We start from the raw sequence: 104,950 nt of genomic DNA on the forward strand, positions 1-104,950 counted from the left end.
AAATGTGCTGTGGCCGGACGCCAATGGAAACGTTACTTGATGGAAAACACATCTGGGCTGAGAAAAATTTAAACCAGATGTAATCTGACGGACACCTGTATAAATAACCGGTAACTGTCAGATCAGGTCTGAGCTAATACACTTAATGTCAGGTCAATAATCGGATGTCGGAAATCCACTATTTTTTCATTAGCGATGACATTAAAAAGTAGCTGTCCGGACGGATTGTCGGGGGATTTTTCAGACGGAGCGGTGTTAAGCCATTCATCGGCCCCGAACCCGGCTATCTGTGTTTTGTTTTTGCGTAATGTTCGCGCATTGATCTTAGTCAGATAAGGCTGAATTTCATGACTCCGCTCCAGCATGCTTGCTGGAGCGCCAAGATAAGTATTCGTGGAAACCGAAAGTGAAAAGACCGGACTGTGCGGATAGACAAAGGTAATATTTTCCTTCGGCTGTCCGTTCCCGTCACGGATAAACCCTTCCGAAATAAAGGTTCCCGGCTGCGTCGGGATTTCCTCGTCCTTTCGCCCGCTCAGACGGGACATTACATCCTGAAGCTTTGCCAGTTTTTGCGGCTTGTTATTCGCCATCCAGGCGGGTCTCCCGGCCTCATCCCGCAAATAAAACGCGCGTTCTTCCTTATAACGCGGATCAGAATAATCCGTAATATGCTGGGTGAGGATAAACGCCACCCCATTAACGTACAGGTGTCCTTCCAGAGTGCGCCCAAAGCCCGGCACGCTCTCGTTTTTATTGCGGTCAAATATCACCGCGTTCTCACTCAGCCGGATCATCTGCTTCAAAAACGGCTGATCACTCGGATCAACCGTATGTCCGTTCTGTAATTCCTGCCCCCGCCGCCGGATACGCTGCTCAAACGCCGGACGGTAGAGCCGTTTACTGCTGATGCTCACCTCGTTAATCCGGGCACGGTCCCTCAGGGTATTTTCAAACGAGGCGGGAACCTCAAATACATAGCGGCCCACACACTGGGCTTTGGTGGTGGCAAACAGGGTATCAACCATACGTTTTTCCTTGTTCGTTAACGCCGGCGGCGTATGCACAAACGTTACATAGTGGTGAAGATAAAATCCTGCCGCCAGCAGCAGCATTGCCAGCGGGATAAGCAGGAGAAGAGGGGGTTTTTTCATGGCGCCGGTACCTGCTGGACGATTTTCACCACCGGGCGCACCGTAAACAGCAGGGCGTCTGACAGGTCACTGTAAACCGAACGGGCGCGGTCCACGGGGTCAGCGGCATAAGCGCCTTCATGATCAACATCCGTGCCCAGGATCCCGCGTATTCGCGCGGCATGCATTCGCACCGCGTTCACCGGCACCGTGCCGTCACCCGGGCTCCCGGAGGAGAGCAGTTCAAAAGTGATATCCCCATCATACCGGTACGTCGGTGACGACGGAACGTGATAGCCTCTCGCCGGTAAGGGCGACCGCAGAACCGATCGTTCCTTCCACGTCAGGAAGGCATCAGACGGATTGTCCACGCTGGCACCGTAAAACAGCCAGGTCTGCGGATGGTATTTACCGCTTAACTTCTCAATGAATTTTATAACGTCTTCATTTATCCTCGTCTCAAACTCGCTCCACGCTTTTTCCGTATCCCCCAGCAGCAGATCCTGCTCACACAGCCGCCACCAGGCCGTTTTGTTCAGATAAATTTCCTTATACGGGTCGTCCACCGGCAGGGACAGCCGGGTTGTGCTGCCCTCGATTTTCAGCCAGCCCGGACCATAGGCCCTGCCCGGCAGCAGCTGTAGCGGACCGGGGGACTGTGCCAGTACCGGCATCAGCTTTTCTGCACTGTCCCCGATAATCATCCCGGTAACGCCGCGCTCACCGGTTTTCATGCGCCGGTATGCCGCTGCGAGCCCAGGTCAGGCATTACGCCGTGTACAATCTCCAGAATATTTTCCTGCCCGTTCATGTTCTCGGGTAGTGCCGGGCAACCAGTCCCCCTATCGGGTGGGTGACCAGTATCACCTTTTTCACTGCCAGACGATGATGATAATCCAGCAGTACCCTGCTGATATACTTTCCCAGCAGCGTCGCCGAGTCCGCACTGGACTGCAGCCAGTTATAGCCAAAAACGTGCAGCGGGTATAAAAATCGGTGGCCGTGGGCCGTTTCTTCTTCGGTCAGCACCTGTTCCGGCGGCTCGTCGCCTATCCTCACGCCGGTAAAACGCTGTCGCGCCGTCTGCAGCTGCGCTTCCCTGAAGTAATTATCCATCAGGATATCGTCGTCACTGAGCAGGTACTGCAGCCGGTCGAGCGCCTCACCGTAGCTCTTGTAAAAGGCGTATCCCCATCCCCGCTCCCGCCGGGAGGGGAATTTTTTGCCATCCGCCCCGTCGTTAAAAATCGCCCCGCTGTCATCAGGGGTTGTGGTCATCGGATCGAGAAGCTGCTTTCTTTTTTTTTGCGTTGGCAAGCGGCCATTTTATGAGTGATGAAGTACTGAACTGCCAGACTTCACCGTCTTCATTTTTCAGGTTTGACCCCATTACGCCCGGAATAAAAATCACCGGGATCACTTTTTCGGGTGGCATAAGGCAGACCGCCACGTGATGTTTTTCTATCGGCTGGGGAATGACCTCGTAATGAAACCGCCCGTTGTCATCCCAGATGGGACGATGGTAAGAACGGTTTTCGCTTTTGTCGTCCATGCGTTGAGTTCCTGATATTCTCCGTCGGAAACGGCATCATCTCATAACCCCTCAGGGCCGGACTTAACTCAAATCACGGTTTGAAAGGCGTGGCTGAGGTGTTTAAACCGTTTTAGAAGTGACAGCCTGCGCCGGTGTTGAAGCCATTAAGCGAATGCCTTTTGAAACCATCACTAAAGATACCGTGCCAGGGATCCCAACGACTGCCGGTACTACCGGTCAGATGCGAAAATCTGTGCGGTCTGCCCATTACGTTACCCATGTAGGTGGGGCAGTAAGATGCAGAAGGGATGCGGAGCTTAGCGTTTGCGAAACAACATCATGGTCATTGTTATGTGCAGCTCTGTGGTCTCCGGTCGCTACAAAAGACAAACCCCACGTAAAAACGTGGGGTTTGTCGGTAAGGGTGGAGCTTAGCTCCACCCTTTATCGTTATGCCGAAGGGCTATCAGTCTTTCTCAATCGGCATGGTGCTGACGGAGGAGAGATAGTTCAGCAGCGCGATATCGTTCTCGACGCCGAGCTTCATCATCGCCGATTTCTTCTGGCTGCTGATGGTTTTGATGCTGCGATTCAGCTTCTTGGCGATTTCAGTCACCAGGAAACCCTCGGCAAACAGGCGTAACACTTCGCTCTCTTTTGGAGAAAGACGCTTGTCGCCGTAGCCACCCGCGCTGATTTTCTCCAGCAGTTTTGCCACGCTGTCCGGCGTATATTTTTTGCCTTTCTGCAGGGCGGCCAGCGCCTTAGGCAGATCGGTTGGTGCACCCTGTTTCAGCACAATACCTTCGATATCCAGATCGAGCACGGCACTGAGGATCGCCGGGTTATTGTTCATGGTGAGAACGATAATCGACAGATCGGGATAGTGACGCTTGATATACTTGATAAGCGTAATGCCGTCGCCATACTTCTCGCCTGGCATCGACAGATCGGTAATCAACACGTTAGCATCAAGCTTGGAAAGATTATTGATCAGGGCCGTGGAGTCTTCGAACTCGCCAACGACGTTTACCCATTCAATTTGTTCGAGTGACTTGCGAATACCGAACAGAACAATCGGGTGGTCATCGGCAATAATTACGTTCAGGTTGTTCATTTTATTGGTTACCTTGCTGCAGCAGATGGTTGACGTAAAGGTCAATCTCACTGGTGGTATTTTTAATGTTTGAATCGTCACACTCTTTAATGTGCAGTTCTAACGTTTCACAAAGCTCCTTGCCCGGTGTTAAATTGAGCATGGCAAACACGCCCTTGAGGCGATGCGCAGTCTGAGCAAGTGAACTCAAGTTCCTTTCCGCTGCCTCATTATACAATCTCTTGACATCATCTGGTACTGTATCAACGAAGAGCTGGAAATATCCTGGTGCAAAAAGCTGCACATCCTCCTGCCGATCGCTCTGGTCGGGGTCAGTGTCGTCCTGGGCCAGCTGAAGTTCAATAAGCTGAAGCAGAGCATCCTGCATCGCGCTGCTGATATTGAAGTTCACCCTGAACTTGTCTTTCGACAGTGCACTGTAGCCCGCTTCATCATCCGTGAGTAACAGCGACCACGGCGTCAGGCGCGCCGGGTCGTCGGTGACCAGCACATCATGATCCTGACCGGAAAAACGTTCGTCAGGCGTGATGCAGCTGGCACCCCAGTTTTCTAACTGATGGACGACAATTTTACGGATATCGTCCACGGTAATATCAATAAGCGCCGTCACGCCCTCCAGCAGCTTCTCCTCCTGAGCCTGTAAATTCTCCTGCGGCGCGTGGACCTGAATACTGTATCGCGTGCCGATATCAGGACGCGCAACAATCTCCAGATGCCCTCCCAGCTGTTTGCAGAGCTGTTTGCAAAGGAAGAAGGCCAGTCCGGATGCCTGACCAAAGCGATCCTGGGTGGTTTCACCAAGGAAGGGGAAATCGGTATTGCCCATCTCATCCACGGTCAGACCCGATCCGGTATCGACCATTTCAATCGACAGGCGATCGGGGCGATCGGCCGGAGAGGTCACTTCAATGCTGATGCGCCCCCAGGTGGTACTGGTAATGGCGTAATGTAGCAGGGTTGAGAGGATTTTATACAGCGCCCGTCGGTCGCCATAGCGATTCTCATCAAGATTCAGACGATTACCTACTACCAGCGCCAGCCCTTTACGACGCAGGGAGGGGAGAGCTTCTGACACCAGCTCATCGAGCAGGCTTTGCAGATTAAAGGCGCCCGCGTCCGGTGCCCAGTCCAGCGTTTCCAGACGATTAAGCAGCACGATATCATCCACCAGCCTGCTCAGGGCCTGCGCTGACTCCAGCGCATCGCTAAGCTCATCGCTGGCGTGCGCCTCACCCGTAGCCTGTAAACGCGTAATGACGTCCACCAGCGGCTGGTTCAGCGCGTGACCGAGATTTTGCAGCAGCTGCTGGCGGGTTTGATGATTCTTATCCAGTACCTGCTGGGCTTTTTGCAGCTTTTTGTTCACCAGCAGTTCGCGATCCTGATCGCGCATCATAAACAGCTGCGTATTGGGTGAAAGCTGGCTGCGGGCGTGACGGATCTCATAGACCTCATTGTTGACGGTCGCCTGCAACACGCCCTGGTGCTGGTCGGACATATTAATGATTTTTTGCAGGTTCAGATGCGGCAGCAGATGCTCAGCAATTTTATTGCTGATGATGGTGCGGTTATTGGCAAAATCGTAGACCAGCAGCCCCACTGGCAGGCTGCCGACGATCTCCTCGTTCAGCACGCGCAGCGAGTCCAGTTCAGCACTCTGGTTTTCACTCGGGCGCAGCGACTGCTTACGCAGCATAAACAGGCCGATAAACGACAGGACCAGCATGGCAATGCTGGCCAGCAGCGGCCACATCAGATTGTGCAGCGTATCCACCAGCAGACCGGTAATGGGCACCCGATAAACTAACTCCAGCGGCGTACTGGGGAGAGAGGCCGAAATCTCCACATTGGGGTTAGCCAGGGTTATCCGGGTACTCTGGGTTACGTCACCGGCATCGCTAATTTCACTGCTTCCTGCCGCATCCTGCTTAAGCTGGAAATTCTCCAGCGGCATATTCATCGGCATCAGGTCGTTAATCGGCAGATCGAAAGCCACTACGGTTGCCAGATGCCCCGGCTGATTAAAGGTAGTGCGTACCGTGAAGTAGTGATCGTTCTGCCAGGCCAGGCGGCGCAGGGAGGAGAAGCTTTCCCGTTCATCCAGCGCATTAGCCTGCTGGAGCATCTCCGCGCGACGCGCATCAACGATACTGCTGATGGCGCTCTCTTTATAGCGCGTGGCCATATCTTTAAGCGGCAGGGTGGAGATAAGGATCAGACTGTTATCCTGGCCGTTGAGAAAGTACATCGACCAGGTGCTGTTTTCGGCGCCCCACAGGGTATCAAGATAGTTGGACATGCGCTGCGTCATATCCAGCGTGCTGCTGTCGTGCGAGCCGAAGATTAACGCTTCGGTTTTACGCCGGGTCTTTTCAAGATAGTAGACGTCCGGGCGTAGCCGCGTCTCCTGCAGGCTGTTAGGTGGCGTTCCTGCGGCGCTGGCCGCCAGGTTCTCATAAATCTGCCAGGTGGCGAAGCGATAGGTATCAACGCGTTTTTGCATCGCGTGCGCGATATCTGCCATGGCGTAGCGTTTATCCGTAAGCCAGCAGCTTACCGCGCTATGGATCATAAATCCGATGCCCAGCAGCAGGACCATAATAAACACCACGAAGAAGCGCGTGACGTTACCTGAAGTTAGGGGAAATTTGTATGGCAGCATAGCGTAGCGTGAGATCTCAGTTAACGTGTTATCAGCCGGGCGCTGGCGGCGACAATGAGCAGCAGAACGGCAATCACACTAAAAGCCGCTGCCAGACCATATCCTTGCGAAATAAACCCTATCAGCGCCGGACCTGCCAGAATACCCGCATAACCAATGGTTGTCATTGAGGAAATCGCCAGATTAACCGGCATGACGCGTTGATTTCCTGCGGCACTGAACATAATCGGTACGGCGTTTGATGCGCCTAATCCCACCAGCACGAAACCGACGAGCGTCATGGTCGCACTGGGGACGGACACCGCCAGCAGCAAACCGCCCGCCGCGCACAGGGTGCCGCAGCACAGCGTCGCCGTACGCCCGCAGAGACGAACGATGCGGTCTCCCGTTAGCCTGCCCAGCGTCATGGCAACCGAAAACAGCGCGTAGCCCAGGCCGGCATGAGAGTGCGGCAGGCCGCGGAGCTGGGTCAGAAACAGCGCGCCCCAGTCGAGAATCGACCCTTCGGTCAGAAACAGAATAAAGCAAAGCCCCCCCAGAAACAGCACCCAGGCCTGAGGGAGCACGAACAGCGGCGCGCCCTGCTGATGAAGGCGCTGGCTGAGCAGATGACGCTGGCACAGGCCGAAGAGTGCCATAAGCACGACGGCGACCAGTGCGACGGCCTGCACCGGCGAAAGCCCCAGCGCCAGAGCGGCACTCACGCTACCGGCACCCACTATTCCACCCACGCTGAAAAAGCCGTGAAAGCCCGACATCATGGCGCGACCTGAGGCTTTCTCCACCTCTACGGCCTGGATATTTATGGCCACATCAACCAGCCCGATAGCGGCGCCAAACATCATCAGCGATAGCGAGAGCAGCAGCGGGGTGTCCAGCGTCGCCAGCAGCGGCAGCGCCAGCACTATAAATGCGCTGCCCAGCGCGATGATGCTGCGGCAGCCAAAACGGCCCACCAGCATGCCGGTAAGGGGCATCGCGATAAGCGAACCCAGCCCTAAAAACAGCAGAAGGGTTCCCAGCGAGCCGTCCGTAAGCTGTGCGCGATCTTTGGCATAAGGCACCAGCGGTGCCCAGGCGGCCATGCCCATGCCTGCAATAAAAAATACGGTACGCGTCGCCTGCTGGGTGGCACCCGCGCTGGCGCTGGCCTGTCGGACATCCCTGATGGTCATTGTTGTTTATCCGCCTGTTGCGAAGAGCGCTACTTTTTATCACATCCCGCTTTATGAATGAAGAAAAGGCGACGGTGGAGCGCGGTCAGCCGGCGACCTGGCGAATTATTGCGCATTTGCCTTAGGGCCAGCCTGTGCCCTCTATCACAATACCTTATAAATTATTCGCTGGATCGACGCATCTCACTTCCGTCTGGGCAGGGAAAAGGCAAAACAGCGCCGTGAATTTATTCATTTAAGCGAAATTTTTCCCTAAGACAAATCAGATGATTACCGTAAATTTGTGGAATTAATGAGCGCCTTTGATTCTGAAATAAAACCGCAGGCTATGCTTTTCAATCAGTATTTCTTATTATTTAGATAGATTTTTATCACGTTAGCTGGGCATATTCTTTCTTACTATCTGAAATGAAAAATTATAAATAGTAAGACTACCAGTCCCATTTAACCGCGTTTTGTTGTTCATGATCTGCCAAAGATCGCTTTTATACCAGGTGAATGCCGGTCTGATTTATAGGCCGGTGAAACTTTATGTTGCGATTAATGTGAAGATTTACTTCATGTTTTTATTCGTAAACTTTAAAACTACATCTGGTGTATATGAGGTCTTATGGCTCAAATTAATGATGGCAGCGCTGAAATTCTTTCTCGCGACGACGGCAAACTTCTTTCACAAGCCACTGCGGGAACCTCGCATACCGTTCCGCTGAATCAACCAAGCGTGGTGAAGATCCACGGCACCCGAGCCATGGTTAACCAGTTTGACCGTCAGGGTAATGATCTGGTACTGCATATGCACGACGGTAGCGTGGTGCGCTATCAAAAATTCTTCCTGGATGACGTTGACGGTGACCACAGCGAGCTGGTCTTCGACGATGGGGTTAATCCCGCTGAGCATGCGCTGTTTCCCGTTACCAGCGAGCTGGGCGATCTTCAGACGGCGGTGGCGATGACGCCGCAGTACGAATCGCTGGGCGCGATTGATACTCTGCTGCTGGCTGACACGGGGGCAACCAGCGGCGTAATGACCGCCGCCGGTTTTGGCGCATTGGGCCTGGCGGGGCTGGGTATCGGCGCGTTGGCCAGCGGTGGCGGCGGCGGCGGCGGCGGCGGGAACAACAGCGGCGCCACGCCGGGCGGGACGGATGGCACCACCCCTGGCGGCGGCACGACGACGCCCGGCGGGGGGACCACCCCGATTACGCCCACCCTGACGATTGACCCTTTTACCGGCGATGCGATCCTCAGCCCGGGCGAAAAAACCAGCGTTCAGGCCGTGACGGGCAGTACCACTAATGCCGAAGCCGGTAGCCTTGTCACTCTGGTACTCAATGGTAAAACCTACACCGCCAGCGTGGATGCTGAGGGGCACTGGAGTATCTCACTGCCGACAGCGGATTTAGCCGCGCTGCCCGATGGCGCGAATACTCTTAGCGCCAGCGTCACCAATAACGAAGGTAACAGCGCCAGCGCCAGTGAAAATATCACCGTTGAATCCAGCGCGACTGTACCCGCCGCGCCCGGAATTACTGTCGCCACCTTTGCCGGAGACGACGTGCTGGACGGCGCCGAAAAGGAGATGTCACAAACGCTCTCAGGCACCACCACCAACGTTCAGCAGGGACAAACCGTCACGGTCACCCTTGGCGGCCAGACCTACATCACAACCGTGGGCGCGGACGGCAGCTGGAGCCTCTCCGTGCCTTCCGCCGCCCTTGAGGCATTAGCCGATGGATCTGAAACTATTGGTGCCAGCGTCACTAACGCCGCGGGCGTGACGGCGAGTGCCAGCCACGACTTTACCGTTCTCTCATCCTCCCAGGCCAGCATCAGCATTGATGTCGTGAGCGAAGATGGCTACCTCAGCGTCGCGGAGGCGCAGGCGCCTATGATTGTCACCGGGACATCAACCGGGCTGGCGGCGGGCACGGTGATCAGCGTCACTCTGGAGCCGCAGCCTGCAAATTCCTTTTTAAGGATCCTGGCAGTCACCAACCCGGTAGATAATCGCTCCTACAGCGCCACCATTAATGCTGACGGAACCTGGAGCCTCACGGTACCGCCCGAGCACCTGCAGCTGCTTTCAATCGGAACGCATCTGTTTAATGCCTCCGGGATGGCAGCAGATGGGACAATGGTATACAACAGCACCCCCGCAACGCTGGATGTCAGAAACGTCATGCCGGATGCCACCCCGGAACAGCCCTTCGGCGATGACGTGCTGAACGCCAGTGAGGCGAGTGCCGGACAGACGATCACGGGCAACACCGGCGTAGTCGCGTCCGGCCAGACGGTCACCCTGACCCTGGGGGGCGTGAGCTATACCGGTACGGTCAACAGCGACGCCAGCTGGAGCCTTTCGCTGCCCGCCGACGCTCTGCAAAATCTGCCGCAGGGCAGGAATGAATTTACCGTGCTGGTCACCGATCCGGCGGGCAACAGCGCCACCACAATCACCCCCTTTGACGTGATGACCGTGCCGCCGGTACTCAGCGTCACGCTACCCGACGGCCCGCTGAATCAGAGTGAGGTGACGCAGCCCTTGACCATCAGCGGCTCCAGCCCGGGCAGTGACACCGTGACCGTCACGCTGAACGGATTGACCTATACCGCCGCCGTGAATGCAGACGGCAGTTTTAGCGTCAATATCCCGGCCTCCGACCTGCAACAGATCGCCGACGGCGATGCGACAATCGGTATTACGGCAACTGACCTGGCAGGCAACGCCACCGCGCAAACCAGCACGATTTCAATTGATACCCTGCCGCCGACCGTCTCCGTCGATACCATCTCCGGCGATGGCTATGTCAATGCCGGAGAGTTAGCCCTGCCGCTGCAAATCAGCGGCGTCACCGAGCCGGGAAGCCAGGTGCTGGTGCGGCTTGACGGTCTTGATTTGACCGCAACCGTTAATGCGCAGACCGGTGCCTGGTCCGTCACGCTGAGTGATGCGGACAAGGCCGCGATTGTCGATGGCACCTATACCGTCACGGTGATCGCCACCGATCCGGCCGGCAACAGCACTACAACTTACACCGACGTCACCTTTGCTACCCAGTTTGGCAATCTGCCTGCGCTGAACCTTAATCCGCTGACCGGGGATGGCGTGCTGGATGGCGCGGAGGTGGCGGTTAATCAGGAGCTGACCGGTACAGCCAGCCACGTTCAGGCTGGACAGCAGATTACGCTGGTGCTGGCCGGCGGGGATACCTTTACCGGCACGGTACAGGCCGGGGGCGGGTGGAGTATCACCCTGCCATCCACGGTGCTGAGCGCCCTGGCGGAAGGAACCCAAAGCTTCACCGTCAGCGTCAGCGACGTGGCGGGTAACGGCACGACCGCCAGCGGAAGCTTTGTGGTGGCGACGGACAGCAGCGTCGCCACGCTTGCGTTCGCGCCGGTCAGCGGTGACAACGCGCTGAATGCGACCGAAGCGCAGTCCGATCTGGTGGTCAGCGGCAGCAGCACTGGCCTGGCGGAGGGAACTCCCCTGACGGTAACCTTTAACGGCGTGGATTATGCCACGACGGTTGCCGCCGGTGGCGGCTGGAGTACGACGCTCCCCGCCTCTGCGCTGGATAGCCTGGCGAACGGCACCTACACGCTGGTGGTCACGGGTGCAGATGCGACCAATAACCCGGTGACCAGCGAAAGCGATCTGCTGGTTCGCACGCAAATCAGCAATAATATCGAGATCGTCGCGCCCTTTGGCGACGGCATTCTGAATGCCAGCGAGGCGGCCGTGCCGCAGACCCTCACCGGTAACTCCAGGGTGGCCTGGCCGGACCAGGCGGTGAGCGTGACGATAGGCGGCATCAGCTATCCTGCCACGGTAAACGCGACTACCGGCGCCTGGAGCCTGACGCTGACGCCGGACGTATTGCAGGCGCTGGCGGAGGGCAGTCAGGAGATTACCGTCACGGTAACGGACTCGCTGGGCAACAGTCTTTCGTCCGTCACGCCGCTGACCGTGGACACCATACCGCCTGCGCTGGCCATCACCGCCGTGGGCGACAATAGCGTTATCAACGGTGAAACCCATAACCTGCCGCTGAGCGTGAGCGGCACGGCGGAGGCGGGCAGTACCCTGGTTGTTGAGCTGGATGGCGTCAGCTACCGCACGGTGGCGGATGGCAACGGGCAGTGGAGTGTGGATATCGCCGCCTCGACCCTGCAAACGCTGCCGGACGGTAAGTATGATATCAGCGTTACCGCGACGGACGCGGGCGGCAACATCGCCACCGCCCTGGCCCCCATTGCCGTCGATACCGTCCCGCCAGCCGTCACGCTGGCGGTCATATCGGGTGATGGCTACCTCAATGCGGCCGAGCATGCCGACGATCTGCTGCTGAACGGTACGGCAGAGGTCGGTTCCACCGTGGTGGTAAGCCTGAACGGCGTCAGCTACGAGGCCACCACTGATGGCAGCGGCAACTGGACCCTGACCGTCCCGGCTGCCGCCGTCAGCGTCCTGGCCGATGGTCGCTATGACATCACCGCGCAGGCCACCGACGCTGCCGGTAACGTCGCCACCGCCACGCAGCCGCTGGCGGTCGTGGCCGAGGCTGCTGACCTGCCGACCATCAGCGTATCCGCATTTACCGGCGATAACGTGCTGGACGGTGCAGAGCAGGGGCTGTCACAGCCGATGACCGGTACGACTACCCACGTCCAGGAGGGGCAGCAGGTCAGTGTAACGATGAACGGCGACCAGTACAGCGGCACCGTGCAGGCAGACGGCAGCTGGAGCGTACTGATCCCCGCCAGCGCCTTTGCCCAGCTGGCAAACGGTGCGCAAAACTATACTGTCGACGTAACCGACATCGCCGGTAACCCGGCCAGCGCCAGCGGCAGCTATAGCGTGGATAACACCTTTAGCGCCGTGGCGATTGGGGTGATCAGCGACGATAATATGCTGAATGCCGTTGAGGCGCAGAGCGATCTGGTGATTAACGGTAGCAGCCGCTTTGTGTCGACGGGCGCGCGGATCCTGGTGCGCTTTAACAGCGTTAACTACACCACCCTGACCGAAAGCGATGGCAGCTGGAGCGTGACCGTACCCGCGAACGCCCTGACGGGCCTGCCTAACGGCAACCTGACGGTCACGGCGACCACCACCGACATCAACGGTAATGAAATCACCACCACCCATAACCTGAACTCCAGCGTTAACCCCGATTTCACCCTCACGCTTGATACGCCCTTTGTTGACGGCTCACTCAATGCTGCTGAAGTGGGTGTCGATCAAACGCTGAGCGGCACCACCGGGGTGACCGGCATTGGGCAGGTGGTGAGCCTGGTTATCGCCGGCATCACCTATAACGGCACGGTCGATGCTAACGGTAACTGGTCTGTTTCACTGCCTGTGTCGGCACTGCAAACGCTGCCGGAGGGCAGCACGGCCCTGAGCGTGACCGCGACCGATTCCGCAGGCAATACCACTACGCTCGCCAGCAGCTTTATCGTGGACACCATTCCGCCAGTGCTGACGGTAGCGGCCATTTCTGAAGATTATCAGCTTAACCTTGCAGAACAGGGGCAGCCGCTCGCCATCAGCGGCACTGGCGGGCAGGGGGATACCATCAGCCTGACGCTGAACGATCAGACCCTGACCGGAACGGTTTCCGCAACGGGGAGCTGGGATATTACCGTTCCGCCTGCCGCGCTGCTGGCGCTGGCCGACGGCAGCTATGACGTTGTCGTGACCTCAACCGACGCGGTGGGTAACGCCACCACGCTGATCCGCACCCTGGTCGTCGATTTGACGCCGCCGGTGGTCACGATTAATGCCGCCTCGGAAGACGGCTATCTGAATGCGGCGGAAGGCACGCAGCCGCTGGTGGTCAACGGCATGGGCGAAGCGGGTAATACCATCAGCGTTGAGCTGAACGAAGTGGCGTATTCCGCAGTGGTTGCCCCTGACGGACAGTGGGCGCTGACCATTCCCGGCGATGTGGTGAATGCGCTGAATGACGGCAGCTATACGCTGAACGTCACCGCCAGCGATGCGGCAGGCAATACTACCCTGACCAGCACGCCGCTGGTGGTCGATAAATCTGCACCAGCCATTTTCATCTCAGACGTCACTGCAAATAACATCATTGACAGCGCTGAACAGCAGGTTGATCAGATCCTGACAGGCATCGCGACCAACGTTGAGGCGGGACAAACCCTGACCCTGACCCTTAACGGGCAGGATTACACCACCACTATTGAGACCGGCGGCGGCTGGCAGGTTACCCTGCCGGCGCTGGCGCTGGCGTTGCTGGCTAACGGTCAGCAAACCCTTAGCGCCACGGTCACCGATCTGGCAGGCAATACCGGCCTGACCGAAAAAACCTTCAGCGTTGATAATACACTCAGCAGCATCGCCTTTGAGCCGCTGAGTGGCGATGGCTACCTTAACGCCGTTGAGGCGGAGTCCGCGCTGACGGTAAACGGGGTGACGGCTAACGTCGCGGGCGGCAGCACGGTGACCTTCACCCTGGGTGGGGTCAGCTACACCAGCGCCGTCAATGCGGATGGCAGCTGGTCGGTGACGGTGCCTGCGGCGGATCTGGCCGGACTTGCTGACGGACCGCAAACGGCCATCGCCAGCGTGACCGCCAGCAGCGGTATCACCTATACCTCGCAGGATACGCTGGACGTTTATATCACCCGCGTGCCAGGCCCGACGCTGCAAACGCCGTTTACCGACGGCACACTGACCCATAACGAAGCGGATATTATTCAGACCCTGAACGGCACCACGGGTGAGCTGGGCAACGGGCAGACGGTTAGCGTGAATCTTGGCGGAACGGATTATGCGGCAACGGTCAACACTTCCGGCGTCTGGACGCTGGCGCTGGATCCGCAGATCCTCCAGGCCCTGCCGCAGGGGCAAACTACCCTGGTGGTCACCGTGACCGACGTGGCGGGCAACACCGCGGCGCTTCCACCGGCGGCGGTGATCATTGCCACCACGCTACCGGCGGTCACTCTCGATCCACTGGCAGGTGGAGATGGCATTATTAATGCCGCTGAACAGGCCAGCCCGCTGGATATTAGCGGGACAGGCAGCGTGGGCGATACGGTCAACGTGCTGCTGAACGGACAGCAATACTCAACGGTGGTGGAGGACACCGGCCGCTGGGCAGTCACCGTTCCGGCTGCCGACCTGGCGCAGCTGGCTGACGGCCCATACGGCGTGCAGGTAACCGTAAGCGACGCCTTCGGCAATACCACGTCGCAGACGCTGCCGCTGGCCGTTGACACCGCAGCCCCGGCCTTTACGCTCGATCCCGTTACCGGCGACAACATTATTGACCAGGCGGAGCAGGGGCAGCCGCTGGATATTACCGGAACCGGCACTGTCGGTGATACCGTCTCGGTCACGCTGGCAGGCGACACCTTCACCACCACGATAGGCAGCAACGGGCTGTGGGCGGTTAACGTGCCAGCCGCCACGCTGGCTAACCTCACCGAAGGCGACAATACCCTGACCGTTGCGGTAACCTCGGTAGCCGGTAACGCCGCCGCGCAGGATACCACCCTGCTGCTGGATACCACGGTGGATATCGCCCTGATCATTAACACCGTGGCGGGCGACGACATTATTAACGCAGCCGAAGCCGCGCAGGGCGTGACGGTAACCGGCAGCGTACCGGATGAGACCACGGCGGTGACCCTGACCTTTAACGGCGTCAACTATACCGCCACGGTCGGCGCAAATGGCCTGTGGACGGCGGCGATCCCCGCCAGCGCCCTGGCCGGGCTGACCGACGGCAATTACTCACTCACCGCGACAGCCACGGCGGTAAATGGCGGCACGGTAGCCGTGCCGCATACTATTGCGCTGGATACCACGCTACCGACCTTTACCCTGGCGCCGCTGGCGGGGGATGGCGTGATTAATGCCACCGAACAGGGCCAGCCGCTGCTGGTCAGCGGTACGGGTGAGGTGGGCGACACCGTGCGTGTCGCCCTCAATGAGGCAGTTTATACCACCACGGTCAACGCTGACGGCAGCTGGTCGCTGCCGGTTCCAGAAGCGCAGCTGGCAGGTCTGACGAACGGTGTTTATACGGTTGACGTAACGGTTAACGATGCAGCGGGAAATATCACCACGCAAAGCACGCCGCTGACCGTGGATCTGACGCCGCCGCTGTTGACCATCGATCCGGTGGCGGGTGATGGCCTGCTGAATGCGGAAGAGCAGATGCTGCCGCTTACCGTCAGCGGCATGGGCGAGCAAAACGCCACCATTACCGTGACCCTGGAAGGAACAGATTACACCACCACCGTGGGCGCCAACGGCCAGTGGTCGCTGGCGATCCCGGCTGCCGACCTGGCCGGGCTGGCTAACGGCAATTACCCGCTGACGGTGGTGGCGACCAGCGCAGTGGGCAACGTGACCACCGGGGAAGCGCCCTTAACGGTGGTGGCCGATACCGCCACGCTGCCGACGCTGACGCTGAATGAATTCGCCGGTAACAATATTCTTGATGGCGCGGAACAGCAGGTGGATCAGCCGATCACCGGCACAACCACCTTTGTGCAGGAGGGCCAGTCTGTCACCGTTACCTTCAATGATGTTAACTACAGCGGCCTGGTGCAGGCCAGCGGCGCATGGAGCGTGCTCATCCCCGCCGCCGTACTGGCAGATCTGCAAAATGGCAGCCAGACCTACAGCGTAACGGTGGGTGACATTGCCGGCAACGTCGTCACCGCGGTGGGCAGTTACGTCGTGAATACAGCCCTCAGCGCGGTAGCGATTGAGCCGGTTAGCGGCGATGGCTATCTCAATGCCGCGGAAGCGCAGGGCGATCTGACCATCGTCGGCGCCACCAGCAACGTCCCGGCGGGCAATACGCTGACGGTGACCCTGAACGGCACGGACTACCAGACTGAGGTGGCGGCAAACGGCAGCTGGCAGGTGGTGGTGCCGTCCGCCGTGCTGCTCGCGCTGCCGGACGGGCCGCTCGCCGTTACCGCCAGCGCAACGGATGCGGCCGGGAATACGGTGACCAGCGATACGACGCTCAACATCGCTATCACCACCGTGCCCACCCTCACCATTGATACGCCATTTACCGATGGCACGCTGAACGCTGAGGAAGCCGCCACAACGCAGACGCTGACCGGCAGCACCGGCGAAACCGGCGATGGTCAGACGGTGAGCGTGGTCATTAACGGCGTGACCCTGACCGGGACGGTGGACGGTAACGGTAACTGGAGCGTCGATCTTCCGGGTAACGTCCTGCAGCAACTGCCACAGGGTACGACCCCGGCGACGGTCACCGTGAGTGATGTGGCGGGCAATACGGCCACCACTGATCTGACCCTCACCGTAGACACCCTCCCGCCTGCGCTCACCATTGCTACCCTGGCCGGAGATAATATTCTTAATGCCGCCGAACAGGGTAACGATCTGGCGGTCAGCGGGACCAGCGCATCCGGCGCGGCCATCGTGGTCACGCTAAACGGGGTAACCTATACCACTACCGTAGCGGAGGATGGCGTGTGGACGCTGACCATCCCTGCGGGGGATCTGGTCGCGCTGGCCGACGGCAGCTATGCCGTCAGCGTGAGTGCGACCAGCGCGGCGGGTAACAGCAGCGCCGCCGAGACGACGCTGGCAGTGAAAGCGGCGGCAAACGATCTGCCGACGCTGACCGTTGATGCCTTTGCGGGCAACGATATTGTGGATGGCGCGGAACAGCAAACCGATCAGCTGTTAAGCGGGACTGCCGCTAACGTGGAGCAGGGACAGACGCTTACGGTGATCCTTAACGGCCAGGTATACACCACGCAGATTGAAGCCAGCGGCGCATGGAGCGTGGCGATCCCTGCCAGCGCCCTCGCTGAGCTGGCCAACGGTACGGCAACATTTAACGTGGCGGTGAGCGACGTGGCCGGCAATCCGGTTAACGCTACTCACGACGTTACCGTTAACAATCTGGCGGCGGGCATTGCCATCGATCCCCTTAGCGGTGATGGCTATCTGAATGCGGCAGAGGCACAGAGCGATCTGATCGTCTCCGGGGCGACGCAAAACGTCACCGCCGGCAGCACGGTGACCGTCACCTTTAATAACCAGACCTTTACCGGCGAGGTAAGGGCAGATGGCGTCTGGAGCACCATTATTCCTGCCGCCGCGCTGGCGGGGCTGCCTGACGGCACGGCGGCGCTGATCGCCAGCGTGGTCGATGCCACGGGGGCGGCTCTGAGCCGCAGCGACACGCTGATTGTGCAGGTTAACGCCCTGCCGCTGGCAACGGCGGACGCGCCGTTTGATGACGGCATCCTTAACGGCAGCGAAGCCGCCATAACCCAAACCCTGAACGGCACTACCGGGGTAACGGGCGATGGACAGGTCGTTTCGGTAGTCGTGGGTGATGCGGCCTTTACCGGCACGGTTGACAGCAACGGCAACTGGAGCGTGGTGGTGCCTTCCACGGCGCTGCAGGCGCTGCCGCAGGGTGATAACGCACTTCAGGTCACCGTGGCCGATGCGGCGGGCAACAGCAATACGCTGGCGGTGCCGTTCGGCGTGGATACCGTACCTCCTACGCTGACGCTGAATACCCTCGCCGGAGACGGCGTGGTCAATGCCAGCGAAGCGGCTGCCGAAATCACCGTTAGCGGCGGCAGCGCAGGTGCGGAACCCGGGCAGTTAGTTACCGTTTCTCTCAACGGGCAGAATTACACCACAACGGTCGATGATGTTGGCAACTGGAGCCTGCAACTGCCAGCGGGTCTGCTACAGGCATCGCCTGACGGCAGCTATCCGGTGGTGGTCACGCTGAGCGACACGGCAGGCAACAGCGTTAGCGAAACCTCCGATGTGATCCTCTCCACCGCTGCGCTGCAGCCGGAGATCGCCAACCCCTTCATCAATGGCTATGTCAATATCGCCACCTCGCAGAGCGATCAGCTGCTGAGCGGGACGACCGGCGCGGACGGTGCCGGGCAGACGGTGGTAGTGAATATTGCCGGAACCGACTACGCGGCGACCGTGGACAACGCGGGCAACTGGACGCTGCCGGTCAGTGCCGCGACCTTGCAGGCGTTGGGCGAGGGCATTCAGCTGATTACCGTTACCGCGACGGACGCGCAGGGCAATACAGGCGTGGCGGACAACTCGATCACCGTTGATCTGATTGCCCCGGCGCTGAATGTTAACGCCATCGCGGGCGACAACGTCATCAATGCGGTAGAAATGGTGCAGCCGATATCCATAGGCGGCACGGCTTCGGTGAGCGAAGCGGGCCAGCAGGTTTCGATTTCCTTTAACGGCCAGACCTACCAGCAGGCGGTGCAGGGCGATGGAAGCTGGCTGCTGGATCTGCCTTCAGGCGTTACCCTGGGGCTGGCCGATGGCAGCTATCCGGTTATCGTTACGCTCACTGACCTGGCCGGAAACGTCACCACCCAGACGCTGAACGTCACCGTGGACGCCGCGACTGCCGATCTGCCGACTCTGACCGTCGGTACGGTATCCGGCGATGACTATATTAATCAGGCGGAGGCGGGCCAGGATCTCACACTCTCTGGTACCACCACCAATGTGCCGGAAGGACAGACGGTTACGCTGACCCTGAATGCGGTGACCTACACGGCGACGGTACAGGCCGATGGCACATGGACCACCGTCGTCCCGGCCGCCGCAGTCGGCGCGCTGGCGGATGGCGCGCAAACGCTGAGCGCGTCGGTCAGCGATATCGCCGGGAACGTCGCCAGCGCCACGCATGATGTGACGGTGATTGCCCAGGCGGCGGATTTACCGACTCTCACGATCAATCCGGTCACCAGCGATGACACGGTGAACTATCAGGAAGCACAGAGCGATGTGAACCTTACCGGAACCAGCCAGCATATTCCTGCCGGGGACACGGTCACGGTAACGATGAACGGTAAGACCTATACCGGCACGGTCGATGCGGACGGGACCTGGAGCGCAACCGTACCGGCTGCGGATGTGCAGGCGCTTAGCCAGGGAAGCAACAGCGTCACCGCCAGCGGCAGCGACGTGGCGGGCAATCTCGCCACCTCGACGGAAAACTTCACGGTCAACACCACGCCGCCGTTACTGGATGCGCGGCTTGATACGGGCACCGACGGCGTGCTGAACCTGGCGGAAGCCGTGGCGGGGCTGCCGGTCAGCGGCACCACCGGGGCGGGCCTGACGGTCAGCGTCACCCTCAACGATAAACTCTACAGCGCCACCTCAGACGCTGATGGCAACTGGAACCTGACCATTCCGGGCAGCGATTTGCTACAGCTGGCTGATGGTCAGGCCCAGGTGGGGGTGTCGGTCACCGACACCAGCGGCAACACCACCAGCAACCTTCTTGCGCTCGGCATAGCGGTGAATACCCTGCCGCTGCTGACGTTAGCGACGCCGTTTGCCGATGGTCTGGTGAATGCGGCTGAGGCGGCGACCGATCAGACCCTGAGCGGCGTTGCGACCAATCTGGTCGAGGGCACCGCGGTCACGGTGACGATAGGCGCCCTGACCTTTAACGGTACGGTCAATGCCGACGGCAGCTGGAGCGCCACCGTTCCGGCGGACGCGCTAACCGCCCTTGGCGACGGCGCATTCCAGGTGGCGGTAACCAGTGCCGATGCTGCCGGGAATCCGGCGAGCGCCGGGGCCAGCGTTGAACTGCTGGTGAATACGCTGCCTGCTGCCACCATCAATACGCCGTTTATCGACGGCCTGCTAAACGCGACGGAGGCCGGGGTCGAACAGGCAATAACCGGTACCACGGGTATTGTCGGTAGCGGACAGACCGTCACCCTGACCATTGATGACAACAGCATCACGGCCACGGTCGATCAAAACGGCAACTGGCAGGCAACGCTGACGCCGACCCTGGCGGCCACGCTCGGCAATGGCGACCATACGATCAGTGTGACTGTCACCGACCGGGCAGGCAATGCCAGCACTGGCGAACTGGGCTTTAGCGAAATTGTGACCGGACTGCCTGCACCCACCCTGGTGACGCCCTTTACCGATGGCCTGCTCAATGCCGCCGAGGCTGCGGCAGGTGGCGCGCTGAACGGCGTAACCGGTACTACCGGGCCTCAGACGGTCAGCGTAATCATTAACGGCACCGCCTATCAGGCCGTCGTGGATACCACCACCGGCGACTGGAGTCTGGATCTGCCTGCCAGCGTACTGGTGACGTTACCGGATGGCAACTGGCCAGTTAGCATCGTGGCAACGGACGCCGTCGGCAACGTCGGCACAGTAAGCGGCGGTCTGGTTGTGGATATCAATGCGCTGCCGGACGTCTCAATTCAGCTGCCGTTTGGCGATGGGCAGCTCAACGTGGCCGAAGCGGCCGTGGCGCAGACCCTCAGCGGATCGACCGGAAAAATTGCGGCGGGGCAGAGCGTAACCGTCAGCATTGACGGAGGAACCTCGCTTGTGGCTGACGTCAGCGCCAACGGCGACTGGTCACTGACCCTGACGCCGGCGCAGCTCACCGCGCTGGGCAGCGGCACACACAGCCTGGCGGTCACCGCCACGGATATCGCGGGCAACACCGATACCGCGGACCTGAACTTCAACGCGCTGCTCAGCCTGCCTGCGCCGGTAATTGATACGCCGTTTGGTGACGGCGTGCTTAATATCAGCGAGGCGGGTACCGCCATTGCCCTGAGCGGCACCACCGGCGTGGTGGGGACAAACCAGGGTGCACAGATCCATATTGATGTGGGGGGCCTGGTGTGGAACGGCACGGTGGATGCGGAGGGCAACTGGAGCGTTTCCCTGCCTGCCGGGGCATTAAACGCCCTGGGCAGCGGTACGCATACGCTCGATCTCACCGTTACCGATGGCGCAGGCAATACCGGCACCACCAGCGTTGACTTTACCGCCGCGCTGACCGCGCCCGTACCGACGCTGGATGTACCTTTTGTTGACAGCTTCCTGAATGCGGCGGAAGTTGCGGCTGGCGCGACCTTAACCGGTACCACCGGGGCAACGGGTGACGGTCAGACGGTGACCGTCACGCTCGGCGGCACCAACTATGCCGCCGCAGTTGGCACCGACGGCACCTGGACGCTGGATCTGGCCAGCGACAGCCTGACGGAGCTGGCGGAGGGGAACCAGACCATTACGGTGCTGGCTACCGATGCGAACGGCAACGCCGCCACGGCAAACGGCAGCTTTGTGGTCGATACCGTTGCGCCCGCCATCACCCTTAACCCGTTTACCGGCGACGATACGCTGGACTATCTGGAGAGCCTGACCACGCAGACCCTGAGCGGCACCACCAGTGGTTCCAGCACCGGTGAAGTGGTCACCGTCACTGTTGGTACGGCAACGGTGAGCGGCTACGTGCAGGCTGACGGCAGCTGGTCGGTCAGCCTGACTCCGGCGATCCTGGCCCAGCTGGGTACCACCGGTGATACCGGCACCATTGGCGTCAGCATTGCCGATGCTGCGGGAAACACCGGCACGGCGACGGCCAGCGTGGCGGTCGATCTGACCGTGCCCGAGGCCCCGCTGCTGACGCTGGCGCCGCTCTCGGATGACAACATTATCAACGGCAGCGATGCGGCAACCCTGACCATAAGCGGGACCTACGCCAATCTGCCTTCCACGGGCGGCGAAGTTTCCGTGACCATCAACGGCGTGCAACAGACGGAAACTTTTGCCGTCGTCGAGGCTAACGGGACCTGGAGCATCACCGTTCCTAACGACGCTGCCGATATTCCTGAGGGGACGCTGACGGTAACAGCCAGCCTGACCACCGATGACGGTACGACTTATAACAGCTCCACCAGTGTGCTGGTGGATCGTACGGCACCGACCCTGACCATCAATGCCTTTGCGGGTGACGATGTGCTGAACGTTAGCGAGGCGGCGCTTGGTCAGACCGTTACCGGTACGGCCTCCCTATCGGAAGCGGGGCGCGCGGTTAACCTCACCCTGAATGGCAAAAACTACAGCGCCGTGGTACAGGCGGACGGCAGCTGGTCGGTCGCGCTGGCCGCAGGCGATTTGCAGGCGCTGGGCCAGGCGGGCAATACGCTGGCCGTCAGCCTGACGGACGCGGCGGGTAACGTTGGCTTGGCCACGCATGACTTCCAGGTCGACACCGCAGCGCCGCTGCTCCAGGTGGATGCCCTGCTGGGCACCAACGTGCTGAACGCGGCGGATATTCTGGCAACGCAGGTGGTGACCGGGACCGCCTCAGGGGCTGCCGGCCAGACCATCGGGCTCTATCTGGGCGACAGCTCGCCGCTGGCGACCGCCCTGGTTAACGCCGATGGCACCTTTAGCATCAGCCTGGCGCCGGAAGTGCTGAGCAGCCTTAACGACGGCGCGCTGGTATTTGGCCTGCGGGTCAGCGACGCTGCCGGAAACGAGACGGATGCCACCCTGACGGTCAACAAAGTGGTCAATGCCGGGCTGACGCTGGTGGTGGATCCCCTGTTCGGGGACGGCTTCCTTAACGCGGCGGATACGGCGGTGGCGCAGACTATTAGCGGCGTGGCTACCGCAGCGGGCATTGGCGCGACGGTATCGCTCACGCTGGGCGGCACCACGTTAACGGTGGATGTGGGGCAGGATGGCCGCTTTGCGCTGGTCGTGCCGCCGAGCCTGCTGGGCCTGCTGAGCGACGGAACCACTACGCTGGATCTGGTACTGACCGATGCGGCCGGGAATACGCGTACTCTGCCGGAAACCGTTACCACCCTGCTGGAAGCGCCGGTACTGGCGCCGCTTACCGGGCTGTTTGGCGGCGATAACCTGCTGAATATCGCGGAAGCCGCCGTGGCACAGACCGTGACGGGAACGGTGTCCAACGCTGTGGCCGGTTCGGCGGTCACCGTAATGCTCGGCACCAAAGCCTACCAAACCACGGTGGGGACGGACGGCAGCTGGAGCGTCTCTATTCCGGTACCGGATCTGAGTTCGCTGGCGGAGGGAACTCAGTCCCTCAGCGTCAGGGTCGTTGATCCGGCGGGTAACGCCACCACCAGCGCGGTCGATGTGGGCATTTTCACCGCGCAGCCTGCCATCAGCCTCAGTCCAATATTTGGCGATGGCATTCTCAATATCGCCGATGCGCTGGTTAACCAAACCATCAGCGGCACCGTCACTAACGCTGCCGCAGGGAGCACCATTATTTTGACGATAGGTAACTCAAGCATACAGGCGACGGCAGGACAAAACGGAGCGTTCAGCGCGACCGTCACGCCCGCTATTCTGGCAACGCTCACTGACGGTAACCTGACGGTGGGGGCTACCCTGACCGATGCGGCAGGCAATACCGCCACCACCACCGCAGGCCTGGCGGTTAAGCTCACCGCCCCGACGGTCAGCATTAATACGCTGTTTGGCGACGGCCTGCTGAATCTGGCGGATGCGGCGCTAGGCCAGACGGTGACCGGCACCGTGACCGGGGCCGATGCCGGTTCGCGGGTGGTGGTCACGCTGGCGGGTACGCCGTACGTCACCACCACGGCGGCTAACGGTACCTTCAGCCTGGCGCTGACGCCGTCCGTGCTACAGGGACTGGCCGATGGCAACCTGACGGCGGCCGTGAGCGTGACCGACAGCGCGGGTAACACCGCCAGCGCAACCGCGGGTGCGGTGGTGGGCGTACATAATCTGCCTACGGTCACGCTGAATACGCTATTTGGAGATGGCGTGTTGAACCTGGCTGAGTCGCTGACCACGCAGACCATTAGCGGCACCGTCAACAACGTTGCCGCCGGATCCACGGTGACCATTAATCTTGGGAACAGCACGGTGACCGCCACGGTGGCGCAGGGCGGGACTTTCACCGCACAGGTGTCGCCGGCTATTCTCAGCACGCTGCTCGACGGTAATCTGACGGTCGGCGTCTCGGTAAGCGATGGGGTGGGCAATATCGCCACCGCCAGCAGCGGGGTGAAGGTGGGAACCCACACAACGCCAGCGCTGGCGCTGAACACCATCTTCGGCGATGGCGTACTGAGCGCCGCCGATCTCACCTCGGCGCAAACCATCAGTGGTACCGCCAGTAACGTTCCGGCGGGTGCGGCGGTGAGCGTCACGCTAAGTGGCATAACCTATACCACCACGGTAAGCAGTGCCGGGACCTGGACGCTGAACGTACCCAAAGCGGATCTCGCCGTACTGGCTAACGGGACGCAGACGGTCAATGCCACGGTCAGTGACAGCTACGGTAATATCGCCACTGGCAGCGGTTCGCTGAGCGTAATTGCGCAGACGCCGCCGACGGTAGTGATTGGCAGCATATTTGGAGATGGTCTGCTGAACGCGACGGATGCACTCAGCGCACAAACCATCACCGGGACCACCACCAATGCGGAGGGATCTACTCTGACCGTCCGCGTCGGTTCGGCCACGCTGACTACCACGGTGGGCGCCAACGGTGCATGGAGCGTGACGGTGCCCGTCGCCACGCTGGCCGCCCTGCCGGACGGTACCGATACGGTCACTGCCAGCCTGACCAATGCGGCTGGCAATGCGGGCACCGCCAGCTCAAATGTGCTGGTGGGTATCCATACGCTGCCAACCGTCACCCTGAACAACAGCTCGGTGTTTGGCGGCGATCACTACCTGAACCTCAGCGAGGCGAACGTTGCCGAAACCCTGAGCGGCACCTCGACCAATGCAGTCGGCAGCACTGTAACGGTTAATGTGGCGGGGAATATCTACACCACCACGGTTGGCGCGGGTGGGGCATGGAGCGTAAGCGTACCGTCCGGCGATCTGCGCAACATTGCGGATGGCAGCCAGAAGGTCACCGTTACCCTTACTGATGCGGTCGGCAATACGTCCTCCGCCAATGAGAGCTTTACGGCGGTGACGCATAACCTGCCTTATATCGGTGTGAATGCGGTGACTTCCCTGGTCAGCGTCCTGATTAACGGACTGACCATCTCGGGCGGTACGCAAAACCTGGCCCAGGGCACGCAGCTGAACGTCACGCTAAACGGCACTACGCTGCAAACCACCACCGATGCGCGCGGGCTGTACAGCGTGAAGTTTGCGGGCGGTCTGCTCACGGCTCTCAGCCTCAGCAGCATCGTCACGGTGACGGCGGTGGACGTCGCGGGTAACCCGGCTTACACCAGCACCACGCTGCTGCTGGGGTCGCTGCTGCCGGTAGCGGCGGCCTCTGCCAGTGCGAACACGCTGCTGGCAGTGATGGCGGATGACTCCACCAGCGATACCTCCACCACGCATTCGGCCAGCGCAACCAGCGAAGATAGCACCACCGCAGCGGCGCATACCACGGTGGTTCACTCCACGCTGGTGACCGACAGCGATACCAGCAGTACCGATAGCAGCGCGTCCACCAGTGCCGCGGCGACGGCCGGTAGTGCGGAGGAGAGCACAACATCCACTACCGCCATTGCCGACGACAGCAGCTATACCATCGGGGGCGTGGTGATTACCCTGGCGGACGGCACCACCGCCGAGGGAGCCTCGGTAACCGGCAGCAGCGGCGACGACACTGTCACCGTCAGTTCGCTCAACTTCACCCATATCGACGGCGGTGCAGGCACCGATACGCTGGTGCTGGGTGGGGAGCATATGACGCTGGATCTGACGTCGCTGGGAATGAAGGTCGAGCATATCGAAATAATCGACCTCGGTAAGGCGGGTAACAATACCGTCAAGCTCAACCTGAGCGAGGCGCTGAATATTACTGACAGCCAGACGGACGACCTGCTGATTAAAGGGGTTGAGGGCGATAAGGTCCAGCTGGCTAACGGTGAGGGTGGCGTGTGGGAAACGGCAGGCCAGAGAACGGTAGACGGTCAGATTTATGACATCTATCACAACTCTGCCCTTGACGCGGCCAATACGCTGGGTGACGTCCTGGTGCAACATGCGCTTCAGGTCGTGGTGGCATAAGCTAGACGCCCTGCACAAAACGCGGTTTTGTGCAGGGCTTATTCACTAAAGAGGAATTAATCAATGAGTTAGCAGGCGCGATCCGTCTCATAAAAAAAGGGAAAAAATAGATGTAAGTTTTATGTAAGTAATAGCGGAAATACTTATCTAATTAAATATTCATTCAGGATGAATTTCCAGAATTTGGCCAATAGTAAAGGTCCCTTTTCAGTACTAGCTTGTCTTATGCCAGTGCTGATATAAGCAAAGGTTTTGATTTTAACTTGCTGACTTTAAGTTAAAAAATAACTTTGCGCCCGGATTCCTTGCTGAGAATGGTACTAAACATTATTTAAATTGTCTTCGCTGGCTGTGGCCAGTCGCGGGCCGTTTTTACGCTGATAATTTTAACCATTTTCCCTGTTCAGGATTGATTATCGATCCCAGATTACCGGACAACAGCTGGCGCTGAAAACGTGCCTACTGGCAATACTGCAGGAAACCAACAGCAATGCTGTCGGTTTCCTGCCAATCAATGATATCTATATCCGGCACAAAGGGGTCACCATGTCTACTTCAGAACAGAGTCGCGAGAAAAATGCGTCGCTGACAGAAAATGCGCAATCCGCACAGCAAAGGTTAGCGACATCTCCATCAATTTCCGGTATCGATTCCATCGCGCCTGATACCACGTTGGTTAGCGCCAGTGAATCCGTCACGCCCGATACCGTTTTGGTTAGCGCCAGCGAATCCATCACGCCCGATACCGCGTCAGTGAGCGCCAGTGAATCCATCACGCCTGATACCACGCCTGCCAGCGCCGGTAATGCCACGCTGTCCGACGTGCAGGCGACGCCAGTCAGTGGGCTAACCCTGGCTAACGCTGCTGCGACCACGGCGGGCGCGGCCGTAGCGAGCGACACGACGGTGGGGGAGGTGGCTTCCTTCGCCCTGGCCGCGGCTTCCGGACCTACGATTAAGGTTAACCCCTTTACCGGCGACCGGGTGCTGAGCGCAGAGGAAAAACACTCGGCACAAATCCTGGACGGCACCAGTACCCATCTCGATCCCGGCACGACGCTCACGGTTGGTCTGAACGGTAATACCTGGACCACTACCGTAAACAGCGACGGCAGCTGGCGCGTGGAAATCCCCAGCGAGGCGTTACTGTCCTTACCGGCCGGTCAGGCGGTGTTGAGCGTCAGCTTTGCCAACGCGGTAGGGGGCACCTCGTCTGCCAATCAACGCATAACCGTTGAGGCGTCACTTCCCCCGGAAGCCACGCCAGCGCCTCATCCCACCATTGATACGCTATTTGGCGACGGCTGGCTGAATAATGAGGAGTTCCACAACGACCAGTTACTGACCGGCACTACCGGCTCTGTCAGCGCGGGTCAGCATGTGGAGATCACACTCAACGGCACGACTTTTCTCGCCGTGGTTGATAATGCAGGCAACTGGTCGCTTCCGATCACCATGGACAACATGGACATGAATTTCGCTAACGGCGAAAACCAGGTATCAGTGAAGGCCACCGATATGTGGGGGCAGACGGGCACCGCCACCGCCAGCTTTATTATGGACCTCACCGCACCCTCGCTTAACGTAGATACCCTTGCTGGGGACAATATGATCGACAGCAGCGAGATTAACGACCCGTTGATCGTATCAGGCACTACCGATGCTGAGGAAGCGGGCCGGACCGTTACCATGACCTTCAACCAGCAGACCTGGACCACCACCGTTGAGGACGATGGCCGCTGGCATTTTGAATTCGCCCCGGCGGTAATTCAGGCAATGGACGATGGTACATATGGCATGAAATTTTCAATCTCGGATGCGGCGGGAAATGAAACCACCGCCGGAAAAAGCCTGAATATTTACGGTTCCGACGAGACTCTGCCTACGCTAACCGTCGATCCGATTTCAAGTGACGATGCTGTCAATATCTATGAGGGGCAGTTTGGCATAGAGATCACCGGGGAGTCCTCACACCTGCCTGCCGGAACGTTAATTGACGTCATGCTGAATGGTAAAAAGTATGAAGGTGGCGTTGGGGGCTCTGATGGCTCATGGATGGCCAATATAGATTCGGATACGCTTGCGACGCTGCACGATGGCAAATATACGCTGTATTTTTCCGCTCTCGATCCTAATGGCAATGGGACGAGTGCGACGCACGATATTTGGCTGATCACCCATCCCTCCAGCGAACCCCACTTTACGGTAAATGACCTCACCAACAGCGACGTCAGTCAGCATGATGGCGCGACCTGGGTCACGGTGAGTGGTACGGTTCAGAGCGAATTCCCCATTATCGGCGCATCGCTGAATCCGGGCGATTATCCACTTTACGATCTGAAATTCGACCAGAATGGCCACTGGAGCACCGAGGTTAATATCAACGATATCAACACGCACGGCAGCAACTTGATGCTTTTTACCGTCGCGGATATTGCCCGTAACTCGTTTGAGTCCGTACACCAGGTGAGTGCCGATATTGACACCAGCACCACCAACAGCGTGACCGCTTATGAAACGCTGGAGGGGAATGGAGATGAGGTGAACGCCACCTCTGCCGCGCTGGCGGATCAGGATGAAAAGGGTAGCGAACCTGTGGCACATGACAGCATCACTACGCTGCTGTCGACGCTCACCGGCACGCCGGTTACAGCGGTGAGTGGTGCAAAGCATGAGGTCACCAGTGAGCAGCACGCGCTGGCGGGTAAACCGGGGCTGCATGAGGCAGCACCGCTGGCGCACGCTTCGGCAGATGAGGGGGCGAAAGTCGACCTGACCACCGTCCGGCTTACCGGCGATCCCCAGGCGGAAGGGGGGATCTGGGCGACGCCAGCCGACAGGACGCTCGGTGTGCAGGCGGCCGATGCCAGCCATCATGCCCCCCTGGTCTCTGAGAATACGCTGGGCGATCTGCTAAATCAGCACACTTTCCAGGCATACGTGGTGTAAATCGGGTTTTACCCTGCATCGGAGCAGGACATTCCGGTGCAGGGTGTGTAAAGTTAAGTATATGTTATATTTTTGTAGATTGTTTGTATTGGATGTGGTTGGAAAAAACGTCGATTTAAGGACCGCTGTTCTATCAATTAATCACAGCGCCAGACAACATTAACGCCTGACTAACGGGCGGCTGGTATCAGTTTTTTTTCATGGTATGACGCCATGCTGGTACTGATTTCAGCCATTTTCTCTTTTGGGTTACAGCGTAATCCTTTGTCACCAGGTACTGATTAGCGCCCTGCCGGGCGTTGGCTTACGTATGCCCGGATAACTCCCGCTCTGGCGCGAAATATCCGGCATTACATTATTTTTTTTAATGGGAATAGTGGTGTCGAAATGAAGAAGAAGTGGGTTTCACTTTGTGTGGCCGCGCTGTTCAGCACGATCGGGCAACATGCGCTGGCGGCTACCGAACCCAAAGCCCAGTTTAACTGGCGGGCAGCCCCGAGTGAGGAGCAGGTCGCCACGCTGACGCTGCGTGACGCCATACTGCGCGCGTTTGCCCGCAACCCCAAAATTTCTGAGGCTGCCGCGCAAATCCGCGTGGGCGAAGCCGATCTGGACGCGGCGAAGAGCGCCTGGTATCCCCAGCTCTCACTCCAGGCCTCTGGCGGTCGTTCTCACCAGACGGACTCCTCAGGCAGCCTGAACAATAGTGGCTCAGGCGGGATCACGCTCAGCCAGCTGCTGTACGACTTTGGCCGCACCGGCGGCGCGATAGATGAACAGCATAAACTCTCGGAAGCCTACCGCTACGCGCTCTACGACACCATGACCACCGTCGCGCAGGACACGCTTCAGGCCTACCTGTCGGTGAAACGCTACCGTGCGCTGGTGGAAGCCTCGCGTAACAACGTGGCCTCGCTGCTGCGGGTCAAAGAGATTGCGAAAATGCGCGCCGATGCCGGGCTGAGCTCGCAGTCTGACGTACTACAGGCGGAAACGCGCATCGCCGGGATGCATGCGACACTCGAGCAGTATCGGGCCGGGGAGCGCACCGCCCAGGCTCAGCTGACGGTGCTGACCGGCGTGGTCGCGGGCGATCTGCCCGAACTGCCGCAGTCGCTGCTGAATCAGCAGGTCACCCTCGATAAAATCGCCTATGAGAAAAGCGCCGCCGTACGCAGCGCCCAGGCCAAACAGGAGGCCGCGCTGGAGCGCGTCCATCAGGCCGCCTCCAACCACTGGCCAACGCTGAAGGTGCAAGCCGGACGCACCCGTTATCAAAACAGCAGACAGTCCTACTGGGACGATGAATTGCAGCTCCAGGTGGAAGCGCCGCTCTACCAGGGCGGGCTGGTCAGCGCAAAGACCCGCGCCGCCGAGGGTGACAGAGAGGCCGCCGTCGCGGCGATCCAGCAGTCCAAGCTGGATATCAATCAGCACGCCTCCACCGCCTACGCCGATATGATCGGCGCCCAGCAGCGGCAAACGGCCGGAGAGCAGCAGCTCGGCAGCGCCGACCACACCCGCGCGGTCTACGCCGACGAATACAAGCTTAACAAGCGCAGCCTCAACGATCTGCTGAGCGTCGAACAGGACGTGTTTCAGGCCGACAGCAGCCGCCTGACGGCGCTGTATGACGGCTGGGATGCCACGGTTCGCTATGCCGCTGCGGTCGATAATCTGCTGGATATCATGGGCATCGATCGTGAAGCCTCCAGCGGGCAAACCCTTCCTTCGCTCTGACGCTGGCCGGGCACCTTAACAGAATAAGGCAGTATTATGAGTAAACAGACCGCAAGCACCGAGAACTGGATCGACGCGATGCTCCGCGTGGCAGCACGATTTGGCAAACCGGCAGATGGCAAAACGCTGCGCCAGCAGATGCGCTGGTTTGAACACCTTGCCCCCGCTCAGCAGCTCGAACGCCTGGCTGGCCTGCTGGGCCTGCATATGACCATGATGCCGCGCGAAAAAATCCGCTGGCGGCAGGAGGTCACGCCGGTAGTACTGATTATGGAGAATGGCAGCGTGGTGGTGGTAGAGTCCATCGACGCTGAAGGGAACGCGCGCTACTGGCTGAGCGACGGCGGCGATGTGGTACGTGAAAGTGAACTGACGCTGCTGCTGGCGCAAAGTCAGCCGCAGGTGGGTATTATTGGCGTGGCCGCGCGGGCGCGCGATGCGCGCATTGATGAGTTCGTTCAGCCCTATAAAAAGCACTGGTTCTGGGAAAACTTCCGCGGCATGGGGCGGCGGATCATGGAGATCTCGCTGGCGTCGATCGTGGGGAACGTGCTGGCGCTGGCGGGCATTCTGTTTTCCATGCAGGTGTATGACCGGGTGATCCCCGCACAGTCGGAATCCACGCTTTGGGTGCTGTTCACCGGCGTGCTGATTGCGGCCGCCATCGAGTATCTTATCCGCCTGATGCGCACCCAGGTTTCCGATCTGATGGGTAAGCGCATTGACCTCAAGGTGTCGTCGATGCTGTTCGCCCGTGCGATGAGCATTCGTAATGAAGCCCGACCCAAATCCACCGGCTCCTTTATTTCCCAGCTGAGGGAAATCGACCAGGTGCGCGAGCTGCTGACCTCGACGACCGTGGGTGCGGCCGCCGATATGCCCTTTGTGATCCTGTTCCTGTTTATTATGGCGTTTATCGGCGGCCCGCTGGTGATCGTGCCGCTGCTGGCGATCCCGCTGATTGTCATTCCCGGGCTGCTGGTGCAGTTCCCGATGGCGAAACTGGCGAAAGAGGGGCTGCGTGAAGGCGCACTGCGCAATGCGGTGCTGGTGGAAACCATTGAGGGGATTGAAGACATTAAATCCCTCCAGGCTGAACCCTATTTTCAGCGTCAGTGGGAGCAGACGCACGAGGTGAGCGCGGCAATTGGTATGCAGCAGCGGCTCTGGGGCGCACGGCTGACCGGCTGGGCATCCACCGTGCAGCAGCTTACCTATGCGGGGATGCTGGTCTCCGGGGTCTATCTGGTGCTCAGCGGTGATATCACCACCGGTACGCTGGTGGCCAGCAGCCTGCTCTCCTCACGCACCATCGCGCCGCTGATGCAGCTGACGATGGTATTTTCGCGCTGGCAGCACGCGAAAAGCGCCATGAACGGGCTGGACGAACTGCTGAAAAAGCCGCTCGACCAGCCGGAAGAGGGCGAAATGGCGCACTGCCCAACGCTCACCGGGCACTACGATCTGCGCGGCGTGCAGTACAGCTACGACGAGGAAAATGTCAAAAATGTGGTCACCCTTGGGCAGTTGCAAATCAAACCCGGCGAGCGGATCGCTCTGCTGGGCAAAGTGGGGGCGGGTAAATCGACGCTGCTGCGGATGCTGGCCGGGCAGGCGCTGGCCACCCAGGGGAAGGTGATCGTTGACGGGGTGGATATTCGCCGTATTGATCCTATCGATCTGCGTCGCCAGCTCGGCTGGCTGTCGCAGGATTCGCGGCTGTTCTTCGGCACGCTGAGACAGAATCTGATGCTGGGTAATCCCCACGCCAGCGAGCAGGAGATGCTCCAGGCGCTGCGTATCAGCGGTGCGCTCAGCCTGGTCCAGCAGGATGCGGCCAGCCTTGACCGCATTATCAACGAAGGGGGAAGGGGGCTGTCGGGCGGGCAGCGTCAGATGGTGATGCTCAGCCGGATGATCCTGCGCCAGCCGCAGGTGGTGCTGCTGGATGAACCCACCGCTTCTATGGATGAGCAGCTTGAAGAGCATGTTATCCGTCAGATGCAGGGCTGGCTGGCCGGACGAACGCTGGTGCTGGTTACCCATCGCCCGGCGCTGCTCAAGCTGGTGGATCGTATCGTGGTCATGGATAACGGACGGATTATTGCCGATGGCCCGCGCGATGAAATCCTGCGCGCAGCGTCAGTACCTGCCACCGGAAAAGGGGATGCAGCATGAGTTTGCTACTGATTGACCGGAGTATGAAACGCAATGAGCGCCGGACCTCTTCCGTTATCTGGATTTGCACGGCGGCGCTGGCGCTGTTTTTCATCTGGGCGCACTTTGCCATTCTGGATGAAGTCACCGTGGGCACCGGCAAGGTCACGCCGCTCAGCCGCGCGCAGGTGATTGAAAGTCTGGACGGCGGTATCGTGGACCAGCTCAACGTCCATGAGGGGAACATTGTCGAGAAGGGGCAGGTGCTGGCCCGGCTCGATCCGACGCGTTTTCGCTCTAACTTTGGTGAGGCGGCGGCCAAAGCCCGCACGCTGGCGGCTTCGGCTGAGCGACTGCGCTCCGAGCTGACCGGCGCGCCGCTGCGGTTCAGTGAGCAGACGCTGAAAGAGCCGGCGCTGGTGGCCAGGGAAACTCAGCTTTATCAGTCGCGCCGCCGAAATCTCAACGAAACCGTCAGCAATTTAACCCAGTCAATGAAGCTGGTGCAGGATGAACTGCGCATGACGGAGCCGCTGGTGGCGAAAGGGGCCGCCGGACAGGTGGAGGTGATCAGGCTGCGACGGCAAATCAGCGAGCTGCGCGGTAAAATTGATGAAGCGAGGAACGATTATGCGGTCAGGGCGCGTGAAGAGCAGGTGAAGAATAACGCCGATCTCGATGCGCAGCTGGAGGTGCTGACCGGTAAAGAGGATCAGCTCACCCGTGCCACCATTTATTCGCCGGTACGCGGGATCGTCAAGGATATCCAGGTCACTACCGTGGGCGGCGTGCTCCAGCCCGGCGGCAAGCTAATGGAAATTGTGCCGCTGGAGGATCAGCTGCTGATCGAAACGCGCATCAATCCGCGCGATATTGCCTATATACGGCCCGGCCTGCCCGCCACCGTCAAGGTGACGGCGTACGACTCCTCAATCTATGGCGACCTGCCGGGCGAGGTGGAAACCGTCTCTCCCGATACCCTGCAGGATGAGGTAAAACGCGATCAGTACTATTATCGCGTTTACGTACGTACGCAGAAGGCGGAACTGGCGAACAGGGCTGGACGTAAATTCCCTATTGTTCCCGGTATGGTGGCGAATGTTGAAATTAAAACTGGTCAGAAATCAGTTATGGATTATCTGATAAAACCGCTTAATAAAGTGAAAGAATCGCTGCGCGAGCGCTGATAATCCGCGGTGATCCCCCCGAAATAAAAAAAGCCGAACGCAAGGTTCGGCTGAAATCAGGGTAAAGCAAAACATTCGGGGTGAATGAGGGTAATACAGAAATAAAATGATGATAGCGGCGTTATTGTATAACCGGATGGTCACTCTTTTTTATCATTCAGTGCTCAGAAATTACAATTTAAAAATATGAATAAAAACAATAACTTGATTTAATGTTGATGGATTCTTGATAATCCGTGCCATAATTATTAGCGATACGTGCTGTGTAAAATTCCTGCGGAATTTACGTTTAGCAATAGATTGGTTACACTATGAAACACATTCGGAAATTTGGTATCATTTTCTTTATAGATTATTACGCGCTGGTCACTAGTATGGGCTTTCCAGCTGAATAACAAATATTCAGTAAGCAGTGGCAATTATAATATAACCAGAGGGTAATAATAGATGAAACGTCAAGTTCTCTCCCTGATGATTCCTGCAATGCTGGTAGCAGGTTCAGCAGGCGCGGCTGAAATCTACAACAAAGACGGAAATAAGCTTGATCTGTTTGGCAAAGTAGATGGCCTGCACTATTTCTCTGATAACGACAGTAACGACGGCGACCAGTCTTACATGCGTTTTGGCTTCAAAGGTGAAACGCAGATTTCAAACGAACTGACCGGCTATGGTCAGTGGGAATACCAGGCAGCACTGAATAACGCAGAATCCGAAGGCACCGCCAACAGCTACACCCGCGTAGGTTTTGCGGGTCTGAAATTCGGTGATTCCGGCTCACTCGACTACGGTCGTAACTACGGCGTGGCCTATGATATCGGCGCATGGACCGACGTACTGCCAGAGTTTGGTGGGGATACCTACGGCGCGGATAACTTTATGTTCCAGCGCGGTAACGGCATGCTGACTTACCGTAACAATAACTTCTTCGGCCTGGTTGACGGCTGGAACTTTGCACTGCAGTACCAGGGTAAAAACAGCAGCGCCACCGAGTCGCCAAATGGGCGTGACACGCTCGGACAAAACGGTGATGGCTGGGGTCTGTCAACTACGTACGATCTGGGCTCCGGCTTCGGTATCGGTGGTGCCATGTTTAGCTCTGACCGCACCAGAGAGCAGAACGGCGGCACGGCCGATCGTTCAACGATTCTGGGTCGCGGCGATAAAGCCACGGCGTACACCGGCGGCCTGAAATATGATGCCAACAGCATCTACCTGGCGGCGATGTATACCCGCTCTTATAATGCCACCCGCTTCGGCAGCACCCCAACGGATGACACGCCGAATGCGGCCTACGGCTATGCGGATAAAGCGGATAACTGGGAGCTGGTCGCACAGTACCAGTTCGACTTCGGTCTGCGTCCTTCCCTGGCGTTCGTCAGCTCTCGCGGCAGCGACATTCAGGGTTATGGCTCACAGAACCTGAAAAAGTATGTTGATGTGGGGGCGACCTACTACTTCAACAAAAACATGTCCACCTACGTTGATTACCAGATCAACCTGCTGGATGACAGTAAGTTTACCGACGCTGCGGGCATCAATACGGATAACATCGTTGCGCTGGGTCTGGTTTACCAGTTCTAAACTGGCTGGAGCGCAGCACCGCTGCGCTCCCTGTTTATTTTCCCTTCAAAGTACTCCGGTTGCCTTCTCGTTTTTCTTTTGCCCTTTATATTCACTCCCTGAGCACCTGCTCCTTCTCCTGATGGTAATGCGAAACCGCCTCAGCGACGATGTGGACGATAGAGCTGTTTGGTATGCGTTTGCTTGTAATGCTTATAGCCTGAAAAGATAATCAGCGCAGTGCATACGGCAAGGAGTAGAAAATAGATCATAGCGAATCTCCTCTGTATCCAGGGTTTTGCCGCTCTCAAAGAGCTGCGTCGGGCAACCATTCTGGGGAGCATTTCAATGACAATCAAGTCATTATCCCGGGCAGATAGCAGCAAAAAGGACTGTTTTCGGGCCAAAATTTACTAAAGGTTGTAAAGCTCAAATGAAGAAGAACGCGCTGTATTATGCTGGTTTAGCAGCATTTATTATCCTTAGCGGCTGTGACAATCAAAACCAGAGTTCAGCCGATCCGGGGCTGGTTCTTGAGGGACGCACAATGGGAACATTCTGGAGGGTTAGCCTGGCTGGCGTCTCCCCGGCGCGTAAAAATGCGTTACAAAAAGCGGTTCAGCAGCAGCTCGACGAGGACGATCGCGAACTGTCGACCTGGAAGCCGGATTCCGTTCTTTCCCGATTTAATCAGTATCGCGGCAGCGACCCGCAGCCGGTCAGCGATAATATGGCTGACATCGTCACGCTTGCGCTGCGTATCGGTAAAAAAACCGGCGGAGCGATGGACATTACCGTGGGGCCGCTGGTTAATCTGTGGGGCTTTGGGCCGGACAAGCAGCCGGTAAAAACCCCCAGTCAGGCTCAGATTGATGCCGCCCGCGCGCTGACCGGTTTGCAGCATCTGCAGGTGATTCAGAAGGCTGGGGGCGCCTGGCTGCAAAAAGATCTGCCCGGCCTGTATGTTGACCTGTCAACGGTCGGCGAGGGATTCGCCACCGATCATCTGGCACGCCTGATGGAGAAAGAGGGCATTAACAGCTACCTTGTTTCCGTCGGGGGTGCGGTACTGACCCGCGGCATGAATGCGCAGGGACGCCCCTGGAAGGTGGCAATTCAAAAACCGACCGACAAAGAGAACGCAGTACAGGCCGTGGTGGACTTACAGGGGCACGGAATCAGCACCTCGGGCAGCTACCTCAACTACTATGAACTGGACGGCAAGCGAATTTCACACGTCATTGACCCTGTCAGCGGACGCCCCATTCAGCATAAGCTGGTGTCGGCGACGGTGATTGCCACTACGGCGCTGGAAGCCGACGGGTGGGATACCGGGCTGATGGTGCTGGGCGAGGAGAAAGCTAAGGCGCTGGCGCTGCGGGAGAAGCTCGCCGTCTGTCTGATCGTTAAGCAGGGTGATGGCTTTGTGACCTGGATGTCGCCGCAGTTCAAAGCCTTTATCCGGCAATAACCGGGGCAGCGTGCTGCCCACTGGAGGCATAATGCTGGACTTTTTTAGTGAAGACGTCCCCTGGGCGGAGCCGCTTGCTGAGGGAGCCGTTATCCTGCGCCGCCGCGCGCGCGACGAGGCGGCGGGGCTGATGACGCTGGTCAGCGAAGTCTCGGCGCAAAATCCGTTTCATCATCGTATTACCCCCGGCGGCCACCGCATGTCGGTCGCCATGACCAACTGCGGGAACTTTGGCTGGTCAACCGACGCCAGGGGCTATCAGTATAGCGTTCAGGACAGCGCAACCGGCAAGCGCTGGCCACCGATGCCGGAGCGGTTTCGCGCGCTGGCTGCCGCCTGTGCGGCAGAGGCCGGGTTTGAGCATTTTCAGCCTGACGCCTGTCTGATCAACCGCTACGAGCCGGGAGCGAAGATGAGTCTGCATCAGGACAAGGACGAAGAGGATCTCAGGCAGCCTATCGTTTCCGTGTCACTGGGGCTGCCGGCGGTGTTCCAGTTTGGCGGCTTCGAGCGCGGTGATGCCGCTCAGCGGGTGCTGCTGGAGCATGGTGATATCGTGGTATGGGGCGGCCCTTCCAGGCTGCGCTTTCACGGTATTCTGCCGCTGAAGCCGGGTATCCATCCCGCCACCGGCGCCTTTCGCTATAATCTGACCTTCCGTCGCGCGTTTCGTTAGCGGCAGCTTCTCAAGTGAGAATAGTTATTGATATCGTCCGGGCAGTCATTAAACTGCAGGTTGCGTAGACTTTACCTGGATGATGTCATGGAGTTGCTTCACGTTGTTTACCGTCAGTACCGCTGGCCGTTTCTGGGCGTCATTGCCCTCAGCCTGCTTAGCGCTGCCCTCGGCATCGGGCTGATCGCTTTTATTAACCGCGAGCTGATTGTAACCCTGGATGCCTCGCTGGCGGTGCTGCCGCAGTTCCTGGGGCTGCTGCTATTGCTGCTGGCGGTGACGCTCGCCTCCCAGCTGACGTTGACGATGCTCGGTCACCATTTTGTCTGGCGGCTGCGCGGCGAATTTATTAAGCGCATCCTGGATACCCAGGTGGAACGTATCGGACAGATAGGCAGCGCGCAGCTGCTGGCGGGGCTGACCAGCGATGTGCGCAACATCACGATTGCCTTTGTGCGCCTGCCGGAGCTGATCCAGGGGGTGATCCTGACCCTCGGCTCGGCCGCTTATCTGGCCTGGCTCTCGCCCCGCATGCTGCTGGTCACTGCGGTCTGGGTCACAATAACCATTATTGGCGGCTGGCTGCTGGTCTCCCGGGTTTATCGCCATATGGCTAAGCTGCGCGAAACCGAGGACCACCTCTACGCGGACTATCAGACGATCATTGATGGGCGCAAGGAGCTGGCGCTTAACCGCCAGCGGGCGCGAATGATCTATGAAAATCTCTATCAGGAAAATGCCAAAAACTACCGCCACCATATTGTGCGTGCCGATACCTACCACCTCAGCGCGGTTAACTGGTCCAATATTATGATGCTGGGCGCCATTGGTCTGGTGTTTTACATGGCGAATACCCTTGGCTGGGCGGATACCGCGGTGGCGGCTACCTACTCACTGACGCTGCTGTTTCTGCGTACGCCGCTGCTCTCTGCGGTGGGCGCGCTGCCCACGCTGCTCAGCGCCCAGGTTGCCTTTAACAAGCTGGATGCTTTCCGGCTGGCCGATTACCAGCCAGCGTTTATCGCCCCCGGCGAGGCGAAGCGCTGGCAGACCCTTGAGCTTAAGGATCTGGTTTTCCACTATGGCGATCGCGGCTTCCAGGTTGGGCCGATTAGTATGACGCTCACGCGCGGTGAACGGGTCTTTCTGATTGGTGGGAACGGCAGTGGAAAATCGACGCTGGCGATGCTGCTGACCGGGCTTTATACGCCGGTATCCGGGCAGATCCTGCTGGATGGAGAGGTCATCGATGATTCAAACAGGGAGAGCTATCGACGGCTGTTCTCAGCGGTATTCACGGACGTTCACCTGTTTGATCGCCTGATTGATGATAACGGCCAGCCCGCCGACCCTGCCAGGGTTGAGCAGTGGCTGGAGCGGCTGGAAATGCGCGACAAGATTAAGCTTAACGGCAACAGGGTGCTTAACCTGGGGCTCTCTAAAGGCCAGAGTAAGCGGCTGGCGCTGCTGCTGGCGGTGGCCGAACAGCGCGATATCCTGCTGCTTGATGAGTGGGCGGCCGATCAGGACCCGCATTTCCGCCGCATATTTTATCGCGAACTGCTCCCATGGCTGCATGAGATGGGTAAAACTATTCTCGCCATCAGCCACGACGATAGCTATTTCCTGCATGCCGATCGCCTGCTGGAGATGCGTGAAGGTCAGCTGAGTGAGCTGACCGGGGACGATCGCAAACAGGCGACGCTGGATGCGGTAAAACGCACCGGGACGCTGGGGGGCTGACGCCAGTCATGCCGGGTTTTTATGGCGGTGGCGTAGCGTCATGCGCCCCCTCTGTAATCACCCAGCTCAGCAGATGGCTGCCGTCGGTCAGGGTATGGCCGCTAAACTCGCATCCGGCGGGAAAGCGCGGGGAGAAATCCTTCCGCAGCCTGAGCGTTACGCGCTCTGCCCGTGACGAACAGAACACAATTTCCGCGTCGCTAAAATGCATAAACTGCCGAAGGGATGGGAAAAGTGCTTTGTACAGGCTCTCCTTAAGCGAAAAGGCCGCGGTCAGCGCCATGGCAAAGGGCAGACTGCTCTGCTCAAGCAGCTGCCTTTCCTCATCATTCACAATCGTGCTGGCCAGCTCCTGCGCGGTTTTGCCCTGCATCACCTCTTCACAGTCCACGCCGGGCAGCAGCGCGCAATCCGCGGACGCCAGCAGCAGGCTGACGCAGTGCCGGGTATGCGACAGCGATCCCACGATGCCAGCGGGCCAGACCGGCGCACGCTGCGCGTCATTGCTGAGAATATATCTCTCAACGCCATAGTGCGACAGCGCCTGCCTGACCAGATAGCGGCTGGCAAGATACTCCGCCTGACGCTTGTTGACTGCCCGCTGCAGGCGTGCGGGAAAGGGTATATCCAGCGTGGTGAAAAGCGTCGGATGGTAAACTTCCGGGCTGTACCCCAGTTGAAAAAGGGTTAAGGCAGGGAAGTCGGGCAGAGCGGTGCGGGAAATATCACCGAGAAAGTGCGCATCCGGCACCACCGGAAGGGTGACAGGTGCGTTTCCACAGAGAAAGAGGGGCGTTTGAGAGTGTAGTGTGTCGGCCACCGGGGATCCCATCTTATGAGCAGTGAAAACAGTTAGCGGCAGTATATAGAGTAGCGCACCGCCTCGGGTGAAAACTTTTTGGCCCGGGCCAGGGATTGTGCCAGTTCAGGGTGCCGGAAGGTGCGCAAACTCACTTTTTTGCAGGCAGGTTACCAGCCAAAAGGTCTGTCGCAGTTAGTACTATTATCAGCACAACCCCGACTTGATACCTGCTCCATACGCCTGTCGCGTTTAACCTCGCCTTTATCATTAACGGAATACACCGGAACAGGGCTGAATGTGCCGGGCTTTTTAGCATGATACCTATCATATTTATCATATCTATCATTTCCATCATAGCTATCTGAAGCACATGATGAAATACCGAGAGAAACCAGGGCGAGAAGCAGCAGTCGTATCACTATCATTTTATTTCCTTTTAAAAATGAGTATGGGCTTAACCAGCCAATAAACTACCATATCAACAGCAGGAGGGGTCTATGAAGAAAAAAGTCATTGCAGGCTTGTTTATGTTGAGTCAGACCTGATAATTATCACTGCATGTGAACTGCAGAGGGTTGCCTCCCCGGCTGTAATTATCTATAACCGGCATATTTTGTGAGAAATAAACGAGAACATGTAACTTTGATTACAGTCGGAGAATTTAGGGAACACGCATTTGCATTCCTCTCAGGAGTGGATTTTACACTTAAAACAGATGGCGAATGGTTCTTTATTCCCTCTGAACTGGCAGATTTACAGCTTCTCAGTTACTATCCAAAAATATGGATATCAACCTTATCGGCTTTATGCCCGCACTGCTGCCCGTGGCTCTTTCACCTGGAGCCAGCTTCACGCTGGTAATGAGCAGCGCTCTGGCGGGCGGGAGCAGGGGGCTATTCAGAACGCTGGCCGGAACGGCTTTGGGCATCTACACGCACGCACTGCTTATCGGATTTGGAATAACTGCTGTAGTTGTCTCATCACCAGCCATTTTTGGTGCACTGAAAATAGCAGGGACAGTCTACCTCATGTGGTTAGGGATTATGCTCATCCTCAGCGGCCTTACTTCAAAGCCTGATAAATCTGATAACAGACGCTCGTCCGTTACGGTTAAAGAGGCGTGGCTGGCTAACGTTCTTAACCCAAAAGCTATTATGTTTTATCTGACGGTCGTATCCCAATTTGCCGGGAAACAGGGAGGCGTTAGCAACTATTTGACCCTGGCTTCCGTGCATGTGCTCGTTATGGGTATCTGGCTTAGTGTCATCAGCCATATACTCATTTTTTCCGCCAGGAAAATTAATCCACTCGGGTTGAAAAGAACGATAAATACCGCTGGAGGGCTGCTACTGATTACTTTTTCATTATGTAGCCTGATGTGATGAATTCAGGCTAATCACAAATCCGCAGACATTAAGTTAGATCCCCCCATAGACGCCCAGGATCTGTGCCTGGACTGATCCCAGAGCAGCAAAAGAAATTTCCTCACTCGTCACGTTGGTTAACAAAACAGGCGATGATTTAGCCCGACTCTCCAAGGTCATGCTCTGTTGTTAAACGATTGATAGAAAAAATCGCTTAACTGATCATCCGTTAAACCGGCAGAAAAGCGAATATTGAAATACATTTACTGTCGAATGATTTAACGTAAAAGATGGAAAAATTAGTTAGGATCCTTAACTCTTAGAGAGGAAAAAATGATTATTGATCTTTATTCCCGTTATCAGATTAATTCAAAACAGTTCGATAACTTATTCACAGACGATGTGGATATTAAAACTCTTGATCTATTGGGTCAATCAGCAGCAGATGGCAACCTTGATTGTATTGATATTTTGCATAACATTGCCCTTCGTAACGATGAGGCAGGTAAAAGATCTGAGGATATCCTTTTTGGTTTGTTTAGCGGAAAAACTGAGGGGAAGAAAGGGATAGACGAAGAGATCCAACTGGCCAGTCTTAAATTATATCAAACGGCGTGTAATACTAAAGAAACAAATGATCCAGATAGAAGTAAGTTTAATTCCCCCTCTAAACTGCTTTATATGGCGGGTTCTGCCTTAACTCATGCAACGCAGAAACAGGATGTAACCGCTATATTCAGCACCGGGAACAGGAGTCAATCACCGTTCGAGCAGTTTGTTGACCAGGATTTGTGGAGTAGCGCACGCATGCTGACAACGGACGAAATAAATGCTGCCACGTATAATGCAAATAAGGACAATGATAATTTGTCATTAAATTTCCCCATTGGACTGATTGAGCCTGAAAAAAATACAAATATGCTGTCTGATCAGATAGCTGAAAAAATAAAATCCAATAATATTTCTGATAAGCCGGAGGTTTTCCCAATAAATACGGGGGAACACTGGGTTATGTTCGCTTTGTATAAAGATGGATCCGATCATATAAATAAGTGTGTTGTATTTAATTCTTTGGCTGACTTAAATGGGAATATAAAAAACAACTTGGTTGATTCAGCAAGAGCAGCAGGAGTGCCTAAAGAAAATATCGCATTCATTAATGGGGATATGCAGGAAAACGTGCCAAACGGATGTGGAATATTTGTGGTTAAAGCGATAGAGTCACTCTCCACATCCCCGGAGAAAAAACCAGTAGACACGCTCAAAGCGTTCGTTGATGATTTTGCAAAATTATCAGCAGAAGAACAAACGACATTTAATATACAGACCCGTCGTCAACTGTATGAATATAGCATCCTGTAGAGGTGCGTGGCAGACCTGACTAAATGACCGCCGCCTCTGCTGCCTGATGTTACAAATGATATGCTCAGCTGCTGAACCGCAGGATTGAGATCCCGTTGCTGCCGTTTAAAGTATCCAGACAGCACACGACGGGAACGGCTGGTTTCGCCTGTCAGACTGACTCATGATAATGAGTATGCAGTCATGACTCTTGAGATGGCGAGTATTCCCACCCGTTCTCTGAAGCTGTGTTCTGCGATGCTTCCCCTTATCGTACCCAGATCAAAACTGCGATTGATTTTCTTCTCGAGGGTATTTAATTCCGCCTGCTATGCTGCCCTTTTTGTTCCTTTCTGAATCGATACGGGTTTAACAGACACCTATTCTTAAATTATCAATTAATTTTTTTATCTTCCCTTGATTTTTTTATACTTACGAAGAGAGAAATAAATAAGGTGAAGTTTAATAAAAAATGAGGTCCTACTTTCATTTAACGCCCCTTCGTGCTTCGAGGAATTCTTCAACAAAAAAGAGACGCTATATTGTTGCGAAAGATGAAAATATTTCCAAAATCACAAATAATAAACATGACTGACCAATTGATAAAGTAGTACCTACATTTTGTCCTGACTTTTTTATTGATATACACCAAGTATTCGGCGATGCTACTATTCATATTGAAAACTTTGAGTAAGATTAGTGCTGCTGCGATAAGTGATACTGTCAATGTAACTATATCAGTTAGTTTTTTCAAGTAATTCTAGTTTTCAGGTAAACTATATGCCGAAAGTTGCAAAAAAATACAACCATAAAGGATTTAAATAAACATAATAATCCAATAGTTTGCTGCACTTGCTAAAAATCAAAAAAAAGAGCTAAATGGAAAGGATTCAGTAGTTTCTTATTGTCAGGTGAAAACAACTAATTGGATTTATGTTTTTTTTCTAGTATAAAATAGTTGCGATGCCTTTTCTAAGTTTACAAATCCTTTAATATGAAGGTTATTGATTTTTCCTTCAGTACTAAGTGGGTTTTTATTGTCTTTTTACATTACTCAGTCCTCATTTGAAGTAGTCTATGACAGCCCTTATTTAAATTAGTTTATGAAGTTTTCTATGCAAAGCTTGAAAAGTATATTTTGCTGCCTTACCTAATTTTTAAGTTTGGCAGCTCTGATATTGAGATGAATTGAATTATGGAATTAAGAGGCCATTCTCCAATCTTATTTGACCATAATCAATGAGAGTTTGAATTGATTCACTTATATTTTTCCTTAACAATGAGCTTGTGGATTTGAATCCAAGCAATCGTGATGCTGAAATAATAATTTCTTCATGCGTGGCTCCAAAGCTTTTTGTGATGGTTGCCAATATACCAACAGCAATTTCTTCATGAGAAATATTTTCTGGTTTTCTTAATGTTTGCGATAAAACATCTTGCCGATTTCTAATTTTAATTTCGAAGTTTTCGTAGGTAAGGAAATTTTCTTTTGATTTTATCCCTCCATTGCCTAAAAAAACCTGGATCGCGTTGTTAACAGCAGAATCAATACGAGCCCCCGCACGTTGTAGACCCCATGCTGACCTGACACGAGTGATCACTTCATTTACATGTATTGGGGCTTCCACAAGAACAATTTGCTTAACTATATTAGCGAGCACGCCAACTGGGGTCTCATGAATCTGGAATCTTATGTCAACGTCAGGAACCGCCTCAACATATGCCATAGCTCCATTGTAACTGCCTTCAATTGTCTCAAGACCAATTTCAGTGACAGTCTCTCTTTCTACTGTCACAATCTCGACAGGCACAGCTCTTGACCGAGTTAGAGAAGTTTCAGAACGATTTTCGAGCTCTTTCTTAGCTGCCTGAATCGCAGAGAGAGTTTTCTGTAGTTGCTCTTCGGGGCGCTGGAACCAGTCCGTGCTCCAAATCCTGTGAATGATCCAACCATGATCCTCAAGCACTGCCTGACGTAGGCGATCTCTTTCTCTCGAAGAACGGGAAGAGTGGTAAGTCATACCATCACATTCAATACCGATAAGGTAGCGGCCCGGCATATCTGGGTCGGCAATGGCTAAATCAATGAAGAAGCCTGCTATACCAACTTGGGGGTGGACCTGGAAGCCTTCTTTTTGCAGAGCATTTGCAACCTGCTCTTCGAACACACTGTCCATTGAACGGCCACTCTGTTCTGCTACTGACAAGCGTCCTGTCCTTGCATATTGCAGGAATAATTTAAAAGCGAATACACCTTTACCTTTGGCCCTTTCAAGATCGATATCTTCGTCAGTGATAGAGGCATAAACTTCGCAACGCCTTTTGGCTCGACTGATAAGAACGTTTAAGCGTCTTTCACCGCCTTCAGCTCCAAGAGGACCAAATCTCATTGCCATGTAGTTTTGTGGATTTCTGGCATATCCAACAGAAATGATAATGACATCGCGTTCGTCACCCTGAATGTTTTCAAGGTTTTTTACAAAAAACGGTTCGCTTGGGTGCGCATAGAAAAAGTCCTCGAACTCAGGGTTCAACCTGCGAAGCACTTCAAGCTCGTCCTGAATACGCTTTCTTTGGGTAACAGAAAAGGTAGCAACACCTAAAGATAAATTAGGGTGGCTTCTTGCGTGCTCAAGAATTGCTGTTGCTACGCGTTTTGCTTCGTTTGCATTGCTTCCAGATTCGAATACGCCATCTTCAACTTTATGAAAACTTAGGCCCATACCTGCTTCTAGTGTATATGGGCTGGGAACTATAAAAAGCTTGTTTCCATAAAACTGGCTATTCGACACAGCAATCAATGACTGGTGACGGCTTCTGTAATGCCAGCGAAGCATTTTTTGAGGTAACCCTCTGGCAACAAAAAGTCCAAGTATGCTCTCAATATCTGCCACTTGTGCTGAGTCTTCATCATCCTGCTCATCTGCGGAACCTGTCATCTTAGCGAAGAAAGAAGTCGGAGGTAACTGACGTTCGTCTCCGACAACGACTATCTGCTTACTTCGTGCAATAGCTCCTAATGCATCTACAGGTTGGATCTGACTGGCTTCATCCATTACCAGTAAATCAAACGACTGCTTACCTGGCACTAAAAACTGGGCAACTGACAGAGGGCTCATCATCATAACTGGCTTTAAAGCCTGAATAGCTGCTCCAGCTTTTATCATGAGCTGTCGAATCGCCATATGACCACGTTTGCGTGCCATCTCACCCCGCAGTACACCCACAGGGCCTACGCCAACTTTAGAGGGTATTGCTCTGTGGTGAGCTCTTACAACTTCAAAACTCGAAGCTTTAATTCTTCGCAGATCCATCTCAGCGAAGCTTGCAACTCTTCTTGAATGCAAATCACCATCAAAACGAGCCAGTTCTGGCTCATCTTCGACCATTAAAGACAGAATTGAGTCGAAATAAGTTCTGTCAAAAGTACCCAGTAAACGTCCCGAGGAAAGAACGCCACTACTCAAATCGGAGATTAATGGAAAAATACCAAATGTTTTCGCCAGCTCTACACGGTTTTGCCAGGCTACCCATTTTGAAAGTTGTTCAGAATTATCTATCCAAAGAGTAATCTTGTCATAGACTAGATTAAATGGTAAATCATGAGCATTTTCATTTTTGAAAATTGATCCATAGGAAGATTTAAGAGAAGCAATCAATGATGTGAGTTTGTCAAACTGCACTTGCACAGACTCGCTTAAACTTCTGGATTTATCAACTAAACCCTGTTTGTCATCTATTTTGGATGCTATGAATCTTAGGTCATTATTTGATCTAATCCATGAGTAAGCATTGAGTAACAACTCCCAATCACTTTTTTCGTTCAACCATAATGGATACATGGTTGAGTGAGCTAAATTATCGAAAGTATGAATGACTTTAAGTTTTTGTTGAGTCTGTGATAACAGGCTTAGCAATTTAATACGCTCAGGAACTGAGGATTCAGTATTGACAAAAACTTCTTTATACATAGAATCAATACCACTCAGGAAATCAGATTTTACTAAGAGTGATTCCAATGGTATATTATTTACTGCATAGCAGTTATCAAAGTATTCTTCTGGAGCGCTTCCCAAGGAATCCCAAAGAGTACAAGTTTCAACTAAAACTTCATTTGTAAGCTTTTTAAGTTGGCTTACTTGATATGATAATGCGTCTTTGTTAGAAAGTCGGCTTGCAATTATTCTCGCTTCAGAGTTAATACCACGCAAGGTACGCATCCACTCAACAAGTGACTTTAATAACTCACTATCGCTGTTCTCACCGCGCCAGTCAGAACCAAAGGCAGACTGTCCGAACTCGTTCAAATCATTGACAGATTTTCTTAGTTTCTGTGCTTTTATCAACAGATCGAGGTACTCAACCTGCTGAGGGATCGTCAAACCTTTATCATTTATCAATGAAAAAGTAAGCTTTTTCGACTTTCGCCATTCGCTATTAAGGAATTTAAAAGCGCCAGTGTTGTTTTCAAGGCTGTTTCGTGTGCTTTCTACATCTGTTTCCCACGCTTTTTCAACAAAGATAAGATTGATTTTTTCTTTATAAATGCTAAGTTGTTTAATATCTGCAACCAGACTTGCCGCTTTTTCAATACCACCTTCCCATACAGTGGCAATGAATGCTTCTGGACTTACATTTGGAGCTTGAGTAATACTTTCTCCCAACTCAATAAGATTTTCAATCTCACTTAGATTCGAGAATCCGATTTTTGAACCCAACTCCTGCTGTAATCTTGAAGACTCTTTTAAGATCTTAGGTGTAAGTGTCTTCAGTTTATACGCAGCAGTAAAAGCATTAATATTAATATCTTCAGGTAATTTACGATAGCCTTCTGAAAGGCTGGCGACCTCGGTGTTGAATTTATCTGCATGTAATTCTTTTTCAAGCTTGGTGTAAAGCTCTTTAAATGAGAACCCGGTTTCAATTAACGCTTTTGTCTCATCATTAGAAGTGGCCCATAACGGCGAGGTTAACGATTCAGGTGATAAATTAGGAGCTGAGTTGATTAATTCAGCTATTCGGATGAATTCCTGTAACTCTTTTGATGAGTCTATACGATAGACTTCATTTGTCAGTTCAGAAAGATTGATAGACTCTGCAATAGAATCCGAAAGTTCAGACTGCAGGTTCGTTAAGGAAGCAGTGAGTCTTTCAACTTCACTAGGGAGTATCTCAGTTCTATTGACACCATTCCATGGGTGCGAATCAGGAATGCCAATATCACTAATCCTTTCAATTAACTCATCAATAAGTGCATGTCTTTTAGAGAAATCGTCGTTACTCCATGATTCATATCCGCTAAGCTTATAATCGTTAGGATCAAAACCTGATTGTCTGAGACGTATCAGTTGCGCCATAACCTTATATGGCGTTAAGCCAGATGGCATGTACGTTTTATGAATCCTTGCGGGGTGATTGTTGAGGATGTCTCGGCTTTCTGTGAGATTATTGACTAATGTATCTGGAAATTCTCCTCGGGGTGAACCGAGTTCCCAGACTCGCTTCAATTCTTCAAGGAATGCTCTTTTGTTTGTTTTGTTGCTATGTAGCTCCAAACAAGCATCTCCGACACCTGCCTGATCAAGTCTGCGCTTAACTACTTCAAGGGCAGCCATTTTTTCAGCTACAAACAATACTTTTTTACCGTCTGCGACTGCTGAAGCTATGATGTTTGCGATTGTCTGAGATTTACCAGTTCCGGGAGGACCCTGAATAACCAAGCTTTTACCATTACGTACTTCGTGAATGGCAAGAGTCTGTGAGCTATCACTGTCCAAAATATGAAGCATTTCTCGGGGGGGAATGACTGAGTCAATTACAATGTCGTCAGAGATTAACTCTCCACCAGAGAAGCCTGTTTCTAAAAGACACTTTATTGATTCCTGATCTGTGATTTTTGAATCTGGAGGCCAGTTATCAGGATCTAAATCTGTGTACATCATGAATTTAGCGTAAGAAAATAGTCCTAAATTCACTTCATTTTCTAATACTTCCCAGCCTTCTTTCAATGAAATAGTTTTCTTGATTTCAGCAAAGTAGTCCGTTAAAGAAAACTCATCATCGATATTCAGTGATGGTAAAGTCATTTGGTGAACGCGGCTGAGGAATGTCTCAAGAGACAGGTTGCTAATGATGTCCTCATCCCTGACTTTAATTTTAAAGCGTTCTCTTGCTTTAGCTCGCATTAATTCAACAGGTAACAATAAAAGAGGGGCATAGCGCATGTTTGATTTCTTATTAGGCTCTACCCATTTAAGCGCTCCTAGCGAAATAAACAGGATGTTTACACCTTGTTCTTCTTCAAGGGTTTTTGAGTCGTAATATAAATCTAATAACTTTTTTTGTAATGTCTTTGGCGTGAGCTTGGTCTGGAGTTTAGTATCATTATGGTTGGTTTCAGGATTATCTAAGAAAATAATATCTTCGGACTCTGAGTCTGTCTCACTGTTCTCATTGCTTTCATCCGTCTTTTTATCTTCTCGACCATGAAGAAAAGTGAACGGCTTGCCTTCTTCATAAAGCATCTTGAACAGAATGTCAGACCTTTCATTAACTACTTCCAAAAATTTTGTAGGTTTTGATTTTGGTATGTTAAGTAAACGATTTCTAGCTGTCAGATCGAGTAACTCTGCTCGCGACTTTTCAAGTTTCTGGCTGAGTGACAGATTAGAGTTTTTGTAAAGTGAACCTTCGTTTTCATCCATTACGCATAACCTTTGAATTGAGAATTTTACTTTTTTATCAGCGCATTACGCCTGGATAGCTAAGCAACTAAAATTTTTCTATACATATTAGAGTGTTTTAGTTTAAAGATTAAGAATTTTTCTGATTAATATTAGGCGATATTTTTTATTTGTTATAAATCATGTAGTTAGTGGTTGATTTAAAAAGTTTTGGCTATGGTTAAAAGAATTTGACATAAGTAAGATTGATGCTTTGGTGCTACAAAGGTCAAAAAACAGGTAGTCGAGTTGGAGGTTGTTCATACTCACATACCATAACGTTGTGAGAAAGGCTTGGCTGGGTAATCCCCCCAAAATACCGGGGTATTCATAAGTAGAGTTTTTCGTAATCCGAACAGGGGAGATCTCTATGAAAAAATCACGTTTTACCGGTCGCCAAATCATGTCCATCCTGAAGTAGGCCGAGGCCGGAGCACCAGTGGCTGAATTGCGCCGCGAGCATGGCATGAGTAATGCCTGCTTCTATAAGTGGCGTTCACGCTTTGCCGGTATGGATGCTTCCATGATGGCCTGACTGAAAGAGCTGGAAGACGAAAATCGGCGTCTCAAAAAAGATGTATGCCGAAGAACGACTCAAAGCCGAAATCATTCAGGAAGCCATGGCAAAAAAGCGCTGAGGACATCGCTTTGAAAGCGGATGGCGCAGGATGCAGTCAGGCATCGCAATATCAGTGTACGTTTTGCCTGCCAGCTGTTTGTTGTAAGCGAAAGTAGCTACCGCTACCAGGCTAAACGGAGGAAAGAAAATGATGTTATTGCCAACTGGCTGCTCCGCATCACCGACAGTCAGCGCAACTGGGGGGCGGCTTGTGTTTTTTGTACCTGCGTAACCTAAAAGGCTTTCGATTTAGCCATAAGAGGGTGTACCGGATTTACTGCGAGTTGTCGCTGAACATGCGGATCAAACCGTAAAAAAGACTGAAGCGGGACAAGCCTGAACCCCTGGTAGTGCCTCAAAGCAGCAATGAGTGCTGGCCTATGGATTTTAAGCATGATCAGCTATCGGATGGACGTTCTGTTCGTTTACTGAATGTTATCGATGACTTTAATCGGGAAGCGCTGGCGATTGAAGTGGATTTCTTCCTGCCCGCCAGGCAGATAAAAACAATACTGGAGCAATCAGGATTTCACTATACAACAGAAAAACAGCAGGTTTCAACAACCTACTGTTTAAACTGTTTTTTATGGTTCTCTCTGGACTTCACCAGACAAAACGTTGGGATAATTTGGTCGGCACGAGAGGATTTGAACCTCCGACCCCTGACACCCCATGACAGTGCGCTACCAGGCTGCGCTACGTGCCGACACGTGGGCTTATAGTACTCATTTCATCTGCAATTGCAAGCGCCTAACGCGTTGACTGCTTTGAATTTATACAGTGCCCATTAATCGGCGGTAAAACGTTTCTCATCGGTCAGCACCTGCAATAGCAGGGCAAGCTGAGGCTTATGATCTTTTAGCCGGTGCCCCTGGTTATCCCATGCCTTGTAGCTGCCGTTAGCATCCAGCGCCAGCGTGACGGAAGGGGTGGTGATCACCAGCTGGCGATCGCTGTTGCTAATCACCCAGTCGCGGCGGCGGGTAGGGGCAAAGAGATCCTCTCCCTGTGAATAGTCCGAGGCAGAGGTGCTCACGTGCAAAAGGCGCTGCATCAGGGTGGTCATAATATCCTGATGCCCGGTCAGCTTGTCTACCTGCTGCGCAGGAGTATTCGGCCAGTGAACCACCAGCGGCACCTGCAGATTGGCCCGGTTACCCATACTGCTGTCGCCGTCCAACGCGATGCCGTGGCGGGCGGTGATCACCACGACGGTTTTATCCAGCATGCCGTTATCTTTTAGCGTGTTCAGCACGTTTTGAATATGCGTATCCACGTCGGCGGCGCTGCGCGCGTAGCGGCGGGCGAACTCCTTCGTAGTGCCCGCTGGCTCCGCCATGCCTGACAGCGACAGCCAGGAGAACCACGGCGACGGACTGTTTTTCTGCCCGTCCAGCCAGCGCTGCCACTGTAGGGTGGTCTGCGAGTTCGGCTGACTTTTGGATGCAGGCAGAGAGTAATCTGCCAGCAGTGCCTGGCGGTAGAGCGGCGCATTGAAGCCGTCGGAGGCGAACAAGCCGAACTGGTAACCCTGCCTGCTTAGTGCGCCAAACAGGGCAGAAGGGACGCGCGCGGAGAGCACGCCGTCCATATAGCCCGGTGAAATTCCGTAAAACAGGCCAAACAGGCCGCTGTCGCCGGTAAAGCCTGCGCTAAAGTGTTGGGTGAAATTGACGTTTTCATCGGCAAACTGCTGCAGATGCGGCAGACTTTTTGCCACTGAGGCCTCATTCAGTCCATCTACGGTGATCACCAGCAGGTTATTACGCGTACCGGCATCGCTAAAGGTAATGCTGTTTAGCGGATAGGCCACCGAGAGTGCCTCAGGGTTACCCTGTTCCACCAGGCGTCGCTGATACTCCTGCGCATCCAGCAGGCCGTGCCGCTCCAGGAAGCGTCGGGCGGTCATCGGGTAGGAGAGCGGCAGGTTGGAGCGCTGCATGGTTATAGGACGATAGAAGTTCGCATCCGCCCAGATATACATCACGTGGCTGGTAAAGAACGCCGCGATAAACAGCAGCGCCATCGGCTTACCAAAGTTACGCCGGTTGAGGCTGCGAAGTTTTTGCCAGCTCCAGGTGGCAAACAGCATCTCGACCAGAAATATGGCCGGTACGCTGATAAACATCAGCTGCCAGTCGCGGGCCATCTCACTCTGATCCGGGTTAACCACCAGTTCCCATACGACCGGGTTAAGGTGCAGATGAAACCGATTGAAGACCGCGCTGTCCACCAGAATCAGCGTCAGCCCGGCGGTCGCGATAATGGCAGAGAGAAAGCGCAGCAGCCGCTGAGACATCGCCACGAAGGTGAGCGGGAAGATAATCAGCAGGTAGGCGGCAAACACAATAAAGCTGAAGTGACCAATCCAGCTGGTAAACGCATAGATGCGTCCTGCCAGCGAGGCGGGCCAGTCGGTAACAAACAGGTAACGGCTACCCAGAATAAAGGCAAAGATAATATTAAACAGGGCGAACCAGTGCCCCCAGCTAATCATCTGGGACACTTTTTCTCGGTAGGGCTGCCGATTTGTTACCATAGCAGAGTCTGAATCTTCACATTAATGGGCTTTATCATCACGTACCGAAGCCTGTAGCGCGTCGGCGAAGGAGCGAGCCAGCGTGCTGCGCTGAGCAGGTGAGACGCTGTTATTAAGTAAATTAGTCACCATATTTCCCAGTACCATCAGGGAAAGATCGGTGGGGGCCTTGTCTTTTTCAAGTACGCTGGCCATTTCGGCGAGGAGTTTCTCCACGCGGGTGTCACTGTAACGGGATGATTGCGGCATAAGGTCGAGTTTATTCAGTGTTAAAGGGCGGCATCTTAACGTAAAAGTGCGATTTTTTCTGCTCTTTTATCGTCAACGCCCGGTTAAAGTTGTTGCCTGTTGATCGCCGTCCCACTCGGTGTTTGAATACGCGCCTACATCAATAGGAGAGTTTACCATGAGTCTGGATATCGAGCAGATTGCTCTTCACCAGCTGATCAAACGCGACGAGCAGACGCTTGAGCTGGTGCTGCGCGAATCACTGCTTCCCGCGAATGCTCCGGTCACCGCGATGATGGAAGAACTGCATCGTGTTTACAGCGCCAAGAACAAAGCTTACGGCCTGTTTAACGAAGAGAGCGAGCTGGCCGAGGCGCTGCGCAACTGTCGGAAGGGTGAGGATGATTTTCTCGCGTTCAGCCGGGCGGCAACGGGTCGACTGCGTGATGAGCTGGCAAAATATCCGTTTGCGGAAGGCGGCGTGGTGCTGTTCGGTCACTACCGTTATCTGGCGGTCGACTATCTGCTGATTGCGGTACTGAACAGCCAGAACAGCATGCGCGTGAATGAAGAGCTGGATATCAGCAGCACGCACTATCTGGATATCAACCATGCTGACATTGTGGCGCGTATTGACCTGACCGAATGGGAAACGAATACGGAGTCAACGCGCTATCTCACCTTCCTGCGGGGAAGAGTAGGGCGCAAGGTGGCCGACTTCTTTATGGATTTTCTTGGCGCCAGCGTGGGTCTGGATACCAAAGCGCAGAACCGTGGATTATTGCAGGCGGTAGACGACTACTGCTCGGAGGCGGCTCTCGATAAAAATGAGCGGCAGAACTATCGGCAGCAGGTCTACAGCTACTGTAATGAACAGCTGCAGGCGGGCGAGGAGATTGCGCTGCAGGGGCTTTCTGAAGAGCTGGCGCCGCTCGGTGAAAAAAGTTTCCAGGCCTTTACGCAGGAGCAGGGATATGAGCTGGAGGAGAGTTTTCCGGCCGATCGCAGTACGCTGCGCCAGCTGACCAAATTTTCCGGCAGCGGCGGGGGGCTAACGCTCAACTTTGACGCAATGCTGTTAGGCGAGCGCATTTTCTGGGATCCGGCAACGGACACGCTGACGATTAAAGGCACACCGCCCAACCTGCGTGATCAGCTCCAGCGTCGCAGTAGCGGCAAATAAAAACCGCTGTTTGAAAGGGATCTCAACAGCGGCAAATAAGGTCGCTGTTTGAGCAGAGTCTTACCCACGGCGAACAACGCTGCTGTTTGAGCAGAGTCTTACCCACGGTAAACAACGCTGCTGTTTGAGTAACGTTGCCGCAGCTAACCGCGCCGCTATTGCAGGCAAAAAAAACGCCGCATTACGCGGCGTTTTCTTCACAAGATCACGGACGGGCGATTAAGCGCGAACGAAGTCGATGTGGTGCAGTTTTGGCTTGAACGGGTGACGCTGTACAGCCTGCACTTTTACTTTTGACTCTTTGCCATCAACAACCAGAGTCAGCACTTCGGTATAGAACTCAGGCTTAACCTGCATGTTCATCACGTAGTCGTGGTCCAGTTCGATAGCAACAGCTGCTTCGTTACCGCCATAAATGATGGCCGGGAATTTGTTAGCTGTACGCAGGCGGCGGCTCGCACCCTTGCCCTGCTCTTTACGTTCTACTGCATTGATAGTGAACATTGTTCAATCTCTTTATCTGATTATCCTGCTACAGGCGACCCAGCAACAGGTTGGAGTGTTCAGCTTTCGCGAAAGCAAAAGCGGGGCGCATTATAGCCCAGGTTTCCCATCAGCGGCAATGAATTAAACTGCCGTGGCGCTAGCGTAGCGTATTGGCGCGGCGATAGCGTCCCTGATAGTCGAACACTTTTTCCCGGATCTGCCAGAAATGGCGCTGCTTTCTCGCCACGACAAAGTCGGGCTGGCGCAGCAGGGGCTGGAGGGCGACAATATCCGCCGCTGTTTTCCACGCCAGCGGAACGCCGGGCGCGCGCTGGTGGGGACGCAGGAAAATCTGCGCAAAGGCGGTACGCTGGGCAGGCGTGGAGAGCCGGAAGCGCTCGCTGACCTCGGTGGCCTCCTCATCATAATAGCGCACCTTTAGCCACTCTCCTTTTTCGTCGCTGCCGGTTTCCAGTACCATTGCAGCGCAGCGCAGAACCAGTGCGTCCTTAAGTTTGAGCGCCGCTTTTAGCATATCGTCGGCATCCACCAGCAGCGCATCGCACTGGTGACAGCGCCGGGCGGCAATGTCGTTTTCCGCATTGCAGTGCGGACACTGCTTAAAGCGAAAGCGATAGTCGCACTGTTCGCGATTGCCTGCGTCATCCTCCAGGACGCCCTGACAGCGGCGGCCAAAATGCTCAATCACGCTGCCGTCCGGGGTCGTTTTACCCCAAAAGGTATTGGCGAACCCGCAGGCGGGGCAGAATACCTGCACCGGTTTATTGTCACTTTTCCCTTTCGGCGAGCCCACCTCGGGCGTGAAAATATCGTGTGGGTTGCCGGCGTAATCCAGAATCAGGCAGTCAGTTTTCCCGGGGGAAAGGCGCAGGCCGCGCCCGACAATCTGCTGATAAAGGCTGACCGACTCGGTAGGGCGCAGAATGGCGATCAGGTCTACGTGCGGCGCGTCAAAGCCGGTGGTCAGGACCGCAACGTTAACCAGGTAGCGCAGCTGGCGCGCCTTGAAGGCGGTAATCAGCGCGTCACGTTCGGCGGCAGGCGTCCCGGCAGTAATCAGGGCCTTACCCTCCGGCAGCAGGCCCAGCACCTCTTTCGCGTGGTCAACCGTGGAGGCAAAGATCATGACACCCTGTCGGTCCTGAGCAAATTCCACAATCTGCTGAACGATATGCGGCGTAATACGCTGCTGCTGTTTCAGTTCACGGTTAAGGTCTACCTCGCTAAACAGGCCGTTTTCACGGGCGGTCAGGCGGCTGAAGTCGTACTGCACCACCGGCATGTCCAGTCTTTCCGGCGGTACCAGAAAGCCATGCTTCACCATATAGCGCAGCGGCAGCTCGTAAATACAGTCGCGAAACAGCGCCCGCTCATCGCCGCGCACCATGCCGTGGTAGTGGAACTGGTAAATCCAGCCTTTCCCCAGGCGATAGGGTGTGGCGGTCAGGCCCAGCAGTCGCAGTCGCGGGTTGCTTACACGCAGATGGTTCAGCACCTGCTGATACTGGCTGTCGTCGGCGTCGCTGATGCGGTGGCACTCGTCGACAATCAGCAGGGTAAACTCCCCCGCGAACTGCGACAGGTTGCGGGCCACCGACTGGACGCTACCAAAGACCACTTTACTGCGGCTCTCTTTTTGCTGTAGCCCGGCGGAGAAGATATCGGCTTCCAGCCCGTAGGCGAGGTATTTACTGTGATTTTGCGCCACCAGCTCCCGGACGTGCGCCAGTACCAGCACGCGGCCCCTGGCCAGCCTGGCCAGTTCGGCAATAACCAGGCTTTTACCCGCGCCGGTTGGCAGCACGATAACGGCAGGCTGGTAAGAACGACGGAAGTAGCTGAGCGTGGCATCAACCGCTTCCTGCTGATAGGGGCGCAGAGTAAACGACATGGTTTTCGGAGGATCTGGGAGCAAAACCGCATTATGACATGAAAGGCCGCTTCATGCCCGTCACCCTCTGTGCCTCGACGCCAACTCCCTATATACTGAGGCCGTATCCGGGGGCGCTGTCCCGTCTTCCCGGTGATGGGCAGAACAGTCAGGATCCACGCGTTCTCTCTCTTCAAACGCTCCGCAGTCAGGAGCGTCGGTTTTCATATCTACTAAACAGGCAGTGCAGATTTAATGCGACTTGATAAATTTTTGTCTCAGCAGCTGGAAATCAGCCGCGCCATCGCGGGACGCGAGATACGGGCGCGTAAGGTAACGGTTGATGGGGAAGTGGTACGGGAAAGCGCGTTCAGGCTGAACCCTGAAAGCCAGGTTGAGTATGATGGCAATCCGCTACAGCAGCAGATCGGACCGCGCTACTTTATGTTGAATAAGCCGCAGGGCTACGTCTGCTCCACTGACGATCCCGATCACCCAACGGTGCTCTATTTCCTGCATGAGCCCACCGCTTATAAGCTCCATGCGGCAGGGCGACTGGATATTGATACCACCGGCCTGGTGCTGATGACTGACGACGGCCAGTGGTCACACCGTATTACCTCGCCTCGCCATCACTGCGAAAAGACCTACCGGGTAACGCTGGAGTCGCCGCTGTCGGAGGATACGGCGGCGCAGTTCACCGCGGGCGTCCAGCTGCATAACGAAAAAGACCTGACTAAACCGGCCCGTCTGGACGTCATCGACGAACATCAGGTGCGTCTGACCATCAGTGAAGGCCGCTATCACCAGGTAAAACGGATGTTTGCAGCGGTCGGCAACCGCGTGGTGGAGCTGCACCGTGAGCGCATTGGTGCGATAGCCCTGGACGAGGATCTGCAGCCGGGTGAATACCGTGCCCTGACCGAAGAAGAAATTGCCAGCGTGGGTCTGCCGACCCGTTGATCGTAACCAGAAGCTTGTGTGGGGTAGATGAGGGTGCGTAAGGAAAAGAATTCGTCGCTGGGGCTGGTGGTGATCCTTGGCCTGCTGGCGATGTTAATGCCGCTGTCGATTGATATGTATTTACCTGCGCTCCCGCAAATTGCCCATGAGTTCGGGGTATCAGCGGGCAGCGTGCAGATGACGCTAAATCTGTATATCTTCGGGTTTGCTCTCGGGCAGCTGATTTACGGGCCGCTGGCGGACAGCTTCGGGCGTAAACCGGTCATAGCCGTGGGAACGCTGATTTTTGCCGTTGCCGCTGCCGCCTGTGCGCTTTCCCAGTCAATCGACCAGCTGATTTTTATGCGCCTGCTGCACGGCCTGTCGGCAGCGGCGGGCAGCGTGGTGATCAGCGCGCTGATGCGGGATACTTACTCGAAGGAAGAGTTTTCCCGCATGATGTCATTCGTGATGCTGGTCACCACCATTGCACCGCTGGTGGCCCCCATCGTAGGCGGCTGGATGCTGCTGGTCTGGAGCTGGCACGCAATCTTCTGGACCATCTCGCTGGCCGCCGTGGTCACCACCGTGCTGGTTGTCACCCAGATCAAAGAGACGCTGCCGCGTGAAAAGCGACAGAAATTCCATCTTCGTACCACGCTGAGAAATTTTTTGTCGCTGTTCCGCCACAAGCGCGTATTCAGCTATATGCTGGCCAGCGGCTTCTCATTTGCCGGGCTGTTCTCATTCCTTAACGTCGGGCCCTTTGTCTATATTGAGCTGAACCACATCAGCCCGCAGGACTTCGGCTACTACTTCGCCCTGAATATCATCTTCCTGTTTCTGATGACGCTGCTTAACAGCCGCTGCGTCCGTCGCTTTGGTCCGCTGGCAATGTTCCGGCTCGGGCTGCTGATTCAGTTCAGCATGGGCGTGTGGATGGTGGTGGTTAGCGCGCTCAATCTGGGCTTTCTGCCGCTGGTGTTCGGCGTGGCGATGTTTATTGGCTGCGTGGCGATGGTCTCCTCCAATGCCATGGCGGTCATTCTGGAAGAGTTCCCCCATATGGCAGGCACGGCGTCGTCGCTGGCGGGCACGCTGAGATTTGGCGTGGGCGCGCTGGTGGGGGCGCTGCTCTCGACGCTCTCCTTCCACTCGGCCTGGCCAATGGTGGGATCGATCTTTATCTGCGCGACCGTCTCGGTTCTGCTCTTCCTGTACGCTGCCCGCCCGCGCAAAGGCGTAACGGTCTGATTGCATCCTTACTACAGATCAGAAGAGGCTCAGTGCCGATAATGTTGCTTTAATGTGAATATAACGCTGCTAAAATTTACCTGTATGCAACAAAAAGGGTTGTTATTAGCGCCGCGACGCGGTAAATATAGCCTTGAAACGTGAGGCAACGCTCAAAAACAACCCTGCTCAGGTGATGATGCCCTTGCTTTACCCTGCCGTGCATAGCCTGCCGTTGATGAAGAAAACGGCAGGGATGATATTGCACTCGCTATTGAACTGGGGGTTAGCTGCATATGTTACAACATTCTGTCGTACACCGATTACCGCAAAGCTATCGCTGGGGTACGGGATCGGCCAAACTCAGCGTAGAGCCGCTGCCGCTGGTGCTAAATGGTGTCGCCGACGATGACGATCTGATAGGCCTCAGCCTGCTCAGCCACCAGGGGGAGCAGGCATGGGATATCATGCAGATGATCAAAGAGGCGCTGGCGGACATCAAGCTTGAGTGTGCGGTGGTCGAGTGGGACGGGCAGCCCTGCCTGTTCGTGACCCGTCATGATGAAAGCGCCACCACCTGCCGCCTTAAGAATTTTGGCGTGGGGATTGCGGAAACATGGCGAAATCACTCAGTGCTATAAGCTGCTGCGTGTAGCGTTCTTTTGGGGCGGAGAATATCGCCTCACACTCTCCCTGCTCAATCACTTCACCCTGCCGCAGCACCACAACCTGATGGCAGAGCGATCTGACCACCTGCAAATCATGGCTGATGAAAATATAGGCCAGCCGTCGATCGCGCTGCAATTTTTTCAGCAGCGCCAGGATTTGTTTCTGAACCGAGCGGTCGAGCGATGAGGTCGGCTCATCAAGAATAATCAGCTCGGGCTGTAATATCAGCGCCCTGGCGATAGCAATTCGCTGGCGTTGCCCACCGGAAAACTCGGCAGGGTAGCGGTGGCGTGTCTCCGCATCCAGTCCCACCTCCCGCATCGCAGCAATCACGCGCGCCTCGCGCTGCTTTTCGTTCAGGGCGGGGTGATGTACCTGTAGCCCTTCGGCGATAATTTGCAGCACATTCAGCCGGGGATTGAGTGAAGAGTTGGGATCCTGGAATACGACCTGGATTTTTGGCCGCACCGGCAGCATCTTTCGCCGATCCCACTGGTGCAGCGGCTGATTGCGATACCAGATCTCCCCCTGTGAGGGAATAAGCCGCAGCAGCGCCAGCCCGGTGGTACTTTTTCCCGAACCGGACTCTCCCACCAGCCCCAGACTTTCACCGGGGCGAAGGACGAAACTGAGCGCGCGTAGCGCGTGATGGTAACCGGTGACCCGACGCATCAGTCCCTGTTTGATCGGAAAGGCAACCTGAAGCTGACTGACGCGAAGCAGCGGTTCGGCGTGGCTGTCTGCCGGTTCGGGTCTGCCTTCCGGCTCAGCATTAAGCAGCGTTTGTGTATAGGAATGCCGGGGCGAGTCGAACAGCCGTCGGGTGGTATTGCTCTCCACGCACTGGCCGTTGTGCATCACCGTGACGTTATCCGCCAGCTGTCGCACAATATTCAGATTATGCGTGATGAACAGCAGCCCCATATTCAGCTCCTGCTTTAACTCCTTCAGCAGAGTCAGGATCTGCGCCTGGACCGAGACATCCAGCGCCGTCGTGGGCTCATCAGCTATCAGCAGCTCAGGGCGCGTCAGGAGTGCCATGGCGATCATGATGCGCTGACGCTCGCCTCCAGAGAGCTGATGCGGGAAATCTTTCAGCCGCCGGGCGGCGTCGCGAATGCCTACGCGATCCAGGCAGGTCAGCATTTCGGCACGCGCCGCCTCTCTGCGCATCGCGCGATGCAGCGAAAGTACCTCATACAGCTGTTTTTCGACGGTGTGCAGCGGGTTGAGCGACACCATCGGCTCCTGAAAAATCATTGCCATGCGGTTGCCGCGCAGGCCGCGTAGCGTGCGCTCGTCGGCGGTCAGTACGTTCTGTCCGGCAAAGTGTATGTCACCCTGCTGATAAACCACTGGCGGTGACGGGAGCAGGCGCATAATTGACAGGGCGGTAACGCTTTTCCCCGAGCCGGACTCTCCCACCAGCGCGCGCGTTTCACCCGCCTCCACGGAGATCGACAGGCTGTCCACCACCCGCCTTTCGACCCCGGAGGCGCGGAAGGCGATGCTTAAGTCTTTCACAATAAGCAGGGACATACTCAGTGCACCTTACTGGGGTCGAAGGCGTCACGAACCGCCTCGCCGATAAAAATAAGCAGCGACAGCAGGATCGCCAGCGAGAAGAAGGCCGCAATCCCCAGCCACGGGGCCTGAAGGTTGTTTTTCCCCTGCAGGAGCAGCTCTCCCAGCGAGGGAGAGCCCAGCGGCAGGCCAAAGCCGAGAAAGTCGAGCGAGGTCAGCGTGGTTATCGATCCGCACAGAATAAACGGCAGCCAGGTCAGCGTCGCCACCATGGCATTCGGCAACATATGCCGCGACATAATGTGCCGGTCACTGACGCCCAGCGCCTGGGCCGCACGAATGTAGTCGAAGTTGCGCGCGCGTAGAAACTCAGCGCGCACCACGCCGACCAGCTGCATCCAGCCGAACATCACGGTTATCCCCAGCAGCCACCAGAATCCCGGCTGGATGATGCTGGAGAGCAAAATAATCAGAAACAGCGTTGGCATACCGGACCAGACTTCAATAAAGCGCTGGCCCCATAAATCCACCCTTCCGCCGTAGTACCCCTGTAGCGCGCCTGCGATGATGCCCATCACGCTGGAGATAATCGTCAGCGTCAGGCCAAACAGCAGTGAAATGCGTGTGCCATAGAGGATCCTCGCCAGCACATCCCCGCCGTTGGCGTCGGTGCCCAGCCAGTTCTGCGCGGAGGGGGGCGAGGGGAAAGGGACGCGGGTGGCGAAGTTAATGGTGTTATCACCAAAACGGATCGGCGCCCAAACGGCCCAGCCGTGCTGGCTCAGGCGCGACTTAAGCCAGGGATCCTGATAATCTGCGGCGGTGGCCAGCGGGCCACCAAAATCGGCTTCGGTATAATTCACCAGCAGCGGGAAATAGGTACGCTGCTGGTAGTGGACAAGCAGCGGCTTATCGTTAGCCAGCAGGTTAGCGCCCAGGCAGAGGATAAACAGCACGATAAAAATCCACAGTGACCAGTAACCGCGTCGGTTATGGCAAAACCGCGCCCAGCGCGCCTGATTAACCGGGTTCAACCTTTTCATTAGCGCCCCTCGAAATCAATGCGTGGATCCACCAGCGTATAGGTGATATCGCTAAGGATATTCAACAGCAGGCCGATCAGCGTAAAGATGTAAAGCGTGCCAAACATCACCGGATAGTCACGCTGCAGGGTCGCTTCATAGCCCAGCAGGCCCAGGCCGTTAAGGGAGAACATCACCTCAATCAGCAGCGATCCGGTAAAAAACATGCTGATAAAGGTGGCAGGAAACCCGGCGATAACCAGCAGCATGGCGTTACGAAAGACGTGACGATAAAGGATTTTCTTCTCATCCAGTCCCTTCGCTCTGGCGGTCACCACATACTGTTTACGAATTTCATCGGTGAACGCATTTTTGGTAAGCATGGTCAGGGTGGCAAAGCCGCCGATAACGGTGGCCAGCACCGGCAGCGTAATGTGCCACAGATAATCGGAGATTTTTCCAAACCAGGGGAGCGAGTCGAACTGAGGCGACACCAGCCCGCGCAGGGGAAACCAGTCAAGGTAGCTGCCGCCCGCGAAGAGCACTATCATCACGATGCCAAACAAAAATGAAGGGATAGCATAGCCCGCGATAATAAGCGTACTGCTCCAGGTATCGAAGACGCTACCGTTACGTACCGCCTTGTTGATGCCGAGCGGGATAGAAACCAGATAGATAATCAGGGTGCTCCACAGCCCCAGGGTCACCGAAACGGGCAGACTTTGTTTAATCAGCTGAATAACCGAACTGCTGCGAAACAGGCTGTCGCCAAAGTCAAAGCGCGCGTAGCGCCACAACATGTCCAGATAGCGCTGATACAGGGGTTTATCGAAGCCGTAGCGGCGGGTGATTTCGGCAATCACTTCCGGGTCCAGTCCCCGGGAACCGCGATACTGGCTGTCGCCGGGCATCGAATTCGGCGTGCCGCGCGCATGGCTGTCGGAAGCACTACCCCCGCCTGGTAGTCCGGTGCTCTGACCGAACTCGATACTGGCCAGCGCCTGGTCAACCGGACCACCGGGTGCAATCTGCACAATAAAAAAATTAATGGTAATAATCGCCCACAGCGTGGGGATGACCAGCAGCAGCCGGCGTAGCAGATAGGCACCCACTCTTTGCTCCTTAACGACGCTGTGCCGGCAGCCGCGCGGCTTTGTTGACATCATACCACCAGCTGTCAAAGCCCAGTGACCAGGCAGGGCGGATCGCCGGCATTGAGAACTTATTCCACCAGGCATAGCGATCGCGGGCGTTATACCACATCGGGATCATGTAATCATTCCACAGCAGGACGCGGTCCAGCGATCTTGCCAGCGGCAGCAGCGCGTTTTTATCCCCCTGGTGCTGAATGATCTGCTTTATCAGCGCATCAACTACCGGGCTGGCGACGCCCGGGGCATTATAGCTGGAGGCGAGATACGCCGAATCCCAGACCAGCCGCAGTGAGGGATCGGGGATGGGGAAAGCAAAGTAGCTGATGGGGCGCATATCATAATCACGACTGCGCGCACGGGCCAGATACTGTGAGCTGTCGACCTGGCGAAGGGTAAGCTGGATACCGAGCCGTGACAGCGCGTGCTGGAAGGGGAGTACCCACTGATTATTCTCCCCGCTGCGCAGCAGCAGTTCAAAGCTGAATGTCTTCCCCGTCTGCTGATTGGTTAGCTTCTGGTTTTTTATCTCCCAGCCTGCCTGTTTAAGCAGGACCAGCGCTTTGAGAAGATTATCGCGATCATATCCGCTTCCGTCAGTATGGGGAGGCTGATAAATTTGCGTGAATACTTCATCGGGGATTTTTCCCTTAAAGGGCGCAAGGATCTCCAGCTCTTTTGCATCGGGATAATGCCGCGCGGCATATTCGGTATTCTGGAAATAACTGTCAGTTCGACGGTACGCATTATAGAACAGCGCTTTATTCATCCAGTCAAAGTCAAAAACCAGCGAGATAGCCTCGCGCACCCGGCGATCCATAAACGGCGGCTTTTGCACATTAAAGGCCAGCCAGCGGGTATCCGTGGCGGCGGTGTTGGGCTGTTCATCCTTAATAATCAGATGGTGGTCAAAGTTGCTGCCGCGATATTGTGTGGCCCAGCTTTTAGCCGAGCTCTCTGTGCGGAAATCGAATGCGCCCGCCTTGAAGGCTTCGAAGGCAACGTTATCGTCAAGATAATAGTCGTAGCGGATCGTATCGAAATTGAAGCGACCTTTATTCACCGGCAGATTTGCCGCCCAGTAATCCTTCACGCGCGACCAGGTAACAGACTGCCCGACTTTCCAGGCGGTTATCCGGTAGGGACCGCTGCCCGGCGGTGGAGTGCGAAGCGGTTCATCCAGCCGGTGATGCTGCCAGAATTTTTCCGGGAATACCGGCAGCGACAGCAGCGACAGTACCCGATCTTTATCACCCACAGGCAGGTCAAACCGCACGGTCAGCGCGGAAATAGCCCGGGCAGTCACACCCTTATTTGCCACCCGAAACTGCGGTACGCCTTCCGTCATAAATTTGTTAAAGGTGAAGGCCACGTCGCGGGCGGTGATGGGGCTGCCGTCATGAAAGCGAGCCAGGGGATTCAGGGAAACTTCTACCCAGCGATAATCATCAGGATAACGCGCAAACTCGGCAATCAGGGGATAATAGCTGGCGGCTTCATCCTCTGATGAGGTAAACAGCCGGTCATAGAGCGTGTCAGTGCCCGCCGCAGGATTGCCGCGTGAGGCAAAGCGATTAAAGTTATCATAGGTACCCACCGCCGAAAGCGTAATATTACCGCCCCTGGGCGCGGCGGGATTGGCATAATCGTAGTGGGAGAAATCGACGGCATATTTAGGCTCGCCGAGCTGTGCAAACGCGTAACTCTCATTAATATTCTCAGCCTGGGCCGTGGTCACCATGCAGCTGAAAAGTATAAAAGCAAAGCGCAATATCATAAAGTTACTTAGCTCCCACCGTTAATGCCAACATCCCGTTATCACGCCTGGGAGCAGGCAAAAAAAAACGCTGCCGCGGCAGCGTTTTCTCTCTCGTTTTTCGCAGACTTCAGGGGATCGAAATCAGCTTTGCGTTCGGGTCAGAACGCGCCGTGCCTCATGATAGCGATGCTTCCAGTAGTTGTCGTTCAGATTCGAGATCATCACGCCGCTGCTGGTTGAGGCATGGACAAAGTTATCATTACCCAGATAAATGCCGACGTGGCGACCGGTTGAACCGGCGCGGAACAGCACTAAATCACCCGGGCGCAGCTTTGTACGCTGAATGCTTTTCCCTGTGTCTTCCTGCTCATAAGTTGAGCGCGGCAGATCGAGACCAAACTGCTCGCGGAAGGTGGTTTGTACAAAGGCAGAGCAATCAATGCCGCGTTTGCTGGTGCCGCCCAGGCGATAACGAACGCCTTTCCAGACCGCATACTGGTCCATCAGTCGGGATTTGATATCCACGTTCTGAACCATTTTTTCGAATTCATCCTGAGACGCTTGAAGTAAAAAGCCATCCTGGCTCTTAACTGCATGAGTATCAGTTTGTGCATTGTTGCTGCTATTGGTCGAACTACAGGCTGACAGTAACGTCGCTAAGGCGACAGCAGGTAAAACCCGCCAGATATATCTCAGCATCGGTTGAGACTTGACCATTATGTTTGCGATCCCTTGAAGTCCTTAACGACGAAGTCGTCAGATATTACGAAACGGAACGAGATTAATTAGCGCACAGGGGTAAGACAATTCCTGAACCTCTAAAAAGTGCCAGAGAGCACAGTTAAAAGTGTAAATTAAGGAAATATCTTACAGCGTTGGCCTAATCGAAAATGAGATTAACCGATTACAGACGGCATGGCGAGGGGTTTTAGCGTCTTTTTTATAGGTTTTAATGATGTGAAACATAAGAATATTAAAATGGCCGTTTTATCGACAAATGTGCAGGAATCATGAGGGTAAAGAAGGTATTCAGGTGTTAAAGAGGGGTATGATGCAGAACGTAGTTAAATGTCGGTCTGAAAGCATTTTTTATGGCATAAACTGCTGCCAGGGCGGCACCCTCGTCGTTCTTTGTTCAGTTATTTCCGGCAAAGCGTTTATGTCTGTGAGCGAAGAAGGGTATTAAGCAGCACCGTAATAAATGAGATAAGCATTACGATGCTGCCTGCTGCAAAGCATTAACAGACTAATATTTACTTAGCGGGCTTATATTTTCCAGGTAAATAGCGATTAACCACATTGACCAGATAGTCGCTGGCCGGGGTTATTAACAGCCAGCTCATGCCGACCAGCACAATTGAAAGCGAACCCACCGCCACGTCAGTAAACCAGTGTGCCCCAATCATTATGCGGGGAGAGGCAAAAATCAGCACAATGGCTACCGCAATTAAAAAGGCGCGGCGAGTAAAATAGCGCAGCATAAAGCAGGCAAAAATCATCAGCATCATGCCGTGATCGCCGGGGAAGCTGTCCGAGGAGGCATCTTTAGTCGGTATACCGGTCAGCCGCGTCACATGATTCACGTCCGGGAAGAATTTGGTTGGGCTGGGGTGTGAAACCGGGATCAGATGGCCGAGCTGGTTAAGCACGACGGCGGTCAGCAGCATAGTAATACCGATGGCCAGCATGCGACGGCGGCCCTGAGGGGTTTCCTGCAGCCAGAAGCTCAGATAAAGCGCACCCATTGCTAACAGCGAAACGCCATCAAAAGCGCGATAGTTGGTAACGGCCACGAACCACAGCAGGGGTTTGCTGGTGACCAGTCTTTCATTGAACCAGTAGAAAATGCTTTTATCAATGTCAAACCAGAAACCGTGATGGGCGGGCAGATACCACGAGAAAAATAGCGCCAGGCCAAGTGCATTAAGCACCAGGATAGAAAGTAAGCGTTTAGCAGTCATGTCGTCTTAAGGTTAAATTAAGAAATCGTAACGGCGTAGATTATTACACGAAAGTTAAACGAAGTTTCAACAAAGATGTTTGCAACGCGTTCCAGTCCGCCTCCTCTTCATGGATGACCTCAATGCGGCTGTCAGGTGGCGAAGACGATCGGGTCTCGATATGAAATTCGTCACCCTGCCGATTAACGCTAACCAACCCTTCCTGGATGCGCATCACACCTTTAACGCGCGTGACCGGAGACAGGCGCACCCATTCAAGCAGGCCGATGGTATCAAACACCGTATCGCTGTCAAATACCCAGCCGCAGGCGAAATACCCCTGGCCCTGATTTAGCGAACGGCGCCAGCGTGCGTCAGGCTTTAGTGTCAGCGCGGCAAGGCCCGAAGCGGGCTGGCCATGATGATGGGCTGGCTGAGGAAGCGCCTGCTGGTTTTTACGCGGCTGGCGCAAAAGCTGCGCATCAATTCTGCCAAAGGAGGCGGTGATGACCGGACGGCTCAGTGGATCCTGCTGTTGCCAGTCGTGCAGCGCCTGGCGATCGGGTTGGGCCTGTTTAAGCAACATATTCAGCCCCACCTGCATCGGCAGGCCGTTAACACAGCACATGCAGCCGCCGGGGATCTCTTTGAGGATAGCGCCGCTCTCTGCCAGCAGGGCCCCATCAATACCCACTTCGCCAGACTCATTAACCAGTATCGCCCATTTTTCGGTTGCTGGTTTTTGAGAAAGAAGATGCTGGAGGGGGGGGTTGCCGCTGCCCAGAAATCCGGTGATTAAATTGACTCGCGCCATCTTTTCCTCTCTCTGCGCATTCAGCTAAAGGTGAATTAATCTTCTGCTCACCGATGCCGATAATTAACTTACCTGCCCACCAACGACTATCTTCAAAGTGCCAGCAGTTAATCGACGAGGTAACTATGAATGGCGTAAAAATTGCAGTCCAAATGACTGTAGTCAGTCTGCTCATCCCGCTATGGACGGAAACCGCTCTGGCAGGAGAGTCAAAGGCCAGTGCAGGCTCTGGCACCATTACCTTTCAGGGCGCGATTGTGTCGCCCGGCTGTGAAATCGACCAGCAGTCCGACTTGATCAGAACATCCTGTTTTAAGCAGGGGAAAACCCAGGTCTACATCACGCATCCTGATGCGCAGGCGTTGCCTGCTGAGCTGGGGCAAACGCAGGTGAAATGGCTCGACGCACAGCACAAAATGGGGATTATGACCGTCAACTACAATTAGTACGCCCGGGAATTGTTGTAATATAACAAATTCGGCCGCGCGCAAGGACGTTGCCGAATTTATCACTTACTGATTAGTCCGCACGGCTCATATAGCGGCGCTCGGGGATATGAATGCGTATTTTATCGCCGCTGCTCAGGTATTCAGGAACCTGAATAACCAGGCCGGTTATCATTGTGGCTGGTTTTGTTCTGGCGCTGGCAGAGGCGCCCTTAATACCCGGCGTGGTTTCCACGATTTCCATATCAACGGTTTGCGGCAGCTCGAGCGCCAGAATCTGGCCGTCCATGGTCAGGACCTGAATACCAGGGATCCCGCCCTCGGGCAGAAACAGCAGTTCCTCTTCAATCTGCTCTTTTTTAAAGATATAGGGCGTGTAGTCCTCGTCGTCCATAAAGACATACTCGTCCCCATCAATGTAGGAGAAAGTCACCTGACGTCGACTCAGAGAGATGATGTCAATAATGTCATCACCCTTAAAGCGCTCTTCCACTTTCATACCGGTACGGATATCGGTAAAACGCATTTTATACAGCGTCGATGCCCCGCGTGCGCTAGGGCTCTGAACGTCAATATCCTTCACTAACAGCAGCTTGCCGTTGAAACTTACGGCCATACCTTTTTTAATTTCGTTCGCTCTTGGCATATAAAAATCTCAGTAAAAAGGGCCAGGGAAAATTCTCGCGACAACTTACTCTTGCGCAGGGATTCAGGCAAGTGCTGAACGGCAGTCATGCAGGACACTTTTCTCAGAATGTCATTAAAGAATAGTATTCACTCAGGGTGCCTGCTATGTTCAGGTTTTAAACGCCTGCCGCGTTATCCGACGCTCCGTTACCGTTGATTTTTCCCCGAGGTCTTTGATGGAATGTCGTACCGACTGCGGAGCGTGCTGCATAGCCCCTTCGATCTCCAGCCCCATCCCCGGCATGCCGCAGGGGAAGCCCGCGAATACGCGCTGTATCCAGCTTGCTGATAATTTCATGTGTAAGATCTTCACCTCGCCCCTGCGTCCCAGCGTATGCGGCAGCTTAAAGGCGAGGTCTGATATGTGCTTCTCCCATCGGGACGAAGCCCTGACCTGGCTTATTCAGCTTGAAGCTGAAACGGCACCTTAACCTTTATTGCGTTCTCTGCCGCTCTACCTTGTTGCAAACCCCGGATGCGAGATGCAAAACCGAGACAGGGTGTGGACCCCTCCCTGGCGGCGGCCCCCGACATTCTGCGATTTACCCGGCGCGAGAGGTGTCAGCCAAGCTTCAGCTGACCCGATCCCGGAGAACGCTTTCTGCCCGATAATTCCAGAAAGAAGCGATAAAATGTGCGTGGCATCAAAAAATCGTTACCCAGCCAGCGGTAAAACTTGCATCGCCCAGGCGAAGAAGAACACACTCATTGAAACGTTTCAGCGTTGTCCGTTCAGCGTGTTAGACCAGAGAGCGTACGCGGTTTCATGCATTAGCTGAAACGATTCAATCTAAGCAGCGAGGAGAACTATGTTCCAGCTTGAACTGTCCGCTATTCATCCCGGCGCCACTGCCGAAAACAAAGAGGATGCCATTCGTCAGGTTGCTGCCGCACTTACACGCGCGGGCAACGTGGGAGAAGGTTATGTTGACGGTATGCTCGCCCGCGAGCAGCAGACCTCAACCTATCTGGGTAACGGTATTGCTATCCCTCACGGCACCACGGATACCCGCGATCTGGTGTTGCAAACGGGCGTCCAGGTGTATCAGTTTCCGCAGGGTATCGCCTGGGGCGAGGATCAGACCGCCTGGGTGGTGATTGGTATCGCGGCAAAGTCGGATGAGCATCTCGCGCTGCTGCGTCAGCTGACCCACGTTCTCAGCGATGACAGCGTGGCCGAGCAGCTAAAAAGCGCCGATTCAGCCGAAATGCTCCGTAGCCTGCTGATGGGCGAAAAGCTGGCAGGGGAATTTAAGTTTGATACTTCGCTGATTACCACCGACGTTGCCACCGGCGATCTGATGACGCTTCAGGCGCTTAATGCGGGCCGCTTACAGCAGGCGGGGGCAGTCGATGCGACCTTTGTCAGCCGTGTCATCGCCTCCCGCCCGCTTAACCTGGGGCAGGGCGTCTGGCTAAGCGACAGCACCGAGGGCAATCTTGCCAGCGCGGTCGCCGTCAGCCGCAGCGCCACGTCCTTTGAGGTTGACGGTGAGAAAGCCGCGCTGCTGGTGACCGTGGCGGTCAACGATGACAGCCCGCTAAACGTGCTGAACTACCTCAGTGACCTGCTGATTAACCAGAAAGCCGATCGCCTGTTGAGTGCCGATGCAGCGGGTATTCTTGCGCTACTGACCAGTGAAGTCTCGGAACAGGCGGATGTGCTGACGGAAGAGTTCACCATCCGCAACGAACATGGCTTGCATGCCCGTCCCGGCACCGCGCTGGTCACGGTGATCAAACAGTTTAATTGCGACGTCACCGTGACGAATCTCGACGGAAGCGGCAAGCCAGCCAATGGCCGGAGCCTGATGAAGGTTGTGGCGCTGGGGGTGAAGAAAGGTCACCGGCTGCGTTTTACCGCCAGCGGTGAAGATGCACCTCAGGCAATTAAGGCTATTGGTGAGGCAATTTCTGGCGGTCTTGGCGAGGGGGCATCATGAGCAGGCGCGTCGCCACTATCACCCTGAACCCGGCTTACGATTTGGTGGGTTATACGCCTGAAATCGAACGGGGCGAGGTCAACCTCGTAAAAACGACCGGTCTGCATGCGGCGGGTAAAGGGATAAACGTTGCTAAAGTGCTGAAGGACCTGGGGATCGATGTCACCGTTGGTGGCTTCCTCGGTAAAGAGAATCAGGATGGCTTTCAGCATCTGTTCAGCGAACTGGGTATTGCCAATCGTTTTCAGGTCGTTGAAGGCCGTACCCGTATCAACGTTAAGCTCACTGAGAAAGGCGGAGACGTAACGGATCTCAACTTTTCGGGGTTTGAGGTTACGGGGCAGGACTGGGAGCGTTTCACGACCGACTCGCTAACGTGGCTGGGCCAGTTTGACATGGTCTGCGTCAGCGGTAGCCTGCCCGCCGGTGTTGAGCCGGATGCGTTTACCGACTGGATGCGCGCGCTGCGTACCCACTGCCCCTGCATTATTTTCGACAGTAGTCGTGAAGCGCTGGTGGCGGGTCTTAAAGCCGCGCCCTGGCTGGTGAAGCCCAACCGGCGCGAACTGGAGATTTGGGCCGGACGCAAACTCCCGACGTTGAAGGATGTAATAGAAGCGGCACATGCTCTGCGCGAACAGGGTATTGCTCACGTGGTGATCTCACTGGGTGCTGAAGGCGCGCTGTGGGTAAATGCTTCAGGTGAATGGATTGCCAGACCGCCCGCGTGTGAAGTGGTAAGCACCGTGGGTGCCGGGGATTCAATGGTTGGTGGGCTGATTTATGGCCTGCTGATGCGCGAATCCAGCGAGCACACGCTTCGACTGGCTACGGCCGTAGCGGCTCTGGCCGTGAGTCAGAGCAACGTTGGCATTACCGATCGTACTCAGCTGGCCGCGATGATGGCGCGCGTCAAGCTGGAACCATTTAACTGACAGCAGGAGAAGCACAATGAAAACGCTGCTGATAATTGATTCTTCGCTGGGCCTGGCAACAGGTTATCTGGCAAAAAACATAGCAACCGCCGCTGCGGTGAAACTGGGCGTGACGCTGACCGATAGCCTGGCTGAGGCCGATCAGGTGATTGTGGCAGGAAAAAATATTCCTGCCGACGCCAGCCTTAATGGCAAATCTGTTTACGTTGCCGATATTGAACAGCTCCTGCGCCAGCCAGACGCGGTGCTGACTACGGCGCAGAGCGAAGCCAGGCCCTGGCATGCGCCAGCAGCCTCGCCAGCGCAGGCGCCAGCAGGTGCCCTGAGCGAACAGCGGGCAAAACGCATTGTTGCGGTAACCGCCTGTCCTACCGGCGTGGCGCATACCTTTATGGCAGCCGAAGCCATTGATACCGAAGCGAAAAAACGCGGCTGGTGGGTGAAGGTTGAAACGCGCGGGTCCGTGGGCGCGGGCAATACCATCACGGCAGAAGAGGTGGCAGAGGCTGATCTGGTCATCGTGGCCGCAGATATTGAGGTGGATCTGGCGAAATTTGCCGGTAAGCCGATGTATCGCACCTCTACCGGACTGGCGCTGAAGAAAACGGCCCAGGAGCTGGATAAGGCGGTCGCGGAAGCGAAGCCTTATCAGCCTAAAGGGGGCAGTAGCTCAACATCACAGAGTGAAGAGAAGAAAGAGAGCGCGGGCGCCTACCGTCATCTGTTAACCGGTGTCTCCTATATGCTGCCGATGGTAGTCGCGGGTGGGTTGAGCATCGCGCTGTCGTTTGCTTTCGGTATTACCGCCTTCAAAGAGCAGGGCACGCTGGCGGCGGCACTGATGCAAATTGGCGGCGGTAGCGCCTTTGCGCTGATGGTACCGGTGCTGGCTGGTTTTATTGCTTTCTCCATCGCTGACCGCCCGGGTCTGACGCCGGGTCTGATTGGCGGCATGCTCGCGACCAGCATTAATGCGGGCTTCCTCGGTGGGATTATTGCCGGTTTTATTGCCGGTTATGCCGCAAAATTTATCAGCGCCAAACTCCGGCTTCCGCAGAGTATGGAGGCGCTTAAGCCGATTCTGATTATCCCGCTAATCGCCAGCCTGATAACCGGCCTGCTGATGATTTACGTGGTTGGCACGCCGGTTGCGAAAATCATGGAAGGGCTGACCCACTGGCTGGCCAATATGGGTACGGCAAATGCGGTACTGCTGGGCGCGGTGCTGGGTGGCATGATGTGCACCGATATGGGCGGCCCGGTTAATAAGGTGGCCTATGCCTTTGGCGTCGGTCTGCTCAGTTCGCAAACCTATGCGCCAATGGCGGCAATCATGGCCGCGGGCATGGTTCCTCCGCTGGCCATGGGGCTGGCAACGCTGGTGGCGCGCAGGAAATTTAATAAAGGCCAGCAGGAAGGGGGCAAGGCAGCGCTGGTACTCGGCCTCTGCTTTATCTCCGAGGGGGCCATTCCCTTTGCCGCACGCGACCCGATGCGCGTACTGCCCTGCTGCATTGTGGGCGGCGCACTGACCGGTGCCATTTCTATGGCGGTAGGCGCGAAGCTGATGGCGCCGCACGGCGGCCTGTTTGTTCTGCTGATCCCCGGCGCTATCACCCCGGTAATGGGTTACCTGATGGCCATTATCGTGGGAACCCTGGTGGCGGGTCTCTCCTACGCGATACTGAAGCGTCCGGAGTCGGAGCTGGCTAAAGCCTGATACCTTTCTGATGAAAAAAAGCGCGGGCAACCGCGCTTTTTTATTGATCCCCGCCCCGCATAAACAACCGGAAACACGCTGGCAGGCCCCTCCCGATAAACTTACTTCTGCTCAGATCTGAGCCACGCAATTTCATCTTTCCAGATATCGGGATTTACCGTCTCCAGAATCAGCGGAATGCCATCAAAACGCGCATCTTTCATCAGCCAGCTAAATACCGTTTTACCAATATTGCCTTCACCCAGGCTGTGATGGCGGTCGACCCGGCTGGCAAATTCACTTTTAGCATCGTTGAGATGCATACCGCGCAGAAAATCAAAGCCCACCGTGCGATCGAATTCCGCAAAGGTGTCCACGCATGCCGCTTCCGTACGTAAATCGTATCCTCCGGCAAAGGCATGGCAGGTATCAATACACACGCCGACGCGTGATTTATCCTCTACGCCATCGATAATCGCCGCCAGATGTTCAAAGCGGAAACCGAGATTGCTGCCCTGTCCGGCGGTATTTTCAATGACGGCAGTCACGCCCTGAGTCTGGTCCAGCGCAATGTTGATTGACTCGGCAATGCGCTTCAGACACGCCTCTTCATCAATCTGCTGCAGGTGGCTGCCGGGATGAAAGTTCAGTAGCGACAGTCCCAGCTGTTCACAGCGGCGCATTTCATCTAAAAACGCCTCACGCGACTTATCCAGCGCCTCCTGCTGCGGATGGCCAAGATTAATCAGATAACTGTCGTGCGGCAGGATCTGTGCGGAGGTGAAGCGGTATTTTTCACAGGCCTCGCGAAAGGCATTAATTACCTCTCCACTGAGCGGCGCGGCCCGCCACTGACGCTGGTTTTTGGTGAAAAGCGCAAAGGCCGTAGCGTCAAGTTCATGTGCGCGAACCACTGCTTTATCTACGCCGCCCGCTGCGCTGACGTGGGCACCAATATATTTCAAGCCGTCTCTCCTGTTAAAGGCCTCTGTTCAGATCGCAATGATAACCGCTGGCGGTAAGCGATGACCACAGCTGCTGCACGATAAGTTATGCCCACAGATGCTGAACGGTGAGGTTGATAATGCCACCGCCCGTAATCAGCCAGATGAAAAGCAGCGCACCCAGCATAAGAGGTTTAGTACCGGCCTGCCTGAGGTCCGCGAACCGGGTCGTCAGCCCCAGCGCCGCCATTGCGGCAGCCAGCAGCACATTATCGATCTGGATGAGTCCGTTAACCAGCGAGGCGGGTAGCAGATGTAACGAGTTAACCAGTATGGCGACAATAAACAGCAGAGCAAACCAGGGAATGGCGATCTTTACCTTAGACGTTTTACTCTGGCTGGCCGTACGTTTTACCCAGGCGCTGAGCAGCAGCAGGAAAGGAGCCAGCATTATCACGCGCAGCATTTTCGCGATCACGGCGGCATTTTCGGTTTCCGGGCTGACGGCGTGTCCCGCAGCAACGACCTGTGCCACCTCATGTAGCGTTGACCCGGTATAGACGCCCCAGATTTCAGGGGTCAGATGCGAAAACAGGCTGTGCGCGTAAGGGTAGAGCAGGGGGTAAATGAAGATCGCCAGGGTACCGAAAATGACCACGGTGGCAACGGCGACGGACACTTTTACTGAATCGGCTTTTATCACCGGTCCCGTCGCCAGAATTGCTGCTGCGCCGCAGATACTGCTGCCCGCTCCGATCAGCCATGCAGACTCCCGATCCAGGCCCAGCAGGCGACGGCCCGCCCAGCAGGCGATAAAAAAGGTTGAACTGAGAGTCAGCAGATCAATGATGATGCCGCGGACGCCCACTTCCGTGAGCTGTTGAAAGGTCAGTCGAAAACCATACAGCACAATCCCCAGCCGCAGCAGGCGCTGTTTTGTCAGCACCACGCCTGCATCGCAGCGGGCCGCGACGCGGGAGTAAAGCGTATTCCCGACAACCACCCCAACAATAATCGCCAGCGTCAGCGCACCCAGGCCGAGTGAGGCTATCACCGGCAGGGCGCTCAGCCAGGTGGCGGCTGCGGCGAGCAGCAGCGCCATCAGCAATCCCGGAATAAAGCGCTGCGGTCGCGCGGGGAAGGTAGGGAAAGTAAAATCAGTCATGGCTCGCTCCTTTTCAATATGCACAGCATGGAGAAGGCTGGTTTAAAAGAGAAATAGATTATATATTTATTATTAACCACTATTAAAGATAGATTCAGGGCCATTATCAGATGGAGAGGGGGAAGTTATGCATATCACGTTAAGGCAGCTGGAGGTGTTCTGCGAGGTACTGAAAAGTGGATCCACCACTCAGGCCTCACAGGGAATGTCGCTGTCCCAGTCGGCCGTCAGCGCAGCACTGGCCGATCTCGAAGGGCAGCTCGGCGTCCAGCTGTTTGACAGGGTGGGCAAGCGACTGGTGGTGAACGAACATGGGCGGCTGCTCTACCCGCGTGCGCTGGCGCTGCTGGAACAGGCAATGGAAATAGAGCAGCTGTTTCGTGAGGATAACGGCGCCCTGCGGGTTTATGCCAGCAGTACCATCGGCAATTACCTGCTGCCTGGCATGATTGCCGGCTGGCGACGCGATTATCCTGATTTGCCACTTGAGCTGAGCGTCGGTAACAGCCAGGATGTGATTAATGCGGTCGCCGACTTTCGGGTCGATATTGGCCTGATTGAAGGCCCGTGTCACCGACCCGATCTGATAAGCGAACCCTGGCTGGAGGACGAGCTGGTGGTGTTTGCCGCACCCGATGCAGATATCTTTAACCAGCCCGTCACGCTTGATACGCTGGCCAGCGCCACCTGGATCCTGCGTGAAAAGGGATCGGGTACGCGAGAAATTGTCGACTATCTGCTGCTTTCCCATCTGCCGCAGTTCAGACTGGCGCTGGAGCTGGGAAATTCAGAAGCAATCAAGCATGCGGTGCGTCACGGCATGGGCATCAGCTGTCTGTCGCGCCGGGTTATAGAGGAGCCGCTGGCGCTGGGAACGCTGCGCGAGGTGGCCATTCCTCTGCCCGAACTCAACCGGACGCTGTATCGTATCCACCACCGGCAGAAACATCTTTCCCGACCGCTGCTGCGCTTCCTCAGCTACTGTATCGAATAGTCCCTGACCGCTGTTGCGCTCCTCAGTGACTGTATCGAATAGTCCCCGACCGCTGTTGCGCTCCTCAGCGACTGTATTGAATAGTCCCGGACCGCGATATGCCTGCCCTGGCGCCTGCGTTATAAGTATTACCGTGGCATTGACGCGGGATAAGGGGCTGTTGCTTATAATTCCGGGCTGATCATGAACCTATCTTATAACGCGGTGGAATCACTATCCCTGCGGGGGGAGTTTGTTACAATCGCGCCTTATTTATCCAGGATACAGCATTTCAAGATGGTTAAGGACAAAAAAACAACAGAACAGCCTGCGCTAAGGCGTGAGTTAAAGGCGCGTCATCTGACGATGATCGCCATTGGGGGGTCAATTGGTACCGGCTTGTTTGTTGCCTCGGGTGCGACCATTTCCCAGGCTGGCCCGGGCGGGGCGCTGCTCTCCTATGTGCTGATCGGCCTGATGGTCTATTTCCTGATGACCAGCCTGGGGGAGCTTGCTGCCTTTATGCCGGTCACCGGCTCGTTTGCCACCTATGGCGCGAACTACGTTGAGGAAGGCTTTGGCTTCGCACTGGGCTGGAACTACTGGTACAACTGGGCTGTGACCATCGCTGTTGATCTGGTGGCATCCCAGCTGGTGATGACCTGGTGGTTCCCCGATACCCCCGGCTGGATCTGGAGCGCGCTATTTATGGGCGTGATTTTTCTGCTTAACTACATCTCGGTAAAGGGTTTTGGTGAGGCGGAGTACTGGTTTTCCTTAATCAAAGTCGTGACGGTCATTATCTTTATCGCGGTTGGCGTGCTGATGATCGCGGGCATTCTGCGCGGCGGTGAGAATGCCGGCTGGCACAACTGGCAGATCGGCGATGCACCGTTCTCCGGCGGCTTTTCAGCCATGATCGGCGTGGCAATGATTGTCGGCTTCTCTTTCCAGGGAACGGAGCTGATTGGCATCGCCGCCGGTGAGTCCGAAGATCCGGCGAAGAACATCCCCCGCGCCGTGCGCCAGGTGTTCTGGCGTATTCTGCTGTTCTACGTGCTGGCGATTCTGGTGATTAGCCTGCTTATCCCTTATACCGACCCGCGCCTGCTGCGTAACGACGTGAAGGATATCAGCGTAAGCCCCTTTACCCTGGTGTTTGAACACGCGGGCCTGCTCTCGGCGGCGGCGGTAATGAATGCCGTCATCCTGACGGCGGTGCTGTCGGCGGGTAACTCAGGCATGTATGCCTCCACCCGTATGCTGTTTACCCTGGCGCGGGAAGGAAAAGCGCCGCGTATTTTTGGCAAGCTGTCGAAAGGCGGCGTACCCCGTAATGCGCTGTATGCCACCACCGTGGTCGCCGGGCTCTGTTTTCTCTCCTCGATGTTTGGCAACCAGACGGTCTATCTCTGGCTGCTGAATACCTCCGGGATGACCGGCTTTATCGCCTGGCTGGGTATTGCCATCAGCCATTATCGTTTCCGCCGGGGCTATATCGCGCAGGGGCATTCGATCGCTGAACTGCCTTACCGCTCAGGCCTATTCCCGCTGGGCCCGATTTTTGCCTTTATTCTTTGTCTGACCATCACCCTGGGACAGAACTATCAGGCCTTTTTGCAGGATCGTATCGACTGGTATTCGGTTGCGGCCACCTATATTGGTCTGCCGCTGTTCCTGATTATCTGGCTGGGCTACCGGCTGACCAAAAAAACCCGTTTTGTGAAGTACAGCGAGATGGTATTCCCTTCCAGTAATCGCTAATTCAGACAGCGTGATACGCACAGGGCGCGGCTTCCGCGCCCTTTTGGTCACAGCTTCTTACTACTAATACCATTGATAACCATTATCATTTGCTTTATTGTTACGCCGCTGCTTCTCCTGCCTCAGCGCGAACAATTACAGGTATTAACCATGAGTGTGACCCACGACTCCATGCAGTACGTCGAAAAAAAGCCTAAAGAGAGCGTGATGGGACGTTACCATCAGCTGCTTCGCTATCGCCTGCTGCTGATGGCCGTGCTGGTACTGGCTATTCTCGCTTCGCTTATGCTGGATTTTACGCTGGGTCCGTCCGGTCTCTCACTCCATGACCTCTGGCGGACGCTGATGTCGCCGGAGAGTGTCGATGCCGGAACGCGCGTCATCGTTTGGGATATTCGCCTGCCCTATGCGCTGATGGCGGTAGTGGTAGGACTGTCGCTCGGCCTGGCAGGGGCGGAGATGCAAACCATTCTGAATAACCCGCTGGCCAGTCCGTTTACCCTTGGCGTCTCGTCCGCTGCCGCCTTTGGTGCTGCGCTGGCTATCGTACTGGGTATCGGCATTCCCGGCATTTCTGACCAGTGGTTTATCTCTGGTAATGCCTTTATCTTTGCGCTGATCGCCGCGCTGATGCTGGATGGTGTGACCCGCTGGACACAGGTTGCCACCTCCGGCGTGGTGCTGTTCGGCATCGCGCTGGTCTTTACGTTTAATGCGCTGGTCTCCATGATGCAGTTTATCGCCAGCGAAGATACGCTACAGGGGCTGGTGTTCTGGACCATGGGCAGCCTGGCGCGCGCCTCCTGGCAAAAGCTGGGCGTACTGGCGCTGGCCTTTGCGATACTGGTGCCGTTCTCAATGATGAGTTCATGGAAGCTGACGGCGCTGCGCCTGGGCGAAGATCGCGCAGTGAGTTTTGGCATTGACGTGCGACGCCTGCGGCTGGGTACGCTGTTGCGCATCAGTATTCTCTCTGCGCTGGCGGTCGCCTTTGTCGGGCCGATCGGCTTTATCGGTCTGGTGGCGCCGCATATCGCCCGGATGATCTTCGGTGAAGACCATCGCTACTATCTGCCTGCGAGTGCGCTGACCGGCGCGCTGGTGCTATCCATGGCGTCGGTCGTGTCGAAAAACCTGATCCCCGGGGTGATTATTCCGGTCGGTATCGTCACTTCACTGGTCGGTGTGCCTTTCTTCCTGAGTATTATTCTGCGCCACCGGGGGACGGTCTGATGGACGGTTTAACGATTAGCGGTTTCCATGCCGGTTATCCGAAGCGCAGGGTCATCAGTAATCTGAATGTTCCCTGCTTACCACGGGGGAAAATTACCGTGCTGCTGGGGCCAAACGGCTGTGGTAAATCGACGCTGTTGCGGTCCCTGGCAGGCCTAAACCGCGCGCAGGGCGAACTGTGGGTTAATGGCTGTGAGCTGATGTCGCTGCCATTCGCCCGTCGCGCGGAGCGTGTAGTTTATCTGCCGCAGTCGCTGCCGGCAGGCGTTCATCTGCACGTACTGGAATCGATTATTGTTGCTCAGCGCGCATCCGGTGGCCGCAGCAGCGCCGACAGCGAGGCAGAAGTGATGGCCCTGCTGGATCAGCTGGGCATTGCCCACCTGGCCTTATGCTATCTGGACCAGCTTTCTGGCGGTCAAAAACAGCTGGTGGGTCTGGCCCAGTCGCTTATTCGTCGGCCAGAACTTCTGCTGCTTGATGAACCGCTGAGCGCACTGGATTTGAACTATCAGTTTCACGTAATGGATCTCGTTCGTCGGGAAACCCGCAGGCGAAATATCATTACCGTGGTCGTGGTACACGATATCAATATTGCGCTGCGTCACGGCGAACACGTACTGATGCTGAAAAATGGCGCGCTGATCGCTGACGGTACGCCGGAAGAGGTTATCACGCCGGGGAGCCTGGCGAGTGTTTACGGCGTAAGAGGGCGCATTGAGCGCTGCTCTCAGGGTACGCCGCAGGTGCTGATTGATGGTCTGGTGACCGCGCCGGTACTCTGATGCTTTAGATGCTTTAGATGCTTTAAGGGTAACGTTCAGGATTTAAGAACCGTCACCCGCAGTAAGCGGGGCGTTTTCGCCCCGAATTCAAAATAAACCGGTTAACCGGTACTAATTAAGAAGTGGCAGTTTTTGAAGTGTGGGCATAAGGACTGATAACACATTAAGCATTACCAAGGAGAAGGCTATGTTCCGGTTCAACCCTCTGTTACGCGGTGGGCTGTATGCTTCCGCGCTGATCTTTACGTTCCCGGCTGCGGCTGAAGAACGTGATGAAAAAGAAGAGACGATGGTCGTCACCGCGTCCTCGGTAGAAGTGAATCTCAAAGAAGCCCCCGCCAGCATCAGCGTTATTACCGCTGAAGACCTGCAACGCAGGCCCGTACAAAACCTCAGTGACGTACTTCGCGACGTTCCCGGCATACAGCTCAATAACGAAGGCGATAACCGTAAAGGCGTCAGCCTGCGCGGGCTGGATAGCAGCTATACGCTGATTCTGATCGACGGCAAGCGGGTCAACTCGCGTAACGCCGTGTTTCGGCATAACGACTTCGACCTGAACTGGATACCCGCCGATGCGATTGAACGTATTGAGGTGGTACGCGGACCAATGTCCTCGCTTTACGGCTCCGATGCGCTGGGCGGGGTAGTGAATATCATCACCCGTAAGGTAGGCAGGGCATGGCACGGCACGCTGAGCGCCGATGCCACGATGCAGGCGCATCGCGATCGTGGAGACAGCGAAAACGGCAATTTTTTTACCAGCGGGCCAATAATTAAGGATCTGCTGGGCGCTAAAATTTACGGTAGCCTGGGCAGGCGGGGAAAGGACAGCCAGCAGGTGTCTTCCACGTCGGCGACGGGCTTGTCGCCGCGTATTGAGGGCTACACCACCCGCGATGCCAACGTGGAATTTACGCTGACGCCCACGGAGGATCAAGAACTGACTTTGGGCTATGGCGTGAACCGTCAGGATCGTGATTCCGACTCGCTGAACAAAAATCGTCTGGAGCGGCAGAACTACTCGCTGGGCCACAATGGCCGCTGGGGCGGGGTGAATACTGAACTGCGCTTTTACGGCGATCGGATAGATAACTATACCGGTAGCGATAATATCGTGGCGCAGAATAATGCGCTGGAAGGCAAGCTGGTTATACCACTGGCCGATATCAGCCAGCTGCTGACCTTTGGGGGCGAAATGCGACATGATACGCTGACGGACCCGGTCAATCTGACGGGAAGCGGGCGCACTTCCGCCAGCCAGTTTGCGCTTTTTGTCGAGGATGAGTGGCGAATTTTCGACGCGCTGGCGCTGACCACCGGCGTTCGTATGGATGATCATCAGACCTATGGCGATCGCTGGAGTCCGCGCGCCTACCTGGTTTATAACGCCAGCGATACCCTGACGGTGAAAGGCGGCTGGGCCAATGCATTCAAAGCGCCTTCGCTGCTACAGCTCAGCCCTGACTGGCAGGCGAACTCCTGTCGCGGCAGCTGCGGCATTGTCGGAAGTAAAGATTTGAAGCCGGAGACCAGCGAGAGCGTGGAGCTGGGGCTTTACTATGAGGGGGAGGAAGGGCTGCTTGATGGTATAACCGGCAGCATTACGGCTTTCCAGAACACGATTAGCGATATGATTAGCGTGGCGCGTAACTCCTCAAAAGAGCTGGCGCCCGGCTACACTAATTTTGTGGGGTTTGATAAGAACGGTAAGCCCATTTTCCGCTATTACAATGTGAATAAAGCGCGCATCACCGGCGTCGAGAGTGAGGTTTCTGTTCCCTTTACGGATGCGTGGAAGCTGACGCTAAATTATACCTATAGCGACGGACGCGATCTTAGCGATGGTGGCAATAAGCCACTGAAGGAGCTGCCGCTGCATACCGCCAACGGGACGCTGGACTGGTCACCACTGCCGGACTGGGCATTTTGGCTACAGGCGAACTATTCGGGGCAGCGTCGAACCCTGAAGAACAACGGCGTGACGCCGGGCGGTTATATGCTGTGGAACACGGGGGGGAGCTGGCGGGCCAGTAAGGCGGTGAAGCTGAAAGCGGGGGTGATGAATCTGGGGGATAAGGCGCTGGATCGCGATAGCTACAGCTATAACGAAGATGGCCGTCGTTATTTCGCCGGGATTGATTACACCTTCTAGTTCGTCTCTGTGGCCCGCGCTGTAGGTTGTCGTCTGCTACGACGGCAGGCAGTGTGGGCTGGTTAGCGGGTCCGCTGCGGGGGCGGTGGGCCAGCGCAGTATTCGCCGGGCTGCAATATCGGCTTTTCCGGGGACAATCCCAGCGTTTGCCGGACGTCATGAAGCTGCAATATCGGATTGTCCACCTCTCAGGTTGCCGAGCTGCTTTGAGTAAAACCGTTTAGCTCTCCGCAGGTATCATCAGCACAACTTCCAGTTAAGCCCTAAAAACGCTCAGGCTTTGTAGCCCGCCCGGACCACTAGCAGGTAATCCGGTAGTGTGCTTTTGATAGCGCCTGCCCAGCCTATAGCGCTGAGTTTTTTGCAGAGTTCTTCCTCTTCCAAACCTGCCGAAAGAGTTTATGTTACCCCCGGAACCGCTCTTACCCGCAGCGAGCACAATGCGAAAGGAGCGAAGGAACCGCGCAACGCGCGGCGGGAGGACCGCCAGGCACCGGCCCCCACCCGTAGGCGACTACCCCGGACCTTTGCCGCACCGGCCCCCATCCCCAGGCGACTACCCCGGACCTTTGCCGCACCGGCCCCCATCCCCAGGCGACTACCCCGAACCGCCCAAAAAAAAGGCTCCCCGATGGGAACCCTTAATACGCGCAAACCGACCTCGTTACGCCAGCAGATGCTCAGCGTGGAAGCGCAAATGATCCTCCACGAAACTGGCAATAAAGAAATAGCTGTGATCGTAACCCGGCTGGATCCGCACGGTTAACGGAAAACCCTTCTCCTGAGCAATCGCTTCCAGCCTCTCCGGGTGCAGCTGATCGGCCAGGAACTGATCGCTGTCACCCTGATCAATAAGCAGAGGCGGCGTTGATGACGCCTGCCGCATCAGCCAGCAGCTATCATACTCGCGCCACGCCTGCCGATCGTCGCCCAAATAGGCGCTAAACGCCTTCTGCCCCCAGGGGACCTCCATCGGATTAACAATGGGTGCAAACGCTGACGCGGAACGAAAGCGGGCCGGATTTCGTAGAGCCAGCATAATGGCACCGTGACCGCCCATTGAATGTCCCATAATGGCCTGACGATCGCTAACGTGAAAATTACTGGCAATCAGTGCCGGTAGCTCCTCGTTAATGTAATCGTACATGCGGAAATGAGGCTTCCAGGGCGCTTCGGTCGCGTTCAGATAAAACCCTGCACCCTGGCCCAAATCATAACCTTCATCATTGGCAACGCCTTCCCCGCGCGGGCTGGTATCCGGCATCACCAGCACCAGACCTAAATCAGCCGCCACGCGCTGCGCACCGGACTTCGTGGCAAAATTTTCATCGGTGCAGGTCAGGCCAGCCAGAAAATAGACCACCGGCGGCGGCGCATCGCGTTTAGGGCCGGGCAGAAAAATACTGAACGTCATATCGGCGTTCAGGGTGGCAGAACGGTGGCGATAGCGTTGCTGCCAGCCGCCAAACAGACGATGTTCTTCAAGTAGTTCCAGCGTGGACGCCATCAGTCCTCCCGATTATTTACTGAAATGCACCACGGAACGGATCGATTTACCTTCATGCATCAGGTCAAATGCGTCATTGATCTCTTCCAGCGGCATCGTATGGGTAATAAAATCGTTCAGCTGGAACTCGCCGTCCATATAGCGCTGAACGATACCTGGTAGCTGCGTCCGACCCTTCACGCCGCCAAATGCCGAACCGCGCCACACGCGCCCGGTCACCAGCTGGAAAGGCCGGGTTGAGATCTCTTCTCCCGCGCCCGCCACGCCGATAATCACCGATTCGCCCCAGCCTTTATGGCAGCACTCAAGCGCTGAACGCATCACGTTAACGTTCCCGATGCACTCGAAGGAGAAATCCACCCCGCCATCGGTCATCTCAACGATCACTTCCTGAATAGGCTTATCATAGTCCTTCGGGTTAATCAGATCGGTTGCGCCCAGTTTGGTAGCCAGATCGTATTTGCTGGTATTGATATCAATACCGATAATGCGACCCGCCCTGGCCATTTTTGCGCCGATGATGGCAGACAGACCAATGCCGCCCAGACCGAAAATTGCCACGGTATCGCCTTCCTTCACTTTGGCGGTATTCATCACCGCACCCATGCCGGTGGTCACGCCGCATCCCAGCAGACACACCTCTTCAAGCGGTGCCTCTTTGCTGATTTTCGCGAGTGAAATCTCTGGTATCACGGTATATTCAGAGAAGGTCGAGGTGCCCATATAGTGGAAAATGGGTTTGCCGTCCTTAAAGAAGCGGGTAGTGCCATCCGGCATCAGGCCTTTGCCCTGGGTGGTACGAATAGCCTGGCAAAGGTTGGTCTTGCCGGACAGACAGTATTTACACTGACCACACTCAGGCGTGTAAAGCGGGATAACGTGATCGCCTACGGCGACGCTGGTGACGCCTTCGCCCACGGCTTCAACAATACCGCCGCCCTCATGGCCGAGGATGGCCGGGAACACGCCCTCAGGATCCTTGCCGGAAAGGGTATAGGCATCGGTATGGCACACGCCGCTTGCAACGATGCGCACCAGCACTTCGCCCTTTTGCGGTGGCATTAAATCAACTTCTTCAATTTTGAGTGGCTCACCGGCAGCCCAGGCGACGGCGGCGCGCGTTTTGATCATTTCCATAGCTCTTCTCTTTTGTGGTTTCAGTGCAACAGGGGTGATTAATTATGGACGAATTTCGTCAGGATCTGACGTATCGTCAACGTGCTCGATAATCAGTAACTTCAGGGCCTTTACGTTAGGGGTAAAGGCATCACGCCGCCAGACCAGCCAGGTGGTGGTCTCGCTGACGTCAGCGGGCAGTGCATGACGCCGGACATCCATTCGGGCCGGAAGCTGTTCGAGAACCGATTCGGGCAGCATAGCCAGCCCCGCGCCGCTGGCGACGCAGGCGAGCATCGCGTGGTAAGACTGTATCTCCATAAAACTGCCGGGCTGAACGCCGCCGCCGCGGAACCAGTTTTCAAAGCGCAGCCGGTAGGAACAGCTGGGGCGAAAGGCGAACAGCGTTTCCCCCACGGCATCGGCGGGATGTGTAATGGGCGTATGGCCGAGACCGGAAATCAGCACCATCTTTTCATGGAAGACAATACAGCTGTTAAGCTCGTCCGCCGTAACAGGACCATCGGCCAGCGCAGCGGCCAGCGTACCTTCGCGCACCCGGCTGATGACCTCGCCAGAGGTGCCGGTTATCAGCGACAGGGCCACAGAAGGGTAACGCTGATGGTAGGCAGCCAGCAGCGCGGGCAGCCGGGTTGCTGCCGTGCTCTCCATTGAGCCCAGGGCAAAATTGCCTCCCGGCTCGCCGTTATGCGCCATACTCATCGCTTCCTCACTCAGCGCCAGAATGCGCCGGGCGTAGCAGAGAAAATTATGCCCTACCGGCGAAAGGCGCAGGCGCTGTTTCTCGCGGATAAACAGGTCGGCTCCCAGCTCCTGTTCAAGCTGACGCAGACGGGTGGTCAGGTTGGAGGGCACGCGGTGTAGCTGCTCAGCCGCGCGCGCCAGCGAACCCGTTTCCGCTACCGAACAGAACATTTTCAACTGGGTCAGATCCATGCCTTCTCTTTTTGTAAGTAAGTTGGTGATGATTATTCACTTTCCGTCAGTGTAGCGATCCTCCATCATACTGGCAACCCTTTATCGGCAAGCTGTCTACTGGCGCACTTTACTTTCAGGAGCAGGAATATGGCTGTTCGCGTGGCGCTGAGCGCTTTTTTATCACTGGTTGTTGCGATGGGGATTGGCCGCTTTGCTTTTACCCCGCAGGTGCCGCTGATGATCGGCGAGCATCAGCTCTCGCTGACCAGCGCGGCGGTAGTGGCCGCCATCAATTATCTCGGTTATCTGTTTGGTTCGTACGATGCTATGCGCGCAACCCGGCGGGTGGAGCTTCGACTGAAAGTCGGCGTCTGGGGGGCGGTGGCGCTAACGCTGCTCTCAGCCTGCGTTGAAGGAGCCTGGCTGCATGGCGTCGTCCGCTTTCTGACTGGCTGGGCCAGCGGCTGGGCCATGGTGCTGATTGCCGCCTGGAGTAATGAACAGCTGCATAAACATGGCCGTGCCGGACTGAGCGCTGCCGTGTTCGCCGGGCCGGGCACCGGGATCCTGCTTAGCGGCATGCTGGCGGTCTTACTGCACGGGCAGCACGTCAGCGCCGCCACGGCCTGGCTGGCTTACGGACTGCTGGCGCTGGTCCTGATCGCGCTTATAGCCCGTAACCTGCCGGGGCCGGGGCAACTTCACCGTCCTGAAACGGCACCGGCGCCGCTGGTGCTGACGGTGGGTCTGAAAAAGCTGGTCTGGAGCTACAGTCTGGCAGGCTTTGGCTACATCCTGCCCGCGACCTTCCTGTCACAGATGGCGGTTTCGCGCTTTCCCGGCAGTCCATTTGCCCAGTACGTCTGGCCGATATTCGGCGGGGCGGCGGTTATCGGCATTGGCCTTGGCATTCTCACCCGCCATTTTGGTCAGGCTAATCTCCGGCTGGCGATAGTGCTCTGGGCGCAGGCGGCGGGGGTGTTTGTCGTTGAGATGATGCCGGGGATCGGCGGTCTGGCACTGGGTGCGGTGCTGATGGGGGGCGGTTTTCTCTGCGTAGTGCAGCTTACCCTGCACTATGCCCGCGAGCTGGCGCCGCAGCATGCCCGCTACATGGCGGGCCTGTTAACCACCGGCTATGCGGTAGGTCAGCTGTTCGGACCGCTGCTGTCCGCACTTTCCACCCAGCTAACGCACCGACTGGAACCCGCGCTGTACGTGGCCGGGGCGGCGCTATTGATAGCTGGCGCGCTGGTCTGGAAACGCGACCCGGCGGCGCAGTGAAAGTCGCCACCGACGCCTTGCGAACCTGTCTTCTGGCGCTACGTGAAACAGTTTCACCCCGGTTTAAATTGATTCACTGGATTAACGTCGCATTGTGTACCAGAATAGCGCCTCAGAATTTTTGCCGGTCCCGCCCGGGGCCGGAATAACACCCGCTGGAGAAAAGATCGCCATGGCTACGTTAAGTCAGGAAGCCGCACTGGTTCACGAAGCGCTGCTTGCGCGTGGACTGGAAACCCCGTTACGCTCGCCTGCGCGTGAAATGGATGACGAAACTCGCAAACGCCTGATAGCCGGGCATATGACTGAAATCATGCAGTTGCTGAATCTGGATCTTTCAGACGACAGCCTCGCCGAAACGCCGCATCGCGTGGCCAAAATGTACGTTAATGAAGTTTTCTCTGGCCTGGACTACGCGAATTTTCCAAAAATCACCGTCATCGAAAATAAGATGAAGGTCGATGAAATGGTAACGGTGCGTGATATCACCCTGACCAGCACCTGTGAACACCACTTTGTGATTATCGACGGTAAGGCCACTGTGGCTTACATCCCTAAGGAAAAGGTTATCGGACTGTCGAAGATTAACCGCATCGTGCAGTTTTTCTCCTCGCGCCCGCAGGTTCAGGAACGTCTCACCCAGCAGATTCTGGTGGCGCTGCAAACCCTGCTCGGCACCAATAACGTTGCCGTTTCCATTGATGCGGTGCATTACTGCGTGAAGGCGCGCGGCATTCGCGATGCGACCAGCGCCACCACCACCACGTCGCTGGGAGGATTATTCAAATCCAGCCAGAACACGCGGCAGGAATTCCTTCGCGCGGTACGCCATAGCTGATGCCCTGCGGTTCATCAGGTTTGCTTTAACACAGGACAGGAGTCATGCCGCGTATTCACACGCTGGATTTTATCCGTGGGCTGGCTATTCTGGGCATTCTGCTGCTCAATATCATCGCGTTTGGCCTGCCCCGGGCCGCCTACCTTAATCCTGCCTGGCACGGGCTGCCGCCGGATTATGACGCCTGGTGCTGGGCGCTGGTCGATCTCTTTGCCCAGGAAAAATTCCTTGCCCTGTTTGCGTTACTCTTTGGCGCCGGTCTGCAGATGCTGCTGCCGCGGGGCAAACGCTGGCTCCAGGCACGGCTCAGCTGGCTGGTGCTGTTGGGTTTTCTGCACAGCACCCTCCTGTGGGACGGGGACATTCTGTTCGACTACGGCCTGATTGGGCTGGTGGTCTGGCGGATGATCCGCGATGTTTCTTCCAGCCGCCAGCTCTTCAATACCGGCGTAATGCTCTATCTGATTGGCAGCTGTGCGCTTGTCGTGCTGGGACTGGGAGCCTCTTCACACCCCAATAGTGGCTGGCTGCCGGGTTTTGCCGACGTGCAGTACGAAACCTTCTGGAAGACCCAGGGGGGCTGGCCTGCAATTCTGAACCGACTCGACCTCTTCTCATCCGGCCTGATGGCGCTGCCCGTGCAGTATGGCTGGCAGCTGGCCGGGTTGATGATGGTCGGCAGCGCCCTGATGCGCAGCGGCTGGCTGAAAGGCAGCTACAGCCTGGCACATTACCGCCGCACCGCCGCTATCCTTATCTCGCTGGCCTGGCTGATTGAGCTTCCCGCTATCGCTTTACAGTGGGCTTCCGGCTGGGAATTCCGCTGGTCCGGCTTTTTTCTGCAGGTTCCCCGTGAAATTAGCGCGCCGCTACAGGCAGCAGGGTACGCGGCGCTCTGTTTTGGCTACTGGCCCACGCTGTCGCGCCTGAGGATAACCCGGGCAGTGAGCGGCGTGGGACGTATGGCGCTGACCAACTATCTGCTGCAAACCCTGATATGCACCACCCTGTTTAATCGTCTGGGCTGGTTTAACCAATGGGATCGCTGGCAGCTGGTGGCGATGGTGCCTGCCGTGTGGCTGGTAAACCTGTCGTTCTCCCTCTTCTGGCTGCGCCATTTCCGACAGGGCCCGGTTGAATGGCTGTGGCGCAGGCTCACGCTGCTGAACGGCGGTAAGCCTCTGACGACGGGTTTTCCGGGAAAGGGATAATCACTGCGTTGTCAGGAAGATGATGGCGCTCACAAAGGCAGGAGAAAGCGTTGTAACCGTTTTCATCCCTGTGACGACTTTCACGTAGCCGCGCCGCTTATGCTGTAAGAATGGCCTCCAGTCAATCTGACATCTGGAAGGTCTATGCATCAACCATTCTCTCCGGGCCGCTGCCCATGATGACCATTCGTGATGTCGCCCGCGCAGCGGGTGTCTCGGTGGCCACCGTTTCACGCGTACTGAATAACAGCGCCGTCGTTACGCAGAGCACCCGTGATGCGGTGTTAAAGGCGGTCGATGGCCTCGGCTATCGACCCAATGCTAATGCCCAGGCGCTGGTCAACCAGGTCAGCGATACCCTTGGCGTTGTCGTGATGGACGTCTCCGATCCCTTTTTTGGTGCGCTGGTTAAAGCGGTGGATTCGGTTGCACAGCGCTGGCAAAAGCACGTGCTGATTAACAACGCCTATCATCAGGCCGACAAAGAGCGGCATGCCATTGAGGTATTGATCCGTCAGCGCTGTAACGCCCTGGTGGTGCATGCGAAAGCGCTTGAGAATGCAGAGCTGATCTCGCTGATGGACGAAGTCCCAGGCATGGTGATGATCAACCGCGTGGTGCCGGGCTATGCGCACCGCTGCGTCTGCCTTGATAACGTCAGCGGTGCGCTGATGGCCACCCGCATGCTGCATCAGCAGGGGCATCAACGTATTGGCTATCTGGCCTCGAGTCACGGGATTGAAGATGTGCACCAGCGACGTGAGGGGTGGCGGCAGGGGCTTTCAGAACAGGGCATTCTGCCGCCGGAAAACTGGATAGCAAGCGGTGAGCCGGATATGCAGGGAGGCGAAGCGGCAATGGTTGAGCTGCTTGGCCGCAACCTGCATCTGAGCGCGGTTTTTGCCTATAACGACAGTATGGCGGCAGGCGCGCTGGCCGCACTGAAGGATAACGGCATCCGGGTACCGCAGGCGTTATCCCTGGTCGGCTTCGATGATATCCCCATTTCACGCTACACCGATCCACAGTTAACGACGGTTCGCTACCCGATTATTTCTATGGCAAAGCTGGCGACGGAATTAGCGCTCAGGGGCGCGGCCGGGCAGCTGGATGAAAGCGAACAGCACTGCTTTATGCCCACGCTGGTACGCCGCCATTCGGTTGCGTTCTGTCAAAATGCGGAGCCGGTCACTAACTCAGGTGATTCCCTGGTGTAACCGTTTTCAATCTGTGAGTAAATTCACAGTTAATTAACATCTCATTCTCTATGATGGCTGCGACCTGACGGTAATGAAACATTATGTAACGCAGGTCAACCCTTATATGATGGCGGTTTCTGGCTTGTTGAAATAATAAATTACAAAGCCGTCCGGAAGTGGTACCGCAGGGGGGAAGTCGTTTTTATTTAACACATAACTGGCTTTGCTTAACGTTACGTCAACCTTAACGCCTCGTCGGGATCGCGCTGTTGCAGATCCGCGACGCCGCAGACCACCCTGTTTAAAACCGGAGATACTATGAAGAAGGCTTTCACCCTCACCACCCTGGCTGCCAGCATGATGTTCGGTGCAGCGGCTCACGCCGCCGACACCCGTATCGGCGTAACGATCTACAAATATGACGACAACTTTATGTCCGTCGTGCGTAAAGACATTGAGAAAGAAGCCAAAAACAGCGCGGGCATCCAGCTGCTGATGAATGACTCTCAGAACAGCCAGTCCACCCAGAACGATCAGATCGATGTGATGGTCGCCAAAGGCGTTAAGGCGCTGGCAATTAATCTGGTTGACCCGGCGGCGGCGGCAGTGGTGATAGCGAAAGCCAAAGCGAATGATATTCCGGTGGTCTTTTTCAATAAAGAGCCGACCGCCAAAGCGCTGGCCAGCTATGACAAAGCGTATTACGTCGGGACCGATTCAAAAGAGTCCGGGGTGAAGCAGGGCGAGCTGATTGAGAAACACTGGAAAGCCAACCCGTCATGGGATCTGAACAAAGATGGCGTGATCCAGTTCGTGCTGCTTAAAGGCGAGCCTGGCCACCCGGATGCGGAAGCCCGCACCAAATATGTTATCGACACCCTGAATAAAGACGGTCTGAAAACCCAGCAGCTGCATCTTGATACCGCGATGTGGGACACCGCCCAGGCGAAAGATAAAACGGATGCCTGGCTTTCCGGCCCGAACGGCAACAAAATTGAAGTGGTCATCGCCAATAACGATGCCATGGCTATGGGGGCGGTTGAGGCGCTGAAAGCTCATAATAAATCCTCCGTGCCGGTCTTCGGCGTCGATGCCCTGCCGGAAGCGCTGGCCATGGTGAAATCAGGCGCGATGGCCGGCACCGTGCTGAACGACGCCGGGAACCAGGCGAAAGCGACCTTTGAACTGGCGAAAAACCTCGCCGCTGGCAAGCCCGCAACCGAAGGCACCCAGTACAAGCTGGATGGCAAAGTGGTACGCGTAGCCTACGTGCCGGTGGATAAAGACAACCTGGCCCAGTTTTCTAAATAACTCAGATCTGACGGGCGCAGCCCTTTGCGCCCGCTACCGGGCTGGCGATCGGGCCCGCCTGGTTTCACGCAACAATTAGCCAGGTAGAACTATGGCCAGTGATAAAGTGCAAACACAGCGCGAATACCTGCTGGAGATGACCGATGTCAGTAAGTCATTCCCGGGTGTGAAAGCGTTGGACCATGTCAATCTCAAAGTGCGTCCGCACTCCGTCCATGCCCTGATGGGTGAAAATGGCGCGGGGAAATCGACGTTATTAAAATGCCTGTTTGGTATTTACAGCAAAGACGCGGGCACCATTCTTTTTCAGGGCCAGGAAGTAAATTTTAACAGCGCGAAGGAAGCGCTGGAAAACGGCGTGTCGATGGTACATCAGGAGCTGAACCTGGTACTCCAGCGCACGGTAATGGATAATATGTGGCTTGGACGCTACCCGAAAAAAGGCATATTTGTCGATCAGGATAAAATGTATCGCGATACTAAAGCGATATTCGACGAGCTGGATATTAATATCGATCCGCGCGATAAAGTGATTACGCTGTCCGTATCGCAGATGCAAATGATCGAAATTGCCAAAGCATTTTCCTATGATGCAAAAATTGTCATTATGGATGAGCCGACCTCCTCGCTAACGGAAAAAGAGGTGAATCATCTGTTCACCATTATCCGTAAGCTGAAAGCGCGCGGCTGCGGGATCGTGTATATCTCGCATAAAATGGAGGAAATTTTCCAGCTGTGTGATGAGATAACTATCCTGCGCGACGGTCAGTGGATTATTACCCAGCCGCTGGAAGGGCTGGATATGGATAAGATTATAGCGATGATGGTGGGGCGTTCGCTCAATCAGCGCTTCCCGGATAAATCGAACGTGCCGGGGGAAACCATTCTGGAGGTGCGCAACCTCACATCGCTGCGCCAGCCGTCTATCCGCGATATCTCCTTCGATCTGCGCAAGGGTGAAATCCTGGGCATTGCCGGACTGGTGGGGGCAAAGCGCACCGACATTGTCGAAACCCTGTTTGGCATTCGCGAGAAATCCGGCGGCACCATCCGGCTGCACGGCAAAAAGATCAATAACCACAGCGCAAACGAAGCGATCAATCACGGCTTTGCGCTGGTTACCGAAGAGCGTCGCGCGACGGGTATTTACGCTTTCCTGGATATCGGGTTTAATTCGCTGATTTCCAATATCCGTAAATATAAAAACAGCGTTGGCCTGCTCGATAATAAGCGGATGAAAAGCGACACCCAGTGGGTAATTGATGCCATGCGGGTGAAAACGCCTGGGCACCGCACGTCGATCGGCTCCTTATCGGGAGGGAATCAGCAGAAGGTTATTATTGGCCGCTGGCTGCTCACCCAGCCTGAAATTTTAATGCTGGATGAGCCAACGCGCGGCATTGACGTAGGGGCAAAGTTTGAAATTTATCAGCTTATTTCAGAGCTGGCGAAGAGAGAGAAGGGCATTATTATTATCTCCTCCGAAATGCCAGAGCTGATAGGCATTACCGACCGGATTCTGGTAATGAGTAACGGCATGGTTGCAGGCATAGTCGACACAAAAACCGCTACGCAAAACGAAATATTACGTTTGGCATCATTGCACCTTTAATGAGGTAAGGGCTGTTACCATGAAAGCAGTTAATAAGAAAAATGCGCTCACCTGGCTGAAAGAGGGCGGAATATACGTTGTATTACTGGTGCTGCTGGCGATTATTATCTTTCAGGATCCCACCTTCCTGAGCTTAATGAATCTGAGCAATATTTTAACCCAGTCGTCGGTGCGGATTATTATTGCGCTGGGCGTCGCCGGGCTGATTGTCACCCAGGGTACCGACCTGTCGGCCGGTCGTCAGGTCGGCCTGGCGGCAGTCGTCGCCGCAACGTTGCTTCAGGCGATGGACAACGCCAACAAGGTGTTCCCGCATATGGATACGGTGCCAATTCCCCTGGTTATCCTCGCGGTATGTCTTATCGGCGGGATTATCGGGCTGGTGAATGGCCTGATCATTGCTTATCTGAAGGTGACGCCCTTTATTACCACCCTGGGCACCATGATTATCGTTTACGGCATTAACTCGCTCTATTACGACTATGTGGGTGCCTCGCCAATCGCGGGCTTTGACGAGAAATTTTCAACGTTTGCGCAGGGGTTTATTCGCTTCGGTGACTTTAAGCTGTCGTACATTACCTTTTACGCGGCTATCGCCATTTTCTTCGTCTGGGTACTGTGGAATAAGACCCGCTTCGGGAAAAATATCTTTGCCATTGGCGGTAACCCGGAAGCGGCTAAGGTCTCGGGCGTTAACGTCAATTTCAACCTGATCCTGATTTATGCGCTATCGGGGGTGTTTTATGCCTTTGGTGGCATGCTGGAAGCGGGACGCATTGGGTCGGCGACCAATAATCTGGGCTTTATGTATGAGCTGGATGCGATAGCGGCCTGCGTCGTGGGCGGTGTCTCCTTCGCAGGCGGCGTGGGAACGGTAGCGGGCGTGGTCACCGGGGTGCTGATTTTCACCGTGATTAACTATGGCCTGACCTATATCGGCGTGAACCCTTACTGGCAGTACATTATTAAGGGCGGCATTATTATATTCGCCGTGGCGCTCGACTCGCTGAAATATTCGCGGAAGAAGTAAAGGCGTCCTGCGCCCGCCGCGTGTGGGCGTCGGGCAGAATGACGCCATCACTGAGGGTCGTGCGGTTTTTTCTCCAGCTTTTCCTGTAGCTCCAGCAGCTGCTCCGGCGTCACGGCGGGATAGCTCTGGGCATCTTCCGCCACCTCCTGTCTTGCCGGAATTGGCACCAGCGGGCCAAGAAAACGCGGTTCACGCTTCATCAGATACAAATCAGCCAGCGCGCCCAGCCGGGCGCCCACCTCACGTACGCGAATATTGATCATATTCTTTGGCGACGGCACCGCATAGCACTGGGCCTGAATCCCCATATGCAGGGCAATAAACAGCGCGCGCTCGCAGTGAAAACGCTGGGTGATAATAATGAAGTCGTTGGTATCAAACACTTTGCGGGTGCGCACTATCGAATCCAGCGTGCGGAACCCGGCGTAGTCGAGCACGATATCTGCCGGGTCGACGCCTGCGGCAATCAGATCGCGGCGCATGGTCATCGGCTCGTTGTAGCTTTGCTGGGCGTTGTCACCGCTTAGCAGCAGGTAGTTTACCTTACCGCTGTTGTAGGCGTTAATGGCGCCCTGAATGCGGTAAAGGTAATACTGATTAATCACGCCGGTGCGGTAGTACTTAGCGGTCCCCAGGACCACGCCCACCTGGCGGTGCGGCAAAGATTTAAGATCGTCGTAGACCCAGGGCGCGGTTTTGACGCTTATCCAGCGATCCAGGCCGAGCGCGGTCACTACCATCAGCGTAGCGATGATAATCAGACCATAAATCAAGCGTTTTACCATGCCGGACGTTGCTCAGCGTTGCTGCCTAAGGATGGGTCAAGGCTACTTTACCCAGGGAAACGAAGCAAGCAGCGCTGCACCATATGGTGGCATTTCGCACAATACGCGCTGGCAGGAAACTGAGGGCGGGAAAACGCCGGGCGTGGGAAACGCCCGGCAGCAGGATCAGATTGAAGTACGACGATAGTTACGGTACTGCGGCAGCCAGAAGTTGGCGGCGATGGATTTTGACAGGACGTCTTCTGACGTTACTACCGCCACGCCTGCCAGCTGGGCAGCCTTGCCCACCGCCATGGCGATCACTTTTGACACGCCCTGAATATCCTTCACCTCAGGCAGTACCGGACCGCGGCCGTCATTGACCAGCGGAGAGCAGTCTGCCAGCGCGCGGCTGGCGGCCATCAGCATGCTGTCGGTCACGCGGGTCGCACCCGAGGCGATAACGCCCAGGCCGATGCCCGGGAAGATGTAGGAGTTATTACACTGGGCAATTGGATAGGTCTTCTCTTTCAGCAGCACCGGAGAAAACGGGCTGCCGGTCGCGACCAGTGCCGCGCCATCGGTCCAGGCCAGAATATCCTGCGGGGTGGCCTCAACGCGTGACGTAGGGTTAGAGAGCGGCATCACAATGGGACGCGGACAGTGTTTGTGCATTTCCCGCACGATCTCTTCGCTAAACAGGCCCGGTTGACCGGATACGCCAATCAGGATGTCAGGACGTGCATTGCGTACCACATCCAGCAGCGACAGCGAGTCAGACGCGACATCCCAGTGCGCCAGCTTTTCACTCTTCTGCACCAGCTTCGTCTGGAAGTTGAGCAGGTTAGGCTGCTTATCGGTCAGCAGGCCAAAGCGGTCGACCATATAGACGCGCGCGCGAGCTTCTTCGTCGCTCAGCCCTTCTGATTTCATCTGCGCAATAATCTGTTCGGCGATACCGCAGCCCGCAGAACCGGCACCGAGGAACACCACCGTCTGCTCGCTCATGGTGCTGCCCGCTGCGCGGCTGGCCGCAATCAGCGTCCCCAGAGTGACCGCCGCGGTGCCCTGAATGTCATCGTTAAAGCAGCACACTTCATCGCGATAGCGCTCCAGCAGCGGCATCGCATTTTTCTGCGCGAAGTCCTCGAACTGCAGCACCACGTTTGGCCAGCGGCTCTTCACGGCCTGGATAAACTCGTTAACGAAGTTATCGTACTCTTCGCCGGTGATGCGCGGGTGACGCCAGCCCATATACAGTGGGTCGTTTAGCAGCTGCTGATTATTGGTGCCCACGTCCAGTACCACAGGAAGGGTATAGGCCGGGCTGATGCCGCCACAGGCGGTATAGAGCGACAGCTTACCAATCGGGATCCCCATGCCGCCGATGCCCTGGTCACCCAGGCCAAGAATGCGCTCACCGTCAGTGACTACGATCACCTTTACATTCTGCTTGGTGGCGTTTTGCAGCATATCTTCAATGCTGCCGCGATTAGGATAGGAGATAAACAGCCCGCGCGCGCGACGATAAATTTCAGAGAAGTGTTCGCAGGCAGCACCCACGGTCGGGGTGTAGATAATCGGCATCATCTCTTCAAGATGATTGTCCAGCAGGCGATAAAACAGCGTTTCGTTAGTGTCCTGGATATTGCGCAGGTAGACGTGCTTGTCGTTATCGTTTTTGAAATCCTCAAACTGTCGCCATGCGCGCTGGGCCTGTTCTTCAATGGTTTCCACCGTTTCGGGCAGCAGGCCGTTGAGGTTAAAATCGTTACGCTCTTCGACAGAGAAGGCGCTGCCCTTGTTCAGCAGGGGGAATTCCAGCAGGATAGGGCCAGCGTAAGGGATATAGAGCGGTCTTTTACTTTCGTAGTCGAGTTCCATGCGGGTATTACTCATTCGAAGCGGGAAGGTGTGGAACAATCCTAAAATAATTCATCTGAAAGTACAGCTTTTGTTAACAATTGATAACAAAAGCAGCAGCATTATTGCCGTTACGGTGCGACGCAATGGGCCATCTGGTCGCACCCAGGTGGAATAATGGCATCAGGCTAGCGGTGTCACGGTCAGATGGTTGCAGCCCAGCGCCTTAAGCGTTGCTTCGGTTGCCTGGTACTGAATCACCTTCGCCTCCGCTGATTCCGCCAGTACCGCCCGCCGGATTTGCTGCACGCTGCGCCCGGACAGGTTCAACAAAATCAGCGCGGCCTGCAGCGGCGGGAGGCTGGGGTTAAACGCGGCGTTCTCCGCATAGGAACCGGCAAAAATCGCGCCGTCCGACGCCTCCAGCGCGACGCCGCTCCAGGCCTGGGTATAAGGAGCATGGCTGCGATTAGCGGCCAGAAGGGCTGCCTGGGTCAGCGCATCGCCCTCTGGCTGAATACCCTGGTCGGTCTCATCCATCAGCAGGGTCTGGATCGCCAGGTCACGCGGCCCAAAGGCATCCGGCAGATAGTGGCCGAGCGTGGCGGTGTCGCGCCCTGGCAGATCGATTTTCAGCGCGGTTCCGCTGTTTAACTCATTCATAAACTGGCGGCAGTGGCCGCAGGGCGTGTAGTTAACGGCGATCGCCTCCAGCTGCCGTTCGCCCCTGAGCCAGGCATGGGTAATCGCGCTCTGCTCGGCATGAACCGTCTGCTGCATTGTGGCGCCGCTGAACTCCATATTGGCGCCGAACCACAAATGACCGCTTTTGCCGCGCGCGACTGCGCCGACGTTAAAGTCAGAAAGCGGGGCAACGGCGCAGGCGGCCGCCAGCGGTAGCAGGGCAAACGCCAGCTCGCGATCGTTCAGACCGCTAACATTTTTGATCTCTTCAACCTGCTGCGGAGTGAAACACGCCGCAAAATCATCACGGGAAAGTACAGGCAGCAGGGCGCTCTGCAGCAGCGTGGGCAGCGCGGTAAACGCTGCCTGGAAACGTGGGTGCATATCAGGCCTCTCTGGCAGATTTGGCCGCTTATTCTGGCGAGCCGCCGCAGCGTTGTATGTGATTTTGTTCACATTTACAATGTAATCTGTGAAAAAGAATCCTCAAATGAGAGACTTGCCGCAAGTTTACCGCCACAGGTGCATCATGATCGGAAAGATAAAGGGTGCCAGCAGCGAGGTAATGATGCCGCAGATCACCAGCGCCAGCGAACTGTAAGCTCCTTCCTGGTAGTCCAGCTCGGCGCAGCGGGCGGTGCCCAGCGCGTGCGAGGCGTTGCCAATGGCCAGTCCGCGCGACGCCCTGCTCTTTATTTTGCACAGGTTAAGCAGCATATGACCAAACACTGCACCCAGCACGCCGGCCATCAGGACGCAGATCGCGCTAATCGCCGGGATGCCGCCCAGGGTCGCGGAAACGGCCATGGCAATTGGCGTGGTCACGGACTTAGGCATAATGGTTGCCGCTATTTGCGGCGACGCGCCCAGCCAGAGGGCAATGGCCGTGCCGGAGATCATGGCGGTCATACTGCCGATAAAGCAGACGCTGATAATCGACTTCCAGCGCGCCCGAATCTGATGCATCTGCTCGTAGAGCGGCAGCGCCAGCGCGACCACGGCGGGCTGCAAAAGCTGATTCAGCAGCGAGCTGCCCTGAAAATAGCGGGCGTAGGGCATTTTTAGCAGCACCAGCAGCGGCACAATGACCACGATGGATACCAGCAGCGGATTCACCAGCGAGATTTTTACCTTTGCAGCCAGCTTACGTGCAGCCAGGAACACCAGCAGGGTAAGCGGCAGCGACCACCAGATATCACTCATTTTCCGCCTCCGTTAATCCCGCTGTTATGCCGTGCAGACGGTGTGAAATCAGGCCAACGGTCAACAGAACGACAAAGGTGCTGACGACGCAGGAGATAACAATGGGGCCAAACTGCGCGCTCAGTACCTGCGTGTAGTTCATTATTCCCACGCTGATGGGGACAAACAGCAGCGCCATATAGCGGATAAGCAGATGACTGCCGGGTCTGACCCACTCAACCGGCATAATCTGTGAGGCCAGCAGCGCAAAGAGGAGCAGCATGCCGATGATACTGCCTGGAATGGCCACCGGCAGTAAAGAAGCGATGCCGTTACCGGCGTACAGGCAGAGGTAAATGATGATGAAGGCGCGAAGGTATCGCCAGATAAATGACAGCGCGCGGCGCATGAGGCACTCCTGCTTTGATGAACGTGAATCCCATAATGGAGAATAAAGCGTAGTGTGACTCAGCCGGTCAGAATAAAAAAGGGGCGAACCCCGTCGCCCCTTAATGTGCCTGTTCAACCCGGTTTATCCGGGCTGAGTAAGGCTGGTACAGGCTTACTTAACCTGCATGCCCGGCTGCGCACCGCTGTCCGGGCTGAGCAGGAAGATATCCTTACCGCCCGGGCCAGCGGCCATCACCATGCCTTCGGAAAGTCCAAAGCGCATTTTACGCGGTGCAAGGTTTGCCACCATCACCGTCAGACGACCTTTCAGCACCTCCGGGTCCGGATAGGCAGCGCGAATACCTGAGAACACCTGACGCGTTTCGCCGCCCACGTCCAGGGTCAGGCGCAGCAGCTTGTCAGAGCCTTCAACCAGCGTGGCGTCCTGGATCAGCGCGATACGCATATCCACTTTGGCGAAGTCATCGAAGCCAATCGTCTCCTGGATGGGCGCATCGGCCAGCGGGCCGGTTGGAGCAGGCTGGCTGGCGGCGGCATCCTCTTTGGAGGCTTCGATCAGCGCATTGACTTTATCCATCTCAATACGGCTGTAAAGCGCCTTAAAGGCTGAGATATCGTGATCGAGCAGCGGCTGTTCGGTCCCCTCCCAGTTCAGGGTCTGGTTTAAAAACGCTTCAGCGCGTGCGCTCAGTGAAGGGAGCACCGGCTTCAGCCAGGTCATCAGCACGCGAAACAGGTTCAGGCCCATCGAGCAGATTGCCTGAAGATCGGCATCGCGCCCTTCCTGTTTTGCCACCACCCACGGCGCCTGCTCGTCTACGTAGCGGTTAGCCATGTCCGCCAGCGCCATAATTTCGCGCACCGCGCGGCTGAACTCACGGCTGTTCCAGGCTTCGCCAATACTGACCGAGGCATCGGTAAAGGTTTTATACAGCGCCGGATCGGCCAGTTCGGCAGAGAGCCGACCGTTGAAACGCTTGTTAATAAAACCCGCGTTACGCGAGGCCAGGTTCACCACTTTGTTGACGATATCGGCATTGACGCGCTGCACAAAATCTTCCAGATTCAGATCGATATCATCAATGCGCGAGGAGAGCTTGGCGGCGTAATAGTAGCGCAGGCTGTCCGCATCCAGATGCTGTAACCAGGTGCTGGCTTTGATAAAGGTACCGCGTGATTTGGACATCTTCGCGCCGTTGACCGTCACATAGCCGTGCACGAACAGGTTGGTTGGCTTACGGAAGTTGCTGCCTTCGAGCATCGCTGGCCAGAACAGGCTGTGGAAATAGACGATATCCTTGCCGATAAAATGATAAAGATCGGCGTCGGAATCCTTCTTCCAGAAAGCGTCGAAATCGATGTCTCCACGCCTGTCGCACAGGTTTTTAAATGAGCCCATATAGCCGATAGGCGCATCCAGCCAGACATAGAAGTATTTGCCCGGCGCATCGGGGATTTCAAAGCCGAAGTAGGGCGCATCCCGGGAGATGTCCCACTGATTCAGCCCCGATTCAAACCACTCCTGCATCTTGTTCGCGACCTGCTCCTGGAGCGCGCCTGAGCGCGTCCACGCCCTGAGCATTTCGCTAAACTCGGGCAGGTCGAAGAAGAAGTGTTCAGAATCGCGCATTTCCGGCGTCGCCCCGGACACCACGGACTTAGGTTCAATCAGTTCGGTCGGGCTGTAGGTGGCACCGCATACTTCACAGTTATCACCGTACTGGTCGGCCGATTTACATTTCGGACAGGTGCCTTTCACAAAGCGATCCGGCAGGAACATGCCTTTTTCCGGATCGTAAAGCTGTGAAATGGTGCGGTTTTTGATAAAACCGTTTTCCTTCAGGCGGCCATAAATCAGCGCTGAAAGCTCCCGGTTTTCGTCGCTGTGCGTCGAATGGTAGTTATCATAGCTGATGTCAAAGCCGGCAAAGTCGGTCTGATGCTCCTGACTCATTTCGGCAATCATCTGCTCGGGGGCAATACCCAACTGCTGAGCTTTCAGCATTATCGGGGTGCCGTGCGCGTCATCCGCACAGATGAAGTAAACCTGATTGCCGCGCATTCGCTGGTAACGGACCCATATATCTGCCTGGATATGCTCGAGCATGTGGCCGAGATGGATGGAACCGTTAGCGTACGGCAGGGCGCACGTTACCAATATTTTTTTCGCGACTTGAGTCATAGTAAGACTTGCTATACCTGTTTAAATAGGGGGGATAGATGGTAACCGAGAGTCGTCCCTGCGTAAACTGTACTGCGATCCCGATTGGGGGTTTTGCCGGGCATCGCGCTGCTCTAAGCGACATCTGATATGCTTAACTCTTACACCTCACACTGAATACAAGGAGCCGGGATGTCGTTAAATTCCCAGCAGCAGCACTCTCCGGAAGCGCTGCGCGCCACGGTGATGGGTGTTCTGACCCACTTTGAACACCCAACGCTTCAGGCTAATCTCACCACGCTTAAGGCGCTGCACCACTGCGCGCTGATGGACAATACCCTGCATCTTGACCTGCTGATGCCTTTCGTCTGGAACGGCGGTTTTGAGGTGCTGAAAGAGACGACCAGCGCCGAGCTGCTGCGTCTGACCGGCGCAGAGGCGATTAGCTGGCGGCTGAGCCACGAGGTTGCCACGCTGAAGCGGGTGAAAAACCAGCCGGGCGTTAAAGGGGTGAAGAACATCATTGCCGTCAGCTCCGGCAAAGGCGGGGTGGGGAAATCCAGCACGGCGGTAAATCTCGCGCTGGCGCTGATAGCAGAAGGGGCGAAGGTCGGGCTGCTTGATGCCGATATTTATGGCCCGTCACTCCCCGATATGCTCGGTACGCGGGACGAGCGGCCCACCTCGCCGGATGGCACCCATATGGCGCCCATTATGGCTCACGGGCTGGCGACCAACTCCATCGGCTATCTGGTAACGGAAGATAATGCCATGGTGTGGCGCGGCCCGATGGCCAGCAAGGCGCTGATGCAGCTGCTGAATGAAACGCTCTGGTCAGAGCTGGACTATCTGATCCTGGATATGCCGCCGGGCACCGGTGACATTCAGCTGACCCTGGCGCAGAACGTGCCGGTGACCGCCGCGCTGGTGGTCACCACCCCGCAGGATATTGCCCTCGCGGATGCCCGCAAGGGGATAGTCATGTTTGAGAAGGTCAGCGTGCCGGTGCTGGGCGTGGTGGAAAATATGAGCGTGCATATCTGTAGCAATTGTGGCCATGCCGAATCGATCTTTGGCAGCGGCGGGGCGGAGAAGCTGGTCAGCCAGTACCATACGCGTTTGCTAAGCCAGCTTCCGCTGCATATTACGCTGCGCGAGGATCTGGACGACGGAGTGCCCACGGTAGTGCGCCGTCCGGACAGCGAGCTGACTCAGCTGTATCGTCAGCTGGCGGGAGAGGTTGCCGCCCAGCTTTACTGGCAGGGCGAGGTGGTTCCGGCTGATATTGCCTTCCGCGCGCTTTAACGGCACGTCCAGGCTGAGTCAGAACTGCACGTCCTGGCTCAGCCAGAGTCAGGTAAATTTAGCTCGCTACGGCTGTTCCATCCCGCCCCGGCCGGCTTAACGTCTCAACCCGGGGAACGCATACCCCGGGTGTAAGCGCTATTAGCCTGGCTTCATACCGCGTACAAAATGCATCAGCCAGTACTCGCCCTGCTCGCTCTCGCCGTCGGCCAATATCCGCCAGCCGTGCTGTTGATAAAAGGCGGCGGCGGCTTTATTCGCCTTCAGACACTTGAGTGCGCCGGTAGAGGTAAAGCCGTTTTGCACCGCCGTCAGCAATGTCCGACCCACACCGCGCCGCTGCGCGTCGGGATCGACAAACAGGCTATGCAAAAAATTATCGTTCGGTAGCAGGGCGGCAAAACCCAGCCGGTGGTCGTTCTCCTCCGCGACCAGAATACGTTCGCCCAGCGTGACCCGGTCAAAGTCCTCCAGCCGCCAGTCGCTGCCGTCAAGCCAGAGCCAGCTGGCCCTGCGCGAGGCAAGGAACAGCGTACGCAGAAAAGGGCGATCGGCTTCGGTAAAGGGCCGCACATTTATCATTTATAAACCCTGTTTTAGCCGGACCTTAGCCAGATGTTGGCCGCCAGCGAAACGACGGCCCTGGGCGCGCCGTGCGCCCGGCTGGCCCGGTGGGGGCGCTACCTGACCAGCTTGACGTGACGTTCGCTGTCAAGCCCTGTTCCCCGGTAGTCGTAGTCAATTTTACCGGCCTCAAACAGCTGATCCAGCAGTTTGTAATTATCCGGCGGCGTGACGTTGCAGCGGTGATTCAGGGTGGTGTCCAGAATCGAAAACGACGCATCGCCGCGTGAAATCTGTTCCAGGTATTGCAGCATCTTCAGTGCCGCCACGCTGATGCCATATTCTTCATTAAGCGGTCTAATCATGTATCTTCCCGTCTGCTGCCTGTCTGTCCGGCAGGGTGCCCCTCAGATTAGCGGAATGTCGGACTTTAGCAAAATGTAGGCGGGGATAAAGCCATTTTTCATATGCAGGAGCTATGAGCGCCGGTTATCCGCTCAGTCTGCCGGGCGTGGGCGCGTAAGGGATGTAACGGAAAACGTCAGTTAAAACAGGAGGTTTATTTATAGCTTTATGCCCACAAAAAATTTAATAATGCATTATAAATTTTTAAAATAATTTAATTCACTGTGTCAGATTTTTTATCTGGTCGTTTTTAGCTTGGAGTGAAAATCTATTATAAAAATTTAATGGGTTTGAATCGCCACGGGTTTAACAGACACCTCAGAGTCATTTAAGATGACTTAAAGAGAGGTGCTCATGAGCGGTAAGCGTTATCCTGAAGAGTTTAAAATTGAAGCAGTCAAACAGGTTGTTGATCGTGGTCATTCTGTTTCCAGCGTTGCAACACGTCTCGATATCACCACCCACAGCCTTTACGCCTGGATAAAGAAGTACGGTCCGGAGTCTTCCACTAATAATGAACAGTCAGATGCTCAGGCCGAGATCCGCCGTCTTCAGAAAGAGTTGAAGCGGGTTACCGACGAAAGGGACATATTAAAAAAAGCCGCGGCGTACTTCGCAAAGCTGTCCG

The 104,950-nt window shown here is 55.6% G+C and carries 68 protein-coding genes, 1 tRNA gene and 3 pseudogenes; 36 read left to right on the top strand and 36 right to left on the bottom strand.

Going from position 1 to position 104,950, the window contains the following annotated elements:
- Positions 1–122: 122 nt before the first annotated feature.
- The 7 genes from ACLRGG_RS06300 to ACLRGG_RS06330 form a co-directional block, all read right to left on the bottom strand.
- Complete coding sequence (locus ACLRGG_RS06300; protein WP_416248920.1) at positions 123–1,154, bottom strand: Tli4 family immunity protein; 1,032 nt, start codon at positions 1,152–1,154, stop codon at positions 123–125.
- Positions 1,151–1,867, bottom strand: a complete 717-nt coding sequence (locus ACLRGG_RS06305) for a hypothetical protein (RefSeq protein WP_416248921.1) — start codon at positions 1,865–1,867, stop codon at positions 1,151–1,153. Before ACLRGG_RS06305 ends, ACLRGG_RS06300 begins: the two co-directional genes overlap by 4 nt.
- Positions 1,868–1,940: 73 nt before the next feature.
- Complete coding sequence (locus tag ACLRGG_RS06310) at positions 1,941–2,411, bottom strand: esterase/lipase family protein (RefSeq protein ID WP_416248922.1); 471 nt, start codon at positions 2,409–2,411, stop codon at positions 1,941–1,943.
- On the bottom strand, positions 2,395–2,685 hold the full coding sequence (locus tag ACLRGG_RS06315) for a hypothetical protein (protein WP_416248923.1): 291 nt from the start codon (positions 2,683–2,685) through the stop codon (positions 2,395–2,397). The genes ACLRGG_RS06310 and ACLRGG_RS06315 overlap by 17 nt, the downstream gene beginning before the upstream one ends.
- Before the next feature lie 448 nt (positions 2,686–3,133).
- Complete coding sequence (gene rcsB, locus ACLRGG_RS06320; protein ID WP_067705624.1) at positions 3,134–3,784, bottom strand: response regulator transcription factor RcsB; 651 nt, start codon at positions 3,782–3,784, stop codon at positions 3,134–3,136.
- 1 nt (position 3,785) lies between these two features.
- Positions 3,786–6,446: a phosphotransferase RcsD gene (gene rcsD / locus ACLRGG_RS06325; RefSeq protein ID WP_416248924.1), complete on the bottom strand. Its 2,661-nt coding sequence runs from the start codon at positions 6,444–6,446 to the stop codon at positions 3,786–3,788.
- Positions 6,447–6,466: 20 nt separating this feature from the next.
- Positions 6,467–7,621, bottom strand: a complete 1,155-nt coding sequence (locus tag ACLRGG_RS06330) for an MFS transporter (RefSeq protein ID WP_416248925.1) — start codon at positions 7,619–7,621, stop codon at positions 6,467–6,469.
- Positions 7,622–8,231: 610 nt separating this feature from the next.
- On the opposite strand from ACLRGG_RS06330, the gene ACLRGG_RS06335 reads away from it, so the two are divergent.
- From ACLRGG_RS06335 to ACLRGG_RS06375, 9 genes are all read left to right on the top strand, one after another.
- The gene (locus ACLRGG_RS06335; RefSeq protein ID WP_416248926.1) at positions 8,232–26,495 is read left to right on the top strand and encodes an Ig-like domain-containing protein; all 18,264 of its coding nucleotides are present in this window, start codon (positions 8,232–8,234) and stop codon (positions 26,493–26,495) included.
- 546 nt (positions 26,496–27,041) lie between these two features.
- Positions 27,042–29,444 carry an Ig-like domain-containing protein gene (locus ACLRGG_RS06340; RefSeq protein ID WP_416248927.1) on the top strand — a complete coding sequence of 801 codons (2,403 nt, stop codon included), beginning with the start codon at positions 27,042–27,044 and terminating at the stop codon, positions 29,442–29,444.
- 387 nt (positions 29,445–29,831) lie between these two features.
- Positions 29,832–31,184, top strand: a complete 1,353-nt coding sequence (locus ACLRGG_RS06345) for a TolC family outer membrane protein (protein ID WP_416248928.1) — start codon at positions 29,832–29,834, stop codon at positions 31,182–31,184.
- A gap of 36 nt (positions 31,185–31,220) precedes the next feature.
- Positions 31,221–33,362 carry a type I secretion system permease/ATPase gene (locus tag ACLRGG_RS06350; RefSeq protein WP_416248929.1) on the top strand — a complete coding sequence of 714 codons (2,142 nt, stop codon included), beginning with the start codon at positions 31,221–31,223 and terminating at the stop codon, positions 33,360–33,362.
- Positions 33,359–34,528 (top strand): beta-barrel domain-containing protein, encoded by a 1,170-nt coding sequence (locus ACLRGG_RS06355; RefSeq protein ID WP_416248930.1) that lies wholly within the window; start codon positions 33,359–33,361, stop codon positions 34,526–34,528. Before ACLRGG_RS06350 ends, ACLRGG_RS06355 begins: the two co-directional genes overlap by 4 nt.
- A 447-nt stretch (positions 34,529–34,975) precedes the next feature.
- The gene (gene ompC / locus ACLRGG_RS06360) at positions 34,976–36,109 is read left to right on the top strand and encodes a porin OmpC (protein ID WP_416248931.1); all 1,134 of its coding nucleotides are present in this window, start codon (positions 34,976–34,978) and stop codon (positions 36,107–36,109) included.
- Between the two features lie 412 nt (positions 36,110–36,521).
- Positions 36,522–37,559: an FAD:protein FMN transferase ApbE gene (gene apbE, locus ACLRGG_RS06365; protein ID WP_416248932.1), complete on the top strand. Its 1,038-nt coding sequence runs from the start codon at positions 36,522–36,524 to the stop codon at positions 37,557–37,559.
- Positions 37,560–37,590: 31 nt separating this feature from the next.
- Positions 37,591–38,235, top strand: a complete 645-nt coding sequence (alkB, locus tag ACLRGG_RS06370; RefSeq protein ID WP_416248933.1) for a DNA oxidative demethylase AlkB — start codon at positions 37,591–37,593, stop codon at positions 38,233–38,235.
- An 87-nt stretch (positions 38,236–38,322) separates the two neighbouring features.
- Positions 38,323–39,978: a multidrug ABC transporter permease/ATP-binding protein gene (locus ACLRGG_RS06375; protein WP_416248934.1), complete on the top strand. Its 1,656-nt coding sequence runs from the start codon at positions 38,323–38,325 to the stop codon at positions 39,976–39,978.
- A 19-nt stretch (positions 39,979–39,997) separates the two neighbouring features.
- Here the strand turns inward: ACLRGG_RS06375 and ACLRGG_RS06380 are convergent, their stop codons facing one another.
- The gene (locus ACLRGG_RS06380) at positions 39,998–40,798 is read right to left on the bottom strand and encodes a 4'-phosphopantetheinyl transferase family protein (RefSeq protein ID WP_416248935.1); all 801 of its coding nucleotides are present in this window, start codon (positions 40,796–40,798) and stop codon (positions 39,998–40,000) included.
- 764 nt (positions 40,799–41,562) lie between these two features.
- On the opposite strand from ACLRGG_RS06380, the gene ACLRGG_RS06385 reads away from it, so the two are divergent.
- The 3 genes and pseudogenes from ACLRGG_RS06385 to ACLRGG_RS06395 all read left to right on the top strand — a co-directional run bounded on the left by ACLRGG_RS06385 (position 41,563) and on the right by ACLRGG_RS06395 (position 43,805).
- Entirely contained in the window at positions 41,563–42,162 is a 600-nt protein-coding gene (locus ACLRGG_RS06385; RefSeq protein ID WP_416248936.1) for a LysE family translocator, read from the top strand.
- Positions 42,163–42,477: 315 nt separating this feature from the next.
- Positions 42,478–43,506, top strand: a complete 1,029-nt coding sequence (locus tag ACLRGG_RS06390) for an ElaD/SseL family deubiquitinase (RefSeq protein WP_416248937.1) — start codon at positions 42,478–42,480, stop codon at positions 43,504–43,506.
- A 36-nt stretch (positions 43,507–43,542) separates the two neighbouring features.
- Positions 43,543–43,805: pseudogene (locus ACLRGG_RS06395) on the top strand (CcdB family protein).
- A gap of 873 nt (positions 43,806–44,678) precedes the next feature.
- Here the strand turns inward: ACLRGG_RS06395 and ACLRGG_RS06400 are convergent.
- Positions 44,679–50,189 (bottom strand): DUF3320 domain-containing protein, encoded by a 5,511-nt coding sequence (locus ACLRGG_RS06400; RefSeq protein ID WP_416248938.1) that lies wholly within the window; start codon positions 50,187–50,189, stop codon positions 44,679–44,681.
- A gap of 388 nt (positions 50,190–50,577) precedes the next feature.
- On the opposite strand from ACLRGG_RS06400, the pseudogene ACLRGG_RS06405 reads away from it, so the two are divergent.
- Positions 50,578–51,347, top strand: a pseudogene (locus tag ACLRGG_RS06405) (transposase); the annotation flags it as partial.
- A gap of 108 nt (positions 51,348–51,455) precedes the next feature.
- On the opposite strand, the gene ACLRGG_RS06410 reads toward ACLRGG_RS06405, so the two are convergent.
- The 3 genes from ACLRGG_RS06410 to ACLRGG_RS06420 form a co-directional block, all read right to left on the bottom strand.
- Positions 51,456–51,532, bottom strand: a tRNA-Pro gene (locus ACLRGG_RS06410).
- Between the two features lie 81 nt (positions 51,533–51,613).
- Positions 51,614–53,365, bottom strand: a complete 1,752-nt coding sequence (yejM, locus tag ACLRGG_RS06415; RefSeq protein WP_416248939.1) for an LPS biosynthesis-modulating metalloenzyme YejM — start codon at positions 53,363–53,365, stop codon at positions 51,614–51,616.
- Positions 53,366–53,386: 21 nt separating this feature from the next.
- On the bottom strand, positions 53,387–53,614 hold the full coding sequence (locus ACLRGG_RS06420; protein ID WP_067708690.1) for a YejL family protein: 228 nt from the start codon (positions 53,612–53,614) through the stop codon (positions 53,387–53,389).
- A gap of 157 nt (positions 53,615–53,771) precedes the next feature.
- On the opposite strand from ACLRGG_RS06420, the gene yejK reads away from it, so the two are divergent.
- On the top strand, positions 53,772–54,776 hold the full coding sequence (gene yejK / locus ACLRGG_RS06425) for a nucleoid-associated protein YejK (protein ID WP_416248940.1): 1,005 nt from the start codon (positions 53,772–53,774) through the stop codon (positions 54,774–54,776).
- Between the two features lie 219 nt (positions 54,777–54,995).
- On the opposite strand, the gene rplY is transcribed toward yejK, so the two are convergent.
- Positions 54,996–55,280 (bottom strand): 50S ribosomal protein L25, encoded by a 285-nt coding sequence (rplY, locus tag ACLRGG_RS06430; RefSeq protein ID WP_067708683.1) that lies wholly within the window; start codon positions 55,278–55,280, stop codon positions 54,996–54,998.
- 139 nt (positions 55,281–55,419) lie between these two features.
- A complete protein-coding gene (radD, locus tag ACLRGG_RS06435) occupies positions 55,420–57,174 on the bottom strand; it encodes a DNA repair helicase RadD (protein WP_416248941.1) in 1,755 nt (584 codons plus the stop codon).
- A 234-nt stretch (positions 57,175–57,408) separates the two neighbouring features.
- Between radD and rsuA the strand changes: the two genes are divergently transcribed.
- The 3 genes from rsuA to ACLRGG_RS06450 all read left to right on the top strand — a co-directional run bounded on the left by rsuA (position 57,409) and on the right by ACLRGG_RS06450 (position 59,969).
- The gene (rsuA, locus tag ACLRGG_RS06440) at positions 57,409–58,116 is read left to right on the top strand and encodes a 16S rRNA pseudouridine(516) synthase RsuA (protein ID WP_416248942.1); all 708 of its coding nucleotides are present in this window, start codon (positions 57,409–57,411) and stop codon (positions 58,114–58,116) included.
- Positions 58,117–58,149: 33 nt separating this feature from the next.
- Positions 58,150–59,349, top strand: coding sequence for a Bcr/CflA family multidrug efflux MFS transporter (locus tag ACLRGG_RS06445; protein WP_416248943.1), 1,200 nt, complete (start codon positions 58,150–58,152; stop codon positions 59,347–59,349).
- Positions 59,350–59,624: 275 nt separating this feature from the next.
- Positions 59,625–59,969, top strand: coding sequence for a YejG family protein (locus ACLRGG_RS06450; protein WP_416248944.1), 345 nt, complete (start codon positions 59,625–59,627; stop codon positions 59,967–59,969).
- On the opposite strand, the gene yejF is transcribed toward ACLRGG_RS06450, so the two are convergent.
- The 7 genes from yejF to ACLRGG_RS06485 all read right to left on the bottom strand — a co-directional run bounded on the left by yejF (position 59,914) and on the right by ACLRGG_RS06485 (position 68,207).
- Positions 59,914–61,536, bottom strand: a complete 1,623-nt coding sequence (gene yejF, locus ACLRGG_RS06455; protein WP_416248945.1) for a microcin C ABC transporter ATP-binding protein YejF — start codon at positions 61,534–61,536, stop codon at positions 59,914–59,916. The genes ACLRGG_RS06450 and yejF overlap by 56 nt on opposite strands.
- 2 nt (positions 61,537–61,538) lie before the next feature.
- On the bottom strand, positions 61,539–62,564 hold the full coding sequence (locus ACLRGG_RS06460; protein WP_416248946.1) for a microcin C ABC transporter permease: 1,026 nt from the start codon (positions 62,562–62,564) through the stop codon (positions 61,539–61,541).
- Positions 62,564–63,655, bottom strand: a complete 1,092-nt coding sequence (locus tag ACLRGG_RS06465) for a microcin C ABC transporter permease YejB (RefSeq protein WP_416248947.1) — start codon at positions 63,653–63,655, stop codon at positions 62,564–62,566. Before ACLRGG_RS06465 ends, ACLRGG_RS06460 begins: the two co-directional genes overlap by 1 nt.
- A gap of 10 nt (positions 63,656–63,665) precedes the next feature.
- The gene (locus ACLRGG_RS06470; protein WP_416248948.1) at positions 63,666–65,471 is read right to left on the bottom strand and encodes an extracellular solute-binding protein; all 1,806 of its coding nucleotides are present in this window, start codon (positions 65,469–65,471) and stop codon (positions 63,666–63,668) included.
- Positions 65,472–65,594: 123 nt separating this feature from the next.
- Entirely contained in the window at positions 65,595–66,170 is a 576-nt protein-coding gene (gene mepS / locus ACLRGG_RS06475) for a bifunctional murein DD-endopeptidase/murein LD-carboxypeptidase (RefSeq protein WP_067708656.1), read from the bottom strand.
- Between the two features lie 536 nt (positions 66,171–66,706).
- A complete protein-coding gene (locus ACLRGG_RS06480) occupies positions 66,707–67,414 on the bottom strand; it encodes a phosphatase PAP2 family protein (protein WP_416248949.1) in 708 nt (235 codons plus the stop codon).
- A gap of 43 nt (positions 67,415–67,457) precedes the next feature.
- Entirely contained in the window at positions 67,458–68,207 is a 750-nt protein-coding gene (locus ACLRGG_RS06485) for a CobW family GTP-binding protein (protein WP_416248950.1), read from the bottom strand.
- A 152-nt stretch (positions 68,208–68,359) separates the two neighbouring features.
- Between ACLRGG_RS06485 and ACLRGG_RS06490 the strand changes: the two genes are divergently transcribed.
- Entirely contained in the window at positions 68,360–68,653 is a 294-nt protein-coding gene (locus ACLRGG_RS06490) for a YmdA family protein (protein WP_416248951.1), read from the top strand.
- 73 nt (positions 68,654–68,726) lie between these two features.
- Here the strand turns inward: ACLRGG_RS06490 and yeiP are convergent, their stop codons facing one another.
- Positions 68,727–69,299 (bottom strand): elongation factor P-like protein YeiP, encoded by a 573-nt coding sequence (gene yeiP / locus ACLRGG_RS06495; protein ID WP_416248952.1) that lies wholly within the window; start codon positions 69,297–69,299, stop codon positions 68,727–68,729.
- Positions 69,300–69,449: 150 nt separating this feature from the next.
- Positions 69,450–69,638: a hypothetical protein gene (locus ACLRGG_RS06500; protein ID WP_416248981.1), complete on the bottom strand. Its 189-nt coding sequence runs from the start codon at positions 69,636–69,638 to the stop codon at positions 69,450–69,452.
- On the opposite strand from ACLRGG_RS06500, the gene ACLRGG_RS06505 reads away from it, so the two are divergent.
- From ACLRGG_RS06505 to fruA, 4 genes are all read left to right on the top strand, one after another.
- Positions 69,574–69,771, top strand: a complete 198-nt coding sequence (locus tag ACLRGG_RS06505) for a proteinase inhibitor (RefSeq protein WP_416248977.1) — start codon at positions 69,574–69,576, stop codon at positions 69,769–69,771. The two genes, ACLRGG_RS06500 and ACLRGG_RS06505, sit on opposite strands and share 65 nt — an antisense overlap.
- 378 nt (positions 69,772–70,149) lie before the next feature.
- The gene (gene fruB / locus ACLRGG_RS06510; protein ID WP_416248953.1) at positions 70,150–71,283 is read left to right on the top strand and encodes a fused PTS fructose transporter subunit IIA/HPr protein; all 1,134 of its coding nucleotides are present in this window, start codon (positions 70,150–70,152) and stop codon (positions 71,281–71,283) included.
- A complete protein-coding gene (gene fruK, locus ACLRGG_RS06515) occupies positions 71,280–72,218 on the top strand; it encodes a 1-phosphofructokinase (protein WP_416248954.1) in 939 nt (312 codons plus the stop codon). The genes fruB and fruK overlap by 4 nt, the downstream gene beginning before the upstream one ends.
- Before the next feature lie 16 nt (positions 72,219–72,234).
- Positions 72,235–73,938, top strand: coding sequence for a PTS fructose transporter subunit IIBC (gene fruA / locus ACLRGG_RS06520; protein WP_416248955.1), 1,704 nt, complete (start codon positions 72,235–72,237; stop codon positions 73,936–73,938).
- A 101-nt stretch (positions 73,939–74,039) separates the two neighbouring features.
- On the opposite strand, the gene nfo is transcribed toward fruA, so the two are convergent.
- On the bottom strand, positions 74,040–74,882 hold the full coding sequence (gene nfo, locus ACLRGG_RS06525) for a deoxyribonuclease IV (protein ID WP_416248956.1): 843 nt from the start codon (positions 74,880–74,882) through the stop codon (positions 74,040–74,042).
- A gap of 85 nt (positions 74,883–74,967) precedes the next feature.
- Positions 74,968–76,026, bottom strand: coding sequence for a YeiH family protein (locus ACLRGG_RS06530; RefSeq protein ID WP_416248957.1), 1,059 nt, complete (start codon positions 76,024–76,026; stop codon positions 74,968–74,970).
- Between the two features lie 127 nt (positions 76,027–76,153).
- On the opposite strand from ACLRGG_RS06530, the gene yieE reads away from it, so the two are divergent.
- From yieE to cirA, 5 genes are all read left to right on the top strand, one after another.
- Complete coding sequence (gene yieE, locus ACLRGG_RS06535) at positions 76,154–77,020, top strand: DNA-binding transcriptional regulator YeiE (protein WP_416248958.1); 867 nt, start codon at positions 76,154–76,156, stop codon at positions 77,018–77,020.
- A 276-nt stretch (positions 77,021–77,296) separates the two neighbouring features.
- Positions 77,297–78,763, top strand: coding sequence for an amino acid permease (locus tag ACLRGG_RS06540; protein ID WP_067708620.1), 1,467 nt, complete (start codon positions 77,297–77,299; stop codon positions 78,761–78,763).
- 150 nt (positions 78,764–78,913) lie between these two features.
- A complete protein-coding gene (locus ACLRGG_RS06545; protein WP_416248959.1) occupies positions 78,914–79,996 on the top strand; it encodes a FecCD family ABC transporter permease in 1,083 nt (360 codons plus the stop codon).
- The gene (locus ACLRGG_RS06550; protein ID WP_416248978.1) at positions 79,993–80,781 is read left to right on the top strand and encodes an ABC transporter ATP-binding protein; all 789 of its coding nucleotides are present in this window, start codon (positions 79,993–79,995) and stop codon (positions 80,779–80,781) included. The genes ACLRGG_RS06545 and ACLRGG_RS06550 overlap by 4 nt, the downstream gene beginning before the upstream one ends.
- 187 nt (positions 80,782–80,968) lie before the next feature.
- Complete coding sequence (gene cirA, locus ACLRGG_RS06555) at positions 80,969–82,936, top strand: catecholate siderophore receptor CirA (RefSeq protein WP_416248960.1); 1,968 nt, start codon at positions 80,969–80,971, stop codon at positions 82,934–82,936.
- 664 nt (positions 82,937–83,600) lie between these two features.
- On the opposite strand, the gene fghA is transcribed toward cirA, so the two are convergent.
- From fghA to ptrR, 3 genes are read right to left on the bottom strand one after another with little or no spacing between them, the layout of a single operon-like run.
- A complete protein-coding gene (gene fghA, locus ACLRGG_RS06560; protein ID WP_416248961.1) occupies positions 83,601–84,443 on the bottom strand; it encodes an S-formylglutathione hydrolase in 843 nt (280 codons plus the stop codon).
- A 12-nt stretch (positions 84,444–84,455) separates the two neighbouring features.
- Positions 84,456–85,580 carry an S-(hydroxymethyl)glutathione dehydrogenase/class III alcohol dehydrogenase gene (locus tag ACLRGG_RS06565; protein ID WP_416248962.1) on the bottom strand — a complete coding sequence of 375 codons (1,125 nt, stop codon included), beginning with the start codon at positions 85,578–85,580 and terminating at the stop codon, positions 84,456–84,458.
- A gap of 42 nt (positions 85,581–85,622) precedes the next feature.
- Positions 85,623–86,516, bottom strand: coding sequence for a putrescine utilization regulator PtrR (gene ptrR, locus ACLRGG_RS06570; protein ID WP_416248963.1), 894 nt, complete (start codon positions 86,514–86,516; stop codon positions 85,623–85,625).
- A 129-nt stretch (positions 86,517–86,645) separates the two neighbouring features.
- Between ptrR and ACLRGG_RS06575 the strand changes: the two genes are divergently transcribed.
- The 7 genes from ACLRGG_RS06575 to mglC all read left to right on the top strand — a co-directional run bounded on the left by ACLRGG_RS06575 (position 86,646) and on the right by mglC (position 94,983).
- Complete coding sequence (locus tag ACLRGG_RS06575; protein WP_416248964.1) at positions 86,646–87,782, top strand: YbfB/YjiJ family MFS transporter; 1,137 nt, start codon at positions 86,646–86,648, stop codon at positions 87,780–87,782.
- 172 nt (positions 87,783–87,954) lie between these two features.
- On the top strand, positions 87,955–88,620 hold the full coding sequence (folE, locus tag ACLRGG_RS06580; protein WP_416248965.1) for a GTP cyclohydrolase I FolE: 666 nt from the start codon (positions 87,955–87,957) through the stop codon (positions 88,618–88,620).
- A gap of 44 nt (positions 88,621–88,664) precedes the next feature.
- Positions 88,665–89,831 carry a DUF418 domain-containing protein YeiB gene (yeiB, locus tag ACLRGG_RS06585; RefSeq protein ID WP_416248966.1) on the top strand — a complete coding sequence of 389 codons (1,167 nt, stop codon included), beginning with the start codon at positions 88,665–88,667 and terminating at the stop codon, positions 89,829–89,831.
- A gap of 176 nt (positions 89,832–90,007) precedes the next feature.
- Positions 90,008–91,048 (top strand): HTH-type transcriptional regulator GalS, encoded by a 1,041-nt coding sequence (gene galS, locus ACLRGG_RS06590; protein ID WP_416248979.1) that lies wholly within the window; start codon positions 90,008–90,010, stop codon positions 91,046–91,048.
- Between the two features lie 300 nt (positions 91,049–91,348).
- Positions 91,349–92,341, top strand: coding sequence for a galactose/glucose ABC transporter substrate-binding protein MglB (gene mglB / locus ACLRGG_RS06595; protein WP_416248967.1), 993 nt, complete (start codon positions 91,349–91,351; stop codon positions 92,339–92,341).
- A gap of 91 nt (positions 92,342–92,432) precedes the next feature.
- A complete protein-coding gene (gene mglA / locus ACLRGG_RS06600; RefSeq protein ID WP_067708580.1) occupies positions 92,433–93,953 on the top strand; it encodes a galactose/methyl galactoside ABC transporter ATP-binding protein MglA in 1,521 nt (506 codons plus the stop codon).
- A gap of 19 nt (positions 93,954–93,972) precedes the next feature.
- Positions 93,973–94,983 carry a galactose/methyl galactoside ABC transporter permease MglC gene (gene mglC, locus ACLRGG_RS06605; RefSeq protein WP_416248968.1) on the top strand — a complete coding sequence of 337 codons (1,011 nt, stop codon included), beginning with the start codon at positions 93,973–93,975 and terminating at the stop codon, positions 94,981–94,983.
- A 47-nt stretch (positions 94,984–95,030) separates the two neighbouring features.
- Here the strand turns inward: mglC and sanA are convergent, their stop codons facing one another.
- The 6 genes from sanA to metG all read right to left on the bottom strand — a co-directional run bounded on the left by sanA (position 95,031) and on the right by metG (position 102,069).
- Entirely contained in the window at positions 95,031–95,768 is a 738-nt protein-coding gene (gene sanA / locus ACLRGG_RS06610; RefSeq protein ID WP_416248969.1) for an outer membrane permeability protein SanA, read from the bottom strand.
- Positions 95,769–95,933: 165 nt separating this feature from the next.
- Positions 95,934–97,631 carry an NAD-dependent malic enzyme gene (locus tag ACLRGG_RS06615; RefSeq protein ID WP_416248970.1) on the bottom strand — a complete coding sequence of 566 codons (1,698 nt, stop codon included), beginning with the start codon at positions 97,629–97,631 and terminating at the stop codon, positions 95,934–95,936.
- A gap of 162 nt (positions 97,632–97,793) precedes the next feature.
- Complete coding sequence (cdd, locus tag ACLRGG_RS06620) at positions 97,794–98,678, bottom strand: cytidine deaminase (RefSeq protein WP_416248971.1); 885 nt, start codon at positions 98,676–98,678, stop codon at positions 97,794–97,796.
- 126 nt (positions 98,679–98,804) lie between these two features.
- A complete protein-coding gene (locus ACLRGG_RS06625) occupies positions 98,805–99,497 on the bottom strand; it encodes a CidB/LrgB family autolysis modulator (protein ID WP_416248972.1) in 693 nt (230 codons plus the stop codon).
- A complete protein-coding gene (locus tag ACLRGG_RS06630; protein ID WP_416248973.1) occupies positions 99,490–99,885 on the bottom strand; it encodes a CidA/LrgA family protein in 396 nt (131 codons plus the stop codon). The genes ACLRGG_RS06625 and ACLRGG_RS06630 overlap by 8 nt, the downstream gene beginning before the upstream one ends.
- Before the next feature lie 153 nt (positions 99,886–100,038).
- Complete coding sequence (gene metG / locus ACLRGG_RS06635; protein WP_416248974.1) at positions 100,039–102,069, bottom strand: methionine--tRNA ligase; 2,031 nt, start codon at positions 102,067–102,069, stop codon at positions 100,039–100,041.
- A 171-nt stretch (positions 102,070–102,240) separates the two neighbouring features.
- Between metG and apbC the strand changes: the two genes are divergently transcribed.
- Positions 102,241–103,353 (top strand): iron-sulfur cluster carrier protein ApbC, encoded by a 1,113-nt coding sequence (apbC, locus tag ACLRGG_RS06640; protein ID WP_416248975.1) that lies wholly within the window; start codon positions 102,241–102,243, stop codon positions 103,351–103,353.
- Between the two features lie 141 nt (positions 103,354–103,494).
- Here apbC and ACLRGG_RS06645 read toward each other — a convergent pair whose 3' ends face one another.
- Both ACLRGG_RS06645 and ACLRGG_RS06650 read right to left on the bottom strand, forming a co-directional pair.
- Positions 103,495–103,932 carry a GNAT family N-acetyltransferase gene (locus ACLRGG_RS06645; protein WP_416248980.1) on the bottom strand — a complete coding sequence of 146 codons (438 nt, stop codon included), beginning with the start codon at positions 103,930–103,932 and terminating at the stop codon, positions 103,495–103,497.
- A 101-nt stretch (positions 103,933–104,033) separates the two neighbouring features.
- A complete protein-coding gene (locus ACLRGG_RS06650) occupies positions 104,034–104,282 on the bottom strand; it encodes a hypothetical protein (protein WP_416248976.1) in 249 nt (82 codons plus the stop codon).
- A gap of 394 nt (positions 104,283–104,676) precedes the next feature.
- Between ACLRGG_RS06650 and ACLRGG_RS06655 the strand changes: the two are divergent.
- A pseudogene (locus tag ACLRGG_RS06655) lies at positions 104,677–104,950 on the top strand (transposase); the annotation flags it as partial.

It is taken from the genome of Erwinia sp. PPS120 (assembly GCF_047918655.1).
GTDB classification, from domain to species: Bacteria; Pseudomonadota; Gammaproteobacteria; order Enterobacterales; family Enterobacteriaceae; genus Erwinia; species Erwinia tasmaniensis_A.

Coding starts and splice junctions, on each gene's coding strand:
- ACLRGG_RS06490 (WP_416248951.1), top strand. CDS start 68,360: ATGACTGTAGTCAGTCTGCTCATCCCGCTATGGACGGAAACCGCTCTG.
- ACLRGG_RS06625 (WP_416248972.1), bottom strand. CDS start 99,497: ATGAGTGATATCTGGTGGTCGCTGCCGCTTACCCTGCTGGTGTTCCTG.
- yieE (WP_416248958.1), top strand. CDS start 76,154: ATGCATATCACGTTAAGGCAGCTGGAGGTGTTCTGCGAGGTACTGAAA.
- apbE (WP_416248932.1), top strand. CDS start 36,522: ATGAAGAAGAACGCGCTGTATTATGCTGGTTTAGCAGCATTTATTATC.
- mglA (WP_067708580.1), top strand. CDS start 92,433: ATGGCCAGTGATAAAGTGCAAACACAGCGCGAATACCTGCTGGAGATG.
- cirA (WP_416248960.1), top strand. CDS start 80,969: ATGTTCCGGTTCAACCCTCTGTTACGCGGTGGGCTGTATGCTTCCGCG.
- yejM (WP_416248939.1), bottom strand. CDS start 53,365: ATGGTAACAAATCGGCAGCCCTACCGAGAAAAAGTGTCCCAGATGATT.
- ACLRGG_RS06615 (WP_416248970.1), bottom strand. CDS start 97,631: ATGGAACTCGACTACGAAAGTAAAAGACCGCTCTATATCCCTTACGCT.
- metG (WP_416248974.1), bottom strand. CDS start 102,069: ATGACTCAAGTCGCGAAAAAAATATTGGTAACGTGCGCCCTGCCGTAC.
- mglC (WP_416248968.1), top strand. CDS start 93,973: ATGAAAGCAGTTAATAAGAAAAATGCGCTCACCTGGCTGAAAGAGGGC.
- mepS (WP_067708656.1), bottom strand. CDS start 66,170: ATGGTCAAGTCTCAACCGATGCTGAGATATATCTGGCGGGTTTTACCT.
- ACLRGG_RS06420 (WP_067708690.1), bottom strand. CDS start 53,614: ATGCCGCAATCATCCCGTTACAGTGACACCCGCGTGGAGAAACTCCTC.
- ACLRGG_RS06470 (WP_416248948.1), bottom strand. CDS start 65,471: ATGATATTGCGCTTTGCTTTTATACTTTTCAGCTGCATGGTGACCACG.
- ACLRGG_RS06565 (WP_416248962.1), bottom strand. CDS start 85,580: ATGGAAATGATCAAAACGCGCGCCGCCGTCGCCTGGGCTGCCGGTGAG.
- ACLRGG_RS06350 (WP_416248929.1), top strand. CDS start 31,221: ATGAGTAAACAGACCGCAAGCACCGAGAACTGGATCGACGCGATGCTC.
- rsuA (WP_416248942.1), top strand. CDS start 57,409: ATGCGACTTGATAAATTTTTGTCTCAGCAGCTGGAAATCAGCCGCGCC.
- rcsB (WP_067705624.1), bottom strand. CDS start 3,784: ATGAACAACCTGAACGTAATTATTGCCGATGACCACCCGATTGTTCTG.
- ACLRGG_RS06460 (WP_416248946.1), bottom strand. CDS start 62,564: ATGAAAAGGTTGAACCCGGTTAATCAGGCGCGCTGGGCGCGGTTTTGC.
- fruA (WP_416248955.1), top strand. CDS start 72,235: ATGAAAACGCTGCTGATAATTGATTCTTCGCTGGGCCTGGCAACAGGT.
- ACLRGG_RS06450 (WP_416248944.1), top strand. CDS start 59,625: ATGTTACAACATTCTGTCGTACACCGATTACCGCAAAGCTATCGCTGG.
- ompC (WP_416248931.1), top strand. CDS start 34,976: ATGAAACGTCAAGTTCTCTCCCTGATGATTCCTGCAATGCTGGTAGCA.
- mglB (WP_416248967.1), top strand. CDS start 91,349: ATGAAGAAGGCTTTCACCCTCACCACCCTGGCTGCCAGCATGATGTTC.
- ACLRGG_RS06650 (WP_416248976.1), bottom strand. CDS start 104,282: ATGATTAGACCGCTTAATGAAGAATATGGCATCAGCGTGGCGGCACTG.
- ACLRGG_RS06400 (WP_416248938.1), bottom strand. CDS start 50,189: ATGGATGAAAACGAAGGTTCACTTTACAAAAACTCTAATCTGTCACTC.
- ACLRGG_RS06390 (WP_416248937.1), top strand. CDS start 42,478: ATGATTATTGATCTTTATTCCCGTTATCAGATTAATTCAAAACAGTTC.
- yejF (WP_416248945.1), bottom strand. CDS start 61,536: ATGTCCCTGCTTATTGTGAAAGACTTAAGCATCGCCTTCCGCGCCTCC.
- ACLRGG_RS06355 (WP_416248930.1), top strand. CDS start 33,359: ATGAGTTTGCTACTGATTGACCGGAGTATGAAACGCAATGAGCGCCGG.
- rcsD (WP_416248924.1), bottom strand. CDS start 6,446: ATGCTGCCATACAAATTTCCCCTAACTTCAGGTAACGTCACGCGCTTC.
- ACLRGG_RS06310 (WP_416248922.1), bottom strand. CDS start 2,411: ATGACCACAACCCCTGATGACAGCGGGGCGATTTTTAACGACGGGGCG.
- rplY (WP_067708683.1), bottom strand. CDS start 55,280: ATGTTCACTATCAATGCAGTAGAACGTAAAGAGCAGGGCAAGGGTGCG.
- ACLRGG_RS06500 (WP_416248981.1), bottom strand. CDS start 69,638: ATGAAATTATCAGCAAGCTGGATACAGCGCGTATTCGCGGGCTTCCCC.
- fghA (WP_416248961.1), bottom strand. CDS start 84,443: ATGGCGTCCACGCTGGAACTACTTGAAGAACATCGTCTGTTTGGCGGC.
- ACLRGG_RS06345 (WP_416248928.1), top strand. CDS start 29,832: ATGAAGAAGAAGTGGGTTTCACTTTGTGTGGCCGCGCTGTTCAGCACG.
- fruK (WP_416248954.1), top strand. CDS start 71,280: ATGAGCAGGCGCGTCGCCACTATCACCCTGAACCCGGCTTACGATTTG.
- ACLRGG_RS06330 (WP_416248925.1), bottom strand. CDS start 7,621: ATGACCATCAGGGATGTCCGACAGGCCAGCGCCAGCGCGGGTGCCACC.
- ACLRGG_RS06530 (WP_416248957.1), bottom strand. CDS start 76,026: ATGACTGATTTTACTTTCCCTACCTTCCCCGCGCGACCGCAGCGCTTT.
- ACLRGG_RS06375 (WP_416248934.1), top strand. CDS start 38,323: ATGGAGTTGCTTCACGTTGTTTACCGTCAGTACCGCTGGCCGTTTCTG.
- folE (WP_416248965.1), top strand. CDS start 87,955: ATGGCTACGTTAAGTCAGGAAGCCGCACTGGTTCACGAAGCGCTGCTT.
- ACLRGG_RS06575 (WP_416248964.1), top strand. CDS start 86,646: ATGGCTGTTCGCGTGGCGCTGAGCGCTTTTTTATCACTGGTTGTTGCG.
- ACLRGG_RS06385 (WP_416248936.1), top strand. CDS start 41,563: ATGGATATCAACCTTATCGGCTTTATGCCCGCACTGCTGCCCGTGGCT.
- alkB (WP_416248933.1), top strand. CDS start 37,591: ATGCTGGACTTTTTTAGTGAAGACGTCCCCTGGGCGGAGCCGCTTGCT.
- ACLRGG_RS06335 (WP_416248926.1), top strand. CDS start 8,232: ATGGCTCAAATTAATGATGGCAGCGCTGAAATTCTTTCTCGCGACGAC.
- ACLRGG_RS06545 (WP_416248959.1), top strand. CDS start 78,914: ATGAGTGTGACCCACGACTCCATGCAGTACGTCGAAAAAAAGCCTAAA.
- cdd (WP_416248971.1), bottom strand. CDS start 98,678: ATGCACCCACGTTTCCAGGCAGCGTTTACCGCGCTGCCCACGCTGCTG.
- ACLRGG_RS06340 (WP_416248927.1), top strand. CDS start 27,042: ATGTCTACTTCAGAACAGAGTCGCGAGAAAAATGCGTCGCTGACAGAA.
- galS (WP_416248979.1), top strand. CDS start 90,008: ATGATGACCATTCGTGATGTCGCCCGCGCAGCGGGTGTCTCGGTGGCC.
- yeiP (WP_416248952.1), bottom strand. CDS start 69,299: ATGCCAAGAGCGAACGAAATTAAAAAAGGTATGGCCGTAAGTTTCAAC.
- apbC (WP_416248975.1), top strand. CDS start 102,241: ATGTCGTTAAATTCCCAGCAGCAGCACTCTCCGGAAGCGCTGCGCGCC.
- fruB (WP_416248953.1), top strand. CDS start 70,150: ATGTTCCAGCTTGAACTGTCCGCTATTCATCCCGGCGCCACTGCCGAA.
- yeiB (WP_416248966.1), top strand. CDS start 88,665: ATGCCGCGTATTCACACGCTGGATTTTATCCGTGGGCTGGCTATTCTG.
- yejK (WP_416248940.1), top strand. CDS start 53,772: ATGAGTCTGGATATCGAGCAGATTGCTCTTCACCAGCTGATCAAACGC.
- ACLRGG_RS06630 (WP_416248973.1), bottom strand. CDS start 99,885: ATGCGCCGCGCGCTGTCATTTATCTGGCGATACCTTCGCGCCTTCATC.
- ACLRGG_RS06485 (WP_416248950.1), bottom strand. CDS start 68,207: ATGGCGCGAGTCAATTTAATCACCGGATTTCTGGGCAGCGGCAACCCC.
- ptrR (WP_416248963.1), bottom strand. CDS start 86,516: ATGGATCTGACCCAGTTGAAAATGTTCTGTTCGGTAGCGGAAACGGGT.
- ACLRGG_RS06480 (WP_416248949.1), bottom strand. CDS start 67,414: ATGACTGCTAAACGCTTACTTTCTATCCTGGTGCTTAATGCACTTGGC.
- radD (WP_416248941.1), bottom strand. CDS start 57,174: ATGTCGTTTACTCTGCGCCCCTATCAGCAGGAAGCGGTTGATGCCACG.
- ACLRGG_RS06315 (WP_416248923.1), bottom strand. CDS start 2,685: ATGGACGACAAAAGCGAAAACCGTTCTTACCATCGTCCCATCTGGGAT.
- ACLRGG_RS06305 (WP_416248921.1), bottom strand. CDS start 1,867: ATGAAAACCGGTGAGCGCGGCGTTACCGGGATGATTATCGGGGACAGT.
- ACLRGG_RS06540 (WP_067708620.1), top strand. CDS start 77,297: ATGGTTAAGGACAAAAAAACAACAGAACAGCCTGCGCTAAGGCGTGAG.
- sanA (WP_416248969.1), bottom strand. CDS start 95,768: ATGGTAAAACGCTTGATTTATGGTCTGATTATCATCGCTACGCTGATG.
- ACLRGG_RS06300 (WP_416248920.1), bottom strand. CDS start 1,154: ATGAAAAAACCCCCTCTTCTCCTGCTTATCCCGCTGGCAATGCTGCTG.